The following is a 115,343-nucleotide window of genomic DNA, read 5'->3' on the forward strand; positions in this document are numbered from 1 at the left end:
GTCGTTGATTTCTTTTACTATGAGGTAAATCCTGAACACCTTCCACCACCATTCCCCCATGCCTCCCAGCCTCCATGCTTCCAACTAATGCTGATTATTATCTTACCATTCTCCATCCGATGTAATCAATTTCAAGTGTTTTGCTCAAATTCCCTGAAGTTTTTTCAATTTTAAAAACCCATTTCATCGGATCATTGGGACCAGGTATAGTATTAGCGATATCAGAAGTGGCTACCAGCACATCATCAATGTAAAAGTCAACAATTGTACTTCCTACATTTACTATTGCTCTTAATGAGTACCATTGATTAACAACCAAAGTAACGCCGGTGTTAAGATTTGTCGTAGAGGCACTTCTTTTGGTAGTTGCCATCCAATGTCCGCTGTTTATACCGTCTTCAAACCAGAAATAAACTCCATTTGTGGGTTCACCAACTGGCACGGTGCCCTGATAAGTAATTGCATCAGGGCTAGTAATAGCGGTAGCTAAATCCGTTAAGCCAAAATATGCTCTGAAAGTCGAAGTTGCTAAAGTGCTGCCGGTTGGTATCCTAACCCGGGCTTCAAAACTAAGCTCTTGATTACCCAGTCTCAGTTTATTAACATGATAAAATGAACACAACGCTACTCTGGGAGGATTTGGAGGTGTAGCTGTACCTGTAGTTAAAACATAACGGCCTAAATAATCACTTCCCCCCGTTCCAGGATTATCAACATATCCTAATGCACCATTATAAATTGTAGTTCTCACTGGTCCAAAGGCAAGTTGATTATCCATATTTACTTCATAACCACCGGGATCCCACATTTCATGATAAAGAAAATCCTCAAAACCATCGAAGTTTAAAGTCGATGTTGAAGAACTGTTAGAACCAGAAACAATTCCCACCCAGTTCTGCGTCGGATTATCCCAATAATAAAATCCGGGGGTATTAAAGCCTGCGGTAGTCGTGAGGAAAACCAGCATGCTTTGTTGGTTAGCAGTCGGGTTTGTGGCCGGAAATGCGCTTACCCGGGGAATAAGAATTCCATCCTCATTGGTTGGAGCTATACTGTCTCTGGCTCTGATATCTAATACGGCTTGAGGATTGGAATTTCTTACACCAACCTGGGCGAAAGCCATGGTGCCTGAAATTACAAAAGCCATTATTATAGATATCCTTTTCATATTTTTAGGTACAAAAAATGCTTGGTTAATACCTGGCTTGTGCCTTTTATGGAGATAAAGATTCTATTAAAATTTAAAATGCCAATAATTTTAAAAAAAGCGCATTGACTAATGCCTTTATCAATAAAATTGAAAAAAGTAATATGCAAAATCCGGAACAGACCGGTATTATGATATATTATCATATTACTTTTTTCAATTTTATTGATAAAGCAATACCAGACATAAAAATCAACTGCAGTGAAAGCTCTGAAAAACCTTTCCATTACTGATTTATTGAATGGAAAATTATCTTATATGCTATTCTCCATGGCAACCTTCGGGTTATTTATTGGTTTTATCATCCCCGATAATAAATTAAATGACCTTGAAAAATACCGGCTGAAAGGAAGTGTAAAGTCGGTGATGGAAATCAAATATTCCCTGGCAGAAGAGGCTGATAGTTCCCTGAAAGATAAAGCCATATTTCTGAAATACACCTTATTTGATATAAATGGCTACGAGACAGAAACCATATTATTTAAATACGGGGATGAATACCTGACCTCAAAATACCTCTTTGGGGCTGACGGCAAACAGGTGGAAATGAATGAATATAACCCCGATGGAACCCTTAATCTGAATGTTATGTACAAATATGACGATAAAGGGTTCAGGTCAGAGGCAATTTACAATTGGTCAGAAAGCTGGAAAATCGGGGAAATTGCCGATAATACGGATTATTATTATGAAATCATCCCAAATGATATTTTTACTAAAGTTCTTTATAAGAATGAATACAGGGGATATTGCATTGAGGAAAATTATCTGAAAGCAGACAGTAGTCTGTCGTTTAAATTCGTTGCTAAATATGACTTCCGGGGCAATAAACTGGAATCGGGCTATTTTCATGGGAATGGCAGATTGTCCTGGATGACTAAATACAAATACGACCGTTACGATAATCTGATCGAAAGTCGTGTATATAAAAGTAACCGGATCGCTGTCATATCCGAATATAAATATCAGTTTGATGCAGTCGGAAACTGGGTGATCCGTAATGAGGACAGGGAGGTGCATGTAAACATCCTGACTGCAGGCCTGGATCGTGCAAATACTGTTACAGAAAGAAAAATAGAATATTATTAGTTCTAAAACCCATATTGTTTTTATTTTCCTGCTCATGCTTGGTATGTCTGGCATAGTCATGAATGCCCAGGAGGTTACCATTGCACCGGGTGGTTATATAACCGTGAAAGAAAACGGTGTATTATATATCGGAATGGACCTTCTTATACAATCCGTCCCTGATTCTTCCGGTTATTTTGTGGACCATTCTTCGGTTGGCGGTTTGACGGTCACGGGTGATATTACAGTCGAAAGGTATATGACTGCCGATGTGTGGCATAATATGGCCTCCCCGGTTAGTAACGAATCAAGCAATTGTTTCACGGGAACGGACCTGGTGTTCTACTATGACGAGACCTTGATCCTGAACGCCTGGGAGTTCGGATGGGTTTGGTACTCAGGCGCCACCGGTGGACCGTTAATGGTATTCAGGGGGTATGATGTCTACTTTGACACTATTCCCGTTACGGTGAATTACTATGCTACCGGAACCGAAACCCTAAACACAGGACCCTATACTATTTCCGTAATTAACACTAACTCAACACCGGGCGAAATTCCCTCTCACAAAGGCTGGAGCCTGTTAGGCAACCCTTACCCTTCGCCTGTCGACTGGCTGGCAAGCACGGGATGGGACAAGTCGGACATCAATGATGCAAAATATATCTGGGACGGTACCAATGATATCTATACTATTTTCATTGGCGGTGGAGCACCGATTGGTATTAATGGAGGAACGCGCTTTATCCCATCCAGCCAGGGCTTTTGGATACAGGCCATTCAGACCGGCAGCATCGGGATCAATAATGCCGTGCGCCTGGGCGACATAACCGGGACACCCGATTTTTATAAGGTTGAACCTATTGACTACCCGATGGTAAGCCTGGTAGCTTCAGGAAATGACTTCAGTGACGAGATTATCATCAGGTTCCTGGATGGAACCACAGAAGGATTTGACGTGAATAAGGATGCGTCTAAATTATTCAGCTTCATTGAAGATGTCCCCCAGATCAGCATAAAGGCCGGCAATCAAATCCTTGCTATAAACACCCTCCCGGAACTAAAGGACAATCTTGAAGTATTATTGAACTTTCAATGTGGAAAAGCCGGATATTACAAAATCAGCTTAACTAAAAGGACTAACCTGGATCTTAATACTAAAGTATATCTGAAAGATGAACTGGAACAAACGATCATCAACCTGACAGCAGATTCTGTTTATGGGTTTTATCACAAACCTGCAAATGATATAAACAGGTTTAAGATCTATTTTAATCCATCTGCCGATGTCCTGAATAACATCACCCCGGAATCGTATTTTACAGTTTATGTAGAAAAAAACATAATTACCATTTTAAAGAACACGGTTCAGCATGTTTCCGGAGAGATAGCCATCTATAATATGCTTGGGCAGCCCGTATGCCGGGAAATCCTTGTTAATGAAGATAAATCCAGTATCAGGGTTAACCTTCCCACCGGGTATTATATCGTCAGTATCATAACAAATCAGCACGTTTCTAATTCAAAAATTTTGATCAGTAACTAAAATAAAAGACAACCATACATTTTTCATTCAATATAACATGTTTATAATTAATTGCTATCTGAGATCATAATTGACGATAAATTGTTAAATTTGGAAAAAAAACTTATGAAAAGCACTAAGTACCACCTGTTACTTGTAGTTTCTGTTATCGCTTTCTTATCTTACGTAGATTTGAATGCCCAGGAACTGGAAGTCTCCCCCGGGACTTTGACATTTGCTACCAATCCAGGCTCCTCACAAACCCAACAAATTTCATTGAGGAATAAAGGAAATACTGAACAATCATTTATTTTCAACCTGAACGACTGGCTTACTGATGAAGCCGGGGAAGTAAAATATTTCAGCCCGGGCACAACCGCCCGTTCCTGTGCCGACTGGATAACCGTTTCACCCGCTCTGGTCACCCTGCAACCTAATGAGTCAGCAACCATTAATGTCACTATGCTTGTCCCTAATGATAACCCCTCTACAAAATGGGCGGTATTGTTTATTCAATCTGCTGTGGAGCAAACGGGACCTAAAGCGGTTGATAAAGAAATGGCATTGGGGGTCCAGCTAGCCCTTAGAATTGCTGTAACCATTTATCAGTCACCAGCCGGCAATACCCTCTATAAAGGAAGTATCGAGGGATTGTTGGAAAAAGTCGGCGATGATAATACCAGGAAATACTCAACGCAGGTAATTAACCTGGGGGATAAGGTATTGAATTGTAAGGTGTATTTTACTGTTTCAAACCTTGAAACAGCAGAAGAGTTTACATCAACTCCCACTGAGTTTTCTCTTCTTCCCGAAACCAGTAAAAAAGTTGAGTACACCCTTGATAAACCCCTGGCAAAAGGGCGATACTCCGTTGCAGCTATCCTGGATTATGGCTTCAACACTGAACTGGATGGCGTACAACTTGATATTGTTGTCAAGTAACACCTTATATGAATAAGCGGTGGATATTCACCCTGCTTGCCTTTATATCGGTAGTCAGTTTTTCCCCTGCACAAACAGTGCAATTTACCGATACTGCCTATCATAATAATAATGATAAGACCATCAAGTCGATCATTCATTACCAGGTCCATCAAAACGACACAACCAAAGAAGGACCGGCACTTTATTATTATGTAACAGGCAGGCTCTGGCAGAAAGGCTTCCATAAATATGATAAAATGGACAGCCTTTGGGTGATCTATTATGCTAATGGCCATATTAACAGTGAAAAATCTTTCGATGAAAGCCTTAAAAACGGAGATTTTGTAAACTACTATGAAAATGGGGTGGTAAAAACCCGGGGGACATATTCCAACGATTCACTGACCGGACTGATGATCTTATATTTTGATAACGGGCAGGTGAATGAGACCCGTAACTATCAGGGTAATAAGCTAAATGGGCTAATGACGGGTTATTATCCCGGCGGAAATTTGAATTACCGGATCAACTTTGCAGACAGTTTGCAAAATGGGTTGTATGAAACCTATTATCCTTCAGGCAAACTAAAAGAAAAAGGCTTAATAAAGGACCGGTTATTTTATGACGACTTCAGGTCTTATTATGAAAACGGCCAGGTTGAAAAAGAATTCAGCTATAAAAACAATGTCATTGAAGGCCCTTATATCGTTTATTATGATAACGGCCTGGTTATGACCGGCAGCGCTTACCTTAACGGCAGGTTAGAAGGGCTTAGCCGGCAGTTTTATAAGGACGGGAGCCTTTATGAAACCGGCCTGTACATTCAGGGAAAAAGAGAGGGGACCTGGACTACCTGGTATCCTGATTCCACCTTATATATGGAAGGACGATACGAGCAGGGTATTACTGCCGGGCTGTGGAATGTCTATCACCCAAACGGCCAACTGAAGCAGACAGGGGTGTATAAAAACGGGATCTCAGAAGGGCCTTGGCAGTTTTTTTATGACAATGGCCAGGTAAATATCAAAGGTTCGTATATTAACAATGAAAAGCATGGAAATTGGGTACATTTTTATAAGAATGGAAAAGTGAAAATGGACCTTTACTATAATATGGGTAAACTTGAGGGAATGCTAACAGCTTTTGATGAGGAAGGTAACATGATAGAAAAGGCTGAATACATGGATAACCAATTGATCAGAAAAATAAAGTGAAACGCAAACTGGCTTTTCTTGCTTTGCTTTTGTTTTTAGGTGCAGGAAGCTTAAAATCACAGGATATCCCGCCGCCCAATCCCGGGCTGTACATAAATATTGTTTCCGGTTACAGCATCGAATTTGTTTTTGATGAAATCGATGAATACATAAATGGCATCATGAATGCCGGGCAGCAAACTTTTATCCGTATCGGGGCCATTTATGACTGGAAGTTGCAGTTTAAAGCCGACCAGATGATTTTTACGGGTACCAATGATCCGGCACACCAGATGGAACTAAACAATGTAGGGGTGGTTGTCAATTCAATTGGGACAAACCAGGATGACGGCAGCAACATTACCAACAATGCCAAAACTGTCCCTGTTGCGCTGGAAAGTAGCGATGTCACGCTGCTCACGAAGGGGTATCTGACCAATAAAGGCTATGGCATCGAGAATTCATTTACCATGAATTGGGAAATGGGCACGCGAAACGGGAATATGAACCAGACGAGAATGCTCGATCAAATGTTAGCGGCTGATTCATATACGTTAAATATTATTCTCACCTTATCAGTTTATTAATTCGACTTATACTGCCGCCCCGATGGTGCTTCTGTCACAAAATTATAGCAGGCAACCCCTTATATTCTTATTTAGACAGATTATTAATTAAATTAATATACCACAAATATGTAACCAATCATTTTATTTCACGTAAAATTTTATTAACAATAATGCCCTTTACTTATTTAAACCTGGTCTAAATTAGATGCCAGCCTTTAAATTTAACCTTGAAATGAATAACCTTTGTTCAATCAAGCGATTAATATTAACTGAACCACCATCCTAAAAAATTGTTAATAAATTTTTCAAAACTTAAAATTAATTATTATGAAAAAAATTGTACTTCTTTTAGGATTGTTGTTTGCCATGCAAACAGCGCTGATGGCGCAGGACACAACAGGTACTGTTTATTTTCTTGCCCATTTGCAATCCACATTTAATTTAATCATTGTGAATGGCGGATCACAGGAAATCTTTTTTATAACTCCTGATGATTACAACGATGGTGTTACTGAACTTACAACCGCTCCCAGTGGTATTAATGACGGGGTTACGCAGATTCAAATTGAATCAACCAATAACTGGAAATTGACAATTGAGGCCGATGATTTTGGTCCTATTGCACCTACCAGCGGTGGTGATATTCCTATCAATAATCTTGGTGTTACTATTACGGCAAATGGAGGTTACGATAATGGTTCTGGCGAAGTTGTTTATACAGCATTACCAGGCTTTCCTCAGGGATTAAGCAATGATGCTGAGGACCTAATTTGGCACGGAACTAATCCTAATGCTGGAGATATCTTTGACAATGATTATACTTTGCACTGGGAAATGGGAACGCATGTAGCGGGGACTACCATGAACCAAGCAACCATGTTCGATCAATTGGCTGATGTAATTTTTTCTACAGGTGATTTCGAAACGACAGCTACCTTAACCTTGATTCAACAACCATAAACACATTTTTTAAGGAATGAAAAAGGGAAATACAGTTTAGCACTGTGTTTCCTTTTTCATCCTGACTGACCATTTGTTATCTGTGTTAAGATCATTTATAAAACCCAAAAAATGATTACTATGAAAAAAATTATATTGCTCTTCGGTTTGTTTTTTGCCCTGCAAACTCAAACAACGCTGATGGCGCAGTTAGGAGAGGACGCTGAAAACGTCATCTTTAATGCTATTTTAAACGGCGCATTTAACCTGGTCGTACAGGATGGCGATGTCCAGACAGCCACTTTTAACTCGGCTGATGATTATAACTTTGGTATTTCTGAATCAATCGGAATACCTGGTATTGATCCGGGATTTACGACAGTGGCCATGGAAGCGACCGGTAACTGGTTTCTGAAAATCAGCGCCCCGGATTTTACACCTATTACTGGTTCAGGCAACATTCCTATCAATAATCTTGGTGTCTGGTGCGAAGCGACGGGAGTACATCAATTTGGCACCGAAGTTACCTGTGCTTTCCAGACCGCTGACGCTGCCCTCGGATTGTTAAACACAGATGTGACACTGATTGACCTCCTGACTGAAAATAGCGGAGATCAGACAGACAATTTATTCGTCTTGCACTGGCTCATGGGAACCATGCAGGGTGGCATGAACCCCGCCAGCATGTTCAGTCAATTATCTGACAGAATATTCAGCCAGGGGACCTACACTACCACCGTTGTATTAACTATGACAGAGATACCATAAAAGTCCTTTTTTTGTTGACTGATTATTGTTATCTTTGGTAAAATGAAAACCCTTTCCGGGATATGGTATATTACATTGGTTTTACTGCAGTTGCTGATCTTTTTTAAGCTATCGGCCCAGGAGACGCCCATGCTGATCAATACGGAAGCCAGGCTTGATAATATACTCCTGCTCAAAATGACCCCTGAAAAGTATGTCGAATTCGGAATAAAAAAAATTAACGAGAACCTTTACCAGATCACCAAGCAACCCGATGATGTCATGTTCAGTGTGGAATCAACGGGCAGTTGGAACCTTTCGATATCTTCAGCAGACGCTTATTTTACCGGGAAAAATGATTCGACACACAAAGTACCGGTTGACTTTATAGGCTTATATGTTGAAAATACCGGTACTAACTGGGACAACGGGCTTTTCTCCAATATGGCCAATGCCACCAAAGACACTATCGTTTACCTGGCACCGGAAAAAACCAGTCTTTTGGAGAGCGGTGTACGAGGTAACATTGGCGGATCTTCACAAAATTCATTTATCCTGAGATGGAAGTTTTTTTATGAAGATGATGCTTTAAAAATCAGAAAGTTTACTGATTTCGACATTAATGACGATAATTACAGGGTTGGATATTATATCACTTTATCAGAAAGTACGGCGAATGGCAAAATCGATCAGTGACTTTCAATCAAAATGCGGTTAAACCCGATATAAATAATTTGCAAATCAGCCTGAAAATTGATTATAAGATATTCATCTATATCGGGCTTTCAATATTATGGCAGCCCGGCCTGAATGTAACGGCTCAAGCCCTGGTTCAGGGACCTGATGACCAGGTATTGGCTGCTTCTTTTATAAAACCGGAGATCTTTCAAAAAGCAGGGCAATTAAGTTTTAATGTAGTCCGGATCCGCAATCTTTCTGATACTGCCGTCCGGTTTAAACCCATATTTATCCTTCCGGCAGGCTGGGCCCCGTTCAGCGCTCCTTTCAGGGACACTATCGTGCCACCGGATGATTCCATCTCACTGTCATTCCGGTTTCAATTACCAGTGCAGGTGAGTTCTGAAATAAAACATGAAATCTTTTTTCGCGCTTATTCCATGCAGAATAAATTGCTGTCAGAAAGCAGCTTTATTGTCCATCCCGAGGTTTATCATGATTGGGATGTAATTTTACCGGATAAAAGGGTGTTTTTTTATCCACGCATGAACCTGGCGGAGTTTGAGCTACTCATTCAAAACAAAGGGAACACGGCTGAAGTGATCAGCCTGCTTATTGAGCCTGATAATAAAATAAACCTGAACAACATCGGGGATTGGAAGTCAGGGCAGGACATTTCACTGGCGCCATACCAGGATACCCTCCTCAAATTTAATGTCAGGTACACTTTTTCCGAAAACCGGGTTTTCGATATCAGCAAGGTTCAGATACATGCTTCCGCCGGCGGCAAAGAGATACGCAGGGCATTATTGATTGAAAAGTATAATGATACCTACGCTCCCTTTTATGTTGACCGGGCCCTGCCACATCAGACGGAGGTGGGGTTTCGTACCTTTAGCAGGAATGACCGTTTACTCCCCTTTATTAAAGCAAGAGGTACATCTACTTTTAATAACAATAGTACTTTTCAGTATAACTTTAATTACTATGCGCTGACCGGTAATGAAGACTTTATCAGTAATAGTTATTACAGTTTTTTATATAACTGGAAATCGCTGAAAGTTGGCTTAGGCGCCTTTAGCTCATCATTAGGCCGGAACCTGTATACCCGGCATGGCTTCATGATCTCTAATGTAATCCGGTTAAGCCCTTCATTCAGCCTGGAAGCATTCGTAAGCCAAAGCTTTTTAACACCAAAAACCAGCGTCGCTGTTGGTTATACCATTGAGAAAAATAAGATCAGTTTTCATGGCTCGGTTTCCTATGATATTGATGATGAAAAAAAAGTGAACACGGGTTCCGTGATGCTGCAATCAAACCTTATCACTTTGAAAAAGGGCCATGATATCAGTTTTAATTTATATGGTTACCACGAAAACCATTACCTGACCAAAGATTACACTTTAACGGGCTTTGCCTGGGATATCAATTATCATGCAAGAATAGGCGATGCAGTAGCGATCCAGTTAACCAACAATTATGGTTCCCCGAATATTCCCGGCGCCCAGATGGGACTCCTCAAATTTGGGGCTACTTCAATATTTTTAGTTGGAAACAAAAAAAAATACTTTTCAGTTCAATATATTAACAGCTCCCGGAAATACCATGCCTACAATTTCGAAGGCGACAAACTTCCCAATGCTAAATTGTCTGATCAATATGCCAGTATATTATTTAATTCCCGTGATAACCCCAATCACACCTGGGAGGCCGGGCCAAGCATTGAGTTTTATCATTCACTGAGGACTTCACAATCCACCGGAGGTGCAATTGCAGAATACACTATTCAAAAGTTACGGTTTGAATACAAGGCAGTTATAGTGAAAAAATTAACGCTCAACCTGAAAACAGGCCTGACTAATATTAATATTAAAGAAACGACAGAAATTAATGAACAAAGATATGACTTCCATCTCCTGGGAGGTTTAAGTTTTAAAAAAGGATATGGCGTTTCATTCGGTTACGATTACGGCCCCATGGTGAACAGCGGTTTATACCAGTTTGCAGGAGATGCAAAAAACCACAGCTTTAACATCGGGCCCAGCATAACGACCACCTATTTTAAAGAACGGGTGAGCTTTAACTTATTTGCCAGTTTTATTTACCGGTTCGATCTGCAATACGCTTCTTTCAATATCAATCCAAAAATTGAAGCATTTTTATTCCGCGACTGGTATGTTGTGGCAAGTGGAACCTACCACTACACCCAGCAGCAGTACCCGGAATTTCAGACGCGGAACTCATATACTTATTTTGAATTGTCGGTCAAAAAGAGATGGGGGAAATCTGACTTTAATAAATGGCAAAAGGATACGCGCCGGTTAAGAGTTGTTTTATTTAAAGATGACAACGGAAATGGCGTTAAAGAAGAACTGGAACAGGGCGTGCCTTTTGTTAAAATACGTTTGAAACTGACCAACTCTGACAATCCGAATATCAGCACACAGTTCCCGGTAGATATAATCCTGCTTTCCAATGAGGCAGGAGCTGTCAATTATAACCGCCTCCCGAAGGGATTTTACGAACTTACCATTACCCCCCTCAGTGATGTGAAAGAGTATTTCTACGTTAACAGAAGTGCGGAAAAACTTGAGCTTTCAAAAAATGCAACTTATTATATCCCTTTCCAGAAAGCAAATAAAATATCGGGTAAAATTGTTTTGCAACGTCAAAAGTTCATTAAAGCAGGAGAAGAGTCATTTGACCTGACCAATATTAAAATAACTGCCTACAACAAGCAGGGAAACAGTTTTTCTTCCTTTACCCTTGAGGATGGCAGCTTTACCATTTTTGTACCGGGGAATAACATATATTACGTTAGAATGGGAAATGTATTCGGTAGTAATTTTAAAATTCTGCAGAATGATATAAACATAACCATACCTGATTCGACCAACAACCAGGTAGTATTTAATGTAGTTGAAATTTCCCGTCAGGTCAGATTTAAAGAAGCCAGGCCTGCCCAGCCCGATACCTTACGGCCGGCTCCATTGAAAATTAAAGTATTACACGGCAGGATTTATGAAAACTCCAGTGAGAAAGCCGTTGACAAAGATGCAATTCCGGAGTTTAACATCCGGGTTGCTCCTCCCCAAGAACAAAAAATGATAGCCGGTAATTATTATATAGTGGTGGGTGATGCTTCCAACAGGGCAGAAGCAATTAAATATAAGAAGATCATAGAGGAAAATGGAATAAATGCTTACCTGGGCTATGACGAAGCAAAAGATGAATATTATGTGTTCACTAACTATTACCAAAATAAGGAAGAGGCCCGAATAGAATTAGAACGACTCCAGAAAGCGAGATTAAAAGATGCGGAGGTCATTAAGTTTGAGTAGCGTAGCGGCAAGCCTCCTCTACCAGGGAGGGATGAAAATAGCCCCGGGTGCAACCGGGGAAATGAAAGGGGCATTCAATTTGAAAGTCCCGAAGGGACGAATGAAAAGGCTGTTTATTCTGCCGTCCCGATGGGACTTGGCAACAATAGGCCGGCTTTCCAATCCCCGGACGATTGTCCGGGGCTATTTTCAATTGTCCCTTGCGGGACATCGTCAAATCGCTAAATCGTTATATCGTTATATCGCTACATTGTTATATCGTTATATCGCTAAATCGTTATATCGTCCAATCTTCTGCGCCTCCTGCCAGGGAGGGATGAAAATAGCCCCGGATGAAATCCGGGGAAAAAAGGAGGTAATCCATATAAAAAGTCCCGAAGGGACGAATGAAAAGGCTGTTTATTCTGCCGTCCCGGATGGGACTTGGCAACAATAGGCCGGCTTTCCAATCCCCGGACGATTGTCCGGGGCTATTTTCAATTGTCCCTAGCGGGACATCGTCAAATCGCTAAATCGTTATATCGTTATATCGCTAAATCGTTACATTGCTACATTGTTATATCGTCCAATCTTCTGCGCCTCCCGCCAGGGAGGGATGAAAATAGCCCCGGATGAAATCCGGGGAAAAAAGGAGGTAATCCATATAAAAAGTCCCGAAGGGACGAATGAAAAGGCTGTTTATTCTGCCGTCCCGATGGGACTTGGCAACAATAGGCCGGCTTTCCAATCCCCGGACGATTGTCCGGGGCTATTTTCAATTGTCCCTTGCGGGACATCGTCAAATCGCTAAATCGTTATATCGTTATATCGCTACATTGTTATATCGTTATATCGCTAAATCGTTATATCGTCCAATCTTCTGCGCCTCCTGCCAGGGAGGGATGAAAATAGCCCCGGATGAAATCCGGGGAAAAAAGGAGGTAATCCATATAAAAAGTCCCGAAGGGACGAATGAAAAGGCTGTTTATTCTGCCGTCCCGGATGGGACTTGGCAACAATAGGCCGGCTTTCCAATCCCCGGACGATTGTCCGGGGCTATTTTCAATTGTCCCTAACGGGACATCGTCAAATCACTACATCGTTATATCGTTATATCGCTACATTGTTATATCGTCCAATCTGCTGCGCCTCCCGCCAGGGAGGGATGAAAATAGCCCCGGATGAAATCCGGGGAAAAAAGGAGGTAATCTATATAAAAAGTCCCGAAGGGACGAATGAAATATCATCCCCAGATGTGACGCTCATCATAATCGATCCCGCTGTTTTTAAGGAAAGCAAGGTATTCCTGCTGAAAGGTCACAGTTTTGTGGTGTTTTTCCTGGTTCTGAATATATTTGATAATTCTATCTATATTTGAAATACTGACACTAAAAGCAGCATAACCTGTTTGCCAGTAAAACCCCGATTTGTCCGGAAAGGATTCGTGGATCCATTTCGAAGAACCGGATTTGATCAGCTGTATAGCCTTGGAAGGACTTATGCTTCCAGGAAGAGAAAGCAGCAGATGAGCGTGATCCTCAGTACCTCCAATAGAATGTGCAATTATGTTATTCTGCTTGGCGATACCACCCATATAGGGCCAAAGTCTTTGCTGCAATTCCTTTTCTATAAATTTCTCTCTGTTCTTAGTGCTGAACACATAATGAATGTTCATGGAAATAAATGAGTTCGCCATAATTTTGAATTTTAAAGGGCTAAACTGTTAGAAATCGATTATCACATGAACCGATCTATTAGGTTAATCGGGATTTTTGGGAAATATACCCGATGTTATCGGAATTTTTTTTAGGTAATTATCAGCCGTCCCTGGCGGGACTGGCTATTTAACAAATTGCCGTCATTTTCCCCGGACGTTGTCCGGGGCTATTTTCATTTGTCCCTGGCGGGACATCGTCAAATCGCTACATCGCTACATCGTTACATCGTTACATCGCTACATCATCAAATCGTCCAATCTTTATTTCTTCTATTTCACCTTCAAAAACTTCCCCTCAAATAACTTTCCTGAAGGAGAAATAAGTTTCACGCTATAAGCCCCTGTTGCCAGGCGGTTGGTGGGAAGTGTGATGTTCACCTCTCCATTGCCGGTATTGATCTCTTGCCGGATGACCTCCTGGCCGAAGTAGTTAAAAATCTTCAGCTGGGCATTCCCGCGCTCTCCCAGGTTGCACTTCAGTGTTAGTTCGTCCCCGACCGGGTTCGGATAGATGAAGACCCGGTTCAGCTCCTTTTCCGGGATGCCTGTGCAGTCAAAGATCGTTACCACAAAGTTTTCCGAATTGGAAGAACAACCCACCGGGGAAGACTCGTTTACGCTGATGCTTCCGGAAAACATGGCTGTCCAGGAGACAAGGACCTGGTGAGATCCCTGGCCGGCGATAAGGCTGCCGCCAGTGATGCTCCAGAAATATTCGTTATCCGGGTTTTCCGGTGTGGAATAAAAATAGACATTGCCGGCCGATTGGTTGCACACCTCTGTTTCTCCTGATACAGCCGGGTGAGGAGCATCGATGACTGTGACTTCCAGTGGGTCTGACAGAGGCCCGGCTCCGCATTCATCGGCTCCCTGGACCTTTACCAATGCTGTACCTGAAAACGCCGGGCTCCATTCGACCGTACCAATTGTTGAACTGCCGGAAATGACCCCGGCTTCCGGTGGATCCAACTGCCAGATATAATAGCTTGCATTCACCGCACCTGTCGTGGTATATTCAGTCCCGGCATTGGAATTACATTCCTCCGCAGATCCTGTGGGGGCCGCAGTCATTCAAAGCCTGGACACTGATGCGCATGCTTCCGGCAAAGATCTCAGAGACGGCCAGTGTACCCACTGTGTCATTACCGCTGAAAGTTCCGGCTTCAGGGGGATTCACGCTCCATGCATAGGAAATGGCATCCGGAATGTCATTAGTTACAAATTCCACATTATCATCTCCTTTGCAGACATCGGCAGGACCGGAAGGCAAACCCGGCTGCACGGGAATGGACAGGACATGAATAAAATCCGGCTGGAGAAGGGTATCAGAGTCGGTACCGTCAGAGATGATCAATTCTACATCATATAGCCCTGCAAGATTATAAACAACTTCAGGATTTTCTAAGGTTGAAGTGGCCGGTGTCCCGCCTTCGAAAGTCCAGTTCCATGATACCGGTGCGCCGGATGACTGGTCAGAGAATGAAACGGTCCCACCTGCACAAGGGGTTATATCAGAAGCCGAGAACAAGGCTAGCAGAGCTTCCGGAGTAAATTCGAAGGAGGATATTTTGGTGAGCCTGTCTCCTCCGCTTCCAACGTATTGGGATGTAAACCAGAAAATGTGTTCGTTATCCGGGTCGACACTCAGGTCAGCATAGTCGCCCCAGCGGTTATACCCGGTTTGTGAATGGGCCCCGGTCTGGATAACAGCTTCTTCTATATCAAGAACTCCGCTCCCTGCGGCATATTCTGAGGAAGATTGCCCGCAATAGCGGATACCGGGATATACCGAGATGCTGGAAATAGAATAGGCCAGCCCGATTTCATTGTTTCCGTTCAGCGACACGCTACCCATCCAGCGGTTGTGCTCATCGGGGCCAAAGGTGCCCGACTGCCTGACGCTCCAGTCGCCTGAGGCGCGCCTGAGTTCATACCACCGGATGCCGGCATGGTTGGTAGCATCCAGATCCACGGTATGACAGCAGACAATGGTTTCGTAAGAACCAAAATTCCGGTATTGCGGGCGGTTCATAATGACCATCGGGATGCCATCCAGCCGCTGGCTCGTACCGGGCTGCCGGATATTGTCCCAGGTGTTGCCGAAGTTGCTGTCGAAGGCCGGGACACTGAGTTGCTGCACACGGTTGAAGGTGGAATTAGACAAAGTATTCCAGTCTGCATCCAGCTCATAGATCCAGAGTTCGTCACTGCCCCCGGCGATTGCATCGTCACTGATAGTGATGAACAGGCCCGGCTCCCCGGCCGGGGCAAAGGCCCCGTCATTATCCACCGGTGGGACGCACATAAAGCCATCGATAGTGGTAGGTCTCCAGGGATTGTTAAACCCGACGAACTGTGCGGTTCCACCATTCAGCATCTGGGACCGTTCAAAAACATAAATATCATTTCCTGAGCTATTGTTGGTTCCCATGTAATACCCATCCTGCCAGATGCCGAACTTCTCATAGTCAGGCATGTCGGCCACATCGAAGGAATATTTATGCCAGCTTCCCGTGGGGTCACCGGTTTGTGAAACAGCTATGAGCATGCGGTCGTTAGAGCCGCAGATCGAAAATTCCACGGCCAGCCAGCGGTTGGCCTGCTCGTCAAAAAGGATCAGCGGGTCCCCGTCGTTACAATTGGAGCCTGGCACCCCGCTGAAGAGCTGATTCATAGCCGTCGGACCGGCAACTAAAGCACCGGTAGTCTTGTCATAGATGGCATAGACAGTATTGATGGTCTGCATGTAATAGAGAGGTCCGGCAGTCCCGTTGGCATCCGGTGGGTAATAGGGCGATTCCTGCCCGCTGAAGTTCATGATCAGTTCCCTGCCGGTTGTTGTAGTTCCCATCTCACGCTGCCAGGCCGGATCCGGCCCCTTTGGCAAAGCAGTTTTGGCAAAAGGATAGCTTCTTTTTTCCAGTTCTCTATTCCTTTCCATCATCGCATCGGCTTTCATCTCCAGGAACTCCGCCTCAGTGATCACAGGCAGGTCGCGCAATGGAGGGGTCAGGCCGTAGTAGATCCCGGTTCCCGTAATAGTTGGCTTGACGGGGCTTTCCTGTGCGAAAGCAGAAAGAGAAGAAGAAAGGAAAAGTGCTATGATGACAAGGGTGAAGATCTTTTTCATGATGAAAATTTTTACTACAGATGCAGTCTGCAAAATTAATCAAATTTTTCCCGTGACGATTGTCCGGTGAAATTTTCAGCCGTCCCGGGACTTGCAATATATAGCCGGCTTTCCTGCCCCGGACGTTGTCCGGGGCTATTATCAAAAGTCCCTACCGGGACATCTTTTAATCACCAAATATTTTTTACAAATTCTAATTACTGAAAAGAATATTATTATTGAATTTCCTTAAAATTCCCCTGCTTTTCTTCAAAATCCGCAGATTTTCCCAATAGCATCATCTTTCCCTTTCATTTTGGTTTTAATCCATTCAACGGTAAAGCAATCCCCTTAAAACTAATTTCATTCTGCAACTAATCAGCATTAATATTGTCACTGATAATTAGCTTAAAGTATTATGAAGCCGAACCGCATAGCATTGATCACAGGAGCGTCAAGTGGCATTGGCAGGGTCTTCGCCCAGCGGTTCGCTCAGTCTGGGTATGACCTGATCATCACCGGAAGAAGAAGAGATAAACTGACTCTCCTTGCGGAACAATTGAAGGGGCGGTTCAGCATCTCCGTGAAAATAGTCATCGCGGAACTATCAGAAGAAAATGATGTCCGGAAACTTTTAAAGGTCATTGCAACTCATGATAATATTAGTGTATTGATAAACAATGCCGGATATGGATCTGGAAAAGAATTTGGCAATTGCGATCTTAACAATCATATGCAAATGCTGCAGGTCCATGTGGTCACAACGCTCAAACTGGTCCATGCCGTATTGCCACAGATGATCAGCCGAAGATCCGGTACCATTATCAATGTATCGTCCCTGGCAGCTTTCATGCCGGCACCGGGCAGCTCTGTTTATTCAGCCACCAAGTTGTTTCTCAAAAGTTTTACTGAATCCCTCCACATGGAGGTTAGCCGCTATGGTATTAAGTTACAGTGCCTCTGCCCGGGATTTACACATACCGACTTTCATGAGAGGCGTGTGAACGGGAATATCCCAAAAAATAGCGGAATTATCCGGTGGATGGAAGCGGATACTGTAGTGGATGAATGCTTAAAGTCGCTTGAGAAAGGAAAAATCGTATATGTTCCGGGATTTATGAATAGGTTGTTGGTCATGATCGTTCCCTTTATCCCCAGTTTTATATATTATTATTTAATGATGAAAATAGCGCAAAGGACAACTGGAAATGGACCAATTCCAGATGGAAAATCAGGAAAGGTTCAACCTGCCCTTTGATTGCTCAATAGTGAAAAGCAGCTTGTTGAAGAAGCGGTTCCTTGCTTTTGAACCGCTCAGGCTGATCAGGTTGGATTTCCTCATCAATACGTGCATGTATTGCTCCACGCTCCTGCACAAAGCAGGGTCCTGTGTGATTAATAAGCTGAGCAAATTATAAGTAATATAAACTGCGGTCATATTGTCAAGTCTCACGAAGACCGTATTGTCGTTCAGCACCACTTCATTCTCATACATCATGAATGAGTTTTCAATGCCTTCAGCAGGATTATCATATAAGTATTTAAAGCCATGGTCAGCCTGTTTTTGTATATGCCTGACCCATTTTTCCAGTTTATCTATCAGGTTCAACAGGTCATCTTTTTTCCCAAAATACCCCGAAATCCAGTAGTATTCGATCTGCCTGAACAAGATGTTAAAGGTGTCTTCGTTCCAGATCTCGATGGTCGGGATCGTAATTGAAGCCCTGAGAATCTTCTGGCCCAATTCAATGACAACCATTCTTTTATCTTAAACCTTGTGGACTCAAAATTATAATGACGAAAAACGACATTATTTCCCTTCAGATTTAAAAGGGAATCCAGTGAAATTTCAAATTTTGTACCTAATTTGACCAGTTCATCCAGCGACAGCTCCTTTTCCCCCCTTATCCTGCGGTAGGCACTATCATAACTAATCTCAAGCAATTCGGCAATTTCATGGACAAACGAAAGGTTTTCCGGAATTTTTACTTTGATCTGCTGAAATAATAATTGTTGAAGATTTGGTTCCTGTTCCATGGCGGCGTAAATATAGGGAATTAAAAAGGCAGAAGCAAGATTTATCAGCATTTAACAGGAAACAAACCGGCACAGCCCTTATTCTAAAGGAATCTTTGCCTTATTCCGGTCAACCCATGCATCAAAACTTTGCAATGAAGGATTGAGGGACCTGGCGACATCCAGGTTGCGGGCACCAACGTAATCCGCTTCAAAATCACGCTTGAACTGGAACATGTTTCCCATCTCATCGGCGCCAGGGAAACCAAAGCTACGGTAAACATCAGCCGGGACACTGTGATAAACTATTTCCTGTCCGAGTGCCCTGGAAAGTGATGCTGCCATCTGTGTACCTGTTAAATGTCCCCCTGCTATACTAACAGTTTTTCCTTTATATTTTTCACCCGCTTTGAAAATGCCATAGGCGCATTTACCGATATCCACAGAGGCAATCCCCGGAAGTTTCTTATCATCCATGGGAAAGGTAATCGCTAATTTCCCATCCGGTCCTCTTTTTGGTCCCAATCCAAAATAGATGAAATTGTCCCAGTAGAAAGAGGTCCTCAGGATAGTCGAGGGCAATCCGGGCCGCTGAAAGAACTTTTCAGACTCACCCTTTGCATCGAAATGCGGGACTTTATACTTGCCCAGCAGTGTTGGCATACGGTTATCTTCCAGCGGTATCCATTTGCGGGTATCTTCCAGGGAGGACCAGATGATATGCTGCACGCCTGCTGCCTGGGCGGCGTCGGCCATGTTCTTTGCCTGGGCTGTTTCCTTCTCCGGTGAAAAATGTTCCCAGAAATTGGTAACGGCATATACACCATAGGCACCTTTGAAGGCCTTTTTAAGGCTCTCAACATCATCGATGTCGGCTGCCACAACATCCGCTCCCAGTTTCGCCAGTTCTTTTGCTTTATCGGAACTGACATTACGGGTCAAAGCTCTTACCGTAAACTCACTTTGCGGATCAGATAAAATGGCCTGTGCCAGTCCGCCACCCTGTGCGCCTGTTGCGCCTACCACTGCAATAATTTTTTTATCAGCCATATAATAACTAGTTTTTTAGTTTATAACACAAAAAATGTAAAGCAGGGACTGTAATTGTCTTAAATCAGCAAACTAATCACCCCCAGACTTTCACTAATCTTAAACCCGTTTAATCAAATATTGTTCATCAGTGTATGAAGAAATATTTAATATCTTGATTTCCAAATTAACTTAGAAAGAAATTAATAAATATTTAACTTTACTCAATATGGTCTAGAATATGGACTAAGGAATTATTGACCCTAAAGAACTGGCCCCTTTCAATTCGAACTATTCGGCAATAAATTAACCAAAGATGAAAAGAAATTCATTCGACAGAAAAAAACGACAGTTTGCAAATCTGTCAAAACGGGTAAATCATCTGATTTTCAATGGAGAATGGGAAAAACTATCTGTCAATACCAGGAAAATTCTCATTCAAAAACTGAACTTATTATTCAGGGAATTAAGCCACTACTTTTCTCATTTTGAGCTAAAAAAGATCCTGGCGGCAGCTGCGATATTTATCGGGTTTCCTCTTGTTATGCAATCACAGCAATTTTCCCCTCCACAAGAAAATCCATTTGGCCTGACACATGCTGAATATTTTGCCATACCTGAATTTGCCGATATTGACAATGACGGAGATCTGGATCTCTTTGAAGGTGTATACTATGGCAATATGCTTTATTATGAAAATACCGGAACAGCTACGACACCTGCTTTTGCCAGCCCACTAACAAACCCTTTTGGCCTTGTCCCGACATATTATAACTCCTTGCCTGCTTTTGCGGATCTTGATGGCGATGGAGCAGAGGATCTTTTAGTCGGAGAATATTTAGGCAATTTTCAATATTTTGAAAATGCAACAATCCATATCGGTATTACAGAAAACCTGCAGGAAGCAATATTTGATTTATCACCCAATCCTGCTACAGACGGGGTCTCTATAACTTTGAAAGATGATAATCCAAGCAATGCCTGGAATGTGTTCATTATTAATCTTCAAGGTGAAATTGTTGAGAGTGGGATTATAAATTCTCAGAAAATGAAACTCAATCTTGAGGGTTTATCCCCGGGATTTTATTTTGTGAGATTAATAAGGGATGATGAGGTATTTACCAGGAGATTGATTGTTAGGTAAATATATCGAATAAACCCACCTCTTTAATTGCATTTTGTTCATAGCGGGTAAAAGAAAAATTCAAATGACGGGTATTCAAATTGATTTAGGAAAGACGATCAAAAACAATTAATTTTATACTCCACATGATTCCGGGAAAATGGCAGACAGATTAACTGATTCCAAAGAACTGGCCCCATTCAGCTGCAGCTATTCGGCTCATGTGCCGGAACTATTGCTCAGGTTGAACTGCAGCCTGGCTATCAGCACTTACCAGGCCGGCAAGGTCATCTTTTTATCCCCGAAAAATGAAGACCAGCTTATCCAGCTCCCCAGGACTTTTGAAAAGCCCATGGGGATTGCCCTTCTTGAAGAACCGGATAAAATAGCTGTTGCCTGCAAGGATGAAGTAATCGTTTTCGCCAATTCCAAAGAACTGGCATCGACTTATCCAAAAAAGAAGAACACCTATGATGCCCTTTATATGCCCCGGGCCACTTATCACATCGGGCAACTGGATATCCATGACCTGAGCTGGGGCGATAAAGGGCTGTATGCTGTCAATACCTTGTTTTCATGCATCATTTCAATCGATGATAACTATAATTTCACCCCTTACTGGGCTCCACCATTTATTAAAGGAATGAAATCCGAGGACAAATGTCATTTGAACGGGATGGTAATGATGAATGGAAAACCGAAATATGCCACTGCTTTTAACAAGGGAAACAGCATGCAAAGCTGGCGGGAAGGCGTCACGACTGATGGGGTATTGATGGACGTGGAAACAAATGAAATTGTAGCGGAAAAACTTCGTATGCCTCATTCTCCGAGGATGTTTGACGGGGAACTTTACCTTCTGTTTTCTGCAACAGGAGAAATTGTAAAAGTGGATCCAAAGAAAGGGTCCTATGAAATTATCACACGGTTGAATGGCTTTATCAGGGGAATGGCTTTATATAAGGATTTTTTATTCGTCGGCTTGTCGAAACTGCGGCAAAATTCATCCACTTTTGCAAAACTTGAGATCGCCAAAAAAGCCCTTCTTGCCGGGATTGCTATCATACATCTTCCAACGGGAAGTTTTTACGGGGAAATCAAATACAACGCATCCGTTGACGAAATTTATGACATCCAGGTGCTGCCCGGCAAGATCAGGCCGAACATTTTCAACACCATTCAACCGGAATATAAGTCAGGATTATCGATCCCCGGAAGCACCTTCTGGGCTGATCCAAATAAAACATCAACATAAGAACCAAAAAGATGAAAAGAGACTCATTCAACAGGAAAAAACGACAGTTCAGGAACCTGGCAAACCGGGTAAATCAGTTAATCATCAATAATGAATGGGAACGACTATCGGCTAATACCAGGAACAGGCTCATTTTAAAACTGAATCTGATGTTCAGGGAATTAAGCCGATTCTTTTCCCAATTCGAACTTAAAAAGATCCTGGCAGCAGCGGCAATATTCATAGGTTTCCCGCTTGCATCCCAATCGCAATCATTTGCTCCCCCGCAGCTAAATCCATTTGGACTGGTACCTGATTCCGTTGATTTAGCCTCACCTGTCTTCGCCGATATAGATCATGATGATGATCTCGATCTATTCTCCGGAAATTACGGGGGCGCTATGCAATTTTATGAGAATACCGGAACGGTCACTGCGCCGCTTTTTGCACTGCCTCAACAAAACCCATTCGGGATAATAATTCCGCCTGGCGACTATCATATCGCTTTCCCTGCATTTGCAGACATTGATGGTGATGGCGACCTGGACCTTTTTATCGGAGATATCGCCTATGAAAGAAAATACGACGCGAACTTTCAATTTTATGAAAATACAGGTACGGATGCTGCCCCTGCTTTTGCCGCTCCCCAGCAAAATCCATTTGGCCTGACACCGGCCTATATTTTTGCCATGCCAAGATTTGCCGATATTGACAATGACGGGGACATGGACCTTGTTGCCGGGGAAGGATATGGAAATATGAAGTTCTATGAAAACACCGGCAATGAAACTCTTGCATCATTTTTGCCACCCGTTCAGAACCCATTCGGAATAACCCCGGCTTATGTCATGGGAAGTCCCGCTTTTGCTGATACCGACCACGACGGAGACCTTGATCTCTATGTGGGTGAATACCCTGGCAATATGCGATATTTCGAAAATACCGGAACTGTGACAGAACCCTCTTTTGCACCTCCTGTAACAAATCCTTTCGGCCTTGTCCCGACTAATTATTATAACTTTCCCGCTTTTGCAGACCTTGATAATGACGGGGATGAGGATCTTTTGGTAGGAGAATATTACGGCAGCTTTCAATACTTCAAGAATACCGAAATCAATATCGGTATTACTGAGAATCCGCTGGAAGTATTTTTCGATTTATATCCCAACCCGGCTACAGACTGGGTCTCTATAACCTTGAAGGAAGATATTCCTGGAAATACCTGGAAGCTATTTATTATTGATCTTGAGGGGAGAATTGTTAAGTCGGGAACCCTTAATTCTCAGAAAATGAAACTCAATACCGATGGGCTTTCTCCAGGGGTTTATTTTGTGAGATTAATTCAGGGTGAAAAATCCTATACCAGGAAATTGATCGTCAAATAAATATATTAAGGGCGACAGACGGTTCACCCCTACGGGGCTGAGAAAGGAATAATATTCATTGTCGATTGTCAATTGCCGGTTGAATCGACGATATATTGTGTCCGGGGCATTTCAAAAGAAGATGACAGGCCACCGTAATATAATTGGCTGATTGCGCTCAGTGAGATGGCGAGGAAAATGGCCGAGGATATTATTTGTTTTTTTATCACGATGTAAAATTACATATAAACCGGCAATAATTAATTATGGAATGAATTTCGGCCGTCCCAATGGGACTTGATAATAATGGGCAGGCTTTCTTTATTTTTCACTATTCACTTTTCACTCTTCCCTTTTCAGCACCAGCGCCGTCCTGTTTGTATTGTAGATTTTCAGAAAAGCATTATTGCCTGAATGATCCGAGAAAGTGAAATAAGAAATGGATTCATCGATCCGGCCGTGGCCTCCGAAGGATTTGTTGTCGGAGTTCAGGATGACCCGGTACTCGCCGTGGCGTGGCACACTGAAGGAATATTCAGGGATGGAATGATGCGGATGAAAATTGAAAACGAATATAAGGTTGTTCCGTTCAAATATGATGGTTTTATTTGACTCATCCATGTTCAGTTGCTGGGCGAACATGGAGGTCATCACCTGGTTTTCCTTCATCACTCTTATCATTTCCTTATCGAAAGCTGCCAGGTACTTGTATTTCAGTTCAGGATCATCTACCAGCGACCATTGCCGGCGGGCATATTTATAGCTCCAGCCGTTTCCTTCCCGTGGAAAATCGATCCATTCGGGGTGGCCGAACTCGTTACCCATGAAGTTCATGTATGCCTGTCCTCCCAATGCAATGGTAAAGAGGCGGATCATTTTATGCAATGCCATGCCACGTTCGATGATAAGGTCCCGGTCGTCTTTTTGCATATGCCAGTACATTTCCTTATCCATCAGCCGGAAGGCGATAGTTTTGTCGCCGACCAGCGCCTGGTCATGCGATTCAGCATAAGCCACCGTTTTCACATGCGGCAGCCGGTCGTTCAGTACTTGCCACATCTCGTGCATGTTCCAGTCTTCATCCCGATATTCTTTCAGCAGCTTGATCCAGTAGTCGGGTATGCCCATACCCAGCCGATAATCGAAGCCCAGTCCGCCTTCTTCAACCGGATATGACAATCCCGGCATGCCGGTGACATCCTCAGCTATTGAAATTACCACGGGATTCATCCCGTGGATTAGAGAATTAGCTAATTGCAAATAAGTTATCGCATCCCATTCCACTCCCTGCCGGAAGTATTTTTCCCGTGAATCGATCGTCTCGAGCCCGTGGTGGTAGTACATCATGGAGCCCACGCCGTCGAAACGGAACCCATCGAAATGGAATTCGTCCATCCAGTATTTGAGGTTGGAAAGCAGGAAACGCAACACTTCAGTCTTTCCGTAATCGAAAATCTTGGAATCCCACTGCGGGTGCTCTCCCCTGCCGCCCGGGTGGAAATATTGTGCATCTGATCCATCGAACTCGTTAAGGCCTTCCACGACATTCTTAACTGTGTGGGAATGAATTATATCGAGGATTACCGCGATTCCCAACTGGTGGGCCTTTTTGATCAGCGCTTTCAGTTCCTCCGGCGTGCCGAACCGTGAAGAAGGGGCGAAAAAGTTGGAAACATGGTATCCAAACGAACCATAATAGGGATGCTCCTGGATGGCCATAAGCTGGATGGCATTGTAACCCATATTTTTAATCCGGGGCAGGATATTTTCGGTGAATTCCAGGTAAGTACCGATGCCTTCCTTTTCCTGCGCCATGCCCACATGACCTTCATAAATGAACAATTCCCCAAGGTTTCCGGCGTTAAAATTATCATCCGACCAGTCGAATTTTTCAGGAAGCCAAACCTGCCCGGTGAAATTTTTAGTATCCTCATCCTGAACCGCTCTGGTGATATAAGCCGGGATGTGGTACCTGAGGCCTTTGCTGGAATCCACCAGCACCTTGATCTTGCTGTTATGTTTAAAAGAATCCTTGTATTGCTTTTTTTCCAGGAATATTTCCCAGACGCCGAATTCATTCTTCTGCATGGGATGGGAGAACCTGTCCCAGTTATTAAAGTCACCCGTCAGATACAGGGCATTGGCCTGCGGGGCCCATTCGCGGTAAATCCATCCCTTCCGTTTCGGATCATAATTTATCCCGAAATACAAATATCCATTGGCAAATTTTTCAAGGCTCCCGAAATCATTCACGATGACCTTTAATCTATCCTGGAAACGCTTATAACGGTCTTCGATATCCTGTGCGCTGGGTTCCAGCCAGGGGTCCTGCTCGATGAGTCTGAGTTTTTTGAGTGGCATTTGTATCTCGGCTTAAGGAATAAAGGTACAAAAGAATAAGTTCAAAGTTCAAAGTTCAAAGGGCGAAGTTGAAGTTGGGCAATTGACAGTCGGACTTTAGGACTGTAAGACGGTAAGACGATAGGATGGTAAGATTTTTAAGTTAACTAATCATTAATGGCTGCTGACCGCTGACTGGGAACCTGAAAATGACAAAAAAATGCTTCGCACACTCATCATCGACGATGAAGCCCGCATGCGTGATACCCTTCTTAAGATTCTAAATTTAGTTATTAATAAATACCGGGGCTAAGCAGTCATATTGAGAAATTTTCTGAAACTGCGGATCATTTAAAATCGAATTTTTCAATTTTTCTTTGCAGATGTATTTGCGGAACTTAGCATATTTATCTGATTTATAACCCATTATACTAGCCATTTCTTTTAAAGAAGTCTTGCTCATATATAACTTCAGGACTTTTTGATCGTCTATACTTAGTCTGAGAAGGTGTTGCCGGAATAGCTTGTATTTCTCAGATTCCTCTATTAGTGCCTCCATGTCATGGTCATCCTGAAATTCATCCAGGTCGGCTATTTCCATATATTTATAATTGAATTTGTGTTTATTGAGCTTTTGAAGCCACAAATGCCTGCAGATCGCATACAAATATGTATTAAAAGAGCTCGTCAATTTCAGGTTTTCTGTGGAAATTTTTTTATATAGCACCATCAGTGCATCCTGGAACAAATCTTCAGCATCCATTTTAGTTCCGGAGTTTGATGTGATCATAATTTTGATCTGGCGGTAGAACTGTTTATATACGTAGTTGGTAATCACTATGTCCCGAGCTTTCAGACCAGCAATGATAGCTTCATCCGTATAAAGAGTCCTTGACCGGTTGTCTATAACTTTTGCGCGATACCGATGCAGTACCGAAGAATAACAAGGTGGTTTTGCGAAAGGAATGACCGAGATGGGGGGTGCATTCATCAGATTTTGGATTTTAGTTTAAACATACTTTCGGAGAACAGATAGCCTCCAATAGTGGGAGACGTACTATGCAAACGCCGTTCCCGAAAAAACTAATTTGCAATATCGCCTGATGATTATAAGCTATATGATTGAAATAGAGAATTATAAAAATCAGAATATTTTAAGAGAGGCAGAATTCCTAAGTTGATATTCCTGATAAACTTTATCATTATGAAAAAAACCGCACAGGTGTGCGGTTTTGCTTTCAATTTCCATTTGAAAAATTTGAGTCTGACTCATAAAGTATTTAGTCTTGGATTTTGTTGATATTGATATTGTACTTTTTCATTTTCCTGATGAGGGCATCACGGGTTATCCCAAGGGCATCTGCCGCAGCTTTTTGATTGTATTTGCAGTTTCTGAGCGCACTTTGTAATAATTCGATTTCATTTGTTTTCAGATTGAGCGAACCGGCTTTGTGCCCGGTTGTCAGGGTTTTTGGGGATTTGACCGGGAAGTCATTTATCCCAATTGTATTACCTTTGCTAAGGATAAAGGCTCTTTCGGTCATGTTTTTAAGCTCCCTGACGTTTCCAGGGAAATCATATTTTATCAGTGCGTCGACAACTTTCTTATCAATCCGGAGGTTAGTTTTATTGAATTTCTGTGCATAGTATTTGGCAAAATGGAACAGCAAGGGTTTAATGTCTTCAGGCCTTTCCCTGAGCGGGGAAATATGTATGTGCAAGGTGTTAAGCCGGTGAAGCAGGTCGAGTCTGAATTTTTTTTCCTGTACCAGTTTTTCGATATCATGATTTGTTGCTGATATGATCCTGAAGTCGGTGTGAATCTGGTTTGTATCACCGATCCTGGTAATCACTTTTTCTTCCGTGGCGCGCAGTATTTTCGCCTGCAGATTCAAAGGCATATCGGAAATTTCGTCAAGAAATAAGGTGCCTTCGTGGCAAACCTCAAAGAAACCCATTTTATCGCTGATTGCACCGGTAAATGATCCTTTTTTATGGCCGAAAAACTCGCTTTCCAACAGCGTATCTGTAATAGCGCTGCTGTTTATGGCATAAAAAACATGATCTTTCCTCGCGCTCGAATAGTGTATAATCCTGGCAATATTTTCTTTCCCGGTTCCACTTTCACCTGTGATCAGCACATTGGCATCGGGATAATTTGCAGCGGAGATTGCTTTTTCGAATACGTCCTGAATCTGCAGGCTGATACCGATAAAATGCCTCTCGATTTTTTCTTCAAGGGCTTTTGAGATCAATGAATTCTTTTCCACCATTTGCCTGAGCTTATGATGGAGATGTATAAATTTTTGAGTCCGCTCGATAGCAATCTGAATATCGATATGCCTGAAGGGTTTCCTGAGGTAGTCAAGTGCTCCCAGCCTCATCGCCTGCAATACAGTATCCATATCTCCATGCCCGGAAACGATGATTACTTCCAGGTTTGGATACTTTACTTTCACTTCTTTTAAAATATCCAACCCGTTCATTCCTGGCAAAAGGACATCAAGTACCAACAAATCAAATTCCTGATTCCTTAAGACATCTAAACCTTCCTGGCCAGTATTAGCCTCAAGACAATAATATCCTGATTTTTCAAGGAACTCGTGTAATTCTTCGGTAAAACTTTTTTCATCATCGAGAATCAGGACCCGGATTTTGGAACTTCCTTGTCTTGGGGCGGTGCTTTGTTTATCTTGTTTTCCGGAATAAGTACTCATCTTTATATTTTTGTAATTGGTATGCACAAAGTCAATGTATATCAAATCTTTTCAGCTTTTAGGGGTAATGTGATTGATATGGTGGTTCCTTTTAAAACTTTGCTTCGTATATCTATCTTTCCATTCATTTCCTTAATCAACCCATAAGAAATCGAAAGGCCCAGACCGGTACCTTTTCCAGTTTCTTTAGTAGTATAAAAAGGTTGGAGAATTTTATCAATGTGTTCGGCTTTTATGCCGATCCCATTATCCTCCACTTCAATGCAGATATGCTGATTATTAAATTGAGTCCTGATCTTTATAAACATTAGGTAAGCTTTATTAAGCCGGCTCTTTTTCTCAAGGAGAGCATCTTTTGAATTAATGACCAAGTTCAGGATTACCTGTTCAAATTTATAAGTGTTCCCCCTAATCAGGGGTAAATTCTCTTCAAAACTGGTAATCAAATCGATTCTGGCGATTTTACATTGCTCAGAAACCATGGGCAATGCATTCAAAATGCTTTCATTAATATTAAATGAAGTAAGAATATAATCTTCCCGGCTTCTTGAGAAATCCCTGACATGTTCGATTATGTTCTTGATCCTCAGTATATTATTAAATATTTTACTAGATTTTGAAACCAGGTATTCTTCACTGACCGAATGGTTTTCCTTTGCTTCTAAAAGAATATTATCAAAAGATATAGACAAGGTATTCAACGGCTGATTGATTTCATGTGCCATACCGGCTGACATTTCTCCTAAGGCTGACAGACGTTCTGATTGGATCAACTGAGATTCCATCTTCTTTCGATCGGTGATGTCGCGTACAATTCCCATCACATTGAGTTCATCTCCAAAACCTATATTTACTGTGCTGACTTCAATATATTTGAAAGTTCCATCGCTTGTTTTTATTTGAAATTCATATGTGCCCGGGATTTCCTTACCCAGCTTTCGCAAACTAATTCTCTCATTGACTATTTTACGGCTTTCTTCTGTAAGCGTAACATCAAAATTAAAATCAGGTGAACTAAGTTCCTGTTCATTATAGCCGACTATTTCACAAAATTTACTGTTTACATAGTAAAAATATTTCCCATTGGTCAGATAAATTCCATCAAAAGCATTTTCAATTAAGCTGCGAAATTTTTCTTCGCTCTCTTTTAATGCTTCTTCCACCCGTTTGCGGTTGGTGATGTCATGGATGATCACCAGGGTCCCATTTTGCTTGCTAGATTGGAAAAACGACCCGTTCAACTCTCCGATAAATAAAGAACCGTCTTTTCGCTTCATCGTCAATTCGAGTTCTTTCGTAGTTTCGCCAAGTTCAAGCGCATTTCGAAACGCCGTAATCGCTTTGGGAACATCAGGCTCGTGGAGGAATTCCATGAAAAAGCGGCCGCACATCTCTTCAGGTTCAAAATGGAAAATAGCTCTGGAAGCGGGTGAAATATAAGTAATTAAGCCATTGGTATCTGTAAGAGCAATTAGATCGGTGGTTTGCTCCGCTATGGAGCGGAACTTTTCCTCGCTCAACACCAGCGCCTCTTCAGTCCGCCTGCGCCCGGTGATGTCGCGAACAATAGCCTGAAGGCAGTATTTACCCATATTGCTGAAAACGTTCAGGCTGACCTCTGCATCAAATAGAGTCCCATCGTAACGACTGTGCTTCCATTCAAAGAACTGAGGCTGACCTCTGAGCGCCGCCTCGATCTTCTCCTGTGCTTTCTCCATGGATTTCCTTCCATCAGGCTGAACTTCCGGGGAGAACAGGTAAGGAGGCTGTCCGATGATCTGTTCCCTAGTACAACCAAACATCTCCAAGGTCTTTGGGTTGCAGTCAATAAAGATATCCTGATCCATCAAGAAAAGAGAATCGTTGGCAGACTCGAAAAGGGTCCGGAATTTGGATTCGCTCTCCCGCAACGCCTCCTCCGCCCCGTTGCGCTCGGTGATATCATGTGCTGAAGAGAGTACACCTATAACGTTCCCACTCTCATCCTTCAGAACACGACACCGCCATGCGAGAAGCCGTTTTTCGCCATCTTTGCGCCGCTGCCAGCTCTCGACATAGAAAACATTATCACTTCCATTGAAGAGTGGTTGGACAATATTGTATGTTTCCTGCTCACCTTCAAAGTAGAAGGCGGCTTCCTTGCCGATCACATCATCGCCGAAGAACTCAATTCCCGACAGATTTGCCCAGGTATATACCTTGTTGCTGTTCACTTCCATAATAATATCCGGAACAGCATCGAGAAGGGCTTCGTGGCGTGCAGATAGTTTGAAAAACTTCTCTTCTGCCTGTTTGCGCTCAGTGATATCCTGCAGCGTACCGTAAAGCCCAATAATCTGCCCTTTGATATCAAGCTTAGCGCCGCCAAACGCGTTCACATTTCTGATGGTACCGTCAGGGCGGATGAGTTCCAATTCAAGCTCGTAAGGTTCACCGGTTTTCATTGCTCTTTCAACAGCGGTTTTCAGGATATGCCAGCTTTGGGGAGCATAAATGGTGGGGTGTTCTGCAAAGGTGGGTGCTGTGAGCTTAGGGTCGAGACCTGCGATATTATAAAGTTCCTCCGTCCAGGTAACTCTGTCAATGTCTGCTTTCCAGTCCCAGGCCCCTATATGCGCTAGTTCGTATGCCTCATGAAGCATCTTCTGGCTCTCCCGCAACGCCTCCTCCGCCTGCTTGTGTTCAGTGACATCTCTGGCTATAAAAACAGTCCCTATTACAATTCCTTCTTCATCCTTCAGCGGAGAACTTGAATAGATTATATGAACTTCTTTTCCATTTTTCGTTAGAAAACTACTATCATTATTTTTTATAACTTCTTCTTTCGTAATTTTTTCTAATAGATTTTTTTTTACACTGTCTTCTTGAAAAAGCATTGTAATAGATTTCCCTTCTAATTCCTTTTGTTCATATTGCAATGAGTCTATTGTCGCTTTATTTACAGTAAGGATATTTCCTTCCTGATTTAAAAGAATTAAAAACTCATCCATAGCAGAGATAATATTTTCAGCAGCAACAGCAGGGGTGATAGTCAAAAACTTGTACTTAACTATGGTATAAACCAAACCCGTTGCAAAGATTAGTATGAAAATATTTGCTAATGGCGGAATACTGTAAATATTCAGTTCCGGAATTACCACATCAAAAATTGTTCCCCCTATTAAGGAAATACTGATAGAAGCTACAATTATTCTTGTCTGGCTTTTCTCACGTAATTTCTCTGTTTTTCTCCCGTATCGGTAAATAAAATAGATTGCCAGAAGGGTAAATGAAATATAATAAGCATAAAAAAGATATGTCCAGATGGTATCTGTCCAAGTATATGACCAGCCATAAGCCTGCCGCACAGGATCTATTATCATACAATTTGTCCACTGTTTGTAAATAAAAAACATGGGCAAAATAAAAATTAAAACCATGAACCATTTATTCTTTAACAGCTTCTCTTTTTTAGAAAAAACAAGGGAAAAACAAAGAACCGCACTGGAAAAACCAATCCATCCTATGGAAGAAATATTCTGAAATAGCATCGCAGTATCCTTTGTGATATCCTTAATATTGTAAAATACTTCCACAAAATTCCATATCGAAAAAGAAGCTATCAAAATAGCACAGGTCTTATTTAGCAAGGATTTCGGGTCTTTATATAAAATATAACCTGCCATATATGCGTACAACATAAGACAGAAAAAATGTAAATATTGTATTAAAATCATTGGTTTAGCTCCTTTAGTTTTATCGTAAAAGTCGTTCCTTTATCTTCCTCACTTTCCACTTCAATTGTTCCATTTTGTTTTTGAATTATTTCATAACATATACTTAAACCAAGTCCTGTTCCTTTATCAGGGTGTTCTTCTTTTCGTTTTTGCCATATCTTTTCTTCCTTTACCTGTAAGTTCCCTTTCTTAGTTCACAATCAGATTTATACAGATATTTACAAATATATGTATAAAATCGTTATTTTTTATTGATTTTCAATTTATTACACACAAAGATATGGCTTCCCGGACTATTCGGAAAACTGGTAATCGCCTTGGATGGTCAATTGCAAAAAAATGAATTATCTTTATCATTCATTAGCCAAATCCATTTAAAACATCCTCATGATCATGAAAAAAACATTACTTCTTTTCAGCCTGATGATCCTTGGTTTTCTCTTTTTGGATCATCCAGTTAAGGCTCAAAACAGCCGTGAATGGACCGTTGTGGCCAGTTACCAGATCCCGGGCAAAGCTTCCGGCCTGGCATGGGACGGCACCTATCTCTACAGCGGTCTCTATTCTGCCCCCGGCGACGACAACCTGATCTATAAAATCGACCCGGCTGACGGCAGCTATACCCTGCAATGTGCAGGACCTTTCGCCTCGGCATACGGTCTGACTTTCGACGGTACCTACCTGTGGACAACCGACCACCCGTATGCCTATGACCCGGCTATAGCAATACAATTCGACATGTCAGGAGGCCAGGTTTCCTCTTTCAACCTGCCGGAAACCTATTTCTCCGGGATTGAATGGGATAATAACAGGTTCTGGACCTGCTGCTACTATGATCCGGATGGAATGGTCTACAAACTGACCTCAACGGGCGGTATTATCACCCAGTTCGCTTCCCCGAATAACCAGCCATGGGATATCTGCAGGGAAAATGATAACCTCTGGATCGTGGATTATAATGCCAATATGATATATAAAACAGATACCCTCGGCAATGTGGTGGAAAGCCATCCTTCCGTGGGGATCAAACCTGCGGGCATCACATTCGACGGCCAGTACCTCTGGTATTGCGACGGAGAGCTACAGGCTCAAAGCACTCTTTACAAGATTGATCTCGGCGGTTCGGGAACACCGGTAATCAGTGTGCCGGAAGATTCGCACGACTACGGCATTGTTACCATCGGCGATTGGTCAGTCTGGAATATGGTAGTTGAAAACACCGGAACCGGTGACCTGGAGATCACCGGCCTCCTGATCCCTGATGCAGTACCTGTTTTCACCAATTTTGCTCCGCCACAGACCATATCACCGGGAAATTCAATCGAAATCCCTCTTACTTATCAACCCACTGAACCCATTCCACTGAACACTGAAATCACCATCGTTTCTTCAGATCCCGTGACACCCGAAACGCCGGTAACACTTACCGGAAATGCCGTTCTGAACGGGCCTAACCTCCTTGTTTCCGAAGAAAGCCATGACTACGGCGAGGTCAGGATCCATGCTTTCACCCGGTGGTTCCTCGAGGTAACCAATAACGGAAGCGAAACCCTGACCATCAGCGCGATCAATCTCAACAGTGATAATTTTATTCTTGACGAAGGGACTTTGCTGCCCCTTGATGTCGGGGTTCTTCAAACAGAAAAAATCGGTGTATGGTTTAGTCCCAATGATGATTTCCCGTATGGAGTGATGATGGAGATTGATCATAACGGGATCAACCAGGATCCTTACCCTGTATACCTCAGTGGCACGGGTCTTGATATCGCTTATCCGATCGGCAGCCTGCTATGGTATTATTACATCGATGTAAGCTATGACAACAGCCCGAAAGCTGTCGCAGCTATTGATGATATAACGGGGGACAAGGTAAGTGATGTGATCGTTTGTTCCGAAGATGACAATATCCGGTGTTTCAACGGGAATTCACATAATCTTGCCGATGTCATGTGGGAGAAGGCGATTTATGCCGGGACAACATACGGGCAGAATGCCCTTATCATTATTGATGATATTGACTTAGATGAATTTCAGGATGTGATTGTCGGGACCGCCTGGGGCGATCGTTCTATCACGGCATTTTCGGGGAAAAACGGTGATCAGATCTGGAAACATGATACCCACGAATACGGCGACGGGGGCTGGGTTTACCAGGTGGATGCACGATTTGATTATAACGCTGACGGGGTGAAAGATATCCTTGCCTCAACCGGAGACGATGCTAATGGTACCGGCCCGAAAAGGATTTACTGCCTGGACGCGCTGAACGGGGAATCGATCTGGGAATGTTTTACCGGGGGGCCGAATTTTGCGGTGATCAGCATTGAGGATATGAACGGAGACGACATTCCCGATGCATTGGCCGGATCCTCCAACGATGCGGAAACAGAAGGAAGGGTTTACGGGATTGACGGCAGTAATGGGGCCATTGAATGGACCTACAATGCTGCGGGTTCATCGGTATGGGCGCTGGAGCAGCTTAAAGATCTTAACGATGACGACATTCCCGATATTGCCGCCGGGGATTTCAGCGGACATATCTATTATCTCGATGCCACCAACGGAAATATGCTCAAGAACGTCAGTATCGGGACTTCACTGATCCTTCGCTTCGAATTGGCCGATGATGTGAATGCCGATTCACACCCTGATCTCCTCGTGGCAAACAGCGGGAGCAATGGCGTATTGCTGAGCGGCCTCGATGCATCGACAATCTGGTCACATCCCTTGCCCGACAAGCCCTGGAACCTGGCCGGCTCCAATGATCTCAGCGGCGACGGTATCGGGGATGTCCTGATAGGAACTCTTTATAGCAATAACTATTGTTTTTTCCTGGATGGTGTCAACGGAGATGAACTGAAGTCCATCTCTTTCGGAACCCCTGTCGATGCGATCAATTCCATTCCTGACTTCATAGGTGATGGTTCGTATGAAATGGTTGCCGGGGGACGCGATGGAACCGTTCATTGCTATTCCGGCGGGACCAATAGTCTCGCTCTTGTTCCGGATCAACCGTCCGGTTTAAATACCTCCTTCCACTCGTCTGCCTGGCCAAACCCATTCAGGGAACAGGTAAATATCAGCTTTTACCTGCCGCGGGAAAATCATGTAACCATTGAAATTTACACTGCCGGAGGAAAGATGATCGGAAAAGTGCTTGAATCTAACCTGCCGGCAGGAGAACACCAGGTCACCTGGGATGGCTGTAATTCAACCGGGGACAAGTGTTCAGAAGGCATTTACATTTACCGGATAACGGCAGGAGAGGCGCATTCTACGGGGACGATTGTCAGGATGTAGCGAAGTAGCGATGTAGCGATGTAACGATGTAGCGATGTAGCGATATAGTGATATAGCGATGTGACGATGTTAATATCGAATATCGCTACATCGTTACTTCGCATGTTCATTTAAAAAACAGGCAGAATATCCTTAATACTTTCTATCAGATTATTTTATACCTTCATAATATACTGATTAGTTATAATTCTTATTATATTTGCACCGTAAAAATATATATATGACTTAAGTCAATCTTTTTACGCCCAAAACCATGAATATCAGTACTTCCCCCCAACTGAACAAAAAGCTCTTTGTACTTATCATCGAAGATAGCCAGGCTGATGCTGAACTCAATGTAATGTTGCTTCGGACAGCGGGCTACGACATCTCCTATCAGCGGGTCGAAACTGCGCAGGAGATGACTGAGGCGCTTGAACTGGAAACATGGGATCTGATTCTTTCCGATTATTCCATGCCCCGTTTCAGCGTTCAGGCGGCGCTCGAAATCTATCGTGCTCATGCCGCTGACATTCCGTTTATTGTAATTTCCGGGGCGATCGGCGAGAAAAAAGCGGTGCAACTCATGAAGGCCGGAGTGCATGATTATTTGCTGAAAGGCAACATGGCCCGGTTCATTCCGATTGTTGAGCGGGAACTTCAGGCGGCATTTAACCGGCGGGAACTGGTTAAAGTAAATACTGCACTTACGCTTAGTGAGGAGAAGTACAAGATCTATATGGAAAACGCACCTGATGCCGTTTTTGTTGCTGACAGGACTGGCAGATATACCCATGTGAATGACGCAGCCTCCCGGATTACAGGATACACCAGGGATGAGCTTTTGAAAATGCCAGTCCTGGATCTGATTACTGAAGAATCAATTGAGCAAGGAAAGGAACGGTTCTACAAAATGTTGAAAACCGGCTCATTAAAGGCAGATTTTGAAGTGCGGCAAAAGAATGGTTCAAAACGGTGGATTGCGGTTAATGCAAATCGAATTTCAGAAACCCTGTTTCTTGGTTTCTCAAAAGACATTACGGACATGAAAAATGCCATCCTCGAGGTGATGAAAGCCAGAGAGGAGATGCAGCAGCTGAATCAATACCTGACGGATGCCAGGGAAAATGAACGGGCGACAATTGCGATGGAGATCCATGATGAACTGGGTCAGGCATTAACGGCTATTAAGATTGACCTGAACTGGGTTCTGGAGCACATCGCAGACAGCACTGAATCATTTCAGAAAATCTCCGGGATTATTGAGTTGACCAATGATACGATTAAAATAATACAAAGAATATCGGCAGAGTTACGCCCGGGATTGCTTGATGATCTCGGGCTTGTCGCGGCCATAGAATGGTATTGTGGTGAATTTGAACAACGTACCGGGATAAAATGCGAGTTGATGTTAGAGGATATGCCTGATGAAGACAAACGGATCAACCTTGCACTGTATCGGATCTGCCAGGAAGCTTTAACCAACGTGATCAGGCATGCGAATGCCAAAACCGTGCGCATCACGCTCAGCTATACGCCGCCGGGAATTACCATGATCATTGAGGATGACGGAGTGGGAATTTCACAGGAGAAAATTACGTGCGGGAAATCCCAGGGTCTGATTGGCATGCGCGAACGGGCCCGGCAGATAAACGGGTCGGTTGAATTTTCAAAAAATACTGTTGCCGGTACAAAAATAGTTACCTTGGTCTCCGTGCCAACCCATGAACCTGCTAGAGTATGAAAATTCTGATTGCCGATGACCATGCCATTGTTCGTGAAGGAGTGAAACAGATCGTGAAGACGTTGCCGGAGGTAACCCTGATCGATGAAGCATCTGAAGGCAATGAGGCCCTGTTGAAGATCAAAGAGGTGGGCTACGACCTAGTAATCCTTGATATTTCAATGCCCGGCATGAGTGGGCTTGATATTCTTCAAAGGATCACTTGCAGAAAAATCAATACACGGGTATTGATGTTGAGTCTTCATCCACAGGAACAATACGCGATAAGGGCATTTAAGCTGGGAGCATCAGGATACCTTTCAAAAGACAGCGCCTTTGAGGAACTGACCACGGCCATCCATAAAATTGCAGCCGGAGGAAAATATGTCTCACCGGCCTTTGCAGAAAAACTGATTTTTGCCGATCCTGAACAAGGGCCCCAAGATCTTCATGATTCACTTTCCGAAAGGGAATTCCAGGTGATGATCATGCTTGCAAAAGGCAAAACAGTCGTTGAGATTGCAAAGGAAATTTTCATCTCTGACAAAACTGTCAGCACCTACCGGTCAAGAATCATGGAAAAAATGGGCATGAAAAAGAATACCGACCTTACATTATACGCAAGCAGGAACAACCTGATCGAATAACAATCCGGCGCTTTCCGGTCAGTTCGAATCCACATGCCACCGCAGGTTGTAGGACAACCCCCTACAATAAAATCAGTATTTCTCCTACAAAGAACTTCTGAGTCCCCTATACCCGGGGGACTCAGACTCATCTAAATTTGCATCCACACAAAATACTACCAAATATGAAGCTACTAATTGCGGATGACTCATCCCTGATGAGAGAAAGAATTAAAAACCAGGTCAAGGATTTTGATCAGGTGACCATCGTGGGAGAAGCCGACAATGGAAGAACGGCCATGGAAATGATCAGGAAGTTTGAGCCCGACCTGGTCATCCTTGACCTGCACATGCCCGAAATAGGAGGTATGGAGGTACTGAAGAAAATAAAAGACGATAAGATGAAGACGAAAGTCTGCATCCTGACCAATTATTCCTATCCGCATTACAAGACCAAGTGCCTTGCGCTTGGCGCTGATTATTTTCTGAGTAAATCTGATGATTTTGAAAAAACAAATTCTGTCGTTGCCGATATATTACTGACGCTGTGATATGTTAAAGAAATTCTGGTACCTTTTTTTAGTTCTGCTTATTGAAGGCTCATCTTTGATGGCTGTAGTACTATTGGGTGCCAAATTACTGGCTCCGTTTTACGGGAGTTCTTTGATTATTATAACAATCGGCTTTGTCATCAGGGGATTGATCATCAGATCCCGGCACACCGATATTATCAGGCAGCATAATGATTTATATTTTTTAATCCGGGGTTTAAAAACGGGGAGAACTTTAAGTTACCCTTCCCCGGCCGTGTGTGCTTCACTTCTGCTCACTCAAAAACAAAACCTCATGAAAAAAATACTCTTGCGAAGCTTTTTTGCAATTGTATTTGTGATTGTAAATTTATTTCTAACGAATAATGCATTTGCTGCAATAACACAGCGTGGAACATCGACGACTGGAACTACCACCAATACAAATGTTACGATCAGTAAGCCAACTGGCGTTGTTACAGGAGACGTTATGATTGTGAATATTGCCAAGGTTGGCAATAACACAACGGCTCCCTCCTTAAGCGGCTGGACGCTTATTAATGGTGTAAGTCTTGGTGGGGGGACAGCACGCTATGGTGCCGTTTTATATAAAGTGGCAGGTGCATCAGAACCAACTAGTTATACATTTGCATTGGGTACAGGTACAACTTCCGCTGTCGGTTCTATTGTTGCATTCTATGGTGTTGATGTTTCGGGGGCAACTCCTTTTGACGTTACTCCCGGGACTATTTTAGTTTCTTCTGCTAGTAGTACCGCAGTAGGAGCTACTACTATAACAACTGCCACTACCTATGCCGCAGTGATTATGTTTGGTATGGCAGCTTCTACAGCACCCACCTGGTCCGGATGGACTACTACATCCCCTGGTGCGTTGACTGAACTATACGATAATAATGTTGGTACAACTGCATCAGTCGGAGCAGCTTGGGCAATTAAAGCAGCTTCTGGAGCCACTGGCGCAGGAGCAGCAACCCTTTCATCAGCAGAAAGAAATGGAGGGATATTAATCGCACTAAAACCGAAGCAAACTATTACAACAGGAACAATATCCGGCTCGCCATTTTGTGCCGGGGCTGCGGTTTCCGTTCCTTTTACCATCACCGGGACCTTTACCTCGGGAAACATTTTCACCGCTCAGTTATCTGATGCGAGTGGAGGCTTTACTTCGCCAGTGGCTATAGGTTCGCTAACACAAACCACTGCAGGAACTATTTCCGGTACCATTCCATCAGGTACACTAACAGGAACAGCTTACAGAATACGTGTTGTGAGTAGTAATCCTGTTATAACGGGAACAGACAACGGAAGTAATTTAACAGTAAATCCTCTTCCAACCGTTACCTATACTCTAACCGCCACCCCTTCGACTATCTATAACGGATCGAGTTCAACGCTATCACTCTCGGGGAGCCAAACCGGCGTTAATTATCAGTTACGGATCGTTACCACGCCAGTGGGTTCCGCAGTAGCAGGGACCGGATCGGCTATCAGTTTTGCACCCGTAAGCCCTGGTTCAACCACAACATACAATGTGCTTGCAACCAATGCAACAACCGGCTGTAGCGTACAACAAACAAGTACAGCCACTGTAACCGTCCTTTCAACTTGTATTACGACCCATCCATCGAATGTCACCATCTGCTCGGGGGCAGGTACATCGTTCTCTGTTGTGGCTTCCGGCAGCCCTTCGTACCAATGGCAAGTGAGCACTAACAATGGAGGATCATGGGCCAACATTACCGCAGCAGGAGCAGAGCCTGGTTATGCAGGTTGGACAACTTCAACGCTAACTTTAACAGGTACTATTCCTTCAAATAATGCCTATCAATACCGATGTGTTTTAAGTGGAGGATGTGGCCAAACCTCCAATGCAGCTACTTTGACCCTGCAAATTATCAATATATCCTACACTTTAAGCGCCAGCCCGGGACTTGTTAGTGTTAGCGGAAGCAGTACACTTACTCTTTCCGGCAGTCAGACGAATGTTAATTACCAGCTTAGAACCGGAACGACACCAATCGGTTCACCGGTTGCAGGAACGGGCAGCTCTATCAGTTTTGCCGCAGTTAATCCTACTACATCAACGCAATACAATGTTTTGGCAACTACTACTTCCGGTGGATGTAGCGCTCAGATTACCGATACCCGGACCGTGATTGTTAATGAAACGGGGATTATCATTGATTTAGCGACCTGTAACGGGCAGCCGGGTTTGAATTTTTTCACCAACAGCGACTTCGGAACAACTTCTACTAATAATTATCAGACACCCGATCAGGCGTTATTTCCCGGAGTAGTATTAGGATACCCTCTTGGCGCATATACAAATTATATCTATGGTTTGATTGGTAATGCAATTCCTGATAGTAATTATATAATAGCAAACTCAACTGCAGGGATGTATCGTACCCCTCAGCAAGTAATGGGCACTGACGTTTGGCTATATACCGAAGACCGCAGCTCAACCCCTGGCATCGGCGATATGTATATTGTGAATGCCAGCTACACCCCGGGTGTATTTTATACTGAAGTACTTACTAATCTTTGTGAAAATACCAGGTATGAGTTCCGTTCGGAAATGATTAACTTATATGCAGCCAATTGGGTGCCTAATGGTTCGGATTATTTAAACTACTTCCCGAAAGACGGACAAGGAAACTACTATTCCATTTTACCAAATGTTGACTTCATGCTGGATGGAAGAGTTGCTTTAAATACCGGGAATATTATGAATGATGGCTCATGGAAAACGTATGGTTTTACTTTCAGAACGGACACAGGCCAGACTTCTCTTACCCTTACCATGCGAAATAATTCTACCGGAGGAATTGGTAATGACATTGCTCTTGATAACATATTAATGCGGGCGTGCGGACCGGAGATTGATATAACAATTAATACCACATTGCCTGTTTGTCCTGGTTTACCTGTAACCATGACCGCGAATTTAATTGCCAGTGATTATTTAACCCCTGAATATCAATGGCAAAAAAGTACAGATAACGGAGTGACCTGGAACGATATATCCGGAGCAAATGATTCTACCTATACGAGTACTAATCCGGCTTATGGGGATGAGTTTCGGTTTCTTGTAGCTGAGACTACAGCGAGTTTAGACAATCCTAATTGCAGCGTTGCCTCCAACCCTGTAAGCATTACCACCACTGCGGGTATTACAGGAACAACCCCGGGTTCGGTTTGTGGAACAGGAACAGTTACCCTGGGAGCTACTGCTAATTCAGGTTCAACCATAAACTGGTATGCCAACTTAACAGGAGGGTCTTCATTAGGAACCGGCACAAGTTATACAACTCCAACAATATCCTCCACTACTACATATTATGTTGAAGCAACCAATGCCGGATGTACAAGCAACCCGCGTACTTCTGTCGTTGCAACAGTAAACACCAGTGTTACCGCCAGTGTAAGTATATCGGCCAGTACCGGAAATTCTATTTGTAGTGGCACTAACGTCACCTTTACGGCAACTCCCACAAACGGAGGAGCCACACCATCTTATCAATGGAAATTAAACGGAGGAAATGTCGGAACAAATAGTCCTACTTATTCAAATAATACGCTGGCTAACGGCAATACGATAAGCTGTGTAATGACTTCGAGTATTTCAAGTTGTATTACCGGTTCGCCTGCCACATCAAATACCATTACGATGGTTGTTGGAACAAGCGTGCCGGCCAGTGTCAGTATTTCCGCTAATCCGGGAAATACAATCTGTCAGGGGACGAGTGTGACTTTTACAGCAGTAGCCACTAATGGCGGGGCTACTCCGAATTACCAATGGAAAAATAATGGTAGTAATATTTACGGCGAAGTTTCTAATGTTTACACCACAACTTCGTTGGTTCAGGGCGATATCATTACTTGTGTCATGACCACAAGTTTGGCATGTGCGACCGGTTCTCCTGCTACCAGTAATAGTATTACAATGACGGTGAATTCCGTTCCAACTACCGCGACAATCAGCACAACACCACTAAACTATTGCGGTGTGCTGGTAAGTGGAGCATTGGGCGGAAATACCCCGGTCGTTGGCACAGGAGCATGGAGTCAGGTTTCCGGTCCCGGTACAACAACCTTTAGTGATTCTACCTCCGGTTCATCGACAGCCACCGCCACTGCCTATGGAACCTATGTATACCGCTGGACCATCAGTAACGAAACCTGTACCCCAAGTACGGCAGATGTTACAGTAAATTATTATGCAACTCCAACAGCAACGATCAGTGGAACAACCACGGTTTGTCAAAACGCAACTTCTCCGAACATAACATTCACCAATCCTCAAAATTTGCCCGTTACAATTACATATGATATAAACGGGGCTAATCAAACGACAATAAACGTTGACGCAAGCGATTCAGCAACTGTGGCCGCTCCAACAACTACTGCGGGAGCATTTGCTTACAATTTAGTAAGTGTCGTTTATCAATCTGCACCGGCATGCTCAAATACAATATCAGGAACGGCAACAGTAACGGTAACTCCAACAGTAGGCACGCCAACCGCCATTACAATATCCGAGGGAACAGAACCTACATGTCAGTTGACCGATGGAACTACCACAACTACCTATGCAACAACGGCGACAAACAATACAGGATTTAACTGGAGTTTGAGCAATGGCTCAGCAGGAAGCCTTGACCCCACAACCGGTGTTATGACCTGGGCAAATGGGTTCTCAGGAAGTGTAGATATACAGGTAACTGCCAACGGTTGCAACGGTCCATCTGCACAGGTTATACGCACTGTAACAATAACAACTTTGCCAATAGCAACATTTAGTTATACAGGCACTCCATACTGCCAGAATGCAGCAAATCCATCCCCGACATTTAGTGGTGGAGGAGTAGCAGGAACATTTTCATCAACAGCCGGTTTAGTCTTTGTAAGTGATGTAACCGGTGAGGTAAACTTATCCGCAAGTACAGCAGGTATTTATACAGTAACAAATACAATAGCTGCATCAGGTGGTTGTGTTGAAGTGATTGCATCAAGCACTATAACCATAACAACTTTACCAACAGCTACTATATACTATGCAGGGTCGCCATTCTATATGTCGGAATTGCCACAGAGCGTCACTCTAACAGGTACTGCTGGTGGTACTTATACAGCTTCACCGGCTGGTTTATCTATAAATGCTTTGACAGGTACTATTACAAGTGCAAGTACTGCAGGAATTTACACGGTAACTTACACGATAGCAGCATTGGGTGGTTGTGGAGAAGTAACGGCTACAACCAGCGTAACAGTTCTCACTGGAGATATTATAGCTGTTTCCGGTTCAACAGGTGCAGATGGATACTACGCATCATTAACCAAGGCGTCAGGTGCTTTTGCAGCAATAAACGCGCAAAATCAGTCAGGGAATACAATTATTATCACTATTGCGAAGAGTTCAAATACTGAAACAGGTGCAAATAGTTTAAATGCAGGAGACTGGACTACGCTTACCCTATATCCCACTGCAACAGGTATTACCATTAGCGGAACTTTTGCCGGACCTCTCATCAACCTGAACGGCGCCGATAATGTGACTATCGATGGAAGGGTGAATGCAACTGGTGCAGTAAAAGACCTGACAATCACCAACACAAACGCGGGAACTTCGGCATCAACAATCCGGTTTATCAACTCTGCCGAAAACAATACCGTACAAGATTGCACCATTAAAGGTGCAGAAACAAGTACAACAAAGGGGATCATCTTTTTCTCAACAGCCACAGCCGGCAATGGAAACGACGGAAACACAATTGACAATAACGATATTATAAGCGATGCGGCCGGAAGGCCTATAAATGCAATATATTCAGCAGGGTCGACAGGCTTTGAAAACAGCGGGAACACCATCAGCAACAATAACATTTACGATGTTTGGCGCACAGCCTCAAACTCTTACGGAATTCAACTCGCCGGATTTACTACCGACTGGACCATTTCCGGAAATAGTTTTTATGAAACAACAACTTTTATACCCACCGGAGCCCGTACATATAATGCTATCAGGGTAGTTAATACTTCCGGGAATAATTTCATTGTCTCGGGTAATTACATTGGTGGTCAGGCGGCACAGTGCGGAGGCTCTCCATTAACTGTAAGCGCCGGTGTTGCCCATCTGTTTCGGGGTATTTACCTGAATGTTGGGGATACCACGGCATCATCAGTCCAAAACAACACCATTAAAAACTTTAATTATACCAGCACCAGCACTAATCCATGGCAAGGTATTAATATTATTGCAGGTTCGGTAAATATTGGCACTGCCACGGGCAATATCATTGGTTCTGCAACAGGCATAGAATCAGTTCTGATAACCGGTTCAGCAACCGGTACGAATGTGTATGGAATTAATATCGCAAGTGAAGGAACTGTCGATTGCCAAAACAACACCATTGGCTCCATTACTGCCGCTAATGATACTGCTAATTTTGCAAGTAACATATACGGGATAAATAAGACCGGCGCAGGGATAATAACTATTAGTAATAATACGGTTGGAAGCATTACAACAGCCAGCAGTATCAATGCAAGCTCAGCCAGTACAGCTAACGCCCAAAGTGTTATTGGAATTAGTTCTGCCGGAACCGGGACGCTCACCATAAACAACAATACTATATCCAATCTGACCAATAGCACTAACAATCCAACTGCCGCCACAGCAGGGATTATTAATGGTATTAAATCTACATCTGGTACGAATACTATTTCTAATAATACTATCCGGGATCTAAGTATTGCCAATGCGAATACTTCTGCAACCAATACGGCCTCTGCTTGCGGTATCGCACTGACCGGTGCTACGTTAAAAACCGTATCCGGAAATACAATTTACAATTTATCCAATACCTACGATGCTTTCGCAGGGAACGTTGTTGGTTTGTATTTTACCGGCAGCACAGGTGCCAATGTTGTTTCGGGTAATTTTATCCATAGCTTGTCGGTAACCGGCGCTTCTTCTGTTGCTGCTAAAGTGTATGGTATCAAGATAGCCGCAGGTGTTACTACCTACTACAACAATATCATCAATTTAGGCGGAAATACGGCCACTAACATTTATGGTATTTACGAAACAGGGGTAGCAAACAACAATAACAACCTCTATTTTAACACGGTGTATATTGGGGGAAGTTTGAGTTCGGGGGCTACGAATAAGTCCTATGCTTTATATAGTAACTCTTCTGCAAATACTCGCAATTTCAGAAATAACATTTTTGAAAATGCCCGTTCAACCACAGATGGTGCAAGTTTGCATTATGCCGCTTATTTTAACTATGCGGTTATCACTAGATTAACATTTGATTATAACGATTATTATGCTCCGGGTACCGGCGGCGTATTAGGATATTACAACGCTGCGAATGTAACCACACTCCCACTTATAACAGGGTTTGATGCTAATAGTTTAGCCATCGACCCCGTTTTTGCAAATGCGGGAGGTACAACCGCAACGGATTATATACCTTCTTCCGGTAATTTAGCTGGAACTAAAATTAGCACTATACCAACAGATTATTTATTAAATAACAGAGCAAATACACCCACGATGGGTGCTTTTGAAGGAACATTAGTTTTATATGTAGATGTTTACAAATCAGGAGTTTTTCAATCTGCCTACCCCCGGTTGAAAGATGCTTTTGATAGGATCAACGATGGAACGCATATAGATGCACTTGAACTTAGAATAAATGCAAACATCACCGAAACTACTTCGGCTGTGCTTTATCAGAGCGGATATACCGGTGCCGGGGGCACATCAAATTATACCTCAGTAAACATCTATCCCACTGTTACCGGAATTACCGAAACGGGAAATCTGGCTGCACCCCTGATTGATATCAATGGAGCCGGTAATGTAACCATCGATGGAAGGGTAAATGCAACAGGTTCAGTAAAGGACATGATAATCACCAATACCAACACATCAGCCACAGCAGGAACTTCAACGATACGGTTTATCAACTCTGCCGAAAACAATAACGTGAAATATTGCACTATTAAAGGTTCAGAAACAAGTGCCACAATGGGGGTCATCTTTTTCTCAACAGCCACAGCCGGCAATGGAAATGATGGAAACACAATTGACAATAACAATATTACAAGCGATGCGGCCGGCAGACCTATAAATGCCATATATTCAGCGGGGTCGGCAGGCTTTGAAAACAGCGGAAACACCATCAGCAACAATAATATTTATGATTTTCTAAAGAATGGAACGGCTTCAAATGGTATAAATCTTGCCGGCTATAATATCACATGGACTATTACGGGAAATAGTCTGTATGAAACAGCATCTTTCGTACCAACTGCTTCTGTTGCATACACGGCCATAAATGCTTCAGCTATTACTTCAACCGACCTTACCGTAAGCGGAAACTTTATAGGTGGAAATGCTCCTTCGGCTGGCGGTACCGCCTGGACGAAGACGAACGCTTTCAGTAATGTTTTCACTGCTATTAATTTGAATGTTGGAACCGGCACGGCGAGCAATGTTCAAAATAATACCATCCAAAACATGGCATGGAGCAATTCCGGGAACGCAACATGGACAGGGATTAATATTGCGGCAGGTAATGTAAACGTTGGCACGGTCACCGGTAATGCCATTGGGGCTGCAACCGGTGCAGGCTCCATTACGGTAACCGGTAGCGCAACCGCTGCGAATGTATATGGAATTAATATCGCAAGTGCAGGAACTGTCGATTGCCAAAACAACACCATTGGCTCCATCACTGCCGCTAATGATACTGCTGCTTTTGCAAGTAACATATACGGGATAAATAAGACCGCCGTAGCAGGAACCACCACCATCAGCAACAATACGATAGGAAGCACCACCACGGCCAACAGTATCCAAGCCAGCTCAGCCAGTACAGGTAACGCCCAAAGTGTTTTTGGAATTTATTCTACAGGAACTGATACTATCACCATAAACAACAATACGATAGCCAATCTTAAAAATAGTACAACCAATGCGACTGCCGGCACAGCAGGGCGTATCAATGGTATTGTATCTACAAATGGTACAAATACCATATCTCATAATACCATCCATGATTTGACCATAGCCAATGCCAATAATAAAGCAACCAATACAGCCTCTGTTTGCGGAATCGCACTAACCGGTGCAACACTAAAGACCGTATCCGGAAATACAATTTACAATTTATCCAATACTTACGCTTCTTTCGCCGGCAACGTTGTTGGTTTGTATTTTACCGGCTCCACTGGTGCCAATGTTGTTTCGGATAATTTTATCCATAGCTTAACGGTAGAAGGAGCTACTTCTACTACAGCTTCAGTGTATGGTATCAAGATAGCCTCAAGCGTTGCTACCTACTCCAACAATATCATAAGTTTAGGCGGAAATACAAAAACAACCATTTATGGCATCTCCGAAGCGGGGGCAGAAGACCACAATAACAATCTCTATTTTAATACGGTATATATTGGGGGAAGTTTGGGTTCAGGAACCAATAAGTCATACTCTTTATATAGTATTGTTACTGCAAACACACGTAATTTCAGAAATAACATCCTGGTGAATGCCCGTTCAACCACAGGTGGTACAAGTTTGCATTATGCCGCTTACTTTAACAATGCAGCTAGTCCTAATTTGATACTTGGTTATAACGATTACTATGCTCCGGGTACCGGCGGGGTATTGGGCTATTACAACGGTGCGAATGTTATTACACTACCACTTATTGCCGGGCAGGATACCAACAGCTTAAACACCGACCCAAGCTTTTTCAATGCCGGTTCAACGGTTGCGACAGATTATAAAGTCAATATACACCTTACCGGGATAACAATTTCCGGTATCACGACGGATTTCGGTGGCGCGCCAAGGGGGGAGCCTCCCTGTATGGGCGCCTGGGAGAAAATCCTGCGGAAATGGAAGGGCTCGATCAGCACTGATTTTGCGAATGACACCAACTGGACAGACGGGACTGTGCCCCTGGCCGGAGAAAATATATTATTTGATAATGATCCCGACCGGGATTGTTACCTGGATGGAGACAGAATAATCGGCAATTTAATCATCAACCAGCCTGTTGATAAAATGGTACTGAATGGATACCGGTTATCGGTGAACGGAAGCCTTTTGCTTACAAATGGCGGGCAAATCGATGCCGGGTCATCCAATTCGACCATTGCTTTTACCGGCAGCATTGCCCAATCGATAAGCTCCGGAGCGTTTACGGATAATAGCGTATATAACTTTACGCTTAATAACAGTTCCGGAGTTTCGCTCAACGGAGACCTGGATATAAACTGGGTACTTGATCTTTCGAATGGCGCATTGACCTTGGGAACCGGTACATTGACAATAGCAGGAAATTCTCCTGCCAGAACAAGTGGTACCATTGATGCCGGCAATGCCGGTGCAACCCTTGCTTTTACTAATTCAAGCGCAATAACTCTTCCTGCCTCCATTTTCACAGGGGCAGTTAATAATATGACGATTGATGGGACCGGCGGAGTTACTGCAAGTGGCGATTTTTCTGTAAATGGCATTTTGTATCTTCAAAGCGCAAACCCATCATCATTAAAAGGCAGTCTTGACATGGGCAGTAGTTCAATTCTGACTATGGGAAGCAGTGCCACTACTATCGGAGCAGGTGATGTTACAGGGATTGTTAAACGGACAACCCTGGTTGCCGCCACTTCATACACCTTTGGGAATCAGTACACAACAATTGACTTTCAGGCTGGGGGAACATTACCGGATGATATCAGCGTGAAAATCACCATCGGCTCGGCGCCTTCATGGAAAACGGATGCTATCCTTCGGATATATGATATTGTGCGTACAGGAGAATGCGACAATACCGTAATATTAAACCTGCATTACCTTGATAGCGAACTCAACGCCAATCCGGAAGCCGATTTGTTCTTGTGGGATTATCAGGCGGGTATACCGGAAATTGATGCACATGAGAAAACAAATGGCAGTACTATTGACAAATGGATTGGAATTTCAAACCTTAATATCTCTTATTTTCCGACTGTCTTTGATGATCATATCTGGACACTGTCAAAAGAAATATATGTGGTGTTCGAAGGCTCAAGAGGTTGGCGTATGATCTCCTCGCCTACTGCCACCAGTTACGGGGACCTGCTCAGCGGGTTTATCACGCAGGGGGCTACCGGTTCCACTTATCCGCTCAACCAACCCAACTGTCTTTGGTTTGATGAAACCGATACCCTCACTACCAATATGAGCTGGCGTACTATGGGCAACCTCACTAACAGCATTACCCCCGGACGCGGCCAATTCTTCTTTGTATTTGATTCGGTTTCCGGCGCCTACAACGACACTTTGCCCCGCAAGATGAGCACCGGAGGAAACGCTAATTATACCAGCGGAACCTTCTCCTTCGGTGGTGGAAATCAGCCCGTAACCTTTTCTCCCAGGGCAGGAGGACAAATAAACACAGGCCCTGGCGATACCATCTTTTATGATACGAATATCAGCGATGAGGGCTGGAACCTGCTGGGAAACCCCACTTATTCCACCCTCAACTGGGATGCCCCGACCGGATGGACCAAAATTAACCTGGATAACAACATCTATATCTGGGATCCCGGAGCCAACTCCGGGAACGGCGAATACAAGGTTTGGAATGGCCATAACGGTTCTTTAGACAATGGACTGATCGCCCCCTACCAGGCCTTCTGGGTGCATGCATCTGCAGCCGTCCCGGGGCTGAGTTTTACAAATAGTGTGTTGACATCCGGCGGCACATTTCACGGCGGTGGCAGTTCTGTAAAATCACAACAAGCCGGCCCCAACCCCTCTGCCATTAACCTCAGCCTGAATGCCGGCGGGTTGCAAAGTACCGCGATTATTTCATTCATGGCAGATGCCAAAGTAGGGCCCGATACCTGGGATGCCTACCGTCTTGAGCCGCCTTCTGATTCCTGGCTGGAGTTGTTTACCTTATCTTCTCCTTCACACACCATGCCGCTGGTGATCAACAACCTCCCTGTTGACAAGCCGGATTTTCTCGATCTTCCCCTCTTTGTTGGCGGTCAGCAGCATAGCCAAAGTCTGGACGGAAACTACACCCTGCATTGGGAACTGCCACCCGACTGGCCGGCGGACTGGGCCATCAGCCTGCACGATAACCAAAGGGAGAAAGCCATCTCCATGAGCCACAATCAAAACTACGACTTCGAATTCTATAGTACTAAAAGCAGCGCAGCGACCACGGATTCAATAAGCGTCCCCACGCTGCCCGTCAGCATTATTAATCCTGTTTCCCAAAAAAGTACGCTCAAGAGTACCAACCAACTGCCACCATTTTCCATCATAATTCAAAAAGGCACCTACGTCGATAATCCCGCGTACATGGCGCCACAGGCAAAGCTGCTGCAAAACTATCCCAATCCTTTCAGCAACAGCACCACCCTGCGCTTCAGCCTGCCCTTGGCCGCGAACGTGACCCTTGAAATCTTCGATCTTTGCGGACAAAAACTGGAAGTGGTGGTGGCCAACAGGTATTTCGAAGCCGGCATACACAACATGATATGGTATAGCTGCGGTAAAAAATCGGGTATTTACTTCGTGCGTATGAAAACCAAAGAAACAAATGAAGTCATTAAACTGATTATTCAAACATGAAAAAGTCCATATTCAGGCTGTTCTCCTTCGTCTTGTCTCTTTTATTTTTCTCAAACCTTCATGCCCAGGAGGCTGTCAGCATCACTGCATCGGCTACCGTGTTGGAAATCAGCGAGATTGAGTTGGTGACCATCAAAGAGATGAATGTTGATGGATCCTTTGCCGAAAACGGGATAGTGAATATCTCGCCCGTCACCGATATGAATGCGGGGGAGTTGCTGGTAAAGGGCCGGGCCAATGCGCAGATGCGAATTACCTCTCCGAACCAGACTGTGCTGGTAAACACCTCAGGGCAGGGGACCCTTATTTTTTATTATGTTTTAAGCGGTTTCTGGTCAGATAACAAGCAAGCATCCGAAATCCTGAACGCACCCGATCGCATACTTCAATTCAATGAAGAAGGACAATACTACCTGTGGGTTGGCGGGCGGGTGGACATCAACAATGCACGCCCTGGAAATTATGAAGGCGAATTCATTCTTGAAATAGAATACATTTAACCATGCAAGCCGGCACAAAATATATTTTCCTGTTGATCTCCACAACTATCCTGGTGATGGCAGGCGCTCTCAATGCCCAACACATCAGTTTTGGCACCTGGGCCGGCGCCGGCCTCACCCTGACAAATGGCACCCCCTACGAACTCAATTTCAACGATAAAACACCTTTAATAATAACAGGAATTAATCAAAGCGTACCCATTTCACTCACCGATATGGAAGCTGCTGTGCTGACCATTGAAGGCACAGAATACCTGGATGTGACGGTTTACGTGGATGCCCCGCCAACACTTGAACTGGATGCCACGAACAGCATTCCGCTAAGTATCAGGTTCGCTTATTCCAACCTGGGTCCGGCGGATATTGCGACCGCTAAAATCCAGGCCGTGGAGGTACCGGCCGGGTTCAACTCGGCCACTTTTCCCATTTTCCGGCGCACAAGTGGACCGCCAGGTCCACCGCCAACACCCCCGCTTGAAGGGTACACTCCGCCACAAAAAACGGCTTACCTGTTTATTTACGGCACGCTGGGGCCTGTGGGCAATGTGAATGCAGGACTTTATGATGGAACTATTAATGTGACGGTAGAGTATAGTACCTATTAGTGAAAAGGGGCAACAGAAAATAATTGAAAATTGATAATTGAAAATGTACAAAGAGATAAGCCAGAAGATGAAAAGTGAAAGTAAAAAGTGGGGGATCATCCTGCTGCTTGCGCCTGGATTGTATTCCGGGGTGGTGCAGGGGCAATTCATGCGGATGAACTTCGAAGTAAAAGCCAATGTTCGCATGGAGCAGATTATGCCATTTGATTTTAACACAACCGCTCCATCATCTGATATTGAAGTGGAGAGTGGAACACAAATCCTGCAAGCTTCGGGTGTGTATTCCCTTGTTGGCTTGGAAAACATATCGGTGATGGTACGTGTGGAAGCGCCCGATGTGCTGCTTGACGAGCAAAACAATACTATTCCTTTTGAGTTGACGATGGCCTGGCAGAACGACGGCACACAGGACGAAGCAACCGCAAAACCGGCCAAAGACAATAAATCTGTTTTCCCACTGAGTAACAGTGGCCTGTTGATTAAAAATATGAAAGAGGCGCCTGCAGTGCTGTACGCTTACATATTCCTTAAAGGAACTGCAATAATACCGAGAACAGCAACCTCCCCTTATGAGGGCAGGGTGCATCTGATTGTTGAATATGAATAAACCCGATGTTTAACCAAAATTTAAAGGCCATGAAAAAACAAAATCTACCCTGGCATGCAGGTTGTAGGGCATCCCCCTACAAAAAAATCAGCATTTCTCCCACAAAGAATTTCTGAGTCCCTTACACCCGGGGAACTCAGACTCATCTAAATTTGCATCCACACAAAAGACTACCAAATATGAAACTTTTAATTGCAGATGGCTCATCCATGAAAAGAAACAATTCATCCTGAATGAACAAATTGCGAACCTTTTTGTAAATACAGCGTATAAATGCTAAAAGTTCAAATACCATAACAAAAAAATCAAATCAAAATTAACCCTTAAAGAAATTAAACTTTTTTAAACCCAAAACTATGAAACATAAATCAATTTTTACAATTTTCGCGGCCCTCACAATGGTGTTGGGCTTTGCAATGACTGGCTTAGGCCAGCAAAATGATAATGCAGTCATTGCAGCAAATGCAACCGTTGTTGGTGCAGTTGTAGTAGATTCAGTACAATCATTGCAATTTGGTAATGTAACTCCGGGAAATACAAAAACTATCAGTACAACTGGTACAGTTGCAGTTGGATTTGCTGGTGGAACTACCGAAACTGAAGGTAAATTTTCTGTGACTAAAGGTGCAAACTCGCAGGTAACGCTTACCTTTGCATTACCATCCGTGTTGACTAAATCCGGTGGCATTACTATGCCAATCAACTTCTCTGACTATGGCGGTAACAAATGTGGCGCTATTGACGCTACTACTCTTTATCCATTTACCCCCTCAGCAGCTCCACTGGTCATTTCAAACGCTGCATTTGCAGCTGCATTTGCTGCAGCATCGTTCATTGTGCATCTCGGAGGCACCGTTGTTCCTACTAACACTCAAGCGGCAGGCGCCTATACAGCGAATATCACCCTCACAGCTACCTATAATTAAACAACAAGCTGTCGGGATTGTAGAATGTTTTTAATGCCTACAGCTTTTTTTTAAAAGTATAGGAAAATAAAGCTCCCCGCCGCAGAGCAGCGGGGTATGAATGAGATAAACTGATGGGTTAACCCATCAGTTTAATCTATTAGTTTTCGAAGACTGCGCTCCAGGGAGCGAGGAATTAACCTGATGAGATTTAATGGAAAAAGGAAAAAGTGATTCCTTTTTCCTTTTTCCTATAAAAAAATTGTACCTTTGTTCAATTCTTTTAATCAGGTAACCCTCAAAGCCTTTAGTTATTAATCACATTAAAGGATTAAAAATGAATCAGCTAAAATTAAAATCCATCGTGATACTCCTGTTGTTTGCAGCAAGCTTTACAACGCTGCATGCGCAGTTGGCTATTTCTCCTCCCTATATATCTATCGATGAAAAAAGCGGGGTGGGGAACCTATATATCACCAACAATTCGGAGCAGTCGCAGGAGGTCGGGATATCCTTTGCATTCGGCTATCCGTCTTCTGATGCGGATGGCAACCTGGTGATGAATTACAGTGATTCTGTTGCCTTCGAACAATATGCACTCGACCTGCAGATCCGCGCCTTTCCGCGCAGCTTCATCCTGCCACCCAAGCAGATGCGTACCATACGTATCCAGGTAAGGCCAACGTCCGCAATGCAGGACGGTTTTTACTTTACCCGTGCAAAGATACTGGCAATGCCCCAAACTCCGGATGTTGCCAAAGAGGTTACCGAAGGCATCACAACCCGCATTACTTTCAACTTCGAGCAGGTAATTCCCGCTTTTTATAAACGGGGTAAAGTGAGCACCGGCCTCACGATTGAAAAGGTTGATGTAGCCCAACAGGATGGCAAGCTCATCGTGATGCCCCACCTGAACCGCACCGGCAATGCCCCCTTTATCGGCAGCATGGCTGTAAAACTTCTCGACAGCAAGGGTAAGGTGGTTACCGAAACACAATCCTCCACCACGGCTTATTTCAATGTGGTCAGGCGAGCTGACCTCGACCTGGCCAAAGTAACACCAGGAAAGTACCAACTCGAACTTACGTTCGAGACGAAGCGTGGGGATATGGCCGCCGATGATTTGGTACAGGCACCCACGTTAACTGATGTTGTTGATGTGGTGATTAAATAGTTGTATGCGAAATGGGAAATGAAGAAAGTTCTTTTTTCCTTTTGCCTTGCTCTTTACCTTTTACCTTTCTCCCTGGTTGCTTCCCCGGTACCACGGGGTGAGGAAATCCTGCTCACTTTCCGCCATCCGGCCATTGGCAATGTGTATGTTAACTGCATATACAACGATAGTAACGACCAAACATACCTTCCCGTTACGGAGCTTTTCAACCTCTTGCAGATAAACTACCAGCCGGATATCAGGAATTTCACCGTGAGTGGCAATTACCTTAGCCCGGATAACCCATACGATATCAACCTTACCACCATGAATATCCGTTTGGGAAAAGAGGTTTTCCCGCTCACTCCCGATGATTTCCGCATAGGGGAGATGGATTTTTACCTTAGCCCGGCCATATTTGAAAAGGTGTTTGGCCTGGTATTCACGGTCAACATCAATTACCTCACCCTGACGCTTACCACCGACAAGGTTTTACCGGTCGTGGAGCGGCAGGCCCGCGAAAAGGCCCGTAAGAAGATGGAAGGGGGGCAGCTTGTTCAGGAAGACTTTCCGCTTGAATACAACCGCAAACGTAAAGTGCTTGGCGGAGCGATGCTCGATTATGCCATCACCGGTTATTACAGTAAGAATTTTCAAAATATAGACTATACTTTATCAGGAGGCATGGAAGTATTGGGAGGAGACCTCCAGGGAACTGTTATGGGAAACAGCTCTTCGGTTGGCAGCAGTAATTTGCGAACCAATAATATACGCTGGCGCTATGTAATACGTGAAAATCCGTTTTTTACCAGTTTCACAGCCGGACAACTGACCACCACCGGCCTGCAACGTTGGCAAATCAAGGGTATTGCCATCAGCAACGACCCCATCGAACCCCGGAAAATGTATGACTCCTATGTTGTTGATGGCAATACTGAAGCAGAATCGGAAGTGGAGCTTTACCTCAATGAACGGCTTATCGGTTATAAGCGTGCCGACGAGCTGGGTTATTATCGCTTTGATGCGCCAATCAATTACGGCACCTCCCGCGTGAGTACCCGGATTTATACACCTGCCGGTGAATTAAGGGTGGTGGACCGCGAGATACAGGTGCCATTCACCTTTTTGCCCAAAGGGGTGGTAACTTATAATGTGCAGGCAGGTGTGGCATACAACACATTCGACACCCTGGTTAACGATAATTATGTGGCACATGGCAATGTGGGCGTGGGCATACGCAACTGGCTCACCGCATCAGCCGGTGCGGAATACATTGGCAAAGAACTCCTCCCATCCAATCCCTTTTTATATGGCAGTCTTTCGGCACGTATTGCGAAACAATACCTGATGAATCTCGACATTGCCCCCGATGCTTTTTACCGCCTTTCGGGAAGCGTGATGTATGTTTCCAACATCAACATCAACTTCGTTTATACCCATTTTACCCGTACCGGCCCCTTCAATGCCCGTCGCGCCACAGATGATGTTACCGCCAATCTTTACCTGCCTGTCAATCTGTTTGGCATGAGTACCGGGCTCCGTTTAGGCGGCGAACATACCCTGCTTGAAAACAGCACCTCCACCCGTTACAATGCCGACCTGAACGCACGCCTTGGCCGTTTCAACATTCGTCTGAATTATCGCGATAACCTGATCAGCAGCGGGAACGTGAACTATTTTGGCCAGGGTCTGTTAACCACGGCGATCACCTATACCATCGCCCGCACCCCGGGCATTCCGGTTTATATTCGCGGCATGTTTCTGAGAGGCGAGGCCAGGTATGATATCCGGAACAATCAATTCACTGAGACCAACCTGCAATTATCCCGCACGCTGCTCAAAACCGGCCGCCTGAACGTCAACCTGGCCTATAACTTCATCCAGCATGGATGGAATATCCAGGCCGGCTTCAGTATTGATCTGAAATTTTCCCGTTCCGTCACTACCTTCAATTCAACAGGAAAAGCAAGCTCGGTGCGTCAAAGCTTCAACGGTTCCCTGGGGGTGGATGCCAGGAACGGACATTTTGAACTGTCAAACCGTGAGCAGGTGGGACGGGGCGCCGCATCTGTGGTGTTGTTTGTCGACAACAACAACTCAGGCACCTTCGACAAGGGTGATGAGATACTTCCTTATAAAGCCGTGATCCTCGACAATCCGGCCATCATGACTGTTGGCAAAGACGGGATGCTGCGGTTGGGTCAGATGCAAAGTTACTACCGGTACAATCTCAGGGTTAACCGCATTGCCATCCCTAATCCCACGCTGGTGCCAATGAAAAATGAATTCTCCTTTATCACCGACCCCAATCAATACAAGCGCATTGAAATCCCCTTTTGCCGCGGAGGAATCATTGACGGATCGGTATCTGTCGAAAGAAATAATGTTTTACAACCGCAGGGCGGTTTGCGCCTGCTGTTAAAAGGCGTGAATGTGAAATATGAAGAAACCGTCCGCACCTTCTCTGATGGCGGTTTCTATGCAATGGATCTGCCACCGGGAAAATATACGATTGAAGTGGATCCTGCACAGCTTGCCTTTCTAAGGGCTAAATCCCGGGATGGAGCGCTGCAATTTGAGATAAAAGCTTTACCGGAAGGCGATAACATCGAAGGGTTGAAAATAGTTTTAACCGCGGAAGCCGAAAAAAGCGGCGAGTGACCACATAAGATGTAGCGATGTAGCGAAGTAACGATGTAGCGATTTGGTTCACTAAAAAAACAGGTAAGCTACAAAAATCGCCGCCAGCGCACCGGCAAGGTCAGCAATCAGCCCGCAGGTGATGGCATAGCGGGTCTTTTTTATGCTGACAGAACCGAAATAGACGGCAACGATATAAAATGTTGTGTCGGCAGCGCCCTGGAAAATGCAGGAAAGCCGTCCCACGAACGAATCGGCCCCAAACTGTTTCATGGTATCCACCATCATGCCGCGGGCGCCTGAACCGCTCAACGGCTTCATGAAAGCCGTCGGAAGTGCATTCACGAACCCGGTATCCACACCCAAAGCTGCTACCAGCTTTCCGATACCTCCAACCAGGTAATCCATCGCCCCTGAAGTCCTGAAAACCCCTACTGCCACCAGGATAGCTACCAGGTATGGAATGATCTTAACAGCGATCAGGAACCCATCTTTGGCCCCATCGATAAATGACTCATAAACATTGACCTTCTTATAAAAAGCCAGAATAATGAATGAGACGATGATGATGAACAAAATGAGATTGCCCGATACGGAAGAAATGGTGTTGATCTGTTCCTGCGGGATCGTGGAAAAATACCAGATGATGCCCGATACCAGGAGGGTAAATCCTCCTAAATATACCAGGATAACTTTGTTGAACAGGTTGATCTTCTGAAACAATGATACCGAAATGATCCCAGCCAGGGTTGAGAAAAAAGTGGCCAGCAGGATGGGGATGAAAACATCAGAAGGATCGGCGGCGCCCAATTGCGCCCGGTAAACCATAATGCTGATAGGAATAATGGTCAGCCCGGAAGCGTTCAGTACCAGGAACATGATCATGGCATTGGAGGCCGTGTCTTTATCCTTGTTAATTTCCTGCAGTTCCGTCATGGCTTTCAGTCCCAACGGGGTAGCCGCATTATCGAGACCCAGAATATTGGCGGCCAGGTTCATCATGATCGAGCCGGTAGCAGGATGGTCTTTCGGGATTTCAGGGAAAAGGCGACGGAATAATGGCCCAACTGCCCTGGACATCAGCGTCACGATGCCGCCTTTCTCTCCGACACGCATCAGGCCCATCCACAGGGTCATGACCCCGGTGAGGCCCAGGGAGATCTCGAAACCGGTCCTGGCCATATCGAAAGTGCTGTTCATCATGGCCGGGAAAATCTCCGTATCGCCAAAGAAAATAAGCCTGGCCAGGCCCAGGATGAAAGCGATGATGAAGAAGGCTATCCAGATGTAGTTTAAAACCATGATGATTTATCCAGGTCAGTACTGTTCATTTCCAGCCAAATTTATCCATTTTTTTAGCTAAGTACATGACAAAAATTTACAACACGCTATAAATTTATCTATATCGTCAGAAAACAGCACATTTGCGAGAAATGTCAGGCCATACTTGAATATACTTTTATTTCTGAAACCGGCAACTGGACAGCAACTAACGATTTGCTATACTTTCGCGGCACTTACGGCTACTACTGGAATAATACGCAGAACAATTCTTCCGGTTGCATAAGCCTGTCCTTCAGCAGTAGCATCAGCGCCATGGGCAGCCAACCTAAGGATTCCGGCATGTCGCTCCGTTGCCATAAGGATTGAGAATTTGATTAAAAATGTCTGAACCACAAAAAATACGCTAACTTTGCAAAAAAAGGATTATGAAAAACATTGAGATGACGGCTGTTTTCGAACCCTGCGATGAGGGGGGGTTTATTGCATACGTGCAGGAGATATCCGGGATAAACACGCAAGGGGAAACCCTTGAGGAAGCAAAGGAGAACCTTGCAGACGCCGTGAATCTGGTTTTTGAAGAGATAAGAGCTACAAGCAGGAAGGGCAGGGCTGATAAGATGATAACCCAAACCATGTCGTCCAGCTTCTGATGAAGAGAAACAAGCTGGTCAAAGACCCCGGCATTCCAGATATTTTAAAACCATAACAACTCTATGAACTTTATAAACTTTCTAACTCTTTTCCCTAAGTACATGACAAAAATTTACAACACGCTATAAACTTATCTATATCGTTAGAAAACAGTAAAAAAAATCCCTGGTTTATAAGCCCAAACAAAAGCAATCAGCGCCAGGGAAAAGAGCTTATTAATACGGTCCAAATCGGTCAAATGCGTGTCCTCAATTAGGAACTGCAACAAGTCAACCCTTACTAACTGTTGCGCCGGACTACGCACTGGCATCTTTAACTTTGCTGCCAGTAATGCAGTTTCGTGGACATCAGCCAAAACCCTTACAATAACAGGATGGGCTGGTAGTTGGAATGGTACTACCGGTACGGCGGGGAAAATATTTATTGGTATTACCTCATCAGGATATTGTAGCGTGGATCGTTGCCAACCATGGCTGGCATCTGCTGACTTCTCCCGTAAGTAGCCAGGCAATTCAACCAAATTTTGTTCCTGATCCGCCCACAGCAAATGAGGACTTTTATTCCTGGGATGAATTAAATGGTTTATGGCTCAATTCAAAACTGGGTAACGGGACATGGAATTCTGGATTTGATGATAATTTCATCGTAGGGAAAGGTTATTTGTGTGCTTACATCACAACAGCTACCAAAAACTTTACCGGCACGCTCAATAATGCCAGTACATCCACCATTAGCCTTTCCCGAACCGAAGCTACTAATTACTCCGGCTGGAACCTACTCGGCAATCCTTTCCCCAGCGCCATCCAATGGAATACCGCCCAGGAAAGCATCATCCGTTTTAATGAAAACGCCACCGAAGGTTTCGACAACGATTATGATGCCCATTTTCTTGCCGGATATGCTCCCCAATTTTATTCGTTATCAGGTGAAGAACAACTCTCAACCAATACTATGCCCTATATGTTAAGCAACAACACTATAGCAATGGGGTTTGTAAAGAATGACAATACCAACTTCAGCATTGAAGCCAAAGGGCTGGAAACCTTTGCCACCGGAACAGAAATTTGGTTGCAGGATTTGAAAACCGGTGCACAGCAAAAACTGAACGATAACCCGGTGTATTCCTTGGAATTGGCCTGATCCTTATTGCGGCTGTCATTCGTTTCAGAAGACTCATATAAATTTAGCCGATGGGTTAACCCATCGGCTTTTACAAAAGAGGGTGTTCCAGCAATGGGCGCCTTTTTTTATTTACCGTCAAATTAGTCCCATTCATCGATTTAATTTTTTTACGTGGCTAACTGTTCTTTACTTTGCGGAAAATTTCAAGTAATGAAAAAGATTGCATTTCTATATTTTCTTTCGACTGTTATTTTCAGCCTACAGGCTCAGCCATATTCATCCGCTTCTGCTGAAACCATCATTGTTTCAGGAACTATTAAGGGTAAAGTCATTGAAGCCACGAGCAATACCCCGGTGGAATATGCCACTGTTACTTTATATAGCGCCGAAGACTCGACTTTGATAGACGGCGTAATCACCAATACTGCCGGATTATTCGAATTTAAATCGGTCGCCGTGGGTGAATATAACATCATCGTAAGGTTTATGGGCTTCCGGAAGGTCTTTATCGCAGGGATCAATATCAGCGATAAGAACATGGTTTCTGATGTCGGAATTGTGAGCTTACGGGCTGATGTGACCAACCTCAATGAAGTGGAGGTCGTCGGGCAGGCTCCGCTGGTTGAATATAAAATAGACCGGAAAGTGGTGAATGTGGATCAGCAACTCCAGGCCCAGGGCGGAACGGCGGTGGATGTCCTGGAGAGGATCCCATCAATTAAAACAGACCTGGATGGAAATGTTGAACTGCGCGGAAGCTCATCCTTTACAGTCCTGATCGATGGCAAGCCAAGTATCCTGACAGGCAGCGACGCCCTGAACCAGATCCCGGCCTCCACCATCGAAAAGATCGAGATTATCACCAATCCTTCGGCAAAATATGATCCCGATGGCACGGCAGGGATTATCAACATCATTACTAAAAAGAAAAGCCTGAAAGGGTTATCAGGGATTGTTAACCTGAGTGCAGGAACCAGTCCGGATTACTCAGGCAGTGTGATGCTGAATTACCGGACCAAGAAGACCAGCCTGTCTCTGGGGGTAGATTTTGGTAACCGGAATATGACAGGACACCGGAACGGCTACCGGGAATCCTATCTCAGCGATACTTCCTATCTTAAAACCACAAACGAAAATAAAATGACCCGGCAGAGCATCAGTGTTAAAGCCGGGATTGATTACAGCCTGAGTGAAAAAAACACCCTGACTGCTGAGGGAAGTTACCGTTTCTTTGATATGTCGCGGGGTGGGAAAACCAAAAATGAAGAATGGAGTTCATTGGATGTTAACCGGCTGAATTACCTGACCGATGACCTGGAAAAGTCGAATCATCCCACTTACCAGTTCACCTTGCGGGATGTTCAAAAATTTAATAAGGAAGGAAGTGAGTTGAACATGTCGCTTACTTATGACCAGGGAGATGATGAAGGTGAAGAAAATACCAAACAATTTCTGACTGATGAAGCCTGGCAGGATACCCTGGAAATTATTAATGATTATAAGACAAATACGACTGAATTTGAACAGGAATGGGAAGGGGATTTTGATTTTCAGAGTTCCTTTAATGACAAGAGCAAGCTTGAAGCCGGTTTCCAACTCAGGATAGACCTCAATGATATGGATTACAGGTATTTCAATCATGATTCCGCCTCCGGTTCCTGGATTGAGGATACGAAACAGAGTAACCGGTATGAATTTTTTAACAATGTCTACGCCCTATATGCCACGTACGCAAGGGAATTTAAATCCCTCGGCCTGAAAGCAGGATTGCGTGCCGAGTACACCGACCGCAACCTCCACCAGGTCACTGACCAGGCTGATTACCCCTATGAGAAATTCGACTTTTATCCAAGCCTGTACCTGACTTATTATCTTCCTTACAATCAGCAGGTACAGCTATCTTACAGCAAGAGGGTAAACAGGCCTCACGGGGATATGCTGAATCCGTATGTTAATTTTTCGGATGCCTTTAACAGTTTTTCAGGTAACCCGGAGTTGCAACCGGAATTTTCTCATGCAATGGAATTAAACTACCAGAAATACTTCGGATACTCCTTTTTAACCATTGAAACATATTACCGCCTGACTAACAACAAAATGACCCGTGTTCAGGAACTTAATGACCAGGGGGTGATGAATATGACGATGAAAAATATTGACAACGACCGCTCACTGGGTGTTGAAATGTCAGGAAATATCCAGGTAAACAGTTGGTTTACTATCAACCCTGTGGCTTCCATATATGATTATAAGTTGAATCAAACGTCAGACAGCACCGATGGTTCAAAAAGAAGCACGAACTGGAATGCCAGTGTGGAATTTGCAGCCAACCTGAAGACCGGCACACGCATGAGGCTGAACGGGAATTATGGCAGCCCGACGGTGACTGTAGATGGAACCCGGAAAGGAATATTCTACATGGGATTTTCAGCCCGCCAGGACTTTTTAAGCAATAAGTTGTCGATCACCCTAAATATCCGCGATGTTTTGGATTCGAGGAGAATGAAAAGCACCAGCGAAGGGGATAATTATTACTCCACGAATGAGAATTGGCGGAAAGCCCCCTTGTTCAGTATCAGCCTTAGTTATAAATGGAATAATTATAGCCGGAAAAGAAACGGGGCCGATAGCTTTGATGGAGATTATGATGTCATCAACATGAATTCATTTTAATGCTATATTTATATTTGCCATGAAAAAGTCAATAATATCAGGTATTTTAACCTTTGCAACAATTCTTCTGACCATCTCCGGCACCAATGCTCAGAAGATCGGGTTTTATGAATGTAAATGGCATTCTGCTATTTCAGCGGATGATGAAGAAGGATTGGTCAACCAGATGCAATTTGAAGAAAAGAGCAAATTTCTTTTCCTGTTTACCAATGACGAGAAAAACTTATATATTGATTTAGTATTGGCCGATAAAGCCGCAATTCAGAAAGTCATGAGGTTTGGGCTGACTACATGGTTCAATCCTGAGGGCAAACATAAGAAAGGAATGGGCATTCAGTTTCCTGTAACAGCGGAAGAAAATAGCGAACCATCTTTTAAAAGAGAAAAGGGTGGCGACCGGAAAGAGATGATGATGGCCATGATGGCCCGTAAGAACCAGGAGATGGTCCTGGTCGGGTTTGGCGGGAAAGGTGAGCGGAAAGTCATCGATCCACGGATTGACTCCTCTTTTCATGGCAAGGTGGATATGATGGAAGGCGGGAAGATGCGGGTAAGCCTGGTTTTACCATTGAATAAGCTAGGCCGGAGCAATGAAACTATCAATATGCCATTCAGTGCAGGGTTCGAAACCGGTTACCTTGATCTGAACCGGGAAGGCATGACAGCCGGGGCCGGGCAAAGGTCGGGTGGCGGTGAGATGCATGGAGGAGGAATGCCGGGAGGAGGCCCCCCTCCGGGAGCGGGACCAGGAGGGCAAAGTGGCAGTGCTGACCGTCAGCAGCAGCAACCGAATATCAGTGAACTTGCTTCTCCATCAAAATTATGGATAAGCCAGGTTAAACTGGCTGAAAAGCCATGACAAAAAAGGCCCCTGCATTTCTACAGGAGCCTTTACTTTTAATTATCTTCAATTTATTTAGTTACAAGAACTTTTCTTATAACCGTCTGATTTTCTCCCTGGAATACCACCGTGTAGATACCCTTTGAAGGATTTAACAGGTCGATGGTCTGCTGTGCTTTGCCATTCACATGGAAATCCTTCATTTCAAAAACCCTGACCCCTAAATCATTATAAACGTTGATAGAGAAGGTCTCTTCGCCCGGAATGACAATTGAAACAGTAAACTTACCGTCATTGGGGATTGGGTAAATGGCGAAATTGCTTCCATCCAAATCATCCAATCCAACAAAGAGTACTTCAACATGATTGGACTCTTCGGAAACACATCCATTCAGGGTAACGATGGTCCAGTAATAGCCTTCTTCTTCCGCCTGGTAATCCTGGTCGGTGGCTCCGGCGATCATAATTCCTTCATAAATCCATTGGTTACCTGCCGGTGCGCTGCTGTGAAGCAGGTAATCACCATCAACAGTCACCACCGGTATTAATGGAATCGGATTTACCCTCACCTCATAGGCCGGTGAAGGAGTGCCGAAGCCGCAAATATTCTCTCCCATTACCGTGATATCGCCCGTCACAGCATCCGGGGCGAAATCAACCATAATATTGTTGGTATTCTCTCCCGCAACGATTGTTGCACCAGGAGGCAGGGTCCAGAAATAACTCAATGCATCCGGAATAGCAGCTACAGAATAATTGACTTGCTGGGTCCCGGCGCAAAGCTCAGGTGTTCCGGTTATCTGTCCTGCAGCACCCGGGTATGCCATAACGGTCACACCGAAGGTTGCCGGAGAGGCTGCGGAACATCCATAAGTATTCGCATAGTTCACGCTGACGGTTTGGGCGCCGGCGCCGAACCAGTTCACTTCGATCTGGTACGTACCCTGGCCGGTGACAATCGTACCGCCTGAAGTTACTGTCCACACGTAATTGCTGTATCCAGTCTGCGTGGTATAGACATGCAGGCCGGAATTCACGCACGTCATGTTGGAACCGGCGATAGTCGGTGTAGGCAGGTCGCCAACCGTGACATTAAGATTTGCCGGTGCGGCGGCAGGGCAGCCGGCAGCGCTGATATAGGTTACGGTTACATATTGCGCGCCAGTACTGTTCCATTTTACAGTGACGGAATTCGTTCCTGCTCCGGACATGATCTGGCCACCGGCTGACACGGTCCATACATAAGCGGTCATTCCGGCTTCTGTGCTGTAAACGTAACTCGAAGTGATACAAGCGGTATTTGGGCCGGTAATAGTGGGCACAGGCAGCGGATTGACTGTAACGGCAAGGCTGGAGGAGGCCCCAACTCCGCAGTTACTGGAACCATAAACGGAAACATCACCCGAAACGGCTGTTTCATCAAAGCTCACCGTAATGGTGGGTGTATTTACGCCGGCAGTAATTGTACCTCCGGCCGGAATTGTCCAAACGTAATCGGTTGCATCTGTAATTGGCGCAACACTGTATGTATGTCCGGCACTAGGCTTACAGACACTGCTCGGACCACTTATGGGTCCTGCAGCACCAGGAGGAGGACAGTAAGTGTTGAATGACTGATCGGCGCCGTAAGTTGTGCCTGTAGCATTCACGCCAACACAACGGAAATGGTAAATAGTATTATCTGACAATCCGGAGAGAGCAGCCATAACGGCAGTGGGCACAGAACCGTCAACAGATGCAGGAGTAGCTGAAATGACATTACCATAGGCCATTGTTTCGCCCCATTCAAAGGTTACCGTTGTCGTCTGATTATTGGCGGTGATCGTACCGTTGAGCTGGGCTGTCGTAATGAACACATTTGTTGCAGGATCGGTAACCACAACAGGTGGAGCTGAAAGAGTGGTGAAGGTCATATCGTCTCCATAATCAGAACCTGAAGTATTTGTCGCGACAACCCTGTAATGGTATAAGGTATAAATTTCCAGTCCTGTGATGTCAGCACTTACCGGTGTATCAGTATTTCCGGTGACCGGGCTTTGTGAAGCCATAACGGAGGAGCCATAACTATCGGTTAACCCATATTCAAACATAACCGATGCAGTCGAGTTATTAGCGTTCACGGTTCCGTTTAAGGTGGCTCCATTTAAGGTAATACCGGTTGCAGCTGCTGTAGTGGCAGTTGGCGGGGGAATGGTTTCAAAGGTCAGATCATCACCATAAATGGTCACACCGGTCCCCGTTATTCCCCTGGCCCTGAAATGGTAAATATTTGATGTGGTCAGACCCGTAAGATCAGCGCTGATTGCGGTAGTCGTGGTACCGGTAACTATAGCCGGATCGCCGGGAACCGAATTCCCATAATCCGTTGTCAGTCCGTAATCAAAGTACGTGTTAACAACCTGTCCAATTGCATTGACTGATCCGTTGAGAGTGGCTATCGTGGCAGCAACCCCGGTCGCCGTTAATGTAACCACCGAAGGATTTTCCCCGAATTCATAGGCTCCCATATCGGGAGGGTTTGTCCGGTTCACACCCGCATAATCCTTCGGCACGGCAGGAATGTATGTACCCAAATTATTTAGAGCCGAATTGGTGGGATGCAGATCTGTAGCCGATACAAATAACGGATTGATATTCACCGAGTTTGCATCCTGACCTGTAGCCACCTGCCAGGCAGCAAAATCTGTTATCACAGCCCCGTAATAGCCGATAGCACTGCCGGTTGAATAGTAATCATTGAAATTGATTTGTGTAAAAGTACTGGTAGAAGGAGTATAAACGGTATAAGCTCTGGGGTCATTTCCGGTCAGGGCATTGTAGAAGATGTTATCCCGCAGGTCCATGTTATCCGTGGCAGTAGAAATAAACAGGCAATGTGAATATACCCCCGCTGTGGAACTTCCAAAGGCACCCGTCAGACTGATGGAATTATGCCACACTTTATAACCATCTCCTCCAATGATCCGGATCCCGATGGGGCCGTAGAAATTAGAAGTACTGCCGTAATTATAGAGATCGTAAATGGTATTGTTCGACACCTGGTTTGCCAAGCCACCGGTGTTAGAGGAGAAGTACATAGCAATACAATAATACGTTGCCGTTGTATTGGTCTGGCCCATGGCATGAATGGTGTTTTGGCTGAACAGGGAATTCGAAATATAGGTCCCCAGCCAGATTCCATACTTGCTGCCATTATAGATCATATTGTAAACCTCATTCCCCGAGACAATAGCTCCGTCAATGCTTTGTAATCTCATGGCGTACCCGGTTATATATTCGGTGTCTGAGTCTCCGCCAACTGTATTATTTTTAATTACCAGGTTATCCAGTTCTCCGACATTCGGCACGCCCTGGGCAAAAATACCGTAATATGCCCTGGAAACCCTGTTGTTCTCAATGGTGATGCCGTCATTGTCTGCTCCAGTGCCTGAAGTTGTAATTGTTGCACCGCCCAGATAGATTCCGAAAGTGGATGTGACTGTATTACTGCCTGCTTTGACATTACAGTTTTTAATGACATTGTTCATGGAACCCTGGCCAGCACCCTGGCTGGAGAACCACACCACTGCACTATTTGTAGAAGTGGCAGTGTTTTCAATGGTAAGACTCCGGACATTGCCACCGGGCACATTTGATCCATCAAAAATAAAATATTGACCTCCATTGAATTTAAAAACGGCAGTCGTGGAAGTTCCTGTAATGGTTGGTGTAACACCGGCTGCCGGTCTGATGGTGACCGTATTTACCGGGCTGGTACCGGCAACAGGAGCAAGAACTATCGGCAGTGTTTCAGCCGAATAGGTGGCATCTGTCAATTCGAAGATTACCGGGCAAACCACATCCAGTGTAGCCAGATCGGTAAGTGCATCGGTAATGGTGGAATAAGTCTGACCCGTGCCGATCTGGAAAGTACCGCAAATTGGAGCAAGTATTATATAAGATAAGGGAGGATCAGGCGGTGTGGAACAGGCCGGCGGGTCAGACGTAAAACCACCGGCACCTGCAGATGGGACAGCCCCTATATTTATAGTAGGAATGGCTTCGTCCTGTGCCACGATGTAGTAGGAAACAACATCACCCAGCACAACACCCGAGCCAAATGTGAATGAGTATTGATCTCCACCAAGCCAGGTAGCGGTAGCGGCATTCCAGGCATTGTCATTGATTTTCCAATAAAGCACAGGAAGGCCTGTTCCGGCTGTTGGAACACCCGTAGCATCTGTTATGGTAGCGACCAAAGTTGAGGCAGAAGTAGATGATGTATTCGGCAAAGGAGTGAAAGCAATATTGGGGGGGGTAAGGTCTGTACCCATTCCGCCGAATTCATCAGCACCCATATCAGGAGCAGTGGCCGGTGAAACAGGGTTGTCAGGATAACCGGTATTGGGGTACCTTGCATCTCCATCGTAATCGGAAATAATATCAACAGGTGTTGTCACAACAATACCTCCGCTCTCACATTGCGTGGGCACATTGGTTCTCATGTGGAGGTTATATGGATGAGTAATTTTATTTAAAAATGGAGGATTTTCCGAAACTGATGCTGCATCAGCAGGAGAAACGCGGGCCTGAAAATCGGCCAGTGTCTGATCTGCATTGGTGCCATCATAAAATATGAGATTATTCGGACCGGGTGTGCCGGCATAAAAGTCATTATTGTTCGATGTGGTAGCGTATGTGCCAATACTGGTTGAACTGCGACGGTATGCAACAGTAAATCCTGTCGCTCCGGGCGTAGAGACATTGACAATAATGTTGTTCTTTAATTCAACTGTAGGAGTCGTGGAAGCATATATCCCGTCGGTCCCGAAAGCAGCACCGGTAGAAGAGGCATTAAGAAATACGGAGTTGTTATAACAACCATGTGAAGTACCGCCTGAAAAATAAATTCCATGGACAGCCGTGGCGCCTGTCGCGTCAGGTGCATATAATTCGGATATGAAGTTATTGTATAAATATATGTTTGTGCCGGAGCTCACATAGATGCCATAAAGTGTTCCGGCTGTCGAGTTCATATTCAGGTTCTGTATCTTATTGTTAGAAAAATTTCCGGTAGTGCTGCCTGATGTATAAAGACCATAAACCGTATTATTTGCATCCAAAATATTGGTGATGGAATTATCATAGAAATTTTTAGTAACACTGGTGTTAGTGTTGTAAAATCCATACGTAGTGCCACTTGACGCAATAGTAATATTATTGACAGTATTGTCATGACAGTTGAGCACGTTACTGCCGCCGGGTATATAGAAAATATAAGTGGTTCCGGCACCTGGCGTTGACTGCGTGCGGAAATTGTTGGATACCGTATTATTATTAACATTTATCGTGCCGTCCGTAGTTGGAGAACAGGAGAAATATAGGTAATAGATAGACCCTGTGGATGTGGCTATTGCAGAGCCTACAACATTATTGGATACATTATTATTGTAAAAGTTAGCAGTGACCCCGCCGGTTGAGATATATATAAAGTACACCGTACCGCTGGTATGATCCGAGATCGTGTTGTTGATGATGCTGTTGTTGTAATAGTTTACGGTATTGGAAGTCCCTGATGATCCACTTCCGGAACTATAAAGAGCGTAAAAGGAACCCGTGCCACGGTAACTCATACTGACGGTATTATTATACACATCAACATTGGCGTTTGTAGCAGTCCCGAAATACATAATATACTGAGATGCAGACCCCATGTCAGATATCCCGGTAAATGTATTGTTGGCAATTTTTACCCCGTTCTGGTAATAACAATAAAGGCCATAGCTGGCAACTGTTCCTGCTGACTTGCCCAGACCAGTAACAACATTAGCGCCATCTACCCCTAATTCATTATTCTGGTCATAATAAGTAAAAGGAGTTGCATCAGCACGCCCGTACAAATAGAATGCATGATAACAATTTGAAACAGTCAAACCGAAGAACTTGTTATTTGAGTTCGTGCCGGCAATATCCGAAACAACAAGTTGGGTTGTCGAAGTTGTGGTGTGGTTATTAGAATAAATTGCACGGGAATTTGTATTATTTTGACTTAGTGTCATGGTACAGTTCTTTATCGTGTTATTCTGTGACCCATTGGTTTCAGAGGTTTTGAGAATGGCATATGCCCATTCCATAAGTTCGGCAGAGGTGGTATTAACCGGGTTTTCCTGGATGTTAATTCCATCAAAAGTCACATAATCGGCACCAGCCAAACAAATGACATAATCCATCGTTCCAATGCCCGGTGTGGCGGCTGTGATCAGCGGATTTGCTCCTGCGCCGCTTTTTTGAAAGATGATCTGGTCGGTTGTCGTCCCTGTTGTTGTTGTAATCAACCCGGCAGTTGGAGTGGAGAATGTTTCGGTATGCCCGGCAGCTATGTTAAAAGTGACTCCGCCGGAACCAACGCCCAGGGTGTTTAATGCTGAAATTGCAGCTTCAATGGTTGCATAATCACCGGGAATTATTTTGGTCCCGGTTAACTGCCCGAAGGCAAACTGAAATGTAATCAGCGAAACAATGAGTAGTAGATTTTTTTTCATTATACTTGGTTTTAAATTTGTCAATCAAAATAAAAAATTATATAATTAACATATTCAATACATTATCATTTTTTTAATCACTAAAATTATAATTAAAACTTGAAAAACAAAAAAATTAATCTATTTTTTATACCCTATCTTCTCCCTTTGTTTTTAAAAAATATTTTTCCAAATCCCTTTATTGCAATAAAAAAAGGGCTTCTGCAGAAAAAGAAGCCCTAAATAAAAATGTAATTTATTTTATTCGGTAATCAGAACTCTTCTTGTCAGGCTGGTATTATTGCTCCTGATCACCACTGTATATAATCCTGCCGAGGATGATCCAAGATCTATCACCTTCTGGCTTTTACCGTTAACCGTCATCTCATAATCTTTATAAACTTTCACTCCCAGTTGGTTATAAACAGTAATGGTGTATGATTCTATTACCGTGCTGACGATTGACACCGTGAATAAACCATTGTTCGGTACAGGATAAACGCTGATCCGGGTTCCGGGCAATTCATCCATTCCCACGAAGATCACCTGCACATGGTTGGATTCTTCAGAGCTGCAACCGTTTAAAGTCACAATGGTCCAGTAATAGCCTTGTTCCGTTGCCTGGTAATCCTGGTCAACAGCTCCGGGAATCAATACTTCATCGTAATACCATTGGTTACCTGCAGGTGCACTGCTGTGCAGCAGGTATGACTCATCAACAGTCACCACCGGTGTTGCCGGAATCGGGTTTACCCTCACCTCATAAGCCGGTGAAGGAGCGCCGAAGCCGCAAATATTCTCTCCGGATACCGTGATATCGCCTGTTACAGCATCCAATGCAAAATCAACTAAGATGCTGTTGGTATTTCCTCCATGGACGATAGTAGCGCCTGCGGGCACGATCCAGTTATAACCCACAGCATTGGGAATCGGGTTCACGGAATAGCTGACACCCTGTGTTCCGGCGCATAGCTCTGGTGTACCGGTTATTTCACCGGCAGCACCAGGGTATGCCATAACGGTCACACCGAAGGTTGCCGGAGAGGCTGCGGAACATCCGTAGGTATTCGCATAATTCACACTGACGGTCTGAGCGCCTGCACCGAACCAGTTCACTTCGATCTGGTAGGTTCCCTGTCCGGTTACAATCGTACCGCCTGAGGTAACCGTCCACACGTAATTGCTGTACCCCGTTTCCGTGGTATAGACATGCAGACCTGAATTTACGCATGTCATATTGGAACCGGTGATAGTCGGTGTAGGCAGGTTACCAACCGTGACATTAAGGGTTGTCGGTGCGGCAGCAGGGCAGCCGCTGGCACTGGTATAAGTTACGCTGACGGATTGAGCGCCCGCGCTGTTCCACTTAATGGTGACGGTGTTGGTTCCTGCACCGGCCATGACCTGGCCACCGGCGGAAACGGTCCATACATAACCGGTCATTCCGGCTTCTGTGCTGTAAACGTAGCTCGAAGTAATACAGGCAACATTCGGGCCGGTAATAGTGGGCACAGGCAGCGGATTAATGGTAACTGCCAGGCTTGACGGGCTGCCGTCGCCGCATACGCTCGTGCCATAAACGGTAACATTCCCGGAAACAGCAGAACTGTTATAGCTAACTGTAATACTGTTCGTACCGGCACCTGCTGTTATGGTTCCACCGGGAGGTACTGTCCATACATACCCTCCATAGGCATAAGTAATAGGTGGAACGGTGTAAACATGTCCGGAAGTTGCCTGGCAAATCGAAGTCGGGCCGGTGATAGTACCTGCTGCCAAAGGGACCGGGCAGAGTGTGGTGAATACCTGGTCTTCACCATTGGTCGTACCGGTCGGGTTCTGCCCGACACAACGGAAATGATAAGTTGTGTTATAAGTCAGGCCTGAGATGTCAGCATAGACAGCAGTCGGTGTGTTACCGGTCACTGTTCCCGGTATCCCGGCGATGGTATAGCTATATGATGCTGTCAATCCCCACTCGAAAGTAACCGTAGTATTCTGGTTATTGGCATTTATAGTTCCGTTGAGGCGTGCCGTAAAATTCCCGATGTTGCTTGCCGGGTTTGTAGTGACGATTGGAGGAGCAGCACCGGTTGTGAAAGTCAGGTCAGCTCCGTTAACGGTACCACCGGAGCTTGAAGCTACTACCCTGAAGTGATACAGTGTATTAATGGCCAATCCGCCAATATTCGCACTTACAGGTGTAGCAGTGCTTCCGTTAACCGGGCTCTGATCAGCAGTGACCGTAAATCCATAAGAATCGGTCTCTCCGTATTCAAATGTTACGGTAGTAGCGTTGCAGGCGGCATTGACTGTTCCGTTCAGGGTTGCAGTGTTACTGGCGATATTAGTGGCTGCAAGGGTTGTCGCCTCAGGAGCACCGGGATCGGCAGATACTATGGTCAGATCATTCCCGTAAACAGTAACACCATCTGATGTCACACCTCTTGTCCTGAAGTGCCAGGTAGTTGAAGGCGGCATAGAAATCACCGTGCTTATGGCTGTTGGGGTTGTACCTGTGATGGTTGCAGGGGTTCCGGCAACCGATGTGCCATAGGAAGTTGTAGGACCATAATCAAAGAAGCTATCGACCGTCAATCCGTTGGCATTGATAGTACCATTCAGCGTTCCTCCTCCGCAATTCAAGCCCGACGCGGCTAAAGTAACCACTGCAGGATTCGTGCCGAATTCATAAGCACCGATATCCGGCGGGTTGGTCCGCGTTGTACCGGCATAATCCAATGGTACTGTTGCCAGGTAAATTCCCTGGTTGTCGATATCCGTACTGCTTGGATGCAGATCTGTAGCTGAAGCGAATATTGGATCCGCGTTTTTGGAATTGGCATCCTGGCCCGTTGCTGTCTGCCATGCGGCAAGAGTGGTCCGATCAGATGCTAAATACCCTAAAATACCAGTAGCACCGCTGACAAAATAATCGTTGTAATTAATATTGGTGAAAGCAGTATTGGCAGCCTGTGAATTGATTGCATAAGCTTTATCTGTCGTAACAGTAGTGTTGTCAAAACTGTTCACGAAAATATTGTCTCTGACATCCAGCGAAGTTGAAGTAGAGCTGTTAAAGAAAGCGGTAGTAACCGTGGCGGCGCTGTAACCTGCATAAGAACCAAACAGATTTACCGAATTATGGTACACGCTCACACCTCCCATCGTTCCGTCTATAGCAAGACCTATCCCCCAAAATGTGGTGCTGGCATCACCGGTGCACTTGATATCAGTAACGATATTATTGGCAACCTGGATATTACTTGAAACAAGTGTGGTTACAAGATTAATACCCCTGGCGCCATAACCACCTGTATTTGTATTTAACAAACCACTGATCTGGTTACGTGTAATGGAAACATTTCCGGTAGTGCTGAAAACATAAATACCATAAGGCGGTGTAGAGGATGCAGTGCTAAGAGTACCAATTGTGTTGCCCGTTATGGTGAGGTTCGAATTTGCATTAGCTGAGGATGCTGCAATCCCTCTCGGTCCGCCTGAGGTACCGCTGAATACTGAAATAGTATTATTTGAAATAGTACTGTTTATAGTACCAGTGGCAAACCAGATACCAGTCAGGTTAGAGGCATCAGTAGTATTAGCTATATTGCCAATAGTATTGTTGGAAACAGTAGCTCCATCAGCACCCTGTACATACAATGCTGCTAACCTGATCGAATTGGTACCTGATGTTGAAAGGTCGTTCTGAGTTAACAGCAGGCCACTTCCGTTTCCTGCTGCAACAACAGCATTACAGTAAACACCAATGTATGCTTTCTGAACGGTGTTATTGCGCAATGTTATGTTCGTATAATAACCTGGGCTTCCGGAGGTAGTACCATCAGAAACAATTACAGCCGAACTGCTGTTTATACCGTTGATGATATTACAGTTCTTTACTGTTACGTTGGTAATTGGTGTAGTACCTGTGGAACCGATCAAAATGACCTGTGGAGTAGTTGCACTGGAATTTTCAATCGTTAAATTCCTATCAGTACCCCCGGAGTTCGATCCGTCAATAATGAAATGGCTTTCCAGGATTCTGAAAATTTGTGAACTTGCAGAAACCCCTGTGATTAATGATGTAACACCAGTAGAAGGTTTTAAAGTAACCGTATTTGTGGAAGTCGGTTTGTTATCGTTGTTAACGCTTACAATTAAAGGGAAAGTTTCAGTAGGATAAGTAGCATCGGTCAGTAAAAATGTTACCGGACCACTTACACCGCGCATGTTAAGATCCGCTATTGCCGCTGTAATTGTTGCATAAACGCCAAACATAGCTTCCCTGTTTTCGGATCCCGGAATCTGGAAATTGTTCACAAAAAGTTCACCCTCGTATGGCCTACCGTTTTCCATTGGAATCCAGCTTACTTCTTCAACTTCCGTCATTTGCCTGACAGACTTTGGTTTGAAGGAGGTTTCAGTTGTTTCATTATATTCTCCTCTTTTTTCTTCCACTTCAACATCAATTTCTTTCATAACCCTCTTTACTGATTTTTCGAAAGAAATGTTTTTACCTGTTAAACTGTTAAATAAGGCAAGACCGACAGTATAGTTTCCACTAAGAGGTACCATAACACCATAGCTGCTGGGTGTTGTAGGTGGCGTAGCAGCAGCCGGAGGATTTATGGTAAACCCGGATGCTCCGGCCGAAGGAAATGATCCGGCATTTGGCGTGGGAGCCATATCCTGTGCAACAACATAATAGTATACCATATCCCCGAGGACAGCACCGGCTCCAAAAGTGAAAGTATAAGTGCTGCCGCTAACCCATGTGGCCGTTTCAGGGGTATACGACCCGCTGTTGATTCTCCAGTACAACACCGGAAGGCCGATACCTGCAGTAGGAACGCCGGAATCATCCGTGATAGTGGAAGTGAGAGTACGTGCACCTGTCAATGAGGTATTTATCAATGGAGTATAAACAATAGAAGGCGGTGTCGTATCAAGGTATATGCCGGCAAACTCATCGGCACCTATATCAGGCGTGGTTGCATTTCTTGCCTGGCCGTCAAAGTCGGTGGTGATACCGGAAATGGGTACGCCACCGCTTTCAATTTGAGTGCCTATTGCTTCATTTATATGTAAAAAGTCAGCGCTGGAGCCACTTAAACTTTTGAAATTGGGATCTTCTGTAATTGATGCGGCATCTCTAGGGCTAACGAGGGTTTTATATTCCGAAAGCGTTTGCGTTGCAGTTACTCCATTAAAATAGATAACCCTTGTCGCGCCTGGGGTTCCGGCAAAAAATAGGTTATTATTCGAAACACTTGTATAATTTGCCAGATCAGCCGATGAGCGCTGATAGGCAACGGTCAGACCTGTCCCTGCGGGTGTCGATTTGTTCACAATGATATTGTTTCTAAGGGATAAAGCTGCCGTTGTTGCAGTTGCTGAGGAAGTAACAAAAAGACCCGATGTACTGAAGTTTGCACCGGTTGAACTAGCATCTAAATACACATTATTATATGAAACATTAACAGCAGAGGTTGTTGTGGCTGTGGTGATGTTGATCCCTCTGACCGAAGGTGCGGTTGGTCCGGTAGAACTGGCGAACGGCGCTTTTATATCACCGATTAAATTATTGTAAATATTCGCAATTCCGGATGTTCCAAGGCTACCTTGCAATAATCCTGATACTGTTGGTGCTCCGGTAGAGGTACTTTGGATATTATAGATTTTGTTATTAAAAATATTCGGTGAGCTGCTTGCCTGGTTGATCCCGGCAATGGTTAACCCAGCTCCTGAAATATTATATACTTGATTTCCTGAAACTGTCCTGGTACCGCTAGTCGTAAATGTATAGATACCATATAAAGTTCCGGTTCCATTATGAGTTAAGTCCCTGACAACATTATTGTTAAAATTTTCAATAGTCGGAGACGCTATATTATATATACCATAAAGTACTGAAGTACCTGTTATTTTAATACATGTTAAAGTGTGTATCAGGTTGTTATTCACAACAATGGTTCCTGTTGAAGTTTGAATACCGTACATAGTGCTGCCTGTACCGGTACCATCTATACTCATATTGGATATAGTATTATTGGTTACCGTCTGGGTAGCACCTGAAGATACATAAATACCTATGGTGGTTCCACCTGTCGTCCCGATTCGTGAAATATTATTAATTGTATTGCTGTTTATTGTAACTGAAGTAGCAGCTCCTGAATTATATATGGGATAAAACACACCACTTCCGGTGAGTCCAGCAGCACTGTAATTCAGGTTTGTTATACTATTTCCATCGATGCTGACATTAGCTGCACTGGAGCTGCTGTAAATGCCATAAAATACACCTGAGGTGGCTGAAAGATACTCTCCCGTAAGCACATTATTGTTAATGTTTACGGTATTGCCTGCTGCCGTGGAACCTATCGCGTTTTCAATCATGGCAACCTGTGAAGTTGTCCCTCCGCCTTTTATGGTGAGCGTATTATAATTTATGTTGGCATTGGCACTTATACCGGCTTGGGCATATATTCCTCTTAAAGTTGATGGATGGTTCACCCCAGAGCCATCATTGTTATTAATCGTATTGTAGGATATATTAACCCCCCACTGATAATTTGCCCTTATTCCGGCAGCAGGGTTAGTTGCACCGGTTGCACCGCCATAATTCAGAATAGTGTTTCCGGTTGATATTGAAGTACCTCCGACATCATTACCTGTATCGCCCAGCGTAAATGGCGAAGCAGCAGCATAACCATTTAAGACAATTCCATAGCTACAATTCTGGAGAATATTGCCGAAGAACATATTATACGAGTTGGATCCTTCAGCAACCGTTGGTGTCAATGCCGTGGTTTGAGCTGAAACGGTCGCGTTTACAACATTAATTGCTTTTGACCCTTCTACAGATGGTCCGCTGCCTGATGCATTATTTACCCGGCTTAAATTTACCACGCAATTTTTAATCGTGTTATACTGGCAACCATTATCAACGGCAGCTTTAAACAGTGCATAACCATATTCCATGGTAGCAGGATTGGTTGAATTCGGATCATAAAGATCTATTCCATTGATGGTGACATAGTCGGACCCTGCTAAGTTCCAGATACCATCCTGTACTGCCGAGCTTGGCGTGTTCGTTCCCGTGTTTGCCGTAATCAATGGATTTGCCCCTGCACCGATTTTTTGAAAAATAATAGGATTGGCTGCAGTCCCGGTCGCGGTTAGTGAAATGACAGCGGTTATTGTTTCTGTATGTCCGGAAGTCACGTTAAAAGTAACCCCACCGGCGCCAACGCCCTGGGCATTCAGGTCTGTAACTGCAGCGGCAATCGTTGCATAATCACCGGGAATGGTTTTTGTCCCGGTTAACTGCCCGAATGTCATTTGCACAACAATCAGGGCGAAACATAATAGTAACAGTTTTTTCATGATTGAAAGATTATAGGTTTATAATTTATGGAAGAAATGTGAAAAAAGAAGTGAAATCAGCAGGACAGCGGTTTAAGCATAATTAACCTCTTGTTTCTAAATGAATTCGACTTTTTCAGTGATAAAGATAATTCTTTTTTAAAAGAATAAAAAAAACAAGGAAAATTTTTATTTTTACACCTATTCTAACTATACTCTCAAAATTTAAAGACCTTGAAAAGGATTCTTTTACTATTCATTATTCTAATACCAGCTCTATCAATCATTGCACAGAAAGAGGCTAACTTCTGGTATTTCGGACACTACGCCGGCATGAATTTCGCCTTGGGCATCCCGATAGCTTTGACAAACGGTGCTCTCTACACCGGTGAAGGATGTTCCTCTATTTCAACTTCCACCGGAAACCTGCAGTTTTACACCGACGGCCGGTTTGTATATAACAAGAATCACAGTCAAATGCCACATGGAAGCGGCCTACTGGGCCATTCATCCAGCACCCAGTCCGGGATCATCGTTCCCAAGCCCGCCAGTACCAATCAGTATTATATTTTTACCGTCGATGCCTATGATAATAACCTGGCCAATGGTTTGTGCTATTCCCGTGTTGATATGACGCTCGATGGCGGCCTCGGGGATGTGGTCACCTCGGAAAAAAATATTTCCCTGATCCCTTTAACCTGTGAAAAAGTGACTGCCGTGGGGCATAGCAATGGCATCTCAATATGGGTTATTACTCACCAATGGGGCACCGATGCATTCTATGCTTATGAGATAACTACTGCAGGAGTGAACCTTACACCCGTTATCAGCCATACCGGACCTCCACTTATCGGGGATATGCAGGCTTCCAAGGGTTACATTAAAGTATCCCCGGATGGGTCAAAAATCGCCATGGCCAATAACACCGCATTTATGGTCGGGATTTTCAGCTTCAACCATGCCAACGGAACCGTAACCCACCTGGTGACAGACTATAACTTTGTAAACCCTGGAGGAAATGACCCGGGCGGGCCCTATGGCGTTGAGTTTTCAGCAAACAGCCATTTGCTTTACATCGGCGAATGGAAGGCAAACCGCAAGATTTACCAGTATGACCTTACCTCAGGTGACCCCACGACAATTCTGAATTCCAGGGTCATAGTGGCTTCGGTCGGCCAGAGCTCCCAGCCTATTGGCGCATTGCAACTCGGGCCAGACAACCGTTTATATATCGCTAGATATGAAAATCCTTATATTTCACGGATCAATTCGCCTAATGTCATTGGCACGGGTTGTGGTTTCGTTGAAAATGCCCTTAACCTTGCGGGAAGGGAATCAACCTACGGCCTGCCACCTTTTATCCAGTCTTTCTTTTATCTTACCGCTGATTTTTACTGGGATACACCCCTCTGTGACGGCACGCCCATCCAATTCTATACCAGCGCCTCCGATAATCCCGATTCGGTTAAATGGAACTTCGGCGACCCCGACTCGGGTCCTGAAAATACATCCACACTGATAAACCCAACCCATTTGTATACGTCAACGGGTAACTTTTGGGTCACTCTCGTCGTTTACCTCTATGGGGTTGCTAAAAATGTCTTTCACATTATAGTTGTGCATGAACAGCCAGAAGTGTTTATCGGGAATGATACGACGATGTGCGCCTCGGTACCGTTCATTCTGGATGCCGATACCGGGTTTGTCCACTATTTATGGCAGAATGGCGATTCAACCCAGACCACAGTGGCTGAAACATCGGGCCTTTACTGGTGCCAGGTGACCGGTGAAGGAGGCTGTACTGATACCGACTCCATAAACCTTATCGTTAACCCGGCATATGATATCATTATGGATACTGCCATCTGCCAGGGTGAATCTTTCTTTGCCGGAGGTGGCTGGCAAACCCAGACAGGAACTTATTATGATTATTATCTTACGGCCCATGATTGTGACAGTATCCTCACAACCAATCTTATGGTTAACGATACTTTCCAGCTAGTGCTTGATATGTCAATTTGCGAAGGGGATTCCATCTTTGCCGGTGGAGACTGGCAAACGGAAACGGGCATCTATTATGATCATTACCAAACCGTTAATGGCTGTGACAGCACCTGGGTAACGAACCTCACCGTTGCTAACAATATGTCCATTTATGAAAACATGACCATCTGCGAAGGCGACAGCGCCTTTCTCCAGGGAGGCTGGCAAATCCAGGCCGGCACTTACCGGGATACAGTTTCCTCCGGAACCGGTTGCGACAGTATCTTTATCACCCAGTTATCCCTTGCAGACACATTCTATATCATGAGCACCGCCAGTATCTGCCAGGGAGATTCAATTTATATTGGCGGAGCCTGGCGAAAGGTGGCAGGGAATTATTTCGATTATAAACAGACCCAACTGGGGTGCGACAGCACTATCCGGACCCAGCTGAGCATCATTGCTCCGGTTTACGGCGCTGACCAGGCTTCCATATGCCAGGGGGACTCCATCCTTATAGGCGGGATCTGGCGAAAATTAGCCGGTACTTATGATAAATACCTTCAATCCTCATTGGGCTGCGATAGCATAGTGGCGGTGGATCTGACCGTCATCGCGCCGGTTTATGGCAACGACTCAATTACCATTTGCCAGGGGGATTCCATCTTCCTGGGAGGTGCTTACCGGAAAACGGCCGGGAACTATACTGAAATCCTGACTGCGCCTTCGACAGGCTGCGACAGCATCCTTACAACGCAACTTACCGTCAATCAGGTTTATTTATCCGAGCTGGATACGTCCATCTGTGAAGGCGGTCAGATTTACCTGGGCGGCGGTTACCAGAACCAGGAAGGTACTTATGAGGATTATTTCGTTACGGTCAATGGATGCGACAGCATTATCCGTACCTATCTTTCACTGGTATTTCTGCCAAAAGTGTTCCTGGGAAATGATACCATCCTGCAAATCGGCTCGGAACTCTGGCTTTATGCTTTTTATCCCGGTGCATCCTATTTGTGGCAGGACGGTTCTTATGACTCCATCTTAAGTGTCACGGAAACAGGGAACTACCATGTGGTGGTTACTACACAATGTGGGTTTGATACCGATTCCATCCATGTCCTGTTCGGTAATTATTACTGTGATCCCTTCGTTCCGAATGCCTTCACTCCCAATGGCGATGGGCAGAATGACATCTTCCTGCCTGTTTTCAGCTGTGAAATCCTTGAATACCAATTATTAATCTATGACCGTTGGGGCACATTGCTGTTTAAAACTAATGAACAGGGCCAGGGATGGGATGGAAGAATTAATGGTGAACTGGCCCCCGGCGAAGTCTACGTATGGTTGATTGTATTCCGGTCTGGCCTGTATGACAGGATTGTCCAGAGAACCGCAAAGGGGAATGTTGTGGTGATCAGGTGAGATGAAGATTCAGTTTACATGATATTTAAAAAAAACCTGTTGTGGATATTTCTTGGCATCTGGCTGGCAATCAATTTGCTCCAGGCTTATTTCACCGGTTTGTTTAATGATGAAGCCTACTATTTTTTTTATTCCCTTGACCTTTCCTGGGGCTATTATGATCATCCTCCGCTTATTGCCATTTTCATCAAGCTGGGATACTTAATCTTCAATAATGAACTGGGAGTGAGAATTCTGATTGTTTTATTATCCCTCTGCACTATTCTGATCATTTATAAATTATCAGAAGTTAAAAATGATTTGCTTTTCGGGGTGCTTATCTTCTCTTTCATGATTTTTCAAATCACCGGTTTTCTTGCCCTTCCCGATTCGCTGCTTCTATTCTTCACTGCACTCTTTTTTCTGGTTTACAAAAGCTATACTGAAGAAAGCAATATGCTGAATGCATTGCTGTTGGGTGTGGTGATGGCCGGGATGCTTTATAGCAAATATTTAGGGATAATGATCATCTTCTTTACGGTGATGTCGAATTACCGTCTGTTGTTTAAAAGATCATTCTGGTTAGCTGTCGTGGTTACAACCGTTTTATTTATTCCCCACCTGATCTGGCAGTACCGGCATGATTTCCCTTCTTTCTATTACCATCTTCTCGAAAGAAGCCACGATGAAGTATTTCGATGGAGTAACTTCGGTGACTACATCATCGGTCAGTTTGGCATGACCAATCCAATATTGTTCATCCCCATCCTGTATTTCATTATAAGGTTTAAACCTTTAAATCTCTTTGACAGGTCCCTTAAATTCACAGCGCTCGGCAGCCTGCTGTTGCCATTCCTGTTAATGCTCAAAGGCAGGGTGGAAGCCAACTGGACCATGGCCGGCCTGATCCCGGTTTTCCTGATTGCTTTCAGGATTTTCGCCAGCCGGCCTAAATTACACCGCTATCTTTATTATACCGGCGGTATTTCACTGGTTCTCATCCTTCTGATCAGGATATTACTGGTCCATAACTTCCTTCCGGAAAAATACCATAAGCAGATTAAAGCATTAAGCACCGGATGGGAGGCATTTTCCGAAGAAGTCAGTGCACTGGCAGAAAACCGGTCCGTGGTATTCATCGGATCATACCAGAATCCCTCCCAATACATGTTCTACACGGGGAAAGATGCATTTTCCTTTAATAATGCGCTATACCGGAATAACCAGTTTGACCTGGAAGGTATTGAGGAGCAACTACAAGGCAGGGAAGTATTGATTTTCATTCCCAAACGTAATTTAAACCGGGATGAAATGGATGATTATAACATACAACTTACCGACAGTCTGGCGCTTCCCACCGGATCAACCCAGTATTATCACATTGAAAATAATTTTCGCTCCTACAATTTCCTGCAGACGGATATTCTGCTTAATAATCATGATGTAAAGGCAGGCACAGAAGTTACGATCCCGGTAATTCTCAGGAATCCCGGTGACCGGCCGGTATATTTTAATGAAGCAGAACCCGGCAGGGTTTTTCTGACATTTGTACTTCTGCAGAATGGAAAACCGGTGATTTATGAGAAGTTTGAAGATATCTCTCATTTAGTATTAAAGGATGAATATAAAACATCCTTCAGGATGAAAGTTCCTGATAAACCGGGAGTATATTATCTCAAGATCTCGATAAAAAGCAGATGGCTTCCTCCCGGGATCAATAGCAGGCTTTTTAAGATCAGGGTGAAGTAAAAAGCCAGAATAAAAGCATTGTCGTAATAATAATCAAAAAAATAATTTTGATATATGAGCATAATTGTCAAATAAGTATTATCTTTGTGGCCACTTTATAAAATTCAGTTGTGCACCTCTTAGTCTTACATTATCCCCATTTATTAAATACTACCACTTTTTTTTATTAATCATTTTTATTTTTTTTCCACATGAACATTTTTGTAGCAAAACTCAGTGCATCCACTACGAGTGAAGATTTGAGAACTTTATTTGCAGAATACGGCGAAGTCGTTTCCGCGAATGTTATTTTCGACAAGATGACCGGAAGGTCAAAAAGGTTTGGTTTCGTTGAAATGAAGAACGATGAAGAGGCTAACAAAGCCATCAACGAACTGAATGAATGCGAATACGACAACAGCCAGATCGTAGTGAAAAAAGCCCGGCCTGCAACTGAAGGCCCGAGGCCTCCAAGACGCGAATTCAGAAGGTATTAATAACCATTCCTGAAAAATCCTGCCGGGATGAAATCATCCCCGTAGGGAAGCGATTTCGGCAACTGCCTGAATAGCTTTTTCGATGTGATCATCCGTGTTAAACGGGCCAATGCTCAGTCGCACGGTGCCATGGATCTTATCAGTGCCTAAGCCCTGATGAACCATGGGAGCACATTGCAAGCCGGTCCGGCAGGCTATGCTGTAGTCAACATCCAGCATAGTACCTATGTCACCTGATTCAAAACCGTCAACGTTAAAACTCAGGACAGAATTTTGATTTACAGGGTCTTCCGCACAATAAGTCGTAACCCGACTGATCTGCTGAAGGCCTTTTCTTAATTTATCCCATAAGGCGATTTCCCTGGTATGCAGGTTTTCTATACCTTGCCCAATCACCCACCTGACGCCGGCATTAAGCCCGGCTACACCCAGGATGTTCAATGTTCCACACTCCAGGCGGTAAGGGTACTCTTCCAGGTGTGTTTTCTGGGCAGAACGGACCCCTGTGCCACCATAACGCGTCAACCTCACCGGGACATTTTCCATCACATAAGATCCGCCAATACCGGTTGGCCCCATCAGGCATTTATGACCGGTGAAAACCACCACATCAATTCCCATAGCTTTTATATCGACAGGGATCACGCCGGCACTCTGGCTTGCATCGACAATTAAATAAACCCCCATTTCCTTACAGATCTTTCCGATCTCTGCAACAGGCTGAATGGTTCCGATCACGTTGGAACTGTGATTGACCACCACCATCCTGGTGTTTTTGCGGATAACCTTCCGGAAATCATCAGGGTGCACATAGCCTTTGTTATCGAATGGCACATGAGTAAGTTCGATGATCCCTTCCATCATCAGGTGGTGAAGCGGACGGAGCACAGAATTATGTTCCAGCGTGGTCGTGACCACGTGATCGCCTTTTTCAGCAAGGCCCTGCAGGATTATATTCAGGGAGTCGCTTGCGTTATAACTGAAAGTTAAACGGTTTGGATCGTCTCCATTAAATAGGTCCGTAAGCAGTTTCCGGGTATCTTGCACGACTTCTTCGGTTTCAATGGCGGCATCAAAGCCGGAGCGGCCGGGATTCACGCCATTTTTCCGGTAAAAGCTGTCCATGAACTTGTAGACCACTTCAGGTTTAGGGAAGGATGTGGCTGAATTGTCAAGATAGATCATCGCCTGAATAGTTTGTTTTGGTTAGCTGGATATTTATTAAAATCTAATAGTAAGTTATTGACTAACAGGGTTTTCTAAAACAAGTGCCTCGGCAACTATTTCAGCAACGGTCATGATTTTGACGCCAAGCTTATAGGCTGCATTCGTCTGAATAAGCTGGTCGACGCAATTATGGCAGGGTGTACATACGATGTCAGCCGCTGTATTTCTGATCTGTTCGGCTTTCAAACCGGCGATTTTCATCCGCCGTTCGTTGTATTCACTCATGGCAAGTTGTCCTCCTCCACCGCCGCAGCAAAGGTTGTCGGCACCATGGGGCGTCATTTCCACAAAATCACTGACCGCATGCCGCAGAATGTAGCGTTGTTCTTCAATTACCCCGCCGGTTCTCACCAGGTTGCAGGGATCATGAAGCGTGACTTTACCTTTTATCTTTGTGGGATCGACCTTGATCCGCCCTTCCCTGATATATTCTGCAATCAATTCACCGCAGGTCAGAACCTCAAAAGGGAAAGTCTTTTTAAGATAATTCGGCGCTTCCCATCGGAAAACCCTGTAACCATGGCCACACTCAGCCATGACACACCGGCTGGCTTTCATGTGGTCAACTTCATCGTACATCCTCTGCGCTAATATCCCGGCTTCATCCATATTACCGGAAAAATACGCATAATTGGTCACATCATACATCCGGGAGGAAAGGGTCCAGCTTTCACCGGCGGCATAGAATATTTTTGCCATTGCCGATATGGATAGCGGAAAAAACTTGGGTTCCCTCGGGTTCAACGTGTACATGATTTTTTTACCGGGTCCATCAATTGGAATGGAGGCCTGCACATCATTCACCTCAAGGCGCAAATCTTCTTCAAGCCATTTTATCGTATCCATTAATTCTTCTTTTGGGATAGACATATTGTTTCCGCTCCGGATAGCAGAATCAACGGTTGATTGCAAAGTTTCGGGCACGTAACCCATGTTGGCCAGCATGGCACGCCCGGTCCGAACCAGGTAACCGATATCAACGCCGATAGAACAATGTACCGTACACCGGTCGCACATGGTGCAGGCGCCATACAACAGGTCTACCATTTCCCGGATAGTTTCATCATCGAGATCCCTTGCCCCGGTAAGCCAGGGAACGGTTTTGCCGGTCAGGGTATGGTAACGCCGGTAAATGGAAGATACAAGGTCGACTTTTTTAGCCGGAATATAGCGGGAATCCTGGTAAATATTGTAATAGATGCAACTTTCGGCACAAAGCCCGCAGTGGACACAACTGTTGAGATGAGTCAGCAGCTTGCTGCTGCTGTCTGATTCAAAGACTTCCAGTCCTTTTTTCTTTTGATCTTCGGTTAATTCTCCCATAGAAGTCAATTTTTCACATTACCTGGTGGCCAGACGCCACGCCATCCGAAGAAGATGCCAAGGTGATAACGGGCAGCGAAAAAATAAACTGTATGCCTGAGTTTGCCAATGGGGATGTAAAGCATCAGGATTGTAAAGATAAGATAATAGGATGGTAAGACGATAGGAAGATGATAAGACGGTAAGACTGTAAGAACAAGTAGGACGGCGATTGTAGTAAACTGAAATATGGTGACCAGGAAGTTTGAAATAAAATCATCCGGGTTCGACAATGCCCTTAGCTCTTTTCTGATAACCCTTTTAAACAGGATAGCGGTGCCGCTCAGAGCCGAGATGCATAAAAACGCCATGATAACATTGGCAATCCATCCTTCCGGAACCAGGCCGGATATAAAAAAGAAAAACAGCAGCAGGGAAAGAAATGTGCCCATATGATAGAACAATCCGGCGGTATAAGTAGGGAGATGAAGAAAGGCTGATTCTTTCCTTGCAGGGCTCATGGCGCCGGTAAAAGCATAGCGAACTGCTTTCCCGGTTTTACCTGCCGGACGGGAATAATCAACCGGTTTCCCCAGGCGCAGCAGCCTGATAAAATGCACCAGGCAGGCAGTCAGGCAAATCCCAAGTGCGGCCAGTGCCATCCATTGATACCATTGCAGGGCCATCATTGCAGGTTAAACGCAGCCATCAGGTTTTGGGAGACCGGCAACCCGGCAGGCACCCCGGGCAGGGCCTAATGGGAATAACTCGTAAACTTCCCTGAGCCGAAGACCTGTTTCCTGGCAAATAGTCCGGATCATGGGCGCCATGCCTTTTTCTTCATAATTACGGCGGATGATATTCACAATAGCCCAATGATTGTCAGTCATTTCTGTAATCCCGTCGTACCTGGCAATCAAAATAGCTACCTCGCGATTCCATGTCTCCGGATGTGCCAGGAAACCATCACCATCTACCTCAAATAATCTTCCTTCAATTTCCATTGTCGGCATAACTATATAAGTTTTGAGTTTTGAGTTTTAAGTTTTGAGTTAGGTAGCTTTCTTATAAATTCAAGATTATTTTTGTTTTTCCTCATCTTCGTACCGATCCGCTACCTCGTCTTCGGTAATATCAGAATCCGGTAAAACAAAATCCGGGCAGATCCAGAGTGCTTTCCTGGTAATGTATCGTTTACATTTTTTCCAGGTTTCTTCCTCAAGACACCAGGAAGAAATATATTGCTCTTTCTTCTCGCTATCCGGCACTACAACATCAGTTTGGACGAGCCGGCAACCTCCGTAATTTGGGCATATCTTGCTCATGATCTAATTAAAAGCAAGGCCGAAATTACTAAAAAACAATCAATATGTGACATTGTTTCTATCTTTACCCGCCATTCAGGCACCTTGCAATGATAACGAATTCTTTTCAGAATGAGAAAATTGCTGTTCGCATTTTTGAAGATCCTGAAAAAAACCAGGCAGTTCAGGCTAAAGCTGACCGGCAAGACCGAGAATGATATCCATGTTCAGCGCATCGTTTCAGGTAAAGCATGGGATGAATTTTGCGACCAGTTGAAACTGGCCGGCGCCAGTCTGGAATTCCCGTGCACCCCCCGGGATTCGTTCCAGCAGGCAGAAGGCGTGCGTTACCTTACCCGTCTGACCCGCGCAGGCCTGGAAGCTTTCGTGGAATACAACGACCCGGCCTTCCCTGTCCTCCGGCGTATAGTCCATGAAACGGTTAAAATGGGCGCGGATAATCCGGATAATATCTACCTCAACGCCCAGATCAGCGGTCAGTATGAATACCGGCTCACAGGCAAGCGCAATACGATCGATTACATCGGGTTCTTTACCCGGAACGGCAATTACGGCTCCACCGGCGGCCTTGCCCCATGCGGAAAACTTGAAAACAACCAGCTTTCCTGTGAACCTGACGGCAGTTTTGAGATCATCCTTAGCAAAACCCCCAAAGGGAAGAATTGGTTAAAGATCGAAGATGAAACCTCGTTGGTCATGGTCAGGCAGACTTTCCTGGACAGGGCATCAGAAATCCCGGCAGAAGTGTCGATCTCTAACCTCGACGGGCGAAAAGCACCGGATCCTGTCACACCGGCACAGATCGATGAAGGGTTGAAAACAGCCTCCATGTTCGTTGCGGGGGCATCGCTTCTCTTTGCCCGCTGGGCCAAAGGATTTCAGCAGCATACCAACAGGCTTCCACAGTTTGACCCGGCAATCTCAAACGCAGCCGGCGGTGATGAAAGCATTATCTATTATCATAGCCACTGGAAACTGGCACCAGGGGAAGCCCTGATTATAGAAGTTGATCCCCCAGATTGTGAAACCTGGAATTTTCAACTGAACAATTACTGGATGGAATCGCTTGATTACCGGTATTTCAATATTTGTATCAACAAAGCCAGTGCCTGTTATGAAAAGGATGGCACCCTGAGGGTGATCGTATCGCATACCGATCCGGGGCATCTCAACTGGATAGAAACCTGCGGGCATACTGAAGGTACGATGTGCTGGCGCTGGTACCGGTTAAAAGCTAGTGCCGAGCCGGTTGAACCCTCCTGCAGGGTTGTAAAACTTAACGATCTAAAAAGTGAAAAACGATAAAATCATCAAATCTTCTCACTATGGCCACCGGCCATGGTGGTTCAAGGCAGTGAACCGGGTTTGGAAATCTACCTATCTGCTGGGGACTCAGTCGGACCTGGGTAAAGACAGCCTGATCCACGCAGCAAGGAAAGTCACGGGCCTGCATAATTTCGGCAAAGATTTCTTTGATGAACCGCTCGACAGGTTGCTTTTTTCGATCCGGGAAGAAGCGGGACTCCATCCCATCGGTAACTTTATCACCCGCCAACGGATGATCAACCTGTTGTGTGTCCGGCTGCGGGCTGAGGAATTATTCCGCCGTTATCCGGCCATCCTGGAACAGCCGTTGCTGCCTGCCTGGGTGATCCTGGGACTGCAACGGACCGGTACCACCAAACTCCACCGGCTCCTGGCGGCTGATGAGAACCACCGCGTCCTGCTTAGCTGGGAAGCGATCAACCCGGTGCCCCTGGGTGACCATGATGGGAAACCGGATAAGAGAATTGCTATTGCCCGCACCTCCGAAAATGCCCTCCGCCTCATGGCGCCTGGCTTTTTCGCGATCCACCCGGTGGAACACCACGCCCCTGAAGAGGATATTCTTCTGCTGGATGCCACTTTCCTCAGCACGACCCCTGAAGCCACTATGAATGTCCCTTCCTATGCCGCCTGGCTTGAGCAAACGGATCAAAGCCCTGCTTATGCTTATATGGTCAAGCTGCTGAAACTCTTGCAGTGGCAAAGGCCCGGGCAAAGATGGATCCTCAAATCCCCTCACCACCTTGAGTTCATCGACCTGATCGACCGCCATTTCGATGAGGTTCATTTCCTGTGGACCCATCGTGAAGTGACGGAGTGTATCCCCTCTTTTATCAGCATGGCGGCCCATTCCAGGGTGATCTTCAGTGATCAGGCCGATGGAAACGCCATTGCCCGGCATTGGATCCGTAAAACAGGCTATATGCTTCAGAAAGGACTGGATTACCGCAATACTAACCAACACAAGCATCAATTTACCGACATCTTTTACAATGATTTAAAAGATACCTCCGCTAAGGTCCTTACCAGGATTTATCAGCTTGACGGGGGAATGACGCCGGAATTGCTATCGCGCTTTGAAAAGGCGGAACGTGAAAACCCAATGAGAAAATACGGGATCCATGATTACCAGTTGCAGGATTTTGGGGTCGATTTAAGCGATATCGAAAATCAAACAAAACCTTACCGGGAATTTATTGCCTCCATTCAAAAAGTAACGTATGACCCGGAATTATAAAAATCCTGCCAGTGCCACGCTGGAGGGAATAAGGGCCGTTTTTGCCAGGCAGGAAAAAGTAGGATCTTTGAAAGACACCGACCGGCTGGAAGGAAAAACCGTACTGATCGACGGGGCCAGTTCGGGATTGGGGTTTGCCGTTACGGTGCAACTGGCTGGAAGAGGCGCCAGGGTTATCATGGCCTGCCGGAGCGGGATACCGGGAAAAGGGGAAGAGGTGAAGAGGAGAACAGGGAATCAGAATATTGAGATGGTCCAGGTGGATTATTCAGATATAGCCTCCATTCAGAAGTTCATCGGGAAGGTTAAGGAAAAATATTCCCCGCTGGACATCGTGATCAGCAACGCAGCGATGGTTCCAAGCCAGAGCCGTAAGACACCGCAAGGGCTTGAGGAGATGTTCATGGTGAACTATCTTTCCAAATTTATGATGATAAACGGATTATTAGAAAAAGATTGTTTCAGGAAAGATGGGAAAGAAAACCCCAGGATCGTGTTTATTTCCTCTGAAAGTCACCGTTATCCGCCTGCCTTCGACTGGGGCTCTTTCGGGGTTTACAAATCCTACGGGATGAAAAAAACGGTGGAATATTACGGTTACTACAAATTACTCCTTACGACCTTTGCGTATGAGCTTTCCCGCAGGTTGCAGGCGGATGGCCGGCGGCCGGTTTCCGTTTTCTCCCTTTGCCCCGGGCCGGTGAATTCAGGAATCGCCAGGGAAGCGCCTGCTTTCATTCAACCACTGATGAAGCTGATCTTTGCCATGTTTTTCGCGTCCCCCGGGAAAGCCGCTGAACCGGTAGTTTACCTGGCGTCTTCCAATGATTTAGAAGGCAAACCTTTTGATTACCTTTTTAAAATGTCGCGGAAAGAAATTGATGAAAAGGCGTCGGACCCTGATAATGGGAAAAAACTATGGAAGATGTCGGATAAGCTGATTAATAATCTTTCTTCTTCTGACCTGTCAGGTACTGCGCACGCCGACAGGTCAATTAATACTAAAATCTGACGGTGTCAAAGACCCGTCAGCGTTATCATTACAATTCCAGCAATTTTACTTTCTCAGGGTTTATCTCTCCCAGCCCGTGCTCGTACGCACGCTTGCAAGTCAGGATATCGTCCGGGAAAAATCCGATCAGACTGGCTGAATATACATCCATGGCTACAGGATCTTTCCCGGCAAGGATCTTGCCGGGCCTGACCGTTTCCCCAGGACCGGCAGGGCCATTGTTCAGTGCACATTCGTTAGCATCCACTATGCAAAGATCAGGTTTGCGGATAAGGTTGAGGTCAGCGATACATTGTGCTAAATATTCATGTTGATCGTAAGTGTAATCGCCTTCAGGGGAATGCATATTCCGGTTGGTATCATGAGACGAAACGCCCATCATTCCCTTGAGGTTCCCTGAGTAGATAACTCCAGCATGATGTTTAGCAACAGGAACACTGATAAAAACATCTGTTTCTTTAAATTCCCTGTAGATTTTCGCTTTTTTAAGCGAGACCCCTTCCGGAATTTCCACTTCAATAAGGTCACTACCGTAACGAATACGCTGGATGACCGATTTAAGCTTTTCGAAAAGCAGGCCTCTTTCCCAATATGCCTGTGAAGCCGGCTTAAAGCAGACAATTTCCTTTGCTCCAGCCTGGAGGCATAGATTTGCCAGGCTTAATACCACATCCGGTTGTGTATAAAACCCGGGATTCTTCCAGGGGGAATTCACCAGTAATCCTACGGTCTGGCCTGAACGTACAAACTGGCCTATACCTCCCAGCGGCTCCAATAACCTGGACATGCTTTCTTCCGGATTAGCTCCTGAAATTGTCACAATATCAGGTATTTCACCACCTGAAGGTGATCTATAGTGCAGCGGCCGGTTCATTGAAAATCCTGATCCGGTAATTTGCCTGGGCAAAAGGACTGCCCCACCGGCCATTAAACCGGTCTTTAAAAAATCACGACGTTTTATCTTGCTCATTTGGTATTGATTAAAAATGGAATACGCATTAAAATTAAATACTTTTTTACTGAAAGTCAAATCATTATTAAAGATTTTTCAGTCACCAATATTTTGTTAAACCAATGTTAATTAATAAGCTATCAGCTAATTCATCTAGTATATTTGACCTCTTTTAATTAATAACCATCGAAAGATGGCCATGATGCTGTCATCGAAACAAACTTTACAAAATGGGCATTTCTGGATGAAGATGAGCTTTCAGAGATCATCCCTGAGCTCGGCGGTAAATAAATAATCGCCAAATATTCAGACCTGTCAGTGTTTTTATTTGACGACCGTAATCATTCCTTCATAGACTTTTTTAGCGTCCCTGAAGTTTTTCCCAAAAATCCGGAAAACATAAGTGTCAGGTGTAACGATATTACCGTTCATGTCTTTCCCGTCCCAGACACAATCAGGATTTGTGATCTGTGAGTCATAGACGAGTTGACCCCAGCGGCTGTAAATAATGATCCTGAAGACATCGATGACGTCGCCGGTAGTCCCGCCTACGGAAAAACAGTCGTTCAGGCCATCGTTGTTAGGAGAAAAAGCGTTGGGGACAAAAATTTCAATATCCTCCATAATTCCAACCTCGAGGGTATCGTGGTCCCAGCAGCCATGCTCGGTTTCAGTGTACATGATCACCATATAGTTGCCCGGGGCGCCGTAAGTATGCCTGGGGCTTCCTTCACCCGAGGCGGTGGCCCCGTCTCCGAAATTCCAGTCAATGATGCTCCAGGGAAGTGAACTCTCATCCGTGAACCTGATCGTCGGGTTATCAATCGTGGCGGCCTGCGGGTCGGCACTAAAGTCGGCTACAGGCACTTCGTAGACTTCAACTATACCAAATACTGTGAGCGTGTTCACGCAACCGGTGGCGTTGGTCACTGTCAGGGTCACATCGTACTGCCCCGGGTTTTCGTAGAGATGGGTCGGGTTCGCTTGCGTTTCTGTGCTTCCATCGCCGAATTCCCAGACATAGGATGGATTTTCAAGGTTTGATGATCCATTGTTGAATGATACTTCGACAGGCTGGCAGCCGGAGGAATTTGAGGCTGTAAATGCTGCCAGCGGATCAGGATGAACAGTAAACTGAAGGTAGAAAGTTTCTACGCAACCCGTTTCGGAGATAGTGACCTGGATATTTTTCGTACCCGGTGTGCTCCAGATCACATTTGGCTGCGTCGATGCACTGGTAGGTGGGACGCCGTCGGCCAGGATCCAGGCATAGGTGGCTCCCGGTAAAGGCGCGATAATAGGCTGAAAGTTAAGCTGGACAGGCTTATTAGTACAGGAAGATCCCGGATAGGCAATGATATTGCCGGCAATACGAGGCCTGACATTGACCAGGACGGTTGTAGAATCATAACAGCCATTATTATCCATGATCTTGCATTGGTAGGTAGTTGTCTCCTCCGGGGTTACCACCGGTGAGGCACTGTTTTGCTGGCCGGCCAGGGAAGCATCGGGTGGACTGGCTGTCCAGTAATAAGTAATAATACTGACCGGGCCGCTCGTAGCGCTCAGCTGAGCCGGGTAATCAATGCAAACGGATGATAAATCTGTAAAAGCCTGGACCTGGGAATAAGGATACACGTTAACCGTGAAATTCAATGTATCATAGCACCCATGAATATTAAAGGCGATGACCCTGACCTGGTGGACGCCTGCATCAGTGAGCGAAAGAGAGATCGTTTGTCCTAATGCCGAAAAGCTTAGCCCGCCGTCATCAAACCACTTCCACTCCCATCCGTCATAGGCATTAAGTTCCTTGAGACTAAAAGGCACATTAGGACAAACATTGAAATCATTGGCATTATTAAGCCTGACTGCACAGATCAACTGCGACACTTCAAAGGTAAAGCAGGTATCTGCCTGTTCACCGCAATCATTAATGATCGAAACGCAGATAGTATGAAAGCCGGCTGAAATCGGCGTATAATTGAGCACCTGTGTATTACCACCAAGAACGGGGCCTCCCAGACTGCCGTAATGCCACTGGTAAGACTGCGCCCCGCTGCATATAAGCTGGATCGTTTCACCCAGGCAGATAAGGGGCACGCCGGTTATTTCCACGACAGGGAAGAAAGTTGCATTGACCTGGTCCTGGTTAGTGTTCCCGCATTCATCCGTCACCACACATGTAAACACAATGGTATTCGGAGCATATTGGCCATAATCAGCCCAGGTTACGGTATAGATAGAATCGTAGCCAACGGGGTTTCCCTGGAAATACCAAATCGTTGTAAAATTCCTTCCCACATTGGTACTCTGTACTTTTATATCTGACTGCCCGTTCTGGCATAACTGGAAATCGGAACTGGCCTGCACCTCAAGCTGGCTGTAAATGATGACCGTATCTTTACCGGGCAGATAGCCGGGCTTCCCGGTGCACCGGTCGGTAATGGTACAATAAATATAATCGGGACTGTCGGAAATGGGCGTTGTAAACTGCTCCCCGGCGCCGAACTGGGGTACGGCGGGATGCGTCCATGCATAATAATATGGCGGGATCCCACCCTGAAGAATATCAGTAATAGTAACTGTCACATCATTGCCGCAGTAGTATATATTTGAAGGTATTGGTCCGTATGTTTTATGCGTATTGAGATAAGGATTATAATCCTTTACCTTAGCCTTGATAAGACCGGAATAGCCAGCATTACCTGTGCTCCAGCCTGTATCTGCCATTGGCACATCGCAGGGATCCATCTGGTATCGGATAGACCACTTTTCAATCCCGTTCGTCCCTTCATTGATATTGTCATCGATGGCTGAAATTAAGTACGTCACTTCCATCACTGAATCCGGGATCATTATCAGGGAGTCCTGCACCAATGGTGGTGTGAAGGTATATTCTAAAGATGAGGCGTTATCAATTCTCATGCGAATGAATAAAGTATCCTGCGGCAGTACGTTGGTTTTAACGGTAATGATCATATTTGAGCATCCGCCTTCCACCAGGCTGGTATCACCTGCAAAATCAGGATTATCGACTACACCTTCCACGGTCCATTCCAGGCCGTAACCGCTCATCAGGCTGAATGCCTTGAGAAATACCGCGGAATTTATTTGGTGAGAAAGGTTGTAACCCTGGATAACTATACCATTAGGGTAATCTGCTACTCCTATTTTAATCCAGTAAGGCCGGCATGGCTGAATATCTTCGGGAGATAGACTGAATGGACGAATATCATAGGGTACTGTCGCACCATCGAAGATGAAACTCTTTTCAGGATTATAATTAGGTACATAGTTACCGGAGTACGGAAATGTGTGGTTAAGGAATTTGACCGAAATGGGAATGTAAGGAGGTGAACCCAGCACTCCTCTTACAGAAGCGATATTATTAGGACTCATATTACTTGGAGTCTTTTTAACCAGGATAGCCATAAAATCGCTCGCTGCTGCGCCCGTAAGGTCTATATCGGCGACTGGTGGCGGTGGTGGAAAAAGTGGATTAGATTGCCATAAATATTCCTCGGAAGCAAAAACATACTTTAAGTGGATAGAATTATAATAAGGCTTGAACTTGAACGTGATGATGGAAGGATCAACGGCCGTATCGGGTTTCATATCTCCAACAATTATTCCAACCATATAATCCATATCATCGTCCTGCAGGTACTCTGTCGGCGGTATCCCAGGTCCCCCTGGAATATAATAAGTCCCAAGGCTATCATGCGCAGGAATAGCTTGTGCACCAGTTTTATTATATCCGTTGTCCACAATAGTAGTGGTCTTTACATATCCGTTAGAGATAATAAGACCATCAGAAAATCCTATATCTGCACCTTGCCTGAAAAGGCCCACTCCTTTGGAATTGCCAATATATTCGGGATTTGAGAGCTGTCCTCCGCCAAAAAATAGAGTATCTTTGATGTATTTTATGATGTCATCCATGAATGTTGAATCCGGAACCGAAGAGTTCACATCCATGTATCTATAAATATCCAAATCCTGGGTGAACTGGGGATAAACCATTGTTGGCAGCAAAACAATCATAACCGCTGTGATAAGCTTTCTGGTCATGCTTACCGGGTTATAACCTTGTGGATTTCTAAAGTTCATCTTATTAGTTGTTTTCAGAGTAATGAAACGAACCTGTAAAGTTAGGTAATCTTTCAGAAAAAGTGTTGATTATATTAGAATAAATATTTTGATACGATTTATTTGTTTCTAACCTGAAGGGGTCCGCCAAAGGAGGGCCCGTTTGTACTTTACTTAAACTCAACCAGGTAAACCGGCACCTGCCAGGCCGGGTCTATCTTCTTTACAAGTAAATAATCCTCATTTTTTATATGTTCCTTCTGGGCTAGAAATAAAGCACCCGGAATTTTTTCCATGCTCACCGTGATGATCTTTCCTCTTGCGGTCGAGAGATAATAGGTAAAGATTTCATTGTTGTAACGGTAGCGAAAATAAGGATCCGGCTTGTATTCCGGGTTCCAATAGACATAAAGCGGCTTCCCTGCTGTCTCCATAGCAAGTTCGGCAGCCAGTTTCTTGGTTGCCACAACCGGGTGGGTTTTTTCCCAGGAGGGAATGATAGAAAAGTTGAACGCAATTCGCATCACCAACACGGCTATTGCAAGCCATAACAAACGGTTCAACGCCTGCTTCCAGTAGAAATAGCTTATCAATGCAAGCGCCAGTAGCGTCAAAACGGATACCCAGGCTATATAGGGCAGGTCGAGGGTGAGTGGATGAAAGATAAAGACTATTCCTGCCAAACCGATAGCTGCTATAAATCCACCGGAAATATAATCGACCCAAAGATGAATCTTAAAACGGTTTTCAAAGGAATTGTAATAAAGGGCGATAAGGATCGTCATCATTAAAGGAACCAGCATCAGGATATAACGGGGATAAGCTTCGGGCGATGTCCAGTAAGGAATGATATTGAAAATAAACAAGAGGAAAAGGTACCAGAGGAAACTGTTCTTCCGGATGAATTTCAGGCTCCCTTTCCGGAAAAACAGGATAACCATGACCGACCAGGGAAGAAAATGGTAGATGTTTTCAAAAGGATAGGTTAACAGGTGGAGCAAAGCCTTCCAGATCCCAAACCTGACCACAGTCCGCCGGGTCACTTCACCGGTCAGTACCTCGAAAACCTGGTCTGGTTCTATGGCGTTACGTGCAAAGTACAACAGGTAATACCCCCCGACAATGAGCAATAACAGGGCAATCCCCAGGAAATGACGCCAGTTGAACAGGATCCTGAATTGTTTTCCCTGGATGAAAAGGACAAGCAGTGTGACAGCCACAAAAAACAGGCTGGGAATGCCTTTGAGCAGATACGAAACAGCCGTGATAGCATAAGCGGTAAGAAACAGGGCGAGGTATTTCTTCTTCCTGAAAAAATACCAGGATAGCATAAAGAAAATATAAGTCAGCCAGGAGAAGGTGACATCAATCAGCCCATGCAAGGATTCGTAAAAGATGATCCTCCCGTAAGTAATGAAAGCCAGGGCGTTGACCAGGGCAATGCGGTTGCCGAATTCCTTCCGGGTGAAAATAAAAATCGTGGCCGCGAAGAAAATAATTGAGAGGATCACGGGAAGACGGATCACGGTCTCGGACCAACTTCCTGTTACCTGGAAGAAAAAGGCAAGTATCCAGTTGAATAACGGGGGTTTCATGAGGTATAGCTCTCCGCCGATGGTCGGGGTAATGTAATCCCCGGTCTGGATCATTTCGAAAGCGACAATAGCACGGATGGCTTCATCCCTGATCAACTGGACAAGGTTGAGGTTGACCAGGTATGCCGGGAAAAAAAGCACGCCTGCCAGTATCAGGAAAAATATCAGGGTCCTATTTGATTGATTGTTAATCATTAATTTTGTTTGCCGACCTGTCAGGTGCTACACACGCTGACAGGTCACCCGATTATCAAACCTGACGGTGTCGAAGACCCGTCAGCGTTTGGACTGTAGGATCTGTCTTCCAAATTCCTTATACCATGAAACAAACATTTTAAGGCCATCTTCAATGCTGGTTTTAGGCTTAAACCCCGTGTACTTTTCAAGCAAATCCGTATTGGCAAAGGTAGAAAGCACATCTCCCGGTTGCATTGGTTTCATCAGTTTAACCGCCTTTTTACCTAAATACCCTTCGATGATTTCTATGAACCTCAGCAGGTTGACAGGTTCAGAATGACCAATATTGAAGAGCCGGTATGGTATTTCACCCTCCGGAATTATTTCAGTAACCCCGGTCAGTCCTTCAATAATATCGTCGATATAGGTAAAATCTCTTTCAAGGTTTCCATAGTTAAAAACTTCGATAGGCTTGCCTTCATCGATAGCCCGCGTAAATTTGAAATAAGCCATATCAGGCCTTCCCCACGGTCCGTAAACCGTGAAAAACCTCAGCCCGGTCACCGGCAGCGCGAAAGCCGAGCTGTAAGTATGGGCCATCAGTTCATTGGCTTTTTTTGTCGCTGCATACAGGCTGATCGGGTGGTCCACGAAATCACTTTCTTCAGAAGGCTGCTTCGGGTTATTACCATATACGCTGGAACTGCTGGCATAGACCAGATGGCTGACTTTCTGCCGGCGGCAGCCTTCGAGGATATTGATAAATGCTTCGATGTTGCTGTCGATGTAAACATAAGGATCGGCAAAACTATGCCTGGCCCCGGGCTGGGCCGCAAGATTGATCACAATGTCGAACTGGATACCTGAAAAAAGTTCAGCCGTTTTCTGCCGGTCCTTCAGGTCAAGTTTAATGAATGTGTACTCAGGAATGGTACGGCTTGTGACCGGCTTCATTTCTGCGATTTCTGTTTTATTGATACCACTTTCATTCAGCCTGGCAATCTTCAGCCTGGGGTCGTAATAATCATTCAGGTTATCGATCCCTGTCACAGCATATCCCTTAGCAGCCAGTTTTAAAACGGCATGGTACCCGATAAATCCTGCAGCGCCGGTGAGAAGAATGCTTTTCATGGATAGGTTTGCAAGGTTACTAAACTTTGGGCCTTACAGGACAAAAGTAAGGATTTTTAGTTTCAAACGCTGCCAGGTCTGCGACGCTGGCAGGTTTGAATGATAATTTCTATCAAACCTGACGGCGTCCGACGAAGGAGGACCCATCAGCGTTGGAACTTATTGTCTTGATATTAATTTTTGTTCTCAAAATCTCCTGAAGATTTTAATATTAACTTAGCGACAGATATTATTGGTAATATAATGATAATGAAAAAAATAAGTTTGATATTGTTTATTGTATTAGGTTTTTTAATCGTTTCCTGCGATAAAGAAGAAGAGGAAAGAAACAAAGACCTGAATTACAATCCGGTTATAAACCCGGTCAACTTCACCGATTGGATTAACAATGATTATTTCCCCTTAGTCCCGGGAACGATATACACCTATCATGCTGCTACGGCAGACGGTGAGGAAGCAACAGTCGTCAGCATACTTCATGAAACTAAAACTATTCTTGGTGTAACCTGCACCATTGTTAGGGATGTAGTTTCTTTAGATGGTGTGATGATTGAAGATACCTATGATTGGTATGCACAGGATACAGATGGTAATGTCTGGTATTTCGGAGAAGATGTAAGCAATTACGAAAATGGTGTTTTCCAGGACAAAGAAGGTTCATTTAAGGCTGGTGTCGACGGCGCTTTGCCCGGTATTGTGATGCTGGCCCATCCTGTAATGGAAATGCCTTACAGGCAGGAATATTATTTTAATGTGGCCGAGGACTGGGGAAAAGTTGTTGCTACCGGGTTAAATGTCACGACTCCTATGGGCAGTTTTATGAATTGCATCAAAACCGCCGACTGGAATGCGCTTGAACCTGATGCCCCGATTGAATATAAATATTATGCCCTCGGTATCGGCTTAATCAGGGAGGAAGTAGAAAATACCGGAGAAGTTTCCGAACTGATCTCGATTGGAATTGAATAGTATTTATTATAAAAAAAACACTACTGACCGACTAAATTAATACAAAAGAGGGTACTTCCAAACGGTTTCCCCTCGATGTTGTAGTTTTGTTTTGTGAACCAAAAACTGCAACATGGGTAAAGATACAGAAATAAAATTAGTCGGACAGCCGATTTTTAAACAAGTACTCGACTTGATTGAAAGAGTAAACATACCAAGATTGGTTAAAAAGAATAGCGCTGACCGCTATTATAAGACTTTTCAGGCCAAAACACAGCTTATTACCATGCTGTTTGGTATTTTAAGCCGATGTGACTCGATGAATGAGATATGTGAAGGATTAAGGGCTATGGGCGGAAAACTAAATCACTTGGGTCTAAAGAAAGCTCCTGCCAAGAGTACAGCCTGCGATGGTTTGCGAAACAGACCGAGTAAATTCTTTGAGGATGTGTACTTCAGTTTGGTAGACAGGTATAAGAGTTTTTTGTCGGACAGCCGAACTTTTGGGCTCACGTTTAAAGAGGTACTGCTGATTGATTCTACCACAATCCGGCTGTTTAGCAATATCCTCAAAGGTGTCGGCCGCAACCCAAAGAATGACGGGAAAAAGAAAGGCGGGCTCAAAGTCCATATGCTTATAGATGCTGTTCAATCTGTTGGGCGGTTTGTCAAGATTACTGCTGCCAAAGTTCACGACAAAAATTTTCTGAAAGAACTTCAGTTGATCTCCCATAGCATGGTTGTATTTGACCGTGCGTACAATTATTACGTGCAATTTGCACTCTGGACTGAACAAAAGGTCTATTTTGTTACCCGGATGAAGAAGAACGCCGACTACAAGGTCGTGGAAACATTACGCACACACGAAAGGGTAGACGGCAAAGCCATGGTATTAAAGGAAGAGATTATCGAACTTGAATATCATCCTGAAGATGGCCGTGGCAAGAAAATCACGAAACAGAAAAAAGACCCTTCGCCTGAGGAAGGTCTGTTATCAGGACGCAAAGAACCGGTATTACGAGTTTCTTTGCAATAACATGGAAATTACAGCCGAAGAAATAGCCTTTCTCTACAAAAAACGCTGGGGTATTGAGTTATTATTTAAAAAAATGAAACAGAACTTTCAGCTTCATTATTTTTACGGCGAGAATGTCAACGCTATTCTCACTCAGGTATGGTGTACGCTGATAGCCCAGCTTCTGTTAACAGTCATACAGAAGATGGCGATGACAAAGAAAGCATTCTCTGTGGTAGCATCGCTGGTTCGCATCCATCTGATCAGTTTACTCGATGTTTTTGAACTGCTTCGCAGCACAAGACGTAATTATCTGGTCAAAGATCATCCGCCAAACAGGATTGTACAGATGGAACTTGACTTGAAAAAAGGGGAGGTCGCTTTTTGAGAAAGCAGATAATTAATATAGAACTCTTGATTGTCTGGTTGTTACATAGATAATAATCGAAAATCAGATTTTAGTCGGACAATAGTGTAAAAAAAATCAAAAACTATGAAAAATTTACTTTTATCACTATGCATGGTGGCACTAAGCCTGATGGCTTTCGCACAGGTCACGCCTCCAAAACAGGTAACCGACGCATTTGCAGGGAAATTTGCAGATGCACAAAAGGTAGAGTGGGAACAGGAAATTGCCACTGAATGGGAAGCTGATTTCATGCTCGCAGGCGTTGAAAAAACAGCATGTTTCTCTGCCAAAGGAGAATGGATGGAAACCGAGACTGCCATGTGCAGGAAAGAATTGCCGGCCGAAGTTTTCAAGACCCTTGCCATTGTTTTCGACGGATTCGAGATGGAAGAGCTCGAAAGCATTGAGAAACCTGGTTTTACCGGGTATGAGATCGCTCTTGAAAAAGGTGGTACCAATGTAGAGATCCAGGCTGCACCAGATGGTACTTTTACACTTTTATCTATTATGGTTAAGGAAGATCATCAAGGGAAATGCTGCAAAGCTGATGATGAAGGGGATGATATAAAGTGTGCCGGTAAGGATAAGGATGATGACGAGGAAGACGAAGATTGATTATGCATAGCATTTCATCATTTCCTTTATATTAAAACGCTGCCAGTCCGCCTTTGGCGGAGCTGGCAGGTCGTCTCGTTTCAAACGCTGCCAGGTCTGCGACACTGGCAGGTCGTCTCGTTTCAAACGCTGCCAGGTCTGACGACGCTGGCAGGTCGTCTCGTTTCAAACGCTGCCAGGTCTGACGACGCTGGCAGGTTTGAACAATGTATTCCCCTTAAACCTGACGGCGTCCGACGCAGGAGGACCTGTCAGCGTTTGAAACTAAAACTCTAAATATTTTTCGATATTTTCTATTTTCACCTTTTTCTCGTGCAAAGTCTTAAAATTTCCGATATTATCAAACCATCCGATGACTTCTTCGCGGTTAAGACTGGTTGGTTTTACCGATATGCAAGTCAGATATGATGACCAGCCATATTCCATCGAATGTTCGCAAAAACCATGGTGTACCGGATTCTGGTGAATATAAACCACCAACGATCGAAAGTATTTTCTGTTATAAATTATCTTCCTTTTGAATTGTCGTTCAAACAAGCTTCCATGGCGGTTATATTTTTTGTTATAATACTTTGCGTAAGCGTTAAATAGATGGGAGAAATGCTGGTGTGGCTTTGGAATTAAATTACTTTCAAACGCTGTCAGGTCCTCCTTCGTCGGACGTTGACAGGTTTTATCACCTTCAAACCTGACAGCGTCGCCAGCGTTTGAAAAACCATTTGAAACGGTCAATTCAACAGTTTCCCATTTAATCTCATTAAATCGCTCCTTGTCATAAGATCCATCGTCATTAGAGTATTTATATGCCATGTTTTGTTTGATCTTCACCATCAGATGAAAATGATTCTTCATTAAAACCCATGCATAAGTATCTGCGACCGGGCAAATATATTTCTCATAAAGTCGCATGAATCTCTCGTAATCCTCTGTTATATTAAACAGGTTTTCCCCGTTTATTCCACAATTATAGATGTGGTAAAATTTACCCGGTATCAACTGTTCGGTTTTTTGCATAAAACCTCCTTTATTTTTTTAACCTTGAAGGTCGCTTCGTTTCAAACGCTGGCAGGTTTGAAAAAAAAATTCCTTTTAAACCTGACGGCGTCCGACGAAGGAGGACCTGTTAGCGTTTGAAACTGATGTTAAAATATACAGTGAAGATAAGTATCTTTGCACCTTCATACCACTAATAAATAACCCATGCCAAAACTTTCCCTGGTCATATCGGTCTATAACGAAGAAAGGAATGTTGTTCCCCTGGCGGAAAAGATCGCTGATTCGCTGAAAGGAATGGATTATGAGGTGATTTATGTTGATGATGGCTCGATAGACCGGACGGTGCAAAACATCCTGACGATAAAAGATCCCCATGTTATGCTGATCCGGTTCAAGAAGAATTACGGCCAGAGCAGTGCCCTGGCGGCGGGGATCGATTTTGCCTCGGGAGATTATATCATCACCCTCGACGGTGATATGCAGAATGATCCGGCCGATATTCCCATGATGGTTAAAAAAGCGGAAGAAGGCGACTGGGACCTGGTTGCCGGTATCAGGAAGAACAGGAAAGACGGATTTTTCATCCGTAAAATCCCTTCAAAAATTGCCAATCATATCATTCGTAAGACGACCGGTGTCAAAATGATAGACAATGGCTGCGCCTTAAAGGTTTTTAAAAGCGATATCGCCAAAAATATCAGCCTCTATGGTGAGCTGCACCGTTTCATCGCGGTAATGGCAGCATTGGAAGGAGCAACGATCACCCAGGTTGATGTAAACCATTTCCCCCGGATACATGGACAATCAAAATACGGCCTTTCCCGGACATTCAAGGTAATCAGCGATCTGATCCTCTTGTTATTTATCAAAAGATACCTGCAGAAGCCCATGCATTTCTTCGGCAAGTGGGGCCTGGTGATCCTGATCCCCGGCGTCATTATCAATATCTACCTGCTCATTCTTAAAATCCTTGGACATGATATATGGGGAAGGCCATTGCTTATACTCGGCATCATGCTGGTAGTGGCAGGTTTTCAGATGATCACCAGCGGGATCATTGCAGAGTTGGTGATGCGTACTTATTTCGAATCCCAGCAAAAAAAGCCTTACCGCATAAGTAATATTTTCAGGGGTGGGAAGCAAGCTTAAACGACTGCTTAAAACATTGCTGAAATTTGCCGTCACGGCAGCAGCGCTGTATTTTGTCCTCAGGAAGATAAATGTTGCCGATATCCTGGAGCTTTACCGCCAGTCAAACCTCTTTTATATTCTCGCAGCCCTCGTCGCTTTTTCCTTTTCCAAGCTGGTTTCTGCCATCCGGCTGAATATGTTCTTTTCAGCTATCGGATTGAAGCTCGATGAAAAGACAAATATCAGGCTTTACCTGCTGGGTATGTTTTACAATCTTTTCCTTCCCGGCGGGATCGGGGGCGACGGGTACAAGATCTACCTGCTCCAAAAAACTTATCAGACCGGTACGAAAAAGATCTTCGGGGCCGTGCTGGCCGACAGGCTGTCCGGAATGGTTGCCCTGGTGGTCCTGGCATTGGCAGGAGTTTCATTTCTTGATACGGGTAGTAATTGGTCATTAGTTGTTGGTCATTGGTCTTGGGTTAATCTTGCTTTCCTGCTTCTCCCATTCGTATTTCTTGCTTATTATCTCTTCATCAAATGGGTCTATCCATACTTTCTGAAAGTCAACCTTGTCACATATTTGTATGCCTTTGCGGTCCAGCTGCTGCAGGTGGCCTGTGCCTGGTTATTATTGCTTGCGCTGGGTGAAACGGAAAACCACCTGGCTTATATCGTCATATTCCTCGTTTCATCGGCTGTGGCAGTATTGCCCATATCCATCGGCGGGGTAGGCGTGCGGGAACTGACCTTTTTGTATGGCTCACAACTATTGAATGTCGATATAAATATTGCCGTGGGGATCAGCTTTCTGTTCTACCTGATCACAGCGTTAGTATCGCTTGGCGGGGTTTGGTTCGTTTTCCGACCTGTTAACTTGAAACTTGAAATTTGAAATTTGAAATTACTTCGATAATTTGACCAGCACCACCCCATGATAAGGCACTTCCGCCGTATAAACACTGGCGAACTGCCCGACATCCTTCTGCCTCCACAGGTCCCTCACTTTGTATACCCCGTTGATGCCAAGATCCGACCAGTTAACAGTGAGGGTCCTATTCGGTATCCCGCCTTCCCAGTTAAAAGCGTCGGCAGGAGAATCAAGGCCTGTAAAGAATAACCCGACAGCCACTGAGCTGTCAGCCAGCGGTTTCGCCCAAACCTCATATCCTTTATCTTGAAAGACCCGGATAGCTTGCCGCCCCAGTTCATCCTGGTTGATGGCAAGGACTTCATCGTTGGTCAGGAGGCTGAGGGTGAAGTCATCAAGCCGGCTGAGGTCACAGCCGATCAGCAAGGGAGCTGAGAGCAGGCACCAGAGACTGATATGCGTATATTGCTCATCCGGTGTCAGGCGGCTTGGATGCAAGTTTGGCCCCCATCCTACCTGGCCTACCACAAGCATGTCCGGGTCGTTCCAATGGCCAGGCCCTGCATACGGTGAGCATTTATCCTGGTCAAAGCCGATGCCTGCCATGCTTTCCCAGGTATCTGTGATATCTCCGGTGGTGCGCCAGAGGTTGCCTCCGACCTGACTTCCCCACTCCCAGACATTCCCCATTCCATACTGGCAAAGGCTGAAAATGATATCACGGTTTGCAGCGGCGAGAAAATCTTTCATCAGCAGATAAGGTTTTTGGAGTTCCTGCAGGCTGTCGTTGAGTGCAATCTTCCCATACGAGCACCAGTCATATTTTAAGTAGTCGATGCCCCAGGTGGCCCATGTTGCGGCATCCTGTTTTTCATGCTGATAGCTACCCAGGAAGCCTCCGCAGGTCAGAGGCCCCGGTGAAGAATAGATCCCCAGCCTTAATCCCTGGCTGTGAACATAATCTGCAAGCAAATTCATAGCCGGAAACTTTTCATTGGTAAGAATTTCCCCCTTTGCCGTTCTTTCCGGGGCTTCCCATCCGTCGTCGATATTGATGTAAGTCCAGCCATGATCGGCCAACCCCGAATTAATGAAAGCGTCAGCAGCAGCGCGCACTTTCTGGTCATCCACGCTCAGCCCCCAGCAATTCCAGCTATTCCAGCCCATCGGAGGGGTCAGGGCAAGTCCCTGGCCGGCAATGATACGGAATTCTTTCCGGGCCTCTCCTATTTCATTCTTCACCAAAATATTGACCTTATATTCCCCGCTATCAGGCGTTATTCCCGTGATCAAACCAGTTTTTGTATCAAGCTGTAAAGCTGCAGGCAAACTATCGACAGAATAAACAACCGGTTTCCGGCCGGTAACCGGTATTTTATAGAGAAATGGCCGGCCTGGCGTAGCCCCAAATACAGAAGGCCCGTTAATCCGTAATTGTGCCGAAACCGGAGGGGTCAGGATATAAGGCTTCTGTACAGGCGGTTCCAAAGGAACAGGCGGTTCTTTCCGGTACTCAATAAAAGCCCCGAGCCAGTCGGAGTGGTCATAGTAGTTATAATCACCGCCGTCTGATACATATAGTGCTATTTTTTGGATCCTCTTAAGGCTGACATCAACCAGAAGGGCCGGATCGCCTTTTTTCATGATGCCGCTTCTCCATAATACACGCTGATCACCGAGGACAAAAAACTCTACCGAAGCTTTATCCCCGCTTTCATCATCGATGCCAACCAGGGCGTAAAATTTTACGCCCCTACCTTTTAAATCGACCATCATTTTGCTGATGGCATGCGTACCGACACCATTTTCATAAACCTGGCCCGCCACGGTGAGCGCGTTACTGTCGACGCTCAGGTTGACCCGTGATGTCCCCCAGCCCGCTTCCATTTTGGAAATATCCAATTCATGCAGCCAGATTTGCTTTGGTGGAATCAGTGTGCAGGAAGCTGCTACTATCGCCAGTGCAAGGATTGCAATATAGTGTTTCATAGGTTTGGAAATTATTTTTCAAGGTAAAGTTAAGAAAATAATATCAGGGTTTCCAACCCCTTAATTTATATAGCAAATCGTCCATCGTCCATGTTCAATCGTCCATGCTTCCATGCCGCTTTTTATTTATCTTTGGCATTAATATTAACCCCATTCAGCCATGATTACCAGCAAACAGACCGAAAAGATCCAAAAGTTCATCAAGCCTTATCGCATTACCGATGGCAAAAACTTTAAGTTAAAGGCTATCGACCCGGATGATATGGGTGAATTTGGTAAAAATGATAAAGACCGGCTGAAAGAAGCGCTGGAGGAGGGCATTGCCCAGATGAGGGAGCTCCAGGAAAAGCTTTACGCGGATAACAAATGGGGTGTGTTACTGATCTTCCAGGCCATGGATGCGGCGGGTAAAGACGGCGCCATAAAACACGTCTTCTCCGGTGTAAATCCCCAGGGATGCCAGGTCATGTCATTCAAATCACCTTCAAGTGAAGAGCTGGACCACGATTTCCTTTGGCGCTGTGTGAAAAACCTGCCGGAACGTGGCCGTATCGGGGTCTTCAACCGGTCATACTATGAAGAGGTGCTGGTGGTAAGGGTGCACCCCGAATATCTCGGCTCCCAGCGTCTGCCCATGACAGAAAATAACATCTGGAAAAAACGTTTCCAGGATATCACCCAGTTTGAAAAATATCTTCATCATAATGGCATCCTGGTAAGAAAGTTCTTCCTCCATGTTTCGAAAAAAGAACAGAAAAAGCGTTTCCTCGAAAGACTTGATAACCCCGACAAGAACTGGAAATTTTCCCAGGCTGATGTAAAAGAGCGGCAGCACTGGGATGAATACATGGATGCGTATGAAGATATGATCAGGAATACAGCTTCGGAAATTGCACCCTGGTATATCGTCCCGGCAGATAACAAATGGTATACCCGTACAATTGTTGGGGCCGCCGTGATTGATGCCCTCCTTTCACTCAACCTGGAGTTTCCCAAAGTTGACGCCAGCCACTTTATTGACCTGAAAATCGCCCGTGAAGCATTGATGAACGAATGAGCAGGGTCGTCATTTTCATCCTCATCATCATTATTATACCTGGATTGATTTATGGTGAACCGCCTTCAAAGAATTACCATCAACCATCTTCACAATCATCCGGAATCCAGGAAATTATCCGGTCGAAGCTGGAACAGCTCTCCCTCAATCCAGATACCATCACTATCGGCGGGGAAAAATTCCACAGTATTGAATATGTATCAAACCTATACGAGAAAAATGACTTCCAGCCATTCTGGACAAAACCGGAATATGTGGAAGATGCCATCAAGGGTATAAGCAGTTCTTATGAAGATGGGCTCCTGCCGCTGGATTACCACCTGGAGGCTATCCTGGTCCTGAAGCACCAGTTGGCCCTTGATTCCGGAAGCCAAGAGGAAAAGGCAGTAAAATTGGCTGAACTGGATTTATTGCTGACCGATGGCGTGATTTTTTACGCTGACCATCTGGTTTACGGTAAAATAGACCCGGTGGCACTCATTCCGACCTGGAACTTTGAATTTGCCCCGATTCCTGATCTGAATCCTGCAACTTTTACGCAATATATCACCAACCGTGAGATTCCCTACCGTCTTAATGACCTTAGGCCAAGCCTCTTTCAGTATGACACCCTGCTGTCGATCCTGGCCCAATACCGCGACATTGCCGGAAATGGAGGCTGGCAGCCTATCCCGGGCGGAGGCAAGATCGAACCAGGTAAGAAGAATTCCCGGATTCCTGCTATCCGTCAGCGATTGCTCATGACCGGGGAACTCAGTGCACCTGACTCGGTCGGATCTGATATTTATGATAAAATGCTTGAAATAGACATAAAGGCTTTCCAGGATGCCCATGCGCTGGATACCGACGGCATCATCGGGGTCGGGACATTCCGCGAACTGAATGTACCCGTTGAGGAAAGGATAGCGGCGCTGAGGATAAATCTCGAAAGGGTCCGGTGGGTGGCCCGGGACTTGCCCGAAACCTATATCATCGTGAATATTGCCGCTTTCTGGCTGTTGATGGTCAAAGACAACCAAGTCGTCCATAACACCACCGTGGTGGTGGGCAAACCACTTAATAAAACCCCCGTATTCAGGGACAAGATGAGGTATATCGAGTTTAACCCAACGTGGACGCTGCCGACCTCCATCATCAAGAATGAAATTATCCCGAAACTTAAAAAAGACTCAATATACCTCGAAAAGAACCATATGGTGCTATTGGACACCAAAGGGAACCTGATCCCTACCTCCATCCTTGATATGAAAAATCTTTCTGCTTCACATTTTCCTTACCTGGTCCGGCAGGAGCCGGGCCCATGGAATGTGCTTGGGGAAATGAAGTTCATGTTCCCCAATAAATATGACATTTACCTGCACGATACCCCTTCGAAAATTCTTTTCAACAGATCGAGCAGGGCATTCAGCCATGGATGTATCAGGGTGAACAGACCGATGAATCTTGCTGAAAAACTTTTAACAGGAACGAAATATGACCGGAAAAAAATCAACGAGATCATTTCCACTCATATCACAACCAGGGTAAATCTCCCGCAGCCGTTGGATATACTTCTGTTATACTGGACCTGTGGGATTAATAAAAATGGGGAGTTGTTTTTTGTCCCTGACATCTATGATCGTGATCAGGATGTACTCAGGGCCCTGGATAAGTTTATGCACTGATCAGCGGATTACCGTCCGGCTGGCATAGTTTTTATCGTTGGTATGGATATACAGGCAACTGCCGCCTTTGATAAGGTCGATGATCTTGCGGTTCACATTCAGGGGAAGGGCAGGACAACCAAAACTATGGCCGATATATCCGAAATCGTCCACATAATGCTGAGCGACATATTCTGCTCCGTGGATGACGATTGCGCGAGCTCTGGCCATGTCGTTGATCCCCGGTTCCTCACCGTCAAGCCGCAAAGAATAACCTTGCCGGCCCGAATAAGCTTCCGCGGTGAGGTAAAACCCGGGACTGCTCTGGAGTGACTGCGGGCGGTTGGAAAAACGGGTGCAACTCAATTCGCCAGAATTTTTGCCATGTGCTACCAGGGTACTGTAAAGCAGTTTCCGGTTGACGAGGTCGATCACGTAAAAACGTTGGTCACAGGCTGGTTTGGAATAATCGATAATGGTCAGGATGTCCTTTCTCGGGGCAGAAATTTCGGTGATTCCCTTAAAAGCACGGCGAAAGATCGTGTAATCCAGCTTTCCTTCCAGCCCGGCATCACAATAAATGCTCTTGCAGTATTCCTCCGCAAAGACATGAATATCTTCTGCAAAATTACCGGTAATCTTAGGCGCAGGAAGTTCTCCCGGATTGCTGAAAGCCAGGAGGAATACAAGGCTGATGGTTGCAAGGTTGAACATAAGTGTTTCGAAAAAGATTTTTATAAGCCAAAAGTAATTTATTTCTCACAGAGATCACCATGGAATTCACAAAGAGCATAAAGTAAATCTGCGATCATCTGCATCTTGATCCGCGTAAATCAGCGAGAACCATTTAAAAAGTTTCTTGTAGATAAGCGCAGATTTGAGGCGCAGATTTACGCGGATTATTTATTATCAATTTATCACAAAACACTTTGATTTTCATTATATTTATGCGTTCAAAAGAATGATGGCGCCGAACCACCCATCCGGGAATGATTAATTCTTTTAATGAATTGGAAATATGAAAAAACTTTACATATTATTGATCGGATTGTTCCTGTCGATCACAGGTTCATCCCAGTCCTGCCTGCCTGACTATATTTGGTTTACCATGCAAACCCAAATCGACAGTTTCCAGGTGAATTATCCAGGGTGTAATGAAATAGAGGGAGATGTTTTAATCCATGGAAGTGGCATCACCAATTTAAATGGGTTGCATGTATTGACTTCTATCGGGGGAGACCTTGAAATTCAAACTGTTATCCATCTGACCAGCTTGACGGGATTGAACCAGGTGACTTTTATAGGAGGAAACCTTGATATTGAAGACAATGACGTCCTGACAAGCCTGACAGGATTAGAGGGATTGAATTCAATTGGCGAAGATCTGATTATTACATACAACAATGTCCTGACAAGCCTGACAGGATTGGACAACATAGAGGCCGGGTCTATCGAAAATTTATATATTCATAACAATTTTTCTTTAACAAATTGTGAGGCACAAAACATCTGTGATTACTTATCCAATCCATACGGGATAGTTAGTATCTATAACAATGCAGAAGGTTGCAATAATCCTCCTGAAGTGGCTGAGCTCTGCGGAATTTCTCTACCATGCCTGCCTTACGGTAATTATTACTTTTTTACTCAAACTGAAATTGATAACTTTCAGACAAATTTTCCCGGCTGTTCACAAATAGAAGGGAATGTCACTATTATTGGGGACGGCATAACAAATTTAAACGGATTAAGTGATGTGACTAATATAGAGGGCGACCTCTATATTGCAGGAAACCCTGGACTTACCAGCCTTTTGGGATTGGAAAATTTAGTATCAATCGGGGGATACCTTGATATTGAAGAAAACACTGCCTTGACTAGTTTATCAGGGTTGGAAATGTTGACTTCGATCGGGCTTTCCCTTATGATCTACAATAACAACAACCTGATTAGTTTATCGGGACTAGAGAGTTTGACTTTTATTTGGGGAGGTCTATCTATTTTTAGTAACAACGCTCTGACCAGTATAGCGGGGCTTGAAAGTTTGACTTCGCTAAAAGGAAACCTTTTTGTTTGTCAAAATCCTGCTTTGACCAGTCTGACAGGATTGGACAATATTGATGCTGATTCAATCTCTACATTAACCATCGTCGGTAATTATTCATTATCAATTTGTGAAGTACAAAGTGTCTGTGATTTTTTATCTATTCCCATTGGTTATTACAACATTCACGACAATGCCATTGGTTGTAATGACTCGACTGAAGTAAAAGCCGCCTGCGGGGTTGGCTTGAATGAGAAGAATTCATCCCAAAATCAATTTACTATCTCCCCCAACCCCTCCTCCACCCGAATAACCATCGAAACATCAGCATCACCAACCAAATTTCAAATTTCCATTTTCAACCTGAACGGCCAGGAACTCATCCATCGCCAGATAACGGAATCCACGACGGTGATTGATATAAGTAATCTGCCAGGCGGGGTTTATTTTGTGAGAATGACGGGGGAAAGGACGGTGGAAGTGGGGAAGGTTGTTAAGCAGTGAAATTCAGGGATTAATCGGGAAATCTTTATTTTTTAACCGCAAAGTTTCTGCGATCATCTGCATCTTGATCCGCGTAAATCAGCGAGAACCATTTAAAAAGTTTCTCGCAGATGAACGCAGATTAGTAACGCAGATTTACACGGATTATTTATTAAAAAATCTTTCATAAGCCTCCGAAATCACCTTCGTCATCTTACCTGGCTTACCGTTCCCAATTATCCGCCCCTCAACCTCCATCACCGGCGCTACATGCTTAGAAGTCCCGGTTATAAATACTTCCTCGCTTTCCCATAATTCCTCAAGCTTCACTTCCCGTTCTTCAACAGACATCAGCTCCCGGGCAACCTGGAGGACGTACTTCCGGGTGATTCCCTGCAAAACTCCGGGAGTAGGTGTAATAAGCTTACCGTTTTTGATCAGGAAGATGTTGGCCCGGGTGGTTTCGGAAATCAGTCCGTTATGATGGTAAAGCACCTCAACGGCCCCTTTTTCCTTCAGCTTTGGAAAGAGGGCGATGGAAGGAAGATAGAATGTAGTTTTAACTTCGGGAATATGACGCTGGTAATCGAGAAGGATCAGCTTTACTCCTTCCCCGAAATCCCCCGGCTGATGAGTTACCGGCAGGTTCAGGATCATGAAATTGGGCGTCGAAGGAGAATAAAGATCTTCTGAATAACCTCCTGTAAGCAGTAATTTAATGCCCGACGTACCGAATTTGTTCTGCTGAAGCAAATACCGGATCTTCTCCTTCATTATTTTCCTTTCCAGCGGAACTTCCATATTCAGCCGCTCTGCCGATGTATAAAACCGGTCGAGGTAATCCTCCAGGAACGGTATCCTGCCGTCCATATCAACAAAATAATCAAAAATCCCGTAACCGCGCTGGATCGACAGGTCTGAAATGTGGAAGCGAGCCTCAGCGTACGGAAGAAAACGGTTGTTTATGAAGCATAGAGCAGAGGGCATAGGGCAGTTTATAGTTCAAAATTCAAAGGGCAAAGTTCAAAGTTGAATTATTAAGTTCAAAAATATTCACACCGTTTCACCATATCACCATATCACCATATCACCGTATCACCGTTTCACTGTTTCACTGTTTCACTGTTTCACAACCCTCTTCCTCATCACAAAAAACACCGGCAACGCCAATAATTCAACAACAATCATTATAATAACAAGCAAAGTTACCGAATAATCATACAGGAACCCTGCTGCGGCACTTCCAATAAAGATCGCAATCCCGTAAAGCATATTGAAAATACCATATCCTGTTCCCCGCTTGCGGATGGAGGTGATGTCGGCAATGCCTGCCTTCATGATGGTTTCGTGCGTTCCCATGACAACCCCCCAGAGAACTACCCCGGTGATGATCAGCCCGATATGGAATGAAAGTGTGAAAATGGGAAGAGTGGCAGTAAATACGGGCAGTATGATAAGCATAAGCAAACCGGCGTGCTCGTTGTCGAACCGGATCTTCAGTCTGTCGTACATTTTACCGATGAACAGACCAATGACAGCATCCACCGCCATGGCGAGCGCGTACAAAAGAGGGATCTGGGCGTCTGAGACAATCGCATTCGCCTTCAGGTGGTAGCCTATGATGGCGAAGTTCAGAAAGCCGAGGGTGGTGACGAAAGTAAAGATGCAATAAAGCCAGAAGGTGCGGGTGACCCTGTCGGGTTGAGGCTTTTTCACGACATCATTCTCCAGTTCCTCAGGGTTTTTGACCAGGAAAAAGGCTGTGAAGAGCACCATCATCAATATTACGAAAGGGAACCACATCAGGCTATAGCCATGCTGATAATCGACGATGGATTTATCGCCCGGCCCGATACTCATGAAGAAGAAGGTGAAGATGAGCGGGCCCATGGTCGCACCGATCTGGTCGAGGAATTCCACGATGGCAAAGCCAAACCCGGTGCCGACCTGCTTGGTGGCTTGTGAGAGGATCGTATCTTTTGCCGGGCTGCGGATACCTTTCCCAATGCGTTCCAGGACCATGAAGATGGCGGCAAACTGCCAGATGCCAGTAAGGGCCAGCATCGGGATGACCATCAGGAAACTGTAGCCAATAATCGTAAAGACCCAGTGGGCGCGGGTTTTATCGGAAAAATAACCGCTTACGAGCCTGATGAGGTAGCCCAGCAGTTCGCCGATCCCGGCAACTAGGCCTACAATGGCTGCACTGGCCCCGAGGGTTTTCAGGTATGGTCCGTTCACCCCCCTGGCGCCTTCGTAAATAATATCGCCCAGCAGGCTGATCAGGCCAAAGAGAAGGATTAGTCGTATGGCGGTTTTTTTGTAGTTCTTCATTAACGGGAGAACGTTGGGTTCTGAGTTCTGAGTTTTGTCCTCTTTCTTCTATCTTCTGTCTTCTGTCTTCTAACTTCTCATTTCACCGCGATAGCCGATATCTCCACATGGGCGCCCGCCGGAAGGGCGACTGGATAACCAGCTCTTCGGTGGTATATACATTCGGTGTAACCCGCACGCCGGATATATTCTCCCAGACTATACCGACCGTGTGGATCTTATGGTTATTGAAAAGATACGTATCGATATCTCCCGGTTCATATCCGTCGATGGAAAACAGGCCGATCACGCAGGAATATTCAGGTTTGAAAGAGGTATGAAGATGCACTCCGGGTATATCTTTCACGCGTTCCATCCAGTAATTTTTCAGGTACCGCAGGCGGTCCTCCTTACGTTTTGACCCGATAGCCAGGTGAAAATCCAGGGCACTACCGATGGCCATTTCAGTAGCAAAAGAGCGGGTGCCCATCCGCTCGAACTTTACGATCTCGTTGCCCAGGGGGTTATCATCAGGATAAATAGGTCTTATTCCGGGAATCTTATCTTTTCTAACATAGAGCAGGCCGGATCCGAAAGGAGCGCACAGCCATTTGTGGAGGCTGGTGGCA

Annotated in this window: 74 protein-coding genes and 1 pseudogene (1 of these 75 running past the window's edge); 44 read left to right on the forward strand and 31 right to left on the reverse strand. The window is 44.7% G+C overall.

The features are described 5' to 3' along the window. Positions 1-97: 97 nt before the first annotated feature. Positions 98-1,168 (reverse strand): hypothetical protein, encoded by a 1,071-nt coding sequence (locus M0Q51_03480; protein ID MCK9399045.1) that lies wholly within the window; start codon positions 1,166-1,168, stop codon positions 98-100. 240 nt (positions 1,169-1,408) lie between these two features. On the opposite strand from M0Q51_03480, the gene M0Q51_03485 reads away from it, so the two are divergent. The 11 genes from M0Q51_03485 to M0Q51_03535 all read left to right on the forward strand — a co-directional run bounded on the left by M0Q51_03485 (position 1,409) and on the right by M0Q51_03535 (position 13,192). Continuing rightward, positions 1,409-2,296 (forward strand): hypothetical protein, encoded by an 888-nt coding sequence (locus M0Q51_03485; GenBank protein ID MCK9399046.1) that lies wholly within the window; start codon positions 1,409-1,411, stop codon positions 2,294-2,296. 34 nt (positions 2,297-2,330) lie between these two features. Next, on the forward strand, positions 2,331-3,821 hold the full coding sequence (locus M0Q51_03490; GenBank protein ID MCK9399047.1) for a T9SS type A sorting domain-containing protein: 1,491 nt from the start codon (positions 2,331-2,333) through the stop codon (positions 3,819-3,821). A gap of 105 nt (positions 3,822-3,926) precedes the next feature. After that, positions 3,927-4,742: an Fn3-like domain-containing protein gene (locus M0Q51_03495; GenBank protein MCK9399048.1), complete on the forward strand. Its 816-nt coding sequence runs from the start codon at positions 3,927-3,929 to the stop codon at positions 4,740-4,742. Between the two features lie 8 nt (positions 4,743-4,750). Then, positions 4,751-5,938: a toxin-antitoxin system YwqK family antitoxin gene (locus M0Q51_03500; GenBank protein MCK9399049.1), complete on the forward strand. Its 1,188-nt coding sequence runs from the start codon at positions 4,751-4,753 to the stop codon at positions 5,936-5,938. Beyond that, a complete protein-coding gene (locus M0Q51_03505) occupies positions 5,935-6,504 on the forward strand; it encodes a hypothetical protein (GenBank protein ID MCK9399050.1) in 570 nt (189 codons plus the stop codon). The genes M0Q51_03500 and M0Q51_03505 overlap by 4 nt, the downstream gene beginning before the upstream one ends. A 309-nt stretch (positions 6,505-6,813) precedes the next feature. Next, positions 6,814-7,446, forward strand: a complete 633-nt coding sequence (locus M0Q51_03510; protein ID MCK9399051.1) for a hypothetical protein — start codon at positions 6,814-6,816, stop codon at positions 7,444-7,446. A 120-nt stretch (positions 7,447-7,566) separates the two neighbouring features. Beyond that, positions 7,567-8,193: a hypothetical protein gene (locus M0Q51_03515; protein ID MCK9399052.1), complete on the forward strand. Its 627-nt coding sequence runs from the start codon at positions 7,567-7,569 to the stop codon at positions 8,191-8,193. 42 nt (positions 8,194-8,235) lie between these two features. Beyond that, a complete protein-coding gene (locus tag M0Q51_03520) occupies positions 8,236-8,868 on the forward strand; it encodes a hypothetical protein (GenBank protein ID MCK9399053.1) in 633 nt (210 codons plus the stop codon). After that, on the forward strand, positions 8,865-12,191 hold the full coding sequence (locus M0Q51_03525) for an SPOR domain-containing protein (protein MCK9399054.1): 3,327 nt from the start codon (positions 8,865-8,867) through the stop codon (positions 12,189-12,191). The genes M0Q51_03520 and M0Q51_03525 overlap by 4 nt, the downstream gene beginning before the upstream one ends. Continuing rightward, the gene (locus tag M0Q51_03530; protein MCK9399055.1) at positions 12,166-12,627 is read left to right on the forward strand and encodes a hypothetical protein; all 462 of its coding nucleotides are present in this window, start codon (positions 12,166-12,168) and stop codon (positions 12,625-12,627) included. Before M0Q51_03525 ends, M0Q51_03530 begins: the two co-directional genes overlap by 26 nt. 229 nt (positions 12,628-12,856) lie before the next feature. Then, a complete protein-coding gene (locus M0Q51_03535; protein ID MCK9399056.1) occupies positions 12,857-13,192 on the forward strand; it encodes a hypothetical protein in 336 nt (111 codons plus the stop codon). A gap of 221 nt (positions 13,193-13,413) precedes the next feature. On the opposite strand, the gene tnpA is transcribed toward M0Q51_03535, so the two are convergent. The 3 genes from tnpA to M0Q51_03550 form a co-directional block, all read right to left on the reverse strand. Beyond that, entirely contained in the window at positions 13,414-13,866 is a 453-nt protein-coding gene (gene tnpA, locus M0Q51_03540; protein MCK9399057.1) for an IS200/IS605 family transposase, read from the reverse strand. A gap of 291 nt (positions 13,867-14,157) precedes the next feature. Continuing rightward, positions 14,158-14,958, reverse strand: coding sequence for a T9SS type A sorting domain-containing protein (locus tag M0Q51_03545; GenBank protein ID MCK9399058.1), 801 nt, complete (start codon positions 14,956-14,958; stop codon positions 14,158-14,160). Then, positions 14,921-17,017 (reverse strand): PKD domain-containing protein, encoded by a 2,097-nt coding sequence (locus M0Q51_03550; protein MCK9399059.1) that lies wholly within the window; start codon positions 17,015-17,017, stop codon positions 14,921-14,923. The genes M0Q51_03545 and M0Q51_03550 overlap by 38 nt, the downstream gene beginning before the upstream one ends. Positions 17,018-17,414: 397 nt before the next feature. On the opposite strand from M0Q51_03550, the gene M0Q51_03555 reads away from it, so the two are divergent. Then, on the forward strand, positions 17,415-18,254 hold the full coding sequence (locus M0Q51_03555) for an SDR family oxidoreductase (protein MCK9399060.1): 840 nt from the start codon (positions 17,415-17,417) through the stop codon (positions 18,252-18,254). On the opposite strand, the gene M0Q51_03560 is transcribed toward M0Q51_03555, so the two are convergent. Next, the gene (locus tag M0Q51_03560; GenBank protein ID MCK9399061.1) at positions 18,228-18,755 is read right to left on the reverse strand and encodes a hypothetical protein; all 528 of its coding nucleotides are present in this window, start codon (positions 18,753-18,755) and stop codon (positions 18,228-18,230) included. The two genes, M0Q51_03555 and M0Q51_03560, sit on opposite strands and share 27 nt — an antisense overlap. A 356-nt stretch (positions 18,756-19,111) precedes the next feature. Beyond that, on the reverse strand, positions 19,112-20,062 hold the full coding sequence (locus M0Q51_03565) for an NmrA/HSCARG family protein (protein MCK9399062.1): 951 nt from the start codon (positions 20,060-20,062) through the stop codon (positions 19,112-19,114). 295 nt (positions 20,063-20,357) lie between these two features. Between M0Q51_03565 and M0Q51_03570 the strand changes: the two genes are divergently transcribed. From M0Q51_03570 to M0Q51_03580, 3 genes are all read left to right on the forward strand, one after another. Further along, the gene (locus tag M0Q51_03570; GenBank protein MCK9399063.1) at positions 20,358-21,185 is read left to right on the forward strand and encodes a T9SS type A sorting domain-containing protein; all 828 of its coding nucleotides are present in this window, start codon (positions 20,358-20,360) and stop codon (positions 21,183-21,185) included. Between the two features lie 139 nt (positions 21,186-21,324). Then, the gene (locus M0Q51_03575) at positions 21,325-22,419 is read left to right on the forward strand and encodes a TIGR03032 family protein (GenBank protein ID MCK9399064.1); all 1,095 of its coding nucleotides are present in this window, start codon (positions 21,325-21,327) and stop codon (positions 22,417-22,419) included. Between the two features lie 11 nt (positions 22,420-22,430). After that, positions 22,431-23,783, forward strand: coding sequence for a T9SS type A sorting domain-containing protein (locus tag M0Q51_03580; protein ID MCK9399065.1), 1,353 nt, complete (start codon positions 22,431-22,433; stop codon positions 23,781-23,783). A gap of 68 nt (positions 23,784-23,851) precedes the next feature. Here the strand turns inward: M0Q51_03580 and M0Q51_03585 are convergent, their stop codons facing one another. The 6 genes from M0Q51_03585 to M0Q51_03610 form a co-directional block, all read right to left on the reverse strand. Continuing rightward, complete coding sequence (locus tag M0Q51_03585; protein MCK9399066.1) at positions 23,852-23,992, reverse strand: hypothetical protein; 141 nt, start codon at positions 23,990-23,992, stop codon at positions 23,852-23,854. 112 nt (positions 23,993-24,104) lie between these two features. Beyond that, positions 24,105-26,123, reverse strand: a complete 2,019-nt coding sequence (locus M0Q51_03590; GenBank protein ID MCK9399067.1) for an alpha amylase C-terminal domain-containing protein — start codon at positions 26,121-26,123, stop codon at positions 24,105-24,107. Positions 26,124-26,388: 265 nt separating this feature from the next. Further along, the gene (locus M0Q51_03595) at positions 26,389-27,093 is read right to left on the reverse strand and encodes a sigma-70 family RNA polymerase sigma factor (GenBank protein ID MCK9399068.1); all 705 of its coding nucleotides are present in this window, start codon (positions 27,091-27,093) and stop codon (positions 26,389-26,391) included. A gap of 289 nt (positions 27,094-27,382) precedes the next feature. Then, positions 27,383-28,819 carry a sigma-54 dependent transcriptional regulator gene (locus M0Q51_03600; protein ID MCK9399069.1) on the reverse strand — a complete coding sequence of 479 codons (1,437 nt, stop codon included), beginning with the start codon at positions 28,817-28,819 and terminating at the stop codon, positions 27,383-27,385. Between the two features lie 41 nt (positions 28,820-28,860). Next, on the reverse strand, positions 28,861-32,484 hold the full coding sequence (locus tag M0Q51_03605) for a PAS domain S-box protein (GenBank protein ID MCK9399070.1): 3,624 nt from the start codon (positions 32,482-32,484) through the stop codon (positions 28,861-28,863). A gap of 47 nt (positions 32,485-32,531) precedes the next feature. Beyond that, positions 32,532-32,621, reverse strand: a complete 90-nt coding sequence (locus M0Q51_03610; protein MCK9399071.1) for a hypothetical protein — start codon at positions 32,619-32,621, stop codon at positions 32,532-32,534. A 307-nt stretch (positions 32,622-32,928) separates the two neighbouring features. On the opposite strand from M0Q51_03610, the gene M0Q51_03615 reads away from it, so the two are divergent. The 11 genes from M0Q51_03615 to M0Q51_03665 all read left to right on the forward strand — a co-directional run bounded on the left by M0Q51_03615 (position 32,929) and on the right by M0Q51_03665 (position 57,794). Further along, entirely contained in the window at positions 32,929-35,835 is a 2,907-nt protein-coding gene (locus M0Q51_03615; GenBank protein ID MCK9399072.1) for a choice-of-anchor D domain-containing protein, read from the forward strand. A gap of 253 nt (positions 35,836-36,088) precedes the next feature. After that, positions 36,089-37,558, forward strand: a complete 1,470-nt coding sequence (locus M0Q51_03620; GenBank protein ID MCK9399073.1) for a PAS domain S-box protein — start codon at positions 36,089-36,091, stop codon at positions 37,556-37,558. Beyond that, positions 37,555-38,184, forward strand: a complete 630-nt coding sequence (locus M0Q51_03625) for a response regulator transcription factor (protein ID MCK9399074.1) — start codon at positions 37,555-37,557, stop codon at positions 38,182-38,184. Before M0Q51_03620 ends, M0Q51_03625 begins: the two co-directional genes overlap by 4 nt. A gap of 164 nt (positions 38,185-38,348) precedes the next feature. Further along, positions 38,349-38,714: a response regulator transcription factor gene (locus tag M0Q51_03630; protein ID MCK9399075.1), complete on the forward strand. Its 366-nt coding sequence runs from the start codon at positions 38,349-38,351 to the stop codon at positions 38,712-38,714. A 295-nt stretch (positions 38,715-39,009) separates the two neighbouring features. Continuing rightward, complete coding sequence (locus tag M0Q51_03635; GenBank protein ID MCK9399076.1) at positions 39,010-51,363, forward strand: T9SS type A sorting domain-containing protein; 12,354 nt, start codon at positions 39,010-39,012, stop codon at positions 51,361-51,363. Beyond that, entirely contained in the window at positions 51,360-51,863 is a 504-nt protein-coding gene (locus tag M0Q51_03640; protein MCK9399077.1) for a DUF4402 domain-containing protein, read from the forward strand. The genes M0Q51_03635 and M0Q51_03640 overlap by 4 nt, the downstream gene beginning before the upstream one ends. Positions 51,864-51,865: 2 nt before the next feature. Beyond that, positions 51,866-52,468 carry a hypothetical protein gene (locus M0Q51_03645; protein ID MCK9399078.1) on the forward strand — a complete coding sequence of 201 codons (603 nt, stop codon included), beginning with the start codon at positions 51,866-51,868 and terminating at the stop codon, positions 52,466-52,468. A gap of 43 nt (positions 52,469-52,511) precedes the next feature. Then, the gene (locus M0Q51_03650) at positions 52,512-53,075 is read left to right on the forward strand and encodes a hypothetical protein (protein ID MCK9399079.1); all 564 of its coding nucleotides are present in this window, start codon (positions 52,512-52,514) and stop codon (positions 53,073-53,075) included. A gap of 356 nt (positions 53,076-53,431) precedes the next feature. Next, the gene (locus tag M0Q51_03655; GenBank protein MCK9399080.1) at positions 53,432-54,001 is read left to right on the forward strand and encodes a hypothetical protein; all 570 of its coding nucleotides are present in this window, start codon (positions 53,432-53,434) and stop codon (positions 53,999-54,001) included. 316 nt (positions 54,002-54,317) lie between these two features. Then, a complete protein-coding gene (locus M0Q51_03660) occupies positions 54,318-55,154 on the forward strand; it encodes a hypothetical protein (GenBank protein MCK9399081.1) in 837 nt (278 codons plus the stop codon). An 18-nt stretch (positions 55,155-55,172) separates the two neighbouring features. Beyond that, entirely contained in the window at positions 55,173-57,794 is a 2,622-nt protein-coding gene (locus M0Q51_03665; GenBank protein MCK9399082.1) for a hypothetical protein, read from the forward strand. Between the two features lie 51 nt (positions 57,795-57,845). On the opposite strand, the gene M0Q51_03670 is transcribed toward M0Q51_03665, so the two are convergent. After that, entirely contained in the window at positions 57,846-59,075 is a 1,230-nt protein-coding gene (locus M0Q51_03670) for a spore maturation protein (GenBank protein ID MCK9399083.1), read from the reverse strand. 198 nt (positions 59,076-59,273) lie between these two features. Then, positions 59,274-59,414, reverse strand: a complete 141-nt coding sequence (locus M0Q51_03675) for a hypothetical protein (protein MCK9399084.1) — start codon at positions 59,412-59,414, stop codon at positions 59,274-59,276. A 68-nt stretch (positions 59,415-59,482) separates the two neighbouring features. Between M0Q51_03675 and M0Q51_03680 the strand changes: the two genes are divergently transcribed. The 4 genes from M0Q51_03680 (at position 59,483) to M0Q51_03695 (ending at position 64,362) form a co-directional block, all read left to right on the forward strand. Next, positions 59,483-59,707 (forward strand): type II toxin-antitoxin system HicB family antitoxin, encoded by a 225-nt coding sequence (locus tag M0Q51_03680; protein MCK9399085.1) that lies wholly within the window; start codon positions 59,483-59,485, stop codon positions 59,705-59,707. Positions 59,708-60,098: 391 nt separating this feature from the next. Beyond that, positions 60,099-60,848, forward strand: coding sequence for a hypothetical protein (locus M0Q51_03685; GenBank protein ID MCK9399086.1), 750 nt, complete (start codon positions 60,099-60,101; stop codon positions 60,846-60,848). Between the two features lie 192 nt (positions 60,849-61,040). Then, a complete protein-coding gene (locus M0Q51_03690) occupies positions 61,041-63,503 on the forward strand; it encodes a TonB-dependent receptor (protein MCK9399087.1) in 2,463 nt (820 codons plus the stop codon). 19 nt (positions 63,504-63,522) lie between these two features. Further along, positions 63,523-64,362 carry a hypothetical protein gene (locus tag M0Q51_03695; GenBank protein ID MCK9399088.1) on the forward strand — a complete coding sequence of 280 codons (840 nt, stop codon included), beginning with the start codon at positions 63,523-63,525 and terminating at the stop codon, positions 64,360-64,362. A gap of 53 nt (positions 64,363-64,415) precedes the next feature. Here M0Q51_03695 and M0Q51_03700 read toward each other — a convergent pair whose 3' ends face one another. Both M0Q51_03700 and M0Q51_03705 read right to left on the reverse strand, forming a co-directional pair. After that, on the reverse strand, positions 64,416-70,865 hold the full coding sequence (locus tag M0Q51_03700) for a hypothetical protein (GenBank protein MCK9399089.1): 6,450 nt from the start codon (positions 70,863-70,865) through the stop codon (positions 64,416-64,418). Between the two features lie 240 nt (positions 70,866-71,105). Further along, positions 71,106-78,233, reverse strand: a complete 7,128-nt coding sequence (locus tag M0Q51_03705; GenBank protein ID MCK9399090.1) for a T9SS type A sorting domain-containing protein — start codon at positions 78,231-78,233, stop codon at positions 71,106-71,108. A 213-nt stretch (positions 78,234-78,446) separates the two neighbouring features. Here M0Q51_03705 and M0Q51_03710 point away from each other — a divergent pair, with 213 nt between their 5' ends. From M0Q51_03710 to M0Q51_03720, 3 genes are all read left to right on the forward strand, one after another. Then, a complete protein-coding gene (locus M0Q51_03710) occupies positions 78,447-81,620 on the forward strand; it encodes a gliding motility-associated C-terminal domain-containing protein (GenBank protein ID MCK9399091.1) in 3,174 nt (1,057 codons plus the stop codon). A gap of 18 nt (positions 81,621-81,638) precedes the next feature. Beyond that, entirely contained in the window at positions 81,639-83,348 is a 1,710-nt protein-coding gene (locus tag M0Q51_03715) for a glycosyltransferase family 39 protein (protein MCK9399092.1), read from the forward strand. 191 nt (positions 83,349-83,539) lie between these two features. Next, entirely contained in the window at positions 83,540-83,824 is a 285-nt protein-coding gene (locus M0Q51_03720) for an RNA-binding protein (protein ID MCK9399093.1), read from the forward strand. A 33-nt stretch (positions 83,825-83,857) separates the two neighbouring features. On the opposite strand, the gene M0Q51_03725 is transcribed toward M0Q51_03720, so the two are convergent. The 5 genes from M0Q51_03725 to M0Q51_03745 form a co-directional block, all read right to left on the reverse strand. Beyond that, positions 83,858-85,009, reverse strand: coding sequence for an aminotransferase class V-fold PLP-dependent enzyme (locus M0Q51_03725; GenBank protein MCK9399094.1), 1,152 nt, complete (start codon positions 85,007-85,009; stop codon positions 83,858-83,860). Positions 85,010-85,063: 54 nt separating this feature from the next. Continuing rightward, positions 85,064-86,374 (reverse strand): (Fe-S)-binding protein, encoded by a 1,311-nt coding sequence (locus M0Q51_03730; GenBank protein ID MCK9399095.1) that lies wholly within the window; start codon positions 86,372-86,374, stop codon positions 85,064-85,066. A gap of 5 nt (positions 86,375-86,379) precedes the next feature. After that, complete coding sequence (locus M0Q51_03735; GenBank protein MCK9399096.1) at positions 86,380-87,042, reverse strand: hypothetical protein; 663 nt, start codon at positions 87,040-87,042, stop codon at positions 86,380-86,382. A 6-nt stretch (positions 87,043-87,048) separates the two neighbouring features. Further along, positions 87,049-87,366, reverse strand: coding sequence for a TusE/DsrC/DsvC family sulfur relay protein (locus M0Q51_03740; GenBank protein MCK9399097.1), 318 nt, complete (start codon positions 87,364-87,366; stop codon positions 87,049-87,051). 66 nt (positions 87,367-87,432) lie between these two features. Then, complete coding sequence (locus M0Q51_03745; protein MCK9399098.1) at positions 87,433-87,678, reverse strand: hypothetical protein; 246 nt, start codon at positions 87,676-87,678, stop codon at positions 87,433-87,435. A 111-nt stretch (positions 87,679-87,789) separates the two neighbouring features. Here M0Q51_03745 and M0Q51_03750 point away from each other — a divergent pair, with 111 nt between their 5' ends. The 3 genes from M0Q51_03750 to M0Q51_03760 are packed head-to-tail and all read left to right on the forward strand — an operon-like array spanning position 87,790 to position 91,253. Beyond that, complete coding sequence (locus M0Q51_03750) at positions 87,790-88,983, forward strand: DUF1214 domain-containing protein (GenBank protein ID MCK9399099.1); 1,194 nt, start codon at positions 87,790-87,792, stop codon at positions 88,981-88,983. After that, a complete protein-coding gene (locus tag M0Q51_03755) occupies positions 88,970-90,241 on the forward strand; it encodes a sulfotransferase (protein MCK9399100.1) in 1,272 nt (423 codons plus the stop codon). The genes M0Q51_03750 and M0Q51_03755 overlap by 14 nt, the downstream gene beginning before the upstream one ends. Next, positions 90,225-91,253 carry an SDR family NAD(P)-dependent oxidoreductase gene (locus tag M0Q51_03760; protein ID MCK9399101.1) on the forward strand — a complete coding sequence of 343 codons (1,029 nt, stop codon included), beginning with the start codon at positions 90,225-90,227 and terminating at the stop codon, positions 91,251-91,253. The genes M0Q51_03755 and M0Q51_03760 overlap by 17 nt, the downstream gene beginning before the upstream one ends. A 28-nt stretch (positions 91,254-91,281) precedes the next feature. On the opposite strand, the gene M0Q51_03765 is transcribed toward M0Q51_03760, so the two are convergent. The 4 genes from M0Q51_03765 to M0Q51_03780 form a co-directional block, all read right to left on the reverse strand. Continuing rightward, entirely contained in the window at positions 91,282-92,223 is a 942-nt protein-coding gene (locus M0Q51_03765) for a DUF362 domain-containing protein (GenBank protein ID MCK9399102.1), read from the reverse strand. A 306-nt stretch (positions 92,224-92,529) separates the two neighbouring features. Beyond that, complete coding sequence (locus M0Q51_03770) at positions 92,530-96,318, reverse strand: PKD domain-containing protein (protein MCK9399103.1); 3,789 nt, start codon at positions 96,316-96,318, stop codon at positions 92,530-92,532. 149 nt (positions 96,319-96,467) lie between these two features. Beyond that, on the reverse strand, positions 96,468-98,087 hold the full coding sequence (locus M0Q51_03775; protein ID MCK9399104.1) for a glycosyltransferase family 39 protein: 1,620 nt from the start codon (positions 98,085-98,087) through the stop codon (positions 96,468-96,470). 81 nt (positions 98,088-98,168) lie between these two features. Next, positions 98,169-99,200: an NAD-dependent epimerase/dehydratase family protein gene (locus M0Q51_03780; GenBank protein MCK9399105.1), complete on the reverse strand. Its 1,032-nt coding sequence runs from the start codon at positions 99,198-99,200 to the stop codon at positions 98,169-98,171. A 249-nt stretch (positions 99,201-99,449) separates the two neighbouring features. Here M0Q51_03780 and M0Q51_03785 point away from each other — a divergent pair, with 249 nt between their 5' ends. The 3 genes and pseudogenes from M0Q51_03785 (at position 99,450) to M0Q51_03795 (ending at position 102,187) form a co-directional block, all read left to right on the forward strand. Further along, a complete protein-coding gene (locus M0Q51_03785; GenBank protein ID MCK9399106.1) occupies positions 99,450-100,169 on the forward strand; it encodes a hypothetical protein in 720 nt (239 codons plus the stop codon). 112 nt (positions 100,170-100,281) lie between these two features. After that, a pseudogene (locus tag M0Q51_03790) lies at positions 100,282-101,551 on the forward strand (IS4 family transposase). 105 nt (positions 101,552-101,656) lie between these two features. Further along, positions 101,657-102,187: a PepSY-like domain-containing protein gene (locus M0Q51_03795; GenBank protein ID MCK9399107.1), complete on the forward strand. Its 531-nt coding sequence runs from the start codon at positions 101,657-101,659 to the stop codon at positions 102,185-102,187. A gap of 264 nt (positions 102,188-102,451) precedes the next feature. Here M0Q51_03795 and M0Q51_03800 read toward each other — a convergent pair whose 3' ends face one another. Then, positions 102,452-103,201 carry a hypothetical protein gene (locus M0Q51_03800; GenBank protein ID MCK9399108.1) on the reverse strand — a complete coding sequence of 250 codons (750 nt, stop codon included), beginning with the start codon at positions 103,199-103,201 and terminating at the stop codon, positions 102,452-102,454. 186 nt (positions 103,202-103,387) lie between these two features. Between M0Q51_03800 and M0Q51_03805 the strand changes: the two genes are divergently transcribed. Together M0Q51_03805 and M0Q51_03810 are read left to right on the forward strand one after the other, a co-directional pair. Continuing rightward, positions 103,388-104,332: a glycosyltransferase family 2 protein gene (locus M0Q51_03805; protein ID MCK9399109.1), complete on the forward strand. Its 945-nt coding sequence runs from the start codon at positions 103,388-103,390 to the stop codon at positions 104,330-104,332. After that, positions 104,316-105,209 (forward strand): flippase-like domain-containing protein, encoded by an 894-nt coding sequence (locus M0Q51_03810; protein MCK9399110.1) that lies wholly within the window; start codon positions 104,316-104,318, stop codon positions 105,207-105,209. Before M0Q51_03805 ends, M0Q51_03810 begins: the two co-directional genes overlap by 17 nt. A gap of 9 nt (positions 105,210-105,218) precedes the next feature. Here the strand turns inward: M0Q51_03810 and M0Q51_03815 are convergent, their stop codons facing one another. After that, complete coding sequence (locus tag M0Q51_03815; GenBank protein ID MCK9399111.1) at positions 105,219-107,174, reverse strand: NPCBM/NEW2 domain-containing protein; 1,956 nt, start codon at positions 107,172-107,174, stop codon at positions 105,219-105,221. A 160-nt stretch (positions 107,175-107,334) separates the two neighbouring features. Here M0Q51_03815 and M0Q51_03820 point away from each other — a divergent pair, with 160 nt between their 5' ends. Both M0Q51_03820 and M0Q51_03825 read left to right on the forward strand, forming a co-directional pair. After that, the gene (locus M0Q51_03820) at positions 107,335-108,231 is read left to right on the forward strand and encodes a polyphosphate kinase 2 family protein (protein ID MCK9399112.1); all 897 of its coding nucleotides are present in this window, start codon (positions 107,335-107,337) and stop codon (positions 108,229-108,231) included. Continuing rightward, positions 108,228-109,895: a L,D-transpeptidase family protein gene (locus M0Q51_03825; GenBank protein MCK9399113.1), complete on the forward strand. Its 1,668-nt coding sequence runs from the start codon at positions 108,228-108,230 to the stop codon at positions 109,893-109,895. Before M0Q51_03820 ends, M0Q51_03825 begins: the two co-directional genes overlap by 4 nt. Here M0Q51_03825 and M0Q51_03830 read toward each other — a convergent pair whose 3' ends face one another. Beyond that, positions 109,896-110,588, reverse strand: a complete 693-nt coding sequence (locus M0Q51_03830) for a murein L,D-transpeptidase catalytic domain family protein (protein MCK9399114.1) — start codon at positions 110,586-110,588, stop codon at positions 109,896-109,898. Positions 110,589-110,892: 304 nt separating this feature from the next. On the opposite strand from M0Q51_03830, the gene M0Q51_03835 reads away from it, so the two are divergent. Continuing rightward, positions 110,893-112,422 (forward strand): T9SS type A sorting domain-containing protein, encoded by a 1,530-nt coding sequence (locus tag M0Q51_03835; GenBank protein MCK9399115.1) that lies wholly within the window; start codon positions 110,893-110,895, stop codon positions 112,420-112,422. Between the two features lie 144 nt (positions 112,423-112,566). On the opposite strand, the gene M0Q51_03840 is transcribed toward M0Q51_03835, so the two are convergent. The 3 genes from M0Q51_03840 to M0Q51_03850 all read right to left on the reverse strand — a co-directional run. Then, on the reverse strand, positions 112,567-113,388 hold the full coding sequence (locus M0Q51_03840; protein MCK9399116.1) for an aminotransferase class IV: 822 nt from the start codon (positions 113,386-113,388) through the stop codon (positions 112,567-112,569). A gap of 132 nt (positions 113,389-113,520) precedes the next feature. Next, positions 113,521-114,735, reverse strand: coding sequence for an MFS transporter (locus tag M0Q51_03845; protein ID MCK9399117.1), 1,215 nt, complete (start codon positions 114,733-114,735; stop codon positions 113,521-113,523). Positions 114,736-114,817: 82 nt separating this feature from the next. After that, positions 114,818-115,343, reverse strand: partial view of an aminotransferase class V-fold PLP-dependent enzyme gene (locus M0Q51_03850; GenBank protein ID MCK9399118.1) — the 3' portion only. 656 nt of this gene lie beyond the right edge of the window; only the last 526 of its 1,182 coding nucleotides appear in the window; its start codon lies off the right edge, out of view; its stop codon occupies positions 114,818-114,820.

This window comes from Bacteroidales bacterium (assembly GCA_023229505.1).
GTDB lineage: Bacteria > Bacteroidota > Bacteroidia > Bacteroidales > JAGOPY01 > JAGOPY01.

Bases quoted from the DNA above. Each gene is read 5' to 3' on its own strand.
- M0Q51_03480 (MCK9399045.1), bottom strand. From the start codon at position 1,168: ATGAAAAGGATATCTATAATAATGGCTTTTGTAATTTCAGGCACCATG.
- M0Q51_03490 (MCK9399047.1), top strand. From the start codon at position 2,331: ATGCTTGGTATGTCTGGCATAGTCATGAATGCCCAGGAGGTTACCATT.
- M0Q51_03495 (MCK9399048.1), top strand. From the start codon at position 3,927: ATGAAAAGCACTAAGTACCACCTGTTACTTGTAGTTTCTGTTATCGCT.
- M0Q51_03500 (MCK9399049.1), top strand. From the start codon at position 4,751: ATGAATAAGCGGTGGATATTCACCCTGCTTGCCTTTATATCGGTAGTC.
- M0Q51_03510 (MCK9399051.1), top strand. From the start codon at position 6,814: ATGAAAAAAATTGTACTTCTTTTAGGATTGTTGTTTGCCATGCAAACA.
- M0Q51_03515 (MCK9399052.1), top strand. From the start codon at position 7,567: ATGAAAAAAATTATATTGCTCTTCGGTTTGTTTTTTGCCCTGCAAACT.
- M0Q51_03520 (MCK9399053.1), top strand. From the start codon at position 8,236: ATGAAAACCCTTTCCGGGATATGGTATATTACATTGGTTTTACTGCAG.
- M0Q51_03530 (MCK9399055.1), top strand. From the start codon at position 12,166: ATGCGGAGGTCATTAAGTTTGAGTAGCGTAGCGGCAAGCCTCCTCTAC.
- M0Q51_03535 (MCK9399056.1), top strand. From the start codon at position 12,857: ATGAAAAGGCTGTTTATTCTGCCGTCCCGATGGGACTTGGCAACAATA.
- tnpA (MCK9399057.1), bottom strand. From the start codon at position 13,866: ATGGCGAACTCATTTATTTCCATGAACATTCATTATGTGTTCAGCACT.
- M0Q51_03545 (MCK9399058.1), bottom strand. From the start codon at position 14,958: ATGACTGCGGCCCCCACAGGATCTGCGGAGGAATGTAATTCCAATGCC.
- M0Q51_03550 (MCK9399059.1), bottom strand. From the start codon at position 17,017: ATGAAAAAGATCTTCACCCTTGTCATCATAGCACTTTTCCTTTCTTCT.
- M0Q51_03555 (MCK9399060.1), top strand. From the start codon at position 17,415: ATGAAGCCGAACCGCATAGCATTGATCACAGGAGCGTCAAGTGGCATT.
- M0Q51_03560 (MCK9399061.1), bottom strand. From the start codon at position 18,755: ATGGTTGTCATTGAATTGGGCCAGAAGATTCTCAGGGCTTCAATTACG.
- M0Q51_03565 (MCK9399062.1), bottom strand. From the start codon at position 20,062: ATGGCTGATAAAAAAATTATTGCAGTGGTAGGCGCAACAGGCGCACAG.
- M0Q51_03570 (MCK9399063.1), top strand. From the start codon at position 20,358: ATGAAAAGAAATTCATTCGACAGAAAAAAACGACAGTTTGCAAATCTG.
- M0Q51_03575 (MCK9399064.1), top strand. From the start codon at position 21,325: ATGGCAGACAGATTAACTGATTCCAAAGAACTGGCCCCATTCAGCTGC.
- M0Q51_03580 (MCK9399065.1), top strand. From the start codon at position 22,431: ATGAAAAGAGACTCATTCAACAGGAAAAAACGACAGTTCAGGAACCTG.
- M0Q51_03590 (MCK9399067.1), bottom strand. From the start codon at position 26,123: ATGCCACTCAAAAAACTCAGACTCATCGAGCAGGACCCCTGGCTGGAA.
- M0Q51_03595 (MCK9399068.1), bottom strand. From the start codon at position 27,093: ATGAATGCACCCCCCATCTCGGTCATTCCTTTCGCAAAACCACCTTGT.
- M0Q51_03600 (MCK9399069.1), bottom strand. From the start codon at position 28,819: ATGAGTACTTATTCCGGAAAACAAGATAAACAAAGCACCGCCCCAAGA.
- M0Q51_03605 (MCK9399070.1), bottom strand. From the start codon at position 32,484: ATGGCAGGTTATATTTTATATAAAGACCCGAAATCCTTGCTAAATAAG.
- M0Q51_03615 (MCK9399072.1), top strand. From the start codon at position 32,929: ATGAAAAAAACATTACTTCTTTTCAGCCTGATGATCCTTGGTTTTCTC.
- M0Q51_03620 (MCK9399073.1), top strand. From the start codon at position 36,089: ATGAATATCAGTACTTCCCCCCAACTGAACAAAAAGCTCTTTGTACTT.
- M0Q51_03625 (MCK9399074.1), top strand. From the start codon at position 37,555: ATGAAAATTCTGATTGCCGATGACCATGCCATTGTTCGTGAAGGAGTG.
- M0Q51_03630 (MCK9399075.1), top strand. From the start codon at position 38,349: ATGAAGCTACTAATTGCGGATGACTCATCCCTGATGAGAGAAAGAATT.
- M0Q51_03635 (MCK9399076.1), top strand. From the start codon at position 39,010: ATGAAAAAAATACTCTTGCGAAGCTTTTTTGCAATTGTATTTGTGATT.
- M0Q51_03640 (MCK9399077.1), top strand. From the start codon at position 51,360: ATGAAAAAGTCCATATTCAGGCTGTTCTCCTTCGTCTTGTCTCTTTTA.
- M0Q51_03645 (MCK9399078.1), top strand. From the start codon at position 51,866: ATGCAAGCCGGCACAAAATATATTTTCCTGTTGATCTCCACAACTATC.
- M0Q51_03650 (MCK9399079.1), top strand. From the start codon at position 52,512: ATGTACAAAGAGATAAGCCAGAAGATGAAAAGTGAAAGTAAAAAGTGG.
- M0Q51_03655 (MCK9399080.1), top strand. From the start codon at position 53,432: ATGAAACATAAATCAATTTTTACAATTTTCGCGGCCCTCACAATGGTG.
- M0Q51_03660 (MCK9399081.1), top strand. From the start codon at position 54,318: ATGAATCAGCTAAAATTAAAATCCATCGTGATACTCCTGTTGTTTGCA.
- M0Q51_03665 (MCK9399082.1), top strand. From the start codon at position 55,173: ATGAAGAAAGTTCTTTTTTCCTTTTGCCTTGCTCTTTACCTTTTACCT.
- M0Q51_03670 (MCK9399083.1), bottom strand. From the start codon at position 59,075: ATGGTTTTAAACTACATCTGGATAGCCTTCTTCATCATCGCTTTCATC.
- M0Q51_03675 (MCK9399084.1), bottom strand. From the start codon at position 59,414: ATGGCAACGGAGCGACATGCCGGAATCCTTAGGTTGGCTGCCCATGGC.
- M0Q51_03680 (MCK9399085.1), top strand. From the start codon at position 59,483: ATGAAAAACATTGAGATGACGGCTGTTTTCGAACCCTGCGATGAGGGG.
- M0Q51_03685 (MCK9399086.1), top strand. From the start codon at position 60,099: ATGGTACTACCGGTACGGCGGGGAAAATATTTATTGGTATTACCTCAT.
- M0Q51_03690 (MCK9399087.1), top strand. From the start codon at position 61,041: ATGAAAAAGATTGCATTTCTATATTTTCTTTCGACTGTTATTTTCAGC.
- M0Q51_03695 (MCK9399088.1), top strand. From the start codon at position 63,523: ATGAAAAAGTCAATAATATCAGGTATTTTAACCTTTGCAACAATTCTT.
- M0Q51_03700 (MCK9399089.1), bottom strand. From the start codon at position 70,865: ATGAAAAAAAATCTACTACTCATTGTTTCGCTGATTACATTTCAGTTT.
- M0Q51_03705 (MCK9399090.1), bottom strand. From the start codon at position 78,233: ATGAAAAAACTGTTACTATTATGTTTCGCCCTGATTGTTGTGCAAATG.
- M0Q51_03715 (MCK9399092.1), top strand. From the start codon at position 81,639: ATGATATTTAAAAAAAACCTGTTGTGGATATTTCTTGGCATCTGGCTG.
- M0Q51_03720 (MCK9399093.1), top strand. From the start codon at position 83,540: ATGAACATTTTTGTAGCAAAACTCAGTGCATCCACTACGAGTGAAGAT.
- M0Q51_03725 (MCK9399094.1), bottom strand. From the start codon at position 85,009: ATGATCTATCTTGACAATTCAGCCACATCCTTCCCTAAACCTGAAGTG.
- M0Q51_03730 (MCK9399095.1), bottom strand. From the start codon at position 86,374: ATGGGAGAATTAACCGAAGATCAAAAGAAAAAAGGACTGGAAGTCTTT.
- M0Q51_03735 (MCK9399096.1), bottom strand. From the start codon at position 87,042: ATGATGGCCCTGCAATGGTATCAATGGATGGCACTGGCCGCACTTGGG.
- M0Q51_03740 (MCK9399097.1), bottom strand. From the start codon at position 87,366: ATGCCGACAATGGAAATTGAAGGAAGATTATTTGAGGTAGATGGTGAT.
- M0Q51_03745 (MCK9399098.1), bottom strand. From the start codon at position 87,678: ATGAGCAAGATATGCCCAAATTACGGAGGTTGCCGGCTCGTCCAAACT.
- M0Q51_03750 (MCK9399099.1), top strand. From the start codon at position 87,790: ATGAGAAAATTGCTGTTCGCATTTTTGAAGATCCTGAAAAAAACCAGG.
- M0Q51_03760 (MCK9399101.1), top strand. From the start codon at position 90,225: ATGACCCGGAATTATAAAAATCCTGCCAGTGCCACGCTGGAGGGAATA.
- M0Q51_03765 (MCK9399102.1), bottom strand. From the start codon at position 92,223: ATGAGCAAGATAAAACGTCGTGATTTTTTAAAGACCGGTTTAATGGCC.
- M0Q51_03770 (MCK9399103.1), bottom strand. From the start codon at position 96,318: ATGAACTTTAGAAATCCACAAGGTTATAACCCGGTAAGCATGACCAGA.
- M0Q51_03775 (MCK9399104.1), bottom strand. From the start codon at position 98,087: ATGATTAACAATCAATCAAATAGGACCCTGATATTTTTCCTGATACTG.
- M0Q51_03780 (MCK9399105.1), bottom strand. From the start codon at position 99,200: ATGAAAAGCATTCTTCTCACCGGCGCTGCAGGATTTATCGGGTACCAT.
- M0Q51_03785 (MCK9399106.1), top strand. From the start codon at position 99,450: ATGAAAAAAATAAGTTTGATATTGTTTATTGTATTAGGTTTTTTAATC.
- M0Q51_03795 (MCK9399107.1), top strand. From the start codon at position 101,657: ATGAAAAATTTACTTTTATCACTATGCATGGTGGCACTAAGCCTGATG.
- M0Q51_03800 (MCK9399108.1), bottom strand. From the start codon at position 103,201: ATGCAAAAAACCGAACAGTTGATACCGGGTAAATTTTACCACATCTAT.
- M0Q51_03805 (MCK9399109.1), top strand. From the start codon at position 103,388: ATGCCAAAACTTTCCCTGGTCATATCGGTCTATAACGAAGAAAGGAAT.
- M0Q51_03815 (MCK9399111.1), bottom strand. From the start codon at position 107,174: ATGAAACACTATATTGCAATCCTTGCACTGGCGATAGTAGCAGCTTCC.
- M0Q51_03820 (MCK9399112.1), top strand. From the start codon at position 107,335: ATGATTACCAGCAAACAGACCGAAAAGATCCAAAAGTTCATCAAGCCT.
- M0Q51_03825 (MCK9399113.1), top strand. From the start codon at position 108,228: ATGAGCAGGGTCGTCATTTTCATCCTCATCATCATTATTATACCTGGA.
- M0Q51_03830 (MCK9399114.1), bottom strand. From the start codon at position 110,588: ATGTTCAACCTTGCAACCATCAGCCTTGTATTCCTCCTGGCTTTCAGC.
- M0Q51_03835 (MCK9399115.1), top strand. From the start codon at position 110,893: ATGAAAAAACTTTACATATTATTGATCGGATTGTTCCTGTCGATCACA.
- M0Q51_03840 (MCK9399116.1), bottom strand. From the start codon at position 113,388: ATGCCCTCTGCTCTATGCTTCATAAACAACCGTTTTCTTCCGTACGCT.
- M0Q51_03845 (MCK9399117.1), bottom strand. From the start codon at position 114,735: ATGAAGAACTACAAAAAAACCGCCATACGACTAATCCTTCTCTTTGGC.